The organism is Acinetobacter sp. 479375, from assembly GCF_000581715.1.
GTDB lineage: Bacteria > Pseudomonadota > Gammaproteobacteria > Pseudomonadales > Moraxellaceae > Acinetobacter > Acinetobacter ursingii.
The window spans coordinates 1-115,343 of the sequence record NZ_JEZN01000005.1; the positions used below are offsets into that span (position 1 = coordinate 1).

The window sequence follows — 115,343 nt, forward strand, 5'->3', positions numbered from 1 at the left end:
TAAGCGTCCGCTGAACCCCATGCCTATTTTTTAATTCGGTTCAGGTTTCCAGCGGTGTGGTAGCAATTCTTCAATCTGAGTCACTTTATGTGTCGGCAACCTTTTCAGCACATCACTTAAATAGGCATAGGGATCCAGCCCATTCAGCTTTGCTGACTGGATTAATGTCATAATATTGGCTGCTCGCTGACCGCTGCGCAGCGAACCTGCAAATAACCAGTTCTTACGTCCCAACGCCCAGGGGCGCATCTGGTTTTCCACCCAGTTATTGCAAATCGGTAGATTGCCATCATCCAGATAGCGGCTTAAGGCTGGCCAACGCTTCAGAGTGTAATTGATCGCCTTGGCGGTTGGAGAACTCGATGGCACAGTCAGTTGATGTTGGTTGAGCCATTCATACAGTTGTTGCATCACCGGTTGACTATACTGTTGTCGGTATTCGCGGCGCTGTTCTGCTGTACCATCGGTCTTTTTCCTGAGTTCTGCTTCTATGGCATACAGTTTCTGAATCAGCACTAATGCCTGTTCAGCGACCTGACTTTTCCCAGTTACATGCAGTTCATGGAATTTACGACGTGCATGCGCCATGCAGCCCACCTCAATGACATCGCCTGATTTAAAGCGTGCTTTATAACCACTGTAATCATCACAGACTAGATAGCCCTGCCAGCCTTTCAAGAACTCTTCAGCATGCTGGCCTGAACGACTATCCTGAAAGTCATAGATCACCGCCTGAACTGGATTGTACTGTGTAGTGGCATAGGCCCAGACATAACCTTTCTTCGGTTTTTTATTATTCTCACCCATCCGCATGATGGTGACCGGTGTTTCATCTGCATGCAGCACCTGCTGTTGTAGTACCACCTCTTTTAAGGCATTGGCCAGAGGTTCCAGTTCTACACCGCAGCGACCTATCCAGTCAGATAAAGTTGATCTAGAAAGTTCGATTCCCGCCCGCTGATAGATCAGACGTTGACGGTACAGCGGCAAATGATCGGCATACTTCGATACCAGCACATGGCTGAGCAATTCAGGTGAAGCAATGCCTTTATCAATCACATAGGCGGGCATCGCTTGCTGAGTCAGAGTGTCACACTGATCACAGACCCATTTACCACGCACATGCTGTTCCTTATAGAACTGTGCCGGTCTGAAATGCAGTTTTTCACTGACATCTTCGCCGATACGACGGAGTTGGCAGCCACAAGCACATTGGGTTGATGCAGGTTCATGCTCAATACGGATGGTGTGTAGATGATCTGGCAGTGGTCGACGTTTAGGTTTGTTGACTGTTGCTTTGTGTGTCGCTGCATTGGTTTTATCTGCATTTAGCCGTTCCAGTTCTAGATCAACCGCGGCAATATCTTCTTCAACCGCTTCATCCCACAGATGGATTTGTTTTGCCGTTAAGTGTTCATTCTTTTGGGCGAATTCGTGCTTTTTAAACAGCGCCAGTTCATGCTCGTATTTTTGATTGAGAATAGAAAGATGCTGAACTTTGGCATCCAATTGCTGGTTTGATTTTTCTAATTCTTGATTTGATTGTGCCAGAGACTGATGCTGCATTGCCAACTGTCTGGTAAATTCCAGCAGTTGTTCATGGGTCAGTTGGTTTAAGTCAGGCAGTGTATTCATGACCGCAGTATGCCTGAGGTCATGAAGAGAATGAAATAGAACGTTTGGAGAATAGCAGAATGCACCAACCTGGTTTAGAGCATCGTCACTACCTGCTGTCGTCCAATGCGCTGCCAGGGCAAACCCTGGATCAGTGCCTGTAACTGTTCCGGGCTGAGGGCCACGGTTTCACCTTGGTGAACTTGAGCCCAGTGAAATTTACCCTGTTCCAAACGCCGGGCACACAGCCAGATGCCCAGTCCATCATGTACCAACACTTTCATACGATGGCCACGTTTATTACAGAACAGGTAAGCACAATGCGGTTTGATGTAGCCAAAGGCTCTCACCACCTGGGCCATGGTCGTATCCATACCTGCACGCATGTCCATGGGCTGAGTAGACAACCAGATTTCATCAATGCGGATCATGTTGCAAGTGCCTTGAGTAATTCTGCCAAGGCAGGTATTTCTGATGTCTGCCATTTTAGCTGAATATCATTATTCGTATGAGGCACGGTGATACACAACGTGATCCTCTCATCAATAGGTTGGCTGATTGCAGCAGTGTAAGGCAAAGCAATAAATGCTGGATTCACATGAGTAGGATCTTGCACGGCACCATCATGATGGCTGAAGATCCTGATCCAACGACTGACAAGGTTGGCATTAATACTATGTTGCAGTGCGACCGAAGCGATCGAGGTATTAGGATTTTTACAGGCATTGACAATACTGAGTTTGAATTCTTTGCTGTATGTTCTGCGTTTTTTAGCAACAGGAGGTGTTGCTGAATATATATCCATGTTCATGGATTAAGTCCCCACTTGTTTTTAGGTGGGAACTAAATTAAGGCTTATAGGATCGCTTGGTAAGGCTGTGTTAGCCGGATGCTTACGAAACCAACATGTTATTTTTTGATTTTTGCTTCCTATCACATAGATAGTTTAGAAAAGTCCATGACATCTCGGCTTTAATTTAAGCCAGCTTCCTATTACATAGATAGTTTAGAAATGTTGATAAGCCTTAGCCTTCGCTTCTTGATAGTTTCCTATCACATAGATAGTTTAGAAATTTACTCATACGAATACGTTGAAAAAGGCGGTGCTTCCTATCGCATAGATAGCTTAGAAAAACATGCGGAAAGTTTAAACATCCGCCTCCACGCTTCCTATCACATAGATAGTTTAGAAAAATCAACACAGATAATTTGCTTTTGCTCAACTGCTTTCTATCGCATAGATAGTTTAGAAAATGTAACACCATCAAAACTAGCAACAATACCCGTTTCCTATCGCATAGGTAATTTATTTATTTTCGAGACTCCAAACATTTTGTTTTTAATTGCTGCATCGCTAAAGGATCCATCGGTGCAGTCATCATGGCCCGATAAGCCAAACATTCCTGCGTTTCTTCTGTTGCTTGAGATTTGGCATTCAAGCTATGGCATCCCATCAGTCCCAAAGAGAAAATACATCCTAGAATAAATTTGATGAACATTGGATTTTCTATAATTTAATATTTGCTGATATCAACTCCAATTTTAAAACGCAAAACAGAAAATAGAAACCATTGAATAGACTTGTTTCATAAGTCCCTTTCATTTCTGCCTATGCGAGAGAAATAAAGAGGGTTTAAACAATGATGAAAGACGTCATAGTGTATAGATCTTTTAAAATTTGCTTATTTTCATAAAATCTTCTACCAATATATAAGCATTTTAAAAAGATGAGCTTAATAAAATGACAAATCCAGATATTCAAAGTGTAGAACTCACAAAAGCCTATCGTTTACTTAATCATGGCCCAACTGTACTGGTTTCCGCTCAAGATGATGATGATGATATTGATGTCATGGCCGCAGCATGGGCGTGTGCTTTAGAATTTAGTCCTGCAAAAGTGACCGTTGTTTTAGATAAATCGACGAAGACTCGAAAAATTATTGAAAAGAATGGCTATTTCGCGTTACAGGTTCCCTGTTTAGCACAACTGGATATGACCTATCAATTAGGCAGTATCAGCCAGTTTGATGAGCCGAATAAATTAGAGATGTGTGGAACTCAACTCTTTTATCCCGATGATTCTGGTGTACCTTTGGTTGAAGGTTGTATTGCTTGGCTGATCTGTAAAGTCATTCCTGAGCCCCATAATCAGCAAGCGCATGATTTATTTATTGGCTCTGTGATGGGTGCTTGGGCGGACTCACGCGTATTTCGTGATGGACATTGGTATTTTTCAGATGCACACCGAAGTTTAAAAAGTTTGCATTATATTGCGGGTGGGACTTTCTATACGATTGGCGATGAAGTTAAAGCCAATTTATAAAAAAACTGATGGTTAAAACAAGTAGATGGAGAACACTCAAATATGAACTATCTCCATCCTGTTTAAGATAGATTTAACTCGTGCAAAGCGGTTGCATTCGTTCAACTTCTTGTTGTTTAAGAATACCACGCTGAATTTTACCACTCACTGTTTTGGGTAACACATCTACAAATTCAATTTCTTTCGGATAGGCATGTTTAGATAGACGTCCGCGCACATACATTTGTAGTTTTTCTTTGAGCTGTTCTGTCGCTTGATATTGGCTTTTTAATACGATAAATGCCTTAACAATTTCGGTTCGCGTCAGATCAGGTTTGCCAATTACAGCGGATTCTAAAACTTCTTCGCATTCAAGTAATGTACTTTCGACATCAAAAGGGCCCACACGATAGCCTGACGTTGTAATGACATCATCAGCACGTCCAACAAAATCTATACTTCCATGATCATTTAACTGTACGGTATCACCTGTAATATAGTATTTGCCTACAAAAGACTTTCGGTTATTACCCCCATAACCTTTAAACCAAAGCAAAGGTGACGCATCACAGTCAATCGCCAATACCCCGATCCCGCCTTCCCCAAGTTCTTGATGATTTTCATCGAGTACCGCAAAACGATGTCCCGGTATAGCAAAACCCGCAGAACCGATTTTAATCACATGCTCTAAAGCATGGTGATTGCCAATCACCATGCCGAGTTCAGTCTGTCCGTATTGATCATAAATATTGACATTGAAATCATGTTTAAACCAATGGATCACTTCTGGTGTTAAAGGCTCGCCTGCACTGCTCACGACCCTTAAATGCTGTTTGACACTGTTATCAAACTTTTCTTTAAAACCATAAAACATACGAAATGCAGTCGGAGAACCTGTCAGATTATTGACCTGATATTTTTTCATCAGTTCAATGGCCCGATCTACACTAAAAGCTTGTTCATCCATCAGAATGCAATGACCTAAACTCAAAGGCCCTGTAATACCGTAATATAGTCCATAAGCCCAACCCGGATCAGCTAGATTCCAAAATGAATCTTCCTCACGCAAATCCACGGCATGTGTCATATAGCCTTTAAATGCCAAAATTGCCTTTAATGGCACAGGAACAGATTTGGCCAAACCCGTTGTACCAGAAGTAAACATCATTAAAAAATCATCATCGAAACTGCGATATTCAATTGGGCAATCGGCATCAAATGTATGGATCACACTCCAGAAATCTTCTTGGTTCTGATCATCATCAATATTTTTGACAGTCAAAACTTGGCTAATATTTAAATTTTCGAGTTTAGATTGTTGATCAGTATTGGTTACTACAAGTTTGGTTTTGGCTGTTTCTAAACGATGCTCAATGGCTTTGGATTCAAATGCAGTGAATAAGGGTTGATAAATTGCACCAATACGCCAAGTGGCTAAAATTGTGATGAGTAATTCGGGGGTACGTGGTAATAATCCCGCGATGCAGTCTCCTGCCTGAAGATGGATAGACGAAAAATAATGGGCTAATTTCCCTGAATATTCAGCAAGTTGATCAAAGGTATATGATTGCTGTTCTCCGTTTTTTCCTTCCCAGATCAAAGCCACTTTGTCATGACCTACATATCTACCACAGCACTCCTCAAAAGCATTAATGCGCTGTTCATGTCCGTTAAGTTGCTGTTGAATAAGTTGATTTAAATCAAATTCCGCATAGGCTTGTGTCAGTGTCTTCATCCCGAAAACCTCTTTTATTCCATTTTTAATGCATACAGATCATTCAAAATTTGATCTATATGTCCTGTCCATTTTTGTTATCGTAAAACATCCAACGATGTTTTTTACTGGTGATTAAATCCAACTTAAACTGCTTTATTTACTTTTTCAATTTCCAAAGCCCTCAATCTAATTGAGGGCTTTGGCATGTTGAGTTAAATAATCTTGGTGTTATTTGGGTGCCATTCGAATGGCACCATCCAAACGAATTACTTCACCATTCAGATATGCATTTTCAATAATATGCGCTGCAAGACTTGCAAACTCATCTGGTTTACCCAAACGCGATGGATAAGGCACCATTTGACCCAGCGAATCCTGAATATTTTGTGGCAAAGCTTTGAGCATAGGCGTTTCCATAATACCGGGTGCGATCGTAACCACCCGAATAGCATGACGCCCCAACTCACGTGCAATGGGTAAAGTCATCGCCACAATTGCACCTTTGGAAGCCGCATAAGCAGCCTGACCAATTTGACCATCAAAGGCAGCCACAGAAGCAGTATTAATAATTACACCGCAATCTTCATCTTCAGGCATTACAGTATTATGTGTCATGGCTTCTGCTGCAAACCGCAGCATATTAAAAGTCCCTGTCACATTGATATTCAGCACTTTATTGAACAACCCCAGATCATGAATATCCTCTTTACCCACCACCTTTGCAGATGGGCCAACTCCTGCACAGTTAATTAATCCATGAATTGCACCATGCTGTTGTAATGTTTGTTTAAAAAACTGTGCAACCTCGATTTCATTGGTCACATCTATTGCAACAAACTCTGCTGCTGTACCCAACTTTTCTGCTTGAGCCTGTCCAGCTTCAACATTCATATCAACTAAAGTAACATAAGCACCTCGCGCGACCAAACATTCAGCCGTTGCAGCCCCCAAACCCGAGGCACCGCCTGTAATAATGAAATGTTTTCCTTGTATTTTCATTGCCAATTTCCACGTGATTTAATTTAATCTGACATTAGTTCCAGAGTAAAAGTTCAACTTTTACAGTACAATTTCAAAAAACCTCAAATGTTCTGCTGTTTTTGGACATTTTCATCATTTAAAAATTTTTTAATTCTGAATGTCAGGTCATACATGCAACGGATTGCACAGTCAAATATTTCCCCTTCAAACAAAGGAACCATTTCTATTGCATTGGTCAATGAAGCTTTGAGTGTGGCACATTCGCGCGGTTTTAATATTGAAAAAATAGTACAACCGGCGGGGATTTCAGCCGAGCTTTTAAACTTCCCCAAAGCCAGAATTCCAGTTTCGGCTTATGCACAACTCTGGATTGAGTTGGCTAACCATATGGATGATGAGTTTTTTGGAATGGACTCTCATCCCATGCGACGTGGTAGTTATCAATTATTAGCAAAAATGGTCATGCATGCGGATACAATAGAAAAAGCCTTAACCGATATTTTAAAATTTTTTTCTGTACTTCTGGATGATATCCAAGCAGAGTTTAAAGTTGAACAAAATCTGGCATGTTTGATCATTCATGATCAAACTCACACTAAACGGATGTTCAGTTATGCAACTTTTTTAATGTTGATTCATGGTTTATTGTGTTGGCTAGCGGATCAACGAATTGTGATTGATAAAATTAGTCTGAAATGCGCTAAGCCCGCTTATCCACAAGATTATTATGTTCGTTTTTGTGAAAATATCGAATTTGATGCAGCATCTAATCGCGTGGAATTCAATGCAGATTATTTACAGATTAAAATTAAAAAAGATAAAAAATCGCTTTATGAATTTCTAAAACAGACACCACAGAATTTATTAGTACGTTATAAAAATGAAAATGCACTAAGCCTGATGATTCGTAGACATCTTATCAAACACCATCCCGCGCTTTGGCCAGAACTTAAAGAACTTTCGCAGCAGTTAAACATGTCTGAGGCCACTATTCAACGGCGTTTAAAAGCTGAAAATATTAGTTATCAACAACTTAAAAATGACATCCGCTGTGATATTGCGATTGAGCGTTTAAGTAAAACTGAAGATTGTATTCAGGATATCAGTGATGCCTTAAATTTCCATGATCCAAGTGCGTTTTATCGTGCTTTTAAAAAGTGGACCGGTGTCAATCCAAGTGCTTATCGAACAAGGTCTTCAAAATAAAAGCAATTTATAGTGGTTTATACTTTCCATTGCCCTAGACTAATACGATCATTTCCACCGTAATCTTTTCGGGTTTGAACTTGAGTAAAGCCCCGTTTTTGAAGCAATTGACGAACCATGTCCCCTTGATCATAACCATGTTCAAGCACTAACCATGCATCAATATTCATCCACTTGGGTGCTTGATCAATAATCAGTTCCAGATCCGCTAGACCTTGATGCTCTGCGACCAATGCGCGGCGAGGTTCTGTTCCCAGATTCACCATGTGTTCATCCTGTGCATCGATATAAGGTGGATTAGACACAATCAAATCAAACTTTTGCGCAGGAATGGCTTCAAACCATGTACTACAAATAAATTGAACTTGATTCAACGCATGTCGATGAGCATTCTCCTGAGCGACTTCAAGCGTTGGAAAGTAAATATCGGTTGCTAAAACTTTCCAGTCAGGACGCTCTTTGGCTAGAGATAACGCTATTGCACCTGTCCCCGTGCCTAAATCCACCATCGAAGTTTGAAAAGGTAAATTTAACGATAAAACCGTTTCAATTAAAATTTCAGTATCTGGACGCGGAACTAATGTATCTGGTGTAACCTTTAAATCCAGACTCCAAAACGGTTGCGAACCCGTAATATAAGCCAGTGGCTCACCTTTAGAGAGTCGCATCAGACCATCTAAAAAGGTGTGTTCTTGCTCATGCGTCAAAACTTGCATTTGACGCATTTTTAATTCAAGTGAATTCAGATTGAGGACATATTCAAGCAACCACGTGGCTTCCTGACGCTCATAGCTATCAGACTCACCACGCAGATTTAAGGCTTGCGCAATGTTCATTAGCCGCCATTCTCTTGAGCTAACATCGCCAACTGATCGGCTTGATATTCACGATGTAGACTATCCAAAAGTTCAGTCAAATCACCTTCCATAATTGCATCTAACTTATATAAGGTTAAATTAATACGGTGATCTGTCATACGACCTTGAGGATAATTATAAGTACGAATACGCTCTGAACGATCACCAGATCCAACCAGATCTCGACGCATTTCAGACGTTGCTGTTTCCTGTGCGGCGCGCTTAGCATTTTCCAGACGCGAAACCAACAACGCCATCGCTTTAGCTTTGTTTTTATGCTGAGAGCGTTCTTCCTGACACTCGACCACCACGCCTGTTGGAATATGAGTAATACGCACCGCAGAATCAGTTTTGTTAATGTGCTGACCACCCGCACCCGAGGCACGATAAGTATCAATCCGCAAATCAGCAGGATTAATCTCAACCGTCGTATCCACATCGACTTCAGGCAAAATCGCAACCGTACACGCAGACGTATGTACACGCCCTTGTGACTCCGTTGCTGGAACCCGCTGTACACGATGCGCACCGCTTTCAAACTTTAAGCGACCATAGACACCATCGCCATCCACACGGCAAATGACTTCTTTATAACCGCCATGTTCACCTTCATTTTCAGACAATACTTCAATACGCCAGCCTTGAGATTCGGCATATTTACTATACATACGGAATAAATCGCCTGAGAAAATTGCAGCCTCATCACCGCCAGTTCCCGCACGAACTTCCAAATAAGCAGAATTGGCATCATTGGGATCTTTAGGAATCATCAAAATATTCAGATCAGCTTCGAGTTGCTCAATCAAGGCGCGATTTTCCTTGATTTCCTCTTGAGCCATATCCTTAAAATCAGGATCATTGAGCATGTCTTCGGCAGTCACAATATCTTGCTCAGCCTGACGATACTTGCCCCATACTTCGACCATTTCAGAAAGATCACTATGCTCACGGGATAATTTACGAAAACGTTTATTGTCAGAAATGACTTCCGCATCTGCCAATAATGCCGTTAACTCTTCATAACGATCACAGAGTTGATCCAGTCGTAAACGTAATGATTCTTTCATAAGTGGAAGTATCTCAAAATAAAAATAATCGATCAGCGCAACGCTTGAATGATGAAGTGCTTGCGATCAGGTCAAAGCTAAAAGTGCGCATAGTTTACCGATTATGACTGTTAAAGAACATAGATCAGCTTATATTTGCTTGCTCTTAAGACTATTTCAGTGGAGTGAGTTTTCACTTTTTCTTCACATTAGGCGATAAATCAATCGTTTTTGCCGTTTTAATAGACACTTTTAATAGAAAGCATACAAAACGCAGCTACATTGTAAAAACAACAACGATAATCTCCACAATTAAAGTGAATCGTTTTGTTACATTTGCTGCAACGAAATAGATAAAGTCCTGCTGTTGGGACACGGAGATGTAAGATGAAGGCAAATAACTTATTATTAAGTGGTGTATTGGCAATTTCTTCAATGTTTGCAATCAATGCACATGCAGACAATACCACACGTGTTGCGGCAACTTCTGCATTAGGGAGTGTGGTTGGTACAGCCTTAGGTAATCAAATGGGCGGTAATACTGGTGCCATGATTGGTTCTGCAATTGGTGGTGCGGGTGGTGCGGCCGTTGCAAGCAATAAACGTAATCGTACTTCATCTGCAATTGGTGGTGGTTTAGGTGGTGTGGGTGGCTATACCGTTGGTAAAAATATGGGTGGCACAACGGGTGGATATATTGGTTCAGCCCTAGGCGCCGCAGGTGGTTCAGCTTTAGGAAATAAAATCTCTAAAGACAGAGCTGAAGAAAAACGCTATAACAACTCACGTAGTTGGAACAGACATCACCGCCACTATCGTCACCGTTAATACGTTGTATGATTCAAATAGTCGAGCACCCTTCTGGGTGCTTTTTTATGGTCATTATTGTTAAGTTACAAATCACTGCATAAATCGAAAAAAAACGATATACATAATTTTAGATAAATCGTAAAATAACGATATATAGTTCTGAGAATTTTTTATGGCTTCTTTAAAAGAAACACGGTTTTCAATTCTTGAGCTTGCGCCTATCCGTAATGATAAAACAGTTCAATTTTCGTTGCATCATGCTTTGGAGTTGGCTCAGCATGCAGAAAAACTAGGATATGAACGTTTATGGCTGGCCGAACACCATAATATGGATGGTATTGCCAGTTCAGCGACCGCTGTATTACTGGGTCATATTGCTGCAAATACACAGTCGATACGTTTAGGCTCTGGTGGAGTGATGTTACCTAATCATGCGCCATTGGTGGTTGCAGAACAGTTTGGTACATTAGCAACGCTTTATCCCAATCGTATTGAATTAGGTTTAGGCCGCGCACCAGGCACAGATCAATTGACCATGCGAGCCTTACGTCGTGGTCGTCAGGAAACTGAAGATCAATTTCCTCAAGATGTTCTCGAAATTTTGCAATATTTCAAAGACCCTGAACCCAATCAAAAAATCGTAGCAACCCCAGGACACGGAACACATGTTCCCGTCTGGTTGTTGGGCTCCAGTTTATTTAGTGCACAACTCGCGGCTCGTTTAGGTCTTCCCTATTCGTTTGCATCACATTTTGCACCGCGTATGCTGTCACAGGCTGTCCAGTTGTATCGAGAAAACTTTCAACCATCTGAATATCTAGAACAACCGTATGTTTCCATGGGCGTTCCAACTGTAGTAGCTAAAACAGATGCCGAAGCACAACATTTAGCCACCAGTGCTTATCAACGTGTACTGGGTTTAATGCGTGGACAAAGTTTAAAACTCAAACCACCTGTGGAGTCTATGGATCATATCTGGACACCTGCCGAGCGCATATCCGTCAATAACTTTTATGCATTGGGTCAAATTGGTTCACCTGAAACGGTGAAAGCTGGTCTGCAAGACTTGTTAGAACATGTAGATGTTGATGAGTTCATTTTCACTTGTGATATTTATGACACTGAAAAGCGACTCGAAAACTTTAGTTTATTGATGGATATCAAAAACAGCTAAAATTGTTTAACTAAAAAAGGGAAATTAATGATTTTTCATTGATTTCCCTTCTCCTTACAACCACAGATCAGAAATACTGAAGGATTTAGATCTATTGTTTGTAAACTTTTTAACCAATACGGCGTTTCAAGCCTGTCTTTTGTAAAATACGTGTTGAAATTTCTTCAATCGACATTTCCGTGACATTTAAATATGGAATTCCTTCTGAAATATAAATTCCTTCAATGGCACGCAACTCCATCTGACATTGGCTAAAACTGGCATAGCGACTATTGGCTTTACGTTCATTACGAATTGCGACCAAACGTTCCGCATCAATCATCAAACCAAATAACTTATTTTTATGTTCTTTCAATACTTTTGGTAAGCGATTGTCATCTAGATCTTCTTCGGTCAGTGGATAATTTGCAACACGAATTCCAAATTGTAATGACAGATAAATCGACGTTGGTGTTTTACCCGAACGGGATACCCCAATCAAGATAATATCGGCTTTATCATAGTGACGTGTACGAGCACCATCATCATTGTCCAAAGCAAAATGAACTGCATCAATACGAGCTTTATAATATTCAGAATCCGTCACGGCATGAGTCTGTCCGACCAAAGTTGTTGGCGGTGTGCCAAGCTCTTGTTCTAACTTGCTAATTAAACCCTCAAACACATCGAGATTCACCGCTTTGGCAGTGTTAATGATTTCACGCACATTCGGATCGACCAACGTATCGAACACCAATGGCAAAGTCTGGTCTTTAGACTGGCAACTATTAATTTCAGCAACCACATTCATTGCCGCTTCTTCTGAGGTGATATACGGAATAATATGAATATCAAAATCCACGTTGGGAAATTGCGCTAATAAAGAATGTCCGAGGGTTTCAGCCGTAATCGCGGTTCCATCTGAAATAAAAAACACACTCCGCTTAATTTGTTTACTATCTGACATGAAAAATCTCCTCAAACATTTGTCTTAGTGCTATATAATCTTTATAGTAAGCTGATCTTACATGACTGTCGCTTAGAGTAAATCAAAATCCTAAGCACATTAATATCTTTTCTTCATGCCAAGATAGTAATTAATACTGGAAAAGTGGAGTGAAAACTTTGGAAGCGCGCGTAATCGGTCTGGAAAAATTAGGGAAACACGACGTCGAACTCGTGGGTGGGAAAAACTCATCTCTAGGTGAAATGATCAGCCATTTATCCAATGCTGGTGTGTCTGTACCGGGTGGCTTTGCCACAACTGCTGCTGCTTATCGTGAGTTCCTTGAACAAAGCGGTCTAAACGCAAAAATTCAAGCAGAACTCGATCAATTGAATGTTGACGATGTCAACGCTCTTGCCGAAACTGGCGCAAAAATTCGTCAATGGATTGTAGATACTCCTCTCATTCCAGCATTAGAAAAAGAAGTTCGTGACGCTTTTAATGCACTTTCAAACGGCAACCCTGATATCGCGGTTGCCGTTCGTTCATCTGCGACCGCTGAAGATTTACCAGACGCTTCTTTTGCTGGTCAGCAAGAAACTTTTCTGAATATTCGTGGCATCGATAATATTTTGATTGCCATCAAAGAAGTATTTGCATCTTTGTATAACGACCGTGCAATTGCATACCGTGTGCATCAAGGCTTTGCTCATGACATCGTAGCTTTGTCTGCTGGCATACAACGCATGGTACGTTCAGAAACAGGTGCTGCGGGTGTAATGTTTACATTGGATACCGAATCTGGTTTCCGAGATGTCGTATTTATTACAGCATCTTATGGTTTGGGTGAAATGGTCGTTCAAGGTGCTGTTAACCCTGACGAATTTTATTTATCAAAACCGCTGCTTAAAAATGGTAGACACTCTGTATTACGTCGCAACCTCGGCTCTAAACACCAGAAAATGATTTATGGCGAAGAAGGTTCAGCGGGTAAATCAGTGGTGGTGGTTGATGTTGAAAAACAGGATCGTCAACAATTTGCTTTAAATGACCATGAACTTCAAGAGCTTGCTAAACAAGCCATGATCATTGAAGACCATTACAGTGCGCCAATGGACATCGAATGGGCCAAAGATGGTGATGATGGTCAAATTTACATTGTTCAGGCGCGTCCTGAAACTGTAAAAAGCCGTCAAAACGTAGGCACAATGGAGCGCTACTTACTTAAACAGCGTGGCACTGTGTTATGTGAAGGTCGCTCAATCGGTCAACGTATTGGTTCTGGTAAAGTACGCGTTGTTTCATCGATTAAAGAAATGGACAAAGTTCAACCAGGCGACGTGCTAGTTTCAGACATGACTGATCCAGACTGGGAACCAGTAATGAAACGTGCCGCTGCTATCGTGACTAACCGCGGTGGTCGTACTTGTCATGCTGCTATTATTGCACGTGAACTGGGTGTTCCTGCGATTGTGGGTACAGGCAATGCCACAGAAGTCCTAACCGATGGTCAGGAAGTTACTGTTTCATGTGCTGAAGGTGATACAGGCTTTATTTATGAAGGCGCGCTGGATTTTGAAATTCAACGCAACTCGATTGAATCTATGCCAAAACTTCCGTTCAAAATTATGATGAACGTCGGTAACCCTGATCGTGCATTTGACTTTGCTCAAATTCCAAACGGTGGTATTGGTCTGGCTCGTCTTGAGTTCATTATTAACCGTATGATCGGCGTGCATCCTAAAGCCTTACTGAATATTGAAAGCTTGCCACGTGAAACACGTGCAGCAGTCATGGCACGTACGGCAGGTTATTCTTCTCCAGTTGAATTCTATGTAGAAAAACTGGTTGAAGGTATTGCAACACTTGCGGCTGCCTTTGCTGAAAAACCAGTCATTGTTCGTATGTCCGATTTTAAGTCCAATGAATATGCTAACCTCATTGGCGGTAAACTCTACGAACCAGAAGAAGAAAACCCAATGTTGGGTTTCCGTGGTGCAAGCCGTTATGTATCTGACAACTTCCGCGATTGCTTTGAACTTGAATGCCGTGCCTTGAAAAAAGCACGTGATGAAATGGGTTTGACCAATATTCAAATCATGATTCCATTTGTGCGTACAGTTTCTGAAGCAAAACGCGTCATTGAACTTTTAGCTCAAAATGGCTTGAAGCGTGGTGAGAATGGTTTAAAAATCATCATGATGTGTGAATTACCAACCAATGCATTATTGGCTGAACAATTCCTTGAACATTTTGATGGTTTCTCAATTGGTTCTAACGACTTAACTCAATTAACGCTCGGTTTAGACCGCGACTCTGGTATTGTTTCTCATCTATTTGATGAACGTGATCCAGCCGTTAAAGCCCTGCTTTCAATGGCCATTCATGCTTGTCGTAAAGCTGGGAAATATGTAGGTATTTGTGGTCAAGGTCCATCTGATCATCCAGATCTTGCTAAATGGCTGATGGAGCAAGGCATTGAAACTGTTTCACTCAATCCTGACTCGGTACTTGAAACTTGGTTCTTCCTAGCGGAAGATAAAGACAAGCAAGCCTAACTTAATCTTATCAAAAAGACCCTCGCGCGGGGTCTTTTTCATCTTTAAGCTGTTGAGATTTAAAACTTATGCAAATTTACTTGGCAAGAAATAACCAACAGGCTGGTCCTTATACATTAGAACAACTGAACCAGATGCTCGCTAGCCAACAAGTGCTATTGACTGACTTAGCATGGCATGAAGGTATGACGAAATGGAGAGCCTTAGGTGAACTCACTCAAGGTAAACTTGTCTACCAGCCTGTAAACTCGACAACAAATTCTACTTTTGATGCCCCAGCCCATAGTCAAAATGATGTCATCCGTGACATTAAAGTCAATCAGACAGCCAAAGCAACGGCTGCTCCTGTGAGCAAGCGTATTTCGGCCAAGCTTATCGATTTAGCTTTGCTGATTTTGCCGCAAATTATTGTCACAATGCTCTTTTTACCGCATGATCTACTCCAACAAACCACTAGTTTTGATGTTGAACAGCAAATTAAAATTGCTGAAGCCATGCGCGACAACATGCCTACATGGGTTCCAGTCGCATTACTCATCTACACACTTGGCTTGTTATTTTTACAAAATTATTTTATTGCTCGTTCTGGTCAATCTATTGGTAAAAAATTATTCCATTTGCAAATTGTTGATGCATCGACCAATCAGCTTCCTGGTCAATTTCGCGGTTTTTTTGTACGCTCATTTTTGTTTATTATCATTTCACAGTTGATGAGCCTTTTACCGCTATTGGTGATTGTTTTTATTGCAGATATTGTTTTATTTTTCTCAAAAGGAAACAATAGCTTGCATGATAGACTAGCAAAAACCAAAGTCATCAATCTTAAAAAATAATTAAGGGAGTGATCATTCACTCCTTTTTTATGATAAATCTATGAAAAAAATTGACTTTTAAGCCATATTCAAAAGATAAAACAGGCTACCAAATAAGGTGTCATAACAAATATTTAACGTCACTTTCAAGTAGCTTAGTTTAACGATATCAGGCATAATGCCCTACAACATAGCTGTGTCACATGATTGAGAAATATATTCCTTAACAGGATTTATTCTTCTCCATCATGCGACACTTTTATCGCTATCCCAAATTTACTTAGGGAATGGGACTCTTCACCGAGGTTGTAAAATGAGACAAACGATTTTAGCTGTATTGTCTTTATCGGCGGTTTCCGCACTTTTAACAGGGTGTGGTGGTGATTTAGTACTTCTAAACTCTAAAGGTCCAGTTGCAGAAGGTCAAAGTAACCTGATGATGACTGCGATCTACTTAATGCTATTGGTTGTAATTCCTTCAATCATTATGGCGTTATGGTTTGGTTGGAAATATCGCGCGTCAAATAAAGATGCAGACTATAAACCTACATGGGCACACTCAACTGCAATTGAAATTGTAGTTTGGGGTATTCCTGTCATTATTATTGGTATTTTAGCTTGGTTAACTTGGTGGGGTTCCCACAAGTACGACCCATACCGTCCGCTAGATTCAGATAAAGCACCATTAACTATTCAGGTTATTGCTGAACAGTTTAAGTGGATTTTTATTTATCCTGAACAAAATATCGCGACAGTAAATGAAGTACGTTTCCCAGAGAAAACACCATTAAGCTTTAAAATTACATCTAACTTTACAATGAACTCATTCTTCATTCCTGCGTTAGGTGGCCAAATTTATGCTATGGCGGGCATGCAAACCCACCTTCATTTATTAGCGAATGAAACTGGCGAATATCGTGGTTTCTCGTCTAACTACTCAGGCTATGGCTTCTCACAAATGCGCTTCAAAGCTCATAGTGTGACTGAAACTGAATTTGCACAATGGGTAGAAGCGATTAAAGCGGGTAAAGGCACGAGCATTAATGCTGAAGCGATCCAAAAAGGTACGCTTGATCAAGCTGAGCTTGCGACACTGAAAGATGGGGATCGTTCTAAACATCAGATCGAAGCGCTGGTACATCGCGCTGAAGCTGCTGGTGATACAGAAGCCTTAGCTAAAGCTGAAGCAATGAAGCCATTCCCAACTAAGCCACATCCTGTGACTTACTATTCTTCAGTTGAACCAAACTTGTTTGAAACTGTCATTAACAGATATATGAGCAACTACCACGGTGCGGACCATTCAGCAACTGCTGAACATGGTTCGCAAGCTCATGATGCTAATGCACATGCAACTGCTTCTGTAGAGGAATAAGCCATGTTGTTATTAGGTAAACTCGGATGGGACTCTATCCCTAAAGAGCCAATTGTACTAGTGACAATGGTCTTGATGGCTATTGGTGCAATTGCTGTTCTAGCTGGTATCACTTATTTCAAAAAATGGGGATATCTCTGGAAAGAATGGTTTACATCTGTAGACCATAAAAAAATTGGTATTATGTATATCATTGTATCTGTGGTCATGCTATTGCGTGGTTTTGCTGATGCAATCATGATGCGTCTTCAACTGTTCCTTGCTAAAGGTGGCGGTGAAGGTTACTTACATCCAGACCATTACGACCAGATCTTTACCGCGCATGGCGTGATCATGATCTTTTTCGTAGCAATGGGTCTTGTTGTAGGTATGATGAACATTTCTGTACCTCTACAAATTGGTGCACGTGATGTCGCATTCCCATTACTTAACTCTTTAAGTTTCTGGTTGTTTGCTGGTGCCGCAGGTCTAATGATGGCTTCCCTTGTACTGGGTGAGTTTGCTGCGACAGGTTGGATGGCTTATCCTCCTCTTTCTGGGATTCAGTATTCTCCTGGTGTCGGTGTCGACTATTATATCTGGGCACTTCAAGTTTCTGGTCTTGGTACACTTTTGTCAGGTGTTAACTTCTTTGTTACCATCATCAAAATGCGTGCGCCTGGCATGAAATTGATGGACATGCCTATTTTTACGTGGACATCATTGTGTACAGCAGTTCTGATTATTGCGTCATTCCCTGTACTTACAGCAACAATTGCAATGCTTACCCTTGATCGTTATTTCGGTTTCCATTTCTTCACAAACGAGCTTGGCGGTAGCCCAATGCTATATGTGAACTTGATTTGGACTTGGGGTCACCCAGAAGTATATATCTTGGTATTACCAGCATTTGGCTTGTATTCAGAGATCGTTGCGACTTTCTCACGCAAAGCATTGTTTGGTTATAAATCAATGGTATATGCAACAATTGCAATTACAGTATTAGCGTTTGTTGTATGGCTTCACCACTTCTTTACAATGGGTGCTGGTGCAAACGTCAATGCATTCTTCGGTATCATGACCATGATTATTGCAATCCCTACAGGGGTTAAGATTTTCTCTTGGTTGTTTACCATGTATAAAGGTCGTATCACTTTCGAAACTCCAATGCTTTGGACACTTGGTTTCCTTGTGACTTTTGGTATCGGTGGTTTGACTGGTGTATTGATGGCAGTTCCTCCTGCTGACTTCCTTGTACACAACTCACTGTTCCTTATTGCCCACTTCCATAACGTAATTATCGGTGGTGTGGTATTTGGTATGTTCGCAGGTATTATTTTCTACTGGCCAAAAATGTTTGGCTGGAAGTTAAATGAAGCTTGGGGCAAAGCTGCATTCTGGTTCTGGTTCTTTGGTTTCTATTTTGCTTTCATGCCACTTTATATCCTTGGTTTCATGGGTATGACTCGTCGTTTGAATACTTATGACAACCCTGAATGGGATCCATACCTAGCGATTGCATTATTTGGTGCTGTGTTGGTTGCGATTGGTATTGCGTGTTTCTTGATGCAAATTATTGTAGGTTTCCTACAACGTCATCAAAACATGGATTACACAGGCGATCCATGGGACAGTCGTACTCTTGAATGGTCGACTTCATCTCCTGCTCCATTTTATAACTTTGCACAAGTTCCTGAAGCAAATGGTGTAGACCGTTTCTGGACTGACAAAGAAAATGGTGTTGCGTATGCACGTCCTGCCAAATATGAAGACATTCATATGCCAACTGATCGTGCAGCTGGTTTCATCATTGCAATGTTTATTACATTGATGGGCTTCGCATTAATCTGGCACATCTGGTGGCTAGTTGCAGCATCTTTCATTGCGGCTATTATCAGCTTTATTCGTAGCTCATTCACTAAAGAAGTGGATTACTATGTACCAGCTGCTGAAGTTGAGCGCATTGAAAATGAACGCTATGCATTACTTGAAAAACACTTGAAGAAGGACTAAGGATATGGCTGAAGTACTTCATCACGACAACCATGGCCATGACGGGCATCATGAACATGATGATACCGACTTAACGGTCTTTGGTTTCTGGACATACTTGATGAGTGACTTGATTTTATTCGGTACACTCTTCATCGCGTTCGCTGTTTTGAGCAGCCATGTTCCACCAGGTACACCAAGTGCACATGAGCTATTTGGTGAGTCTTTAGGTTTTGTTTTAACTGAAACCTTTGCTCTCTTGATCTCATCTGTCACTTTCGGTTTTGCAGTTCTGGCTTCGTACAAAAAGAACGTTAACCAAGTGATTATGTGGTTACTTATCACCTTTATCTTTGGCGCATCGTTCATTGGCATGGAACTTTATGAATTTCATCATTTAGTTCACGAAGGACATGGTCCAAGCACAAGTGCTTTCCTATCAGCATTCTTTACACTGGTTGGTACGCACGGTATTCACGTGACTTCTGGTTTGGTCTGGATGATTGTATTAATGTATCAGATCAAAACCAAAGGTCTGACATTACCAAATACACGTCGTCTTGCTTGCCTAAGTTTGTTCTGGCACTTCCTTGACATCGTATGGATCTGTGTATTCAGCGTCGTTTACTTGATGGGAGTTCTCTAATGAGTAGTCACGATCATAATGCTGCTGGTGCATCTCACGGTAACGTTAAACAGTACACTGTCGGGTTTATTTTATCTGTTCTGCTCACCATCATCCCATTTGGGATGGTGATGGCAGGTGGATTTTCCCGCGGTCTATTAATGACCGTTATCGGAATTACAGCAGTTGCTCAGGTACTTGTACAACTTGTGTTTTTCTTACACATGAATACATCTTCTGAACAACGCTGGAATTTGATTGCATTCATTTATACCATTCTATGTATTGCCGTTCTTTTGATCGGTTCTGTATGGATCATGAACTATCTACACTTCAATATGATGCTCTAAACTGTTTGTCATGTTGAAAAAATATTTATTCCTGACTAAACCAGGAATTCTGTTTGGTAATTTCATTACCACCTTGGGCGGCTTTTTCTTAGCCGCCCAAGGACTTGTAGATTTCCTCTTACTCATCCTCACCCTCTTAGGTACAACGCTTGTTGTAGCCTCAGGTTGTGTCATCAATAATGTAATTGATCAAGACATTGACCACAAAATGCAACGAACTCAAAATCGTGCCTTAGTTAAAAAAACGATTTCTCCATCCGTTGCACTTGTCTATGCCAGTGTGCTTGGAGTAATTGGTTTTAGCATTTTATGGTTCGGGGTGAATCCTTATTCATTCTTATTTGCTGTAATTGGTTTTGTTGTCTATGTGGGCTTTTATAGCCTCTGGTCTAAACGTACCACGATTCATCAAACCGTGATTGGTAGTATTTCTGGAGCGAGCCCTCCTGTCATTGGTTATGTTGCCGTCACCAATGAATTTGATGTAGCGGCTTTACTGATCTTCTTAGCTTATGGTCTTTGGCAGATGCCCCACTCTTGGGCAATTGCGATTTACCGCTTTGATGATTACAAAAATGCAGGTATCCCAATTTTACCAGTAGCGCGCTCTATTTTTAGAACCAAAGTTGAATGTGTCATTTACATTGTACTTTTTGCGGCAGTTCTCAATGGGCTTTACTGTTTTGGTTATACCAATGTCTTTTTTCTCATCACGTTTAATGCATTAACTGCATATTGGCTTTATTTATCACTCATTGGTTTTAAAGCTGAAAATGATCAGATTTGGGCAAAACGCTTTTTCCTGTATTCGGTAATCTTAATTACCTTACTCAGTGTAAGTTTTAGCTTTACTTACCATTCACCTGCGCCACATCTTCCTCTCTTTTAATAGAGAGGAAGATTTCTATTTATCCTGATTTGCACTGAAAACCATTTGTTTTTATTTGCACTTTTCTATATAATTCACCCTTCGCAATTTATGCGGCTTAACTTGAATTCATTATTCCAGTTATGACTCCTTGCTTCTAATTTTTATGTTAGGGGCTGTCCAAACCGTAAGGAGCTGACAATGCGTCATTACGAAATCGTACTTTTGGTACATCCAGACCAAAGCGATCAAGTAGTAGGTATGGTTGAACGCTATATCTCTCAGATCAAAGAAGCTGATGGTCAAATTCACCGTTTAGAAGATTGGGGCCGTCGTCAATTGGCTTACCCAATTAACAAAATTCACAAAGCACACTACATTCTTATGAATGTTGAATGTGGTCAAACGACTCTTGATGAATTAGAAGAATTGTTCCGTTATAACGACGCAATCATTCGTAACATCATCATTCGTCGTGAACACGCAATCACTGAAGAATCGTTACTTGCTAAAAGTGCTGAAGAAAAACGTGCGCGTAAAGCTCAACGTGAAGAAGCACAGCAATCACACGAATCTGCTGAAGAAGCTTAAGGAGAACATCAATGGCACGTTTTTACCGTCGTCGCAAGTTCTGCCGCTTTACAGCTGAGAATGTTGTGTACATCGACTACAAAGATATCGACACTTTAAAACAGTACATCACTGAAAACGGCAAGATTGTTCCTAGCCGTATCACTGGTACTAAAGCTCGTTATCAACGTCAATTAGCGCTTGCGATTAAACAAGCTCGTTACTTGGCTTTGATTCCGTACACTGACAACCATAAGTGAGGTGAGCTGTGGACGTTATCTTATTACAACGCATTAAGAACCTAGGTAAACTTGGTGACAAAGTATCAGTTAAAGCTGGTTTTGGCCGTAACTACTTGATCCCTCAGGGTAAAGCTGTTGCTGCTACTGAAGCAAACACTGCTGCTTTCGAAGCTCGTCGCGCTGAACTTGAGAAGCAAGAAGCTGAAGTATTAGCTGCTGCTCAATCACGTGCTGATCAATTGAACGAAGTGAATATCGTCATTACTGCGAAAGCGGGTGATGAAGGTAAACTATTTGGTTCTATCGGTACTCGTGACATCGCTGACGCATTAACGAATGCTGGTCTTACTGTAGACCGTGCAGAAGTTCGTTTACCGAATGGTGCGCTTCGTCACACTGGTGAATTCAACATCGCAATCCAATTGCATCATGATGTTGTTGCAGAAGTTCTCGTTACTATCGTATCTGAGTAATTTTTGTAAGAAAAAGGAGCATGCCTTCGCATGCTCTTTTTTTATTGTTCATTAATTTCTAAATAAATCTGATTTTATCTAAACTTGAAAAGCATAATAATAACAACTGCTCAAGCAATACTCTAAAATTAAAGCCTACTTTGAAAGTATTCAGTAATGCATTGTAAAGCACAGAAAATTATTCATATCTGAGCACAGAGTTTGTAGAGACTGAGAAGTTGCATCGATATCCTCTGATTTTAATCGATATCCTCTGATTTTAAACGATGAAATGCCCAATGAAATTCATCAGGCATTTTTGTTTGAACCACTAAAAATAAAATATCAGCCTAAAGTTCACACAATAATATTGCAATCATCCATTTTAATATGCACCACCAACCCAGTTAGTTTTAACGCGATAAATAACGCGTTAGATCTTCAACACCTTTTAAAGTCATAGGATACATATGATCTTCAAAGATTTGCTTAATTAAGCTGATAGTTTGCGTGTAATGCCAATAATTTTCTTCTTCTGGATTTAGCCATGCAATCTTATCAAAATGCTGGCGCAAACGACGCAACCAAACCTCGCCTGCTTCATCATTCATATATTCAACTGAACCACCTGCCGAACGTAGTTCATAAGGTGCCATACTCGCATCACCAACCACAATCACACGGTAATCGCGTCCATATTTATGAAATAGATCCCATGTTTCCAAACGGCTTGCTTGTCGACGATGATTATCTTTCCAAACATAATCGTACAGGCAGTTATGAAAATAGAAGTATTCCAGTGTTTTAAATTCAGTTTTGGCAGCACTAAAAAGTTTTTCACATTGTGCGATATAAGAGTCCATCGAGCCGCCAACATCGAAAAGCATCAGCACTTTAACACGGTTACGTCTTTCAGGAACTAATTGTACATCCAATATGCCCTGCTTTGCAGTTTCACGGATTGTACCATCAACATCAAGTTCTTCCGCTGCACCTTGACGTGCAAATTTGCGTAAACGGCGTAAAGCCAGTTGCATCTGACGTGTTCCCAAAATCTGTTCATCGTCCAGATTTTGATATTTCCGTTGTTCCCAGACTTTAACTGCTGAACGTTTTCGGCCAGGTCCACCAATCCGCACGCCTTCAGGATGATCCCCAAACGCACCAAAAGGCGATGTACCACCTGTACCGATCATTCGATTGCCACCCTGATGTTTTTTATGCTGTTCACGTAAACGTTCTTCCAGCATTTTCATCAGTTCTTCCAAAGAACCTGCTTTTTGTAGCGCAGCTCTTTGTTCAGGAGTTAAATGTTTCTCCAGTAGCTCCAAATCCAGCCATTCTTTGGGGATCTTTTGGACTTGCTTCAGTAATTCATCCAGATCGAAGGTTTCTATCCCGTCAAAATAATCCTTAATCGCACGATCGAATTTATCAAAGAAACGCTCATCTTTGACCAAAATGGTTTTAGCAAGTTGATAAAATTCATTCTGATCTGCAAAGACCAGTCCTTCAGCGACAGCCTGATTTAAATCAATGAGTTCACGCGTCGTGACAGGAACGCCATATTTTCTGAGGGTATAAAACAGCCGCACAAACATAAGCGACCACCCTTAACGACGTGACATAAATGCGAGTCGTTCTAACAGTTGCACATCTTGTTCGTTTTTAATCAATGCACCATACAGCGGCGGAATGGCTTTAGATTTGTCGTGATTACGCAGCACATCTTCTGGCATATCATCGGCCATCAGCAAACTTAACCAATCAATCAATTCAGATGTCGATGGTGGTTTTTTTAAATTTGGTACCTGACGTAATTTAAAGAAAATTTGTAATGCTTCACTCACCAGTGTCGTTGAAATTTTTGGAAAATGTACCGCAATAATTTCACGCATGGTCGCTTCATCAGGAAACTCAATATAATGAAAGAAACAACGACGCAAAAAAGCATCTGGCAATTCTTTTTCATTATTTGAAGTAATGATCACAATCGGGCGCTGAATAGCGGTAATCGTTTCCCCTGTTTCATAAACATAAAACGACATTTTATCCAGTTCATGTAACAAGTCATTTGGAAACTCGATATCTGCTTTATCAATTTCATCAATCAATAAAACACAGCGCTCTTCACTGGTAAACGCCTCCCACAATTTCCCAGGTTTAATATAGTTTTTAATATCATAAACCCGATCATCACCTAACTGGCTATCACGTAAACGCGATACAGCATCGTATTCATATAAACCCTGTTGCGCTTTGGTCGTGGACTTAATGTGCCATGTAATCAGTTTTAAACCCAAACTTTCAGCGACTTGTTCTGCAAGTAATGTTTTACCTGTACCCGGCTCACCTTTGACCAATAATGGTTTTTGTAGCGCACGTGCAGCTTTAACAGCAAGTTTTAAGCTATCCGTTGCGATGTACTGATCTGTACCCGAGAAATGTTGTGAATCAACAGCCATCTTATAACCTTTATTTTTTTACTTAAATGGACGCGCGACTTTCATCAGAAGCCACTTTGTTCATGCGATATTTCGACCACAAATAGCCCACAATTAACCCCACCCCAATGACCAAAAGAATAAGCGATACATTCGCCCATATCAGTGTTTGCTCTTTGGTTAAAACACCAAATAACACCCCAAAAATAGCAGGTGCGATTTCTGCATTTGCACCATCAGAAACAGTCGGTGTCGCTAAAATTGCAAAAAGAACGATCCAACTAATTCCACCCAAGAGATGAGGAAGTCGTTTTGCCACACCATACCAACACCATAAGACAATAATGGTTCCCACGACATAGACTGTCACAGCAATACTATCTTCTGGAACTGAATCAAGTGAGGACAACAGGCCGTTCCATATTGCACTGAGTTGATCAAGCACCTCTTAACCCCTCTGGTTCATCGGTTGGATTGATAAATCCTTCTGGTGGCATTTGAATAAAAAAGCCAGTGGTTTGTAGTGAATCCATCACATGTAACACGTTGACACGCGCCAGTTTTCGTGACTGAGAAAGTTCAAGATGCATGACAAATGTTGGTCGACCAAAAGCCTGACGGATCGTTTCAGGAACATTTTCTAAAGGATCTTTTCCTTCGACATCATCATTTGGATAGTCTGGACGAGCAATATAAATGTACATTTCATCTTTTTTGCTCGATCTATAAATATCACAGTGCATATTTTACTTAACTCTCATCACTTGCTAAAAAGCATACATCAAAAATTCGGTGGCGACATTAGCGAATCGTAACCCAACAGTCGTCCTGAAAGATCATTTGGCTCTCAAGACTTATCGCGCTACCTGCATTTGGTTCATTAAAAAATCTTCATCTTCACGCAGAATCTGGATCAGGGGCTGGGTTAATCGTTCATAACGCCAGCCGAGTAAATATTCTGGTAAATCTTGCTCATCCCCATGAAAAACAACGTGTTGATACAGTGCATTCATCCATTTTTTACGCAGTAGAACTTCTTTGGGAATTTCGGTCGTATCCACCACGTTTTGAATCAATTGTTGCATTTTCATGCTGACATTTTCTGAGCATTGTTTAATGGGTCGTGCCAAACGTAATGGCCATTCATTTTCTAGTGGCAGAAATTTAAGCAAATCCAGAATCGTTTTGCCATGTTCCCGAATAATATTTGGGCGAATATCTTTAATATGGGATAATTGGAAATTATTTTTTGGATTTTTCTCTACCAAATCAATCATGCTTGAATTTTTTAAAATAAAACTACGCGGCTGATTCAAGGCTTTAATCAGTTGTTCACGCCAGACACTAAGCTGCTGTAATTGCATCAATTGTTTACGTGAGTGACGATAATTTCCAATATCAGTATAAAGTAGATGAACAGGCGTTTCTCTGGCAATTTCTTTGGTTAGACTTTGACAATCTTCGAGTACAAAATCATATTTATTTTTTTGTTGTAATTGCGCTTTAAGCTGATCTGAAAGCTGAAACAAATAAATGACATCATTGGCTGCATAATTGAGTTGTTCAGTCGTTAAAGGCCGTGCCAACCAGTCTGAACGAGTCTGATCTTTGTCAATTTCAATATCTAAAATTAATTTCAGGGCATTTTGATAGCTGACCTGTAAACCATGCCCTAAAAATGACAAAGCAACTTGTGTATCAAATACATTTTCCAACACATCTTGCTGAGCATAATGATAAATCAGATCAATATCTTCACCACAAGCATGGAAAATATTTTGCTTGGCAAGATAGAGTTTATTCCAAAAAGGCGTTAAATCCAGAGCAGCACCATCGAGTAAATAGATTTGCTCATTCACATTAATCTGGAATACACCCAACTTTGGCCAAAGCGTATCAACTTTAATAAATTCGGTGTCCAAAGCATACTCTGGATATTGATCCATTTGCTGAAGAACGTGAGCAAAATCATCTTGCTGCTGAATAAAATGAAACATGTTTTCTCGATTTAACAACTAGCGCAGTTAACTGCGTCTGTATATATAACACTACAATTTGAGAATATTCTAGCCAAAACGTTATTAATGCTTTATTTTTTGAACGAAATTATCATTATATTTTTTAATTAACTTTTTAAGCCCTTTCTCTCTCAAATAAATTTCAGTTTTGTATCGCTTTACAACATGAAGAATCAATCCAGAGTCTGGTTTAATTTGAACTTAAAAGCTAAAAGTATGAAACAAGAATGCCTCATTTCATACGCATACGATTATGAACGGCCTGACTTAAAGTATGGCTATCGACATATTCAAGTTCACCACCTTGCGGTACGCCTTGAGCAATACGCGTCATATTCAGTGGTAAGTGCTTGGTAGCTTCTACCAGATAATGCGCGGTTGCCTGACCTTCTACAGTCGCATTGGTCGCCAAAATCACTTCTTCAATCTGCCCTTCACTTAGACGCTGAATCAGATAAGGAATGCCGATTTCTTCGGGACCAATGCCATCAAGTGGAGATAAATGCCCACCCAATACATGGTATTTCCCACGGAAACTACCGCTTTGCTCAATCGCCATGACATCGGCTGGAGATTCAACCACACACAACAATTGTTGATCACGATCATTGGAAAGACAAATATCACAAATTTCATTTTCAGTCAGAGAATGACATATTTTACATTCATGAATATGCGAAGAGGCTTCATGTAAAGCGTGTGCCAAACCAAAAGCACCTTCACGATTTTTCATCAGTAAATGTAATGCCATACGTTGAGCCGATTTCGGCCCAACGCTGGGTAAAACTCGTAATGCTTGAACAAGTTGTTCAAATCGATCACTAAACACAGATATTCCTCTGATAAAATCGGCTTAGAACATACCTGCTAAGCCAGGAGGTAAACCCATGCCTGAGTTTGCACTTTTCATTTTTTCATCCGCAACCAATTCTGCCTGACGAACGGCATCATTTACTGCGGCAGCAATTAAGTCTTCAATCATATCTGGTTCGTCTTGAAGTAAATCAGGACTGATTTCAACACGTTTAACCACAAAGCGACCCGTCATGGTTACTTTGACCAAACCGCCGCCTGCTTCTGCTTTAACCTCAGTATTAGCCAACTCTTCTTTTGCCTTTTTGGCATTGGCTTCCATATCTTTTTGCATGCGTTGTGCTTGCTGCATGAGCATATTAATGTTCATAAATTTTTCTCCAAAAGATTTAAAACTAATAAGTTCAAATTAAAGCTAAACCACGTTCAATATCGCGAATAATATCTGAAATATTTTCAATTCCTACAGAAACTCGAATTAAGCCTTCCTGTATGCCTGCTGCCTGCTTTGCTTCAGGTGACAATTTACCATGAGTCGTCGTGGCAGGATGGGTAATTGTTGATTTTACATCGCCAAGATTACCTGTAATCGAGATAAACTGAGTATTATCGATGACTTTCCACGCGCCTTCACGACCGCTTTTTACTACGAAAGAGACAATACCACCAAAGCCATTTTGTTGTTTGGCTGCACGCTCATGACCAATATGTTCAGGCAAACCCGCATAATACACTTTTTCAACTTTGTCGTGCTGATTAAGCCATTCAGCAAGCTGTTGCGCATTTTCACAGTGTGCTTTCATTCTTAAACGTAAAGTTTCCAGACCTTTTAAGAACACCCAAGCATTAAATGGACTCATCGATGGGCCCAGTGTACGCACCACACCAAATACTTCTTCGAGTAACTTATGGTTGCCTGTCACAGCACCACCTAAAGCTCGACCCTGTCCATCCAGATATTTAGTGGCTGAATAAACCACCAAATCTGCACCCAATTTTAAAGGTTGCTGCAAAACTGGCGTACAAAAACTGTTATCCACTACTAACATTGCATTTTGAGCATGAGCAATATCGGCCAAGAGTGGAATATCAGCAATTTCAGCCAAAGGGTTGGATGGCGACTCGATAAACAAAATTTTGGTTTCTGGGCGCATCGCATTTTTCCATGCATCCAGATCATTTAAATCGACAAAGGTGACATCAACACCAAACTTTGCGATATATTTTTCAAATAATGCCACGATTGAGCCAAAAACGGCACGAGAACAAATGACATGATCCCCTGCTTTTAAAAAAGCCATGCAAACAGATAAAATGGCACCCATACCAGAACTCGTCGCAACTGCACGTTCAGCTCCATCCATTGCAGCAAGACGTTTTTCAAACATGGCCACGGTTGGATTGGTAAAACGAGAATAGATATTTCCCGCCACTTCGCCAGAAAACTTGGCAGCCGCTTCTGCTGCATTTTCATATACGAAAGACGAGGTCAGAAAAATAGGTTCAGCATGTTCACCTTCAAAACTACGGGTATGCCCTGTACGGATTGCAAGAGTATCTAACTGGTATTCTAATTCATCGTTTTGGCTATGCATTGCTTTGTTCTCAGTCTAAAGACCGCTCAAGTGGAAAAACTGCCAACATTTTGAGCTTCTACGGTATTTAAGGTCAAGGTAAAAGATCAAATTATCGCTTAGACTTCATCCAAACTTTTTTGGATCTGAGAAATATGCAACGAATGGAATCATTCAAATCACTTATCCATCATCAGCAAATCAAACTTAAACATCTTTCAGCGCGTCTTTTTCATGAAGAATCTCTGGTTTTATCACAAACAACACCCTATCAAGTGATTGCAGAGTTTGGGCAGACGCGAGTTCGTTATTATGCAGCAGCCGAAAAATCTTATAAAGAACCCTTAGTTTTTGTTGCACCTTTGGCGATTAATATGGCGATTTATGATCTTTATCCTTATCGCTCACTGATTCAATACTTTCAAAAACATGGTTTTGATGTCTATCTGGTAGATTGGGGTCGTTTAACTTATCAAGATCGTCATCTCAATTTTTTATCTTTTGTCAGTAAAGCACTGCCTGAATATATTCAAGTGATTCGTGAACATTCTCAAAGTGATCAAATTTCACTGCATGGTTGGAGTATGGCGGGGATTTTTGTGTTGTTATACAGTGCGCTCAATCAGCCAAATTACGTTAAAAATTTGATTGTTTTAGGAAGCCCAATTGATAGTTATGCATCTGGACGCATTGGCAAACTTTATCAATTTATGCACAAAACTATCGATCGACATAAAAAATTACAGCAACGAATTTATAACGGACTACCCAAATGCTTAATTCACACCCCAGGAATTTTAAATGCGTTGGGTTTTAAAATTCTTGATCCGAAAGGCTGGATTGATGGTCATATACAACTTTTAAAAAACCTTGAAAATAAAAAACTGGTGCAAGAACATGCCACACTCGGTAATTTTTTAAATAATATGATCGATTATCCAGGTGGCATCAATCAGGACATGTTATTTAATGTCTGGCTACAAAATCCTCTTAAAAAAGGCATTATTCATCTTAAAGATCAAGTTATTGAATTAAAAAATATTCGATCATCATTGTTGGTGGGTGCAGGTCGTAGTGATCAATTGGTTACAGCAGATGCGGTAAAACCCCTCACCCAATTGACAAATAGTAGTGATGTCACGTTTACTCTAATTCCCGGTGGGCATTTAGGACTCATGTCCAGTCAGGCCAGTTCCGATGAGTTTTGGCCCATATTTAAAGATTGGCTCACACAACGTTCAACGCAGATAACAAAAGAGTAGATTATGGTTCAATCAGTTGCATTTATTGGTCTTGGCGCGATGGGTTACCGTATGGCATCGCATTTACCCAAACATTTCGATACCGTGTATGTCTGGAATCGCAATATGGACAAAGCCAAACAACATGCAGCTACATATGGAACTCAAGCGGTTGATTTAGCGCAAGCGGTACAGGCAGACATCATTTTTTCATGTTTACCGACCAGTGCTGATGTCGAACATTTGATCAATAGTGTCCAATTAAAATCAGGCAGCATTTGGGTCGACTGTACCAGTGGTGTACCTGATTCAGCTCGTAAACTCGCAACACAACTCAAAACTGAAAATATTGATTTTTTAGATGCGCCTGTCAGCGGCCAAACCATTGGTGCAGATAATGCAACATTAACGGTCATGGTGGGTGGAGATCAGGCTGCTTTTGAACGTGCGTTGCCCGCTATTCAGGCATTTGGAAAACTGATTAAACATGTCGGCACATCAGGCGCAGGTTTTGCGGTAAAAGCGGTCAACAACATGTTACTTGCAGTTAATCTATGGTCTGTTGCTGAGGGCTTTACCACACTGAAAGCGCATGGTGTCAATCTGACAGAAGCTTTGGACTGCATTAACACGTCAAGCGGAAAAAGTGGTGTGACCGAAACTGTATTGCCGCAACGTATTTTGAATCGTAGTTTTCCTGTGACTTTTGGATTACCACTACTCGCTAAAGATACAGGTATTGCACTAGATCTGGTTCGTGATGCCAACTTACCAGCGCCAGTAATTGCTTTAGTACAGAGTCTAATTCAAGCTGCCAGTCTTACTGCTGAAGAAAATAGCGACTTCTCAGCTGCCATAAAAATGTATGAATCGTGGAGTAAAATAACAATTGAGTAATGATTCAACATTGCTTTTTCCTGTAAAGCCCCTATATTTAGACATAGGTCGTTACATTTACACCGATGAAAAGAGGATACCCTCATGAATAAGTTCGCTGTTGCACTTTTTACTGGAATGATGACCCTTGCAGGTGTCTCAGTACACGCTGCAACATCCGACCAAGAATGCAAAAAACTTCAGGATGACTCTAACCTCATCTATGCATCAAAAGGTTTTTGTTTTAAAGATCCAGAAGCCAAAGCTAAATATGGAAATGAAAACTGTCATACCACCAAACCCAAATTTTCTGATAAAGAACAACAACGTCTTGACCAGATTGAACAGCGTCAGAAAGAGTTAAACTGTAAATAATAAATTTCTTTGATCACTGATTAGCCCCTCTTTATTTTTTTCAAAAAAGGAATAAAGGGCTTATGAAAGAAATCAAATATCAAAATGTATTCAGAGGTTTGAAGGATAATAATATGGCCTACGATGAGCAGAATATTTTTGCCCGAATCATTCGCGGTGAACTTCCAGCAATCAAGTTATATGAAGATGATCAGGTACTTGCATTTATGGACATTATGCCTCAGGCGGATGGTCATGCTTTGGTCATCCCTAAAACTCCTGCGGTGACTTTACTTGATTTACCCCCTGAAGCAGCGGCTTATACCATTCAAGTCGTACAAAAAGTTGCTCAAGCTATTGAAAAAGCACTGGATGCCAAAGGTATTGTTTTAATGCAACTGTCTGGTGAATCTGCGGGTCAAACCGTTCCACATGTGCATTTCCATCTGATTCCTAGCTCTATTCATCAATTGGGTCGTCATGCTGCACAAATGGGTGATCAGGAAAAAATTAAAACCCTTGCAGAAAAGATAAAAGCTGAACTTTGAGTAAAATTAACGTTTATAAAAATGGAGCTTAGGCTCTTTTTTTGTATAAAAATAATAAAATCAAATATTAAAATAAATTTCTATCCATCACCTGTCATCAAACTGTCACGTATTTTTCACCCATTTGTAACAAAGTTTAAAGATACTGCTTAGCAAGTTGGTGAGCTTCTGTAATTTTTTGTACATAAGCAAACTTTAAAAAAATAGTGAATTTGGTCATATGCCACTGAACTTGTGTTTTGGAGAAATCTCAATGAAAAAATTGCTTATCGCTGCCGCAGTATCAACGCTTAGCATCACCGCAGCGCAAGCAGCGCCAACTTTGTACGGTAAACTTAATGTTACCTTAGACCAAGTTGACAACAGTGATTTTGCAGGAAATGATGTCACTGCACTTAATTCAAATGCTTCACGTATCGGGGTAAAAGGTGAAGAAAAATTAACAGACAAAGTATCTGTTGTATACTTGGCTGAATGGGCAATCTCTACAGATGGTTCAGGTTCAGATACCGACTTAAGTATGCGTAACCGCTTTTTAGGTTTAAAATTCAATAAAATCGGGACTTTAAAAGCGGGTCGTTACGATACTTATTTTAAAACAAATGCGGGTAACAACCAGGATATCTTCAACGATCACACGATCTTGGATATGACTTCTGTTCTTCATGGTGAAGAGCGTTCAAATAACGCGATTGGCTTTGAAACAGATAAAGAGCTGATTATTCCAGGCTTACAGTTCAATATCATGGCGCAACAAGGCGAAGATACTAAAACTGATAATACGAGCTTGGGTAAAGAAGGTAAGCGTGATGGCTTTGGAGATGGGATCTCAACTTCTTTAACTTATGAAAATAAAGATTATGGCTTGGCTGCTGGTATTGCGGGGAATTTTGGATTAGCTGGGAAATATAATGCCTACAGTCTTTCTGGTATCTATTCAGACGCTGTTCGTGTAACAGGTTCTATTGATTTGGCAAAAGCAGGTGTCGATGGTTTAGTATTTGGTGCTTTATGGCAAAATGCAAAACCTACTGATGACACAGTATCTACTACAAGTGGTACAACTGTGAAATCATATAAAGGTCTTGAAGAAGATGCGTGGGGATTGACAGCGGCTTATGCGATTGCATCTACACCTTGGAAAATCAAAGGTGAATATATTCAATCAAATACGTCTTCAGACAACCGCCCAGATCTTAAAATTTCTCAATATGGCTTAGGCGTAGATTACAACTTCAATAAACAAGCACGTTTTTATGGCGTATTGGCTCAACAAAAACGTGACCAGACAGCTGATGATAAGAAAACTGTGGTGGGTGTAGGTATGGAATATAACTTCTAATACTTCGCTACAAAAAAATAAAAGGGTACAGTCCATAGATTGTGCCCTTTTATTTTTAATTGATTTTTAAATGCTTTTTCTGTGCTTATATTGCATTCGGATTTTTAAGCTCAGTCATCGGCCATCTTGGTGTTGTGGTCACTTCAAGCCCATCGTGTTGTCCAGCCTTTAAACGCTCATACCCTGCAAAAGCGATCATGGCGCCATTATCGGTACATAAAGCGGGTTCTGCATAATAGACTTGGGCTTTAATCTTTTGCAAAGACGTTTCTAATTGTTCACGTAAGCGCAGATTTGCACTAACACCACCTGCAATCACCAATCGTTTTAATCCCGTTTGCTTTAAAGCTTTGACGGATTTTTTAACCAGAGTATCCACAATCGCTTCTTGAAAGGATGCCGCAATATCTGCATTACGATTTTCTTCGCCCAATTTTTTTAGCTGAACTGAAACCGCTGTTTTTAAACCACTAAATGAAAAGTCCAATCCTTGATGTAACATGGGGCGCGGAAAATCAAAAGCTTGAACATCTCCTTGTAAGGCTAATTTTGCAATATTTGGCCCACCGGGATAAGGTAACTCCATCATTTTTGCGACTTTATCAAATGCTTCACCTGCTGCATCATCAATAGATTCACCAAGTAGTTCGTACTGACCAATGCCATAAGCCGCCATTAGCTGGGTATGACCACCAGATACAAGTAGTGCAACAAAAGGAAACGCTGGCGGTGTAGTAGACAATAATGGCGCAAGCATATGCCCTTCCATGTGATGCACACCTATCGCAGGTTTATTCAATGCCAACGCCAATGTTCGTCCAAACAATGCACCTGTCATCAGCGCACCCATTAAACCTGGACCACGGGTATAGGCGACTGCATCAATGTCTTTTTTATCGATTTGACTTTGCGCAAGCAGTTCGTTCAATAATGGAATAAGTTTACGTACATGATCACGTGAGGCTAGTTCTGGCACCACACCACCATATTCCGCATGGAGTTTGATTTGACTGTAAAGCACCTGTCCACGCAGTCCTTGCTCGCTATCGTAAATCGCCAAGCCAGTTTCGTCACAAGAGGTTTCCAAGCCTAAAACAATCATTAAAATGCCTATATTTTTACGACTAAAATTCTGCCAACGCTATTATAGACTTGTGATATCAGTTGTAAATGAGTAAAATACTGAGCTTCACTTGTCATCGAGGCAATCCTGCGCTCGATGTTATCCATAATCTAGAGGATTTTACATGCCACAAGTTAAGTTGAAAGAAGGCGAACCAGTTGACGTAGCAATCCGTCGTTTCAAACGTTCATGCGAAAAAGCTGGTGTTTTAGCTGACGTTCGTAAGCGCGAGTTCTACGAAAAACCGACTCAAGAACGTAAGCGTAAAAAAGCTGCTGCTGTTAAGCGTTACCAAAAGAAATTGGCACGCGAATCTGTACGTACTACTCGCCTTTACTAATTAATTTGTGATTGACTGTCTGGATAATTAAATGACTACTTTGAAGAACCAAATAACTGAAGTTTTAAAAGCCACTATGCGTGCTAAAGAAATGAATAAGTTAACGGTGATTCGTGGTTTACAGGCAGCAATTAAGCAAATCGAAGTCGATGAGCGCGTAGAGCTTGACGATTCGCAAGTTCTTGCGGTCATTGAAAAGCAAATTAAACAGCGTAAAGAATCGGTCAAAGCCTTTGAAGGCGCAGGCCGTGATGATTTAGCTAGTAAAGAACAAGCCGAAATTGAGGTGTTATCCCAATTTCTACCAGAAGCTATGACTGAGGAAGAGCTTGATTCTCTCATTGAGCAAACGATTGCTGCTCAAGGTGCTACTAGCATGAAAGATATGGGTAAGGTGATGAACTCTCTACGTCCGATCATAGCCGGACGTGCCGATCCTGCACAAGTATCTGCAAAAATTAAAGCAAAACTAGGCTAATTGATATTTAGCTTCATTTGCCACTTCTCTACTTCACATACAATTTTTAGAATGGATTGATGAGATTCATATTAAATGAGTCAACTATAAATTTCTTTCTGAATGTATTTATTTATTGCAAATGACACTGAATATTATATTTCTTTAAAATTTGCATTTCTTTTGATGCCATCACTTGATTAATAAAATCCTGTTTTGTCATTTTCGCATAAGAAAGCGGTAAGTCCGATCGATATTGATCATTAACCTGATATAAATCTTGCACATATTGATTCACAATGCCACAAAATTGCGTTTGTTGTGTTGGAGTAAACTGCGTCTGTTGTGGATTGAGTGAGCGTAAAAAATGACGCATATCCGTATTATAAGTATTCGAAATTTTTTCTACTGAGCGTATATAGCGTTCAGGCGGTGCCGCAAAAATTGACTGCCCCAAAATCACTAAACTTAACAATAATGTGAATTTTTTCATAACTATAATCAATATGATACTTCTCATGTTAGCTTAATAGCTAAAATATTTTTTGCAACGTAAATTTCATATAGAAAGATGCTTTTAGATCAAACAAAGTTGTATTTAAATTAGATTTTCAATAACCGCTCTGACTGCATTTGTTTTAAACGATCTTCAATCTTGGCGCTCATGGCATTATTGCCTTTTGCTAAACGTTGGGCATGTAACATCGACTTTATCGCATTTTCCTCATAACCAGACCAATATTCTACTTCAGCTCGATAGCGCAAGACATTGACGGTTCTTAGCGATGATTGGGTATCTGCATTGGCAGCTTGTTGTAGTAATCGCCATCCTTCGATGTCTTTATTATTGGTATTGATAAATCGTTGTACTAGTGTCTGTGCTTCGGCACTTTTACCTTGTCGAATCAGGATTTCAGCGAGTTTATATGCTAAAGGACGATTTTCGGGCATGGTGCGCTGGGTATTAATCATGGACTGATATGCATCCTCTAATTTATTTTGATTTAAATAAATATCAGCCTGTAAGATGCTAATCAGAGTATTGCTCGGGAAAGTTGTCTTTACCCCATCAAGCATTGTTTGCGCTTTGGCATAATCACCCTGATTGTTATAAAAAGCACTCATTGCCAGTTGAGCAGGTTTGTTATTTTGATTCACTTGAATCTGCAACAATTGTTCTGTGACTTGATTGGTTTCAACCAAGGTATACCATTTTAAAATCTGAAAATCAGGATCGTACAATTTGGACTTCACTTTAGGAAACTGATTGGCACGTAAGCGCGATTCACTCATCCGTTCAGATGTCAGTGGATGCGTCATCCAAAAATCAGGCAGATAGCTTAATCGACTTGTAGAACGATTCATAGTTTCAAAAAAATCAGCCATACTTTGTGGATTATAGCCCGCCGCATACATATATTGCATGCCTATACGGTCTGCCTCGCGCTCCTGATTACGACTATAAGTCAACTGATTGTCCATCAAAGCAGCTTGTGTACCCAACATGACTGCCGCCCCAGCATCCGATTTGGTCTGTGCAGCAATTGCAGCACCCACTAAAATCCCTGCAAGTGCTAATAAGCCCTGCCCCTTAAATGCTTCTTGTGATCGACTATAATGTCGCTGACTGACATGGGCAATTTCATGCGCCATTACCCCTGCAACTTCATCAATATTGTGCGCAGACGCAATTAAACCTGAATTTAAGGCAAATAGTCCACCCGGAACAGCAAATGCATTAATTTGTGGATCATTGACTACCACCATTCCAATCGGCTGACCAAGCTGCGTCTGACTGAGTATTTGAGCGAACACTCGAAAAAACTGATCCTCAAGCCATGGATCATGCAAAATAGGCAACTGCCTTTGAACCTGACGGTATACTTTCTCTCCAATCATTTTTTCTTTTTGTTGATCGATCAACCCGATACCGCTACCAATTTCAGGCACTTCTACCTGAGAAGTGGCAGATTGATAGAAATAATCGGAATGTGCCTGCGCAACTCCAGTCAGCATAGATAACGTCAAAACAGTTGCCACATGTTTCAAATCATGATCTCTCATCAAAAATAAGGGATAACTGATCAAAATAATTTTGTCAGCACCCCCAATATAACACTGGAAACTCAAAGCATTTGCAATAAAGTGTTATAGCAAATTTAGCCATTTACAAGATATTGTGGGGTTCTTCCCTCCAGTGCATCGACTAGATTCTTATGTGCCAGTTTAGCCATTTTTAATCGTGTTTCGGCAGTCGCAGAGCCAATATGCGGCAATGTCACTACATTAGGTAAAGTAAATAATGGTGATGACTGTAATGGTTCCTTTTGATAGACATCCAGACCTGCGGCAAAGATTTGTTGTTGCTGCAAGGCATGAACTAGAGCTTCTTCATCCACCACTGAACCACGTGCAATATTTACGAACACGGCATGAGATTGCATTTTTTCAAACTGTGCCTTGCCCATGAGTGCTTTGGATTCAGGATTTAAATCCACCGCAACCACAACAAAATCTGACCGACTTAAAAGTTCATCCAAACCACAGTAGTGTGCATTTAAAGGCTGCGCCAATTCAAGTTTTTCACGGCGATTGTGATAAAGAATATTCATATTAAAGCCATAAAAGCCGCGTCGTGCAACTGCTGCACCAATATTCCCTAGTCCAATAATACCGAGTGTTTTACCAAAAATATCCTGTCCAAATTGAGCAGGGCCGACTGTACGCTTCCATTCACCATTTTTTGTCCATTGATCTAGCTCAGGGACTTTACGCGCAGCACTAACCAACAAAGTAAAAGCCAGATCCGCAGTTGTTTCTGTCAATACATGGGGCGTATTGGCTAGCCAAATATTATTTTTTGTGAGGTAATCCACATCATAATTATCATAGCCCACACTCACGGTTGAAATGATTTTTAATTTTTGTGCAGGTGCCAGATTGGTTTCATTGAGTAGACGACCCGCTCCAATCATGGCATCAGCATCTACGACTTCTGTACGAATTTGCTCATTGATGTCACCTTGCTTGGGATTTAATACCACCACATGATAATCGCGTTCAAGTTGATCCAGAACCGTTGCATCAATTTGACTAAAAACGATGACTTTCTGTTTCATTACATATCCTTATTCAATAAGCTAAATATCTAAAGTGAGAGATATAGTAGATTTCTTTTAACTATTGAACCCGTTTTTCTTCTCCAATATGGAGAAATAAAAAGGATTTATGAAAGAAATCCATGCTCTAACATATCAAGAAATGAAATTTTATTGGGTTAACATCAGTTGCCATAGACGGCGTTTGAGTAAAGGCTGATCAATCATTTCCTGTAAACTAGCAAGTTGCATGCACTGAGCGTGAGAAATGAAATCAAGTTGTCCCAAAATCAAAATACGTTTATCTAGCGCCAACGCATCTAAAAAGCCTTGAATATACGCGTGTACACCCCGCCCGTCACGAAAGTTTTCAAGCGGTAATGGCCATTTTAATTCATGGTAATAGCCCGATACTGAAGATTGAATATTCGTCCAGAGTTGTCTTTGCTGTTTGGATAATTGTGAGCTTTCAACCACAATAATGACCTGATCAAGACAATATGCTTCTAATGTAAAAACCTGTTGCATGACCACAACAGTTTGATCTTTTGGCAAGATGCTCCTAGGAGCTGCCAGAGTCGACTGTTCAATTTCAACAACTACTGTAGGTGGTTGTCTATCTTTTAATTGAGCAATCGACTCAATGTGTGTCAACTCTGGTTTTGCTTGAGATGCGTCTATCACCTGCTGATTGACCACAGCAACGGCCACATGATCTTCGGGGGGAATTTGATCACGCCAAGAACAAACAGGCGGCTTTTTTTGACATAACATTGCTCGTGGAATCCAAACATCCACCCCCATTGCCGCCAAAATATTACGCTGCTGCCCTGTCATATTTACACTATTGCCTCTATTTCCACGCTATTCTACTCTGCTTTATAGGCTTTTTCAGTGCTTTGATCGAAACAGAGATTAAGTGTCGTTTAAATAATCATCAGGGTATTTTTCTTTTGCATTTGATCGACAATATCCCCAGTCTCAAATCCAAATCGCCAATATAACAACTCTAAAACATCCAGTTCGTCTTGAGTGATAATACGGTCACTCCACAAACACATTTCGGCAATTCCCAATATACTGAGTCGGTCACGTAGCAATAAACCCGCACAATCATTCAGAATTTCAGCCAGATCAATAGGTTCATCCGAGATTTCTTCATACCATACCATTTCTTCCAAAGTCAAAATATGGCTCAGAATACGATCACGCACTTCAAGCTGATTGGGACTATTAATTTGCTGTACATGTAGCAATGCATCGATTAAACGAACGATTTGTGGTTTTACTTCTTCAATCGAGGTCGGCATATGGACTGGCATCAGATTTAGCTCAAATTTCACCTTCTCCAAAAGCAAAGCATCCAGTAAACCAACTTCACCGTCTTCTTGAATAATTAAAGCCAAACGAGTTAAAAACTGTCGTGCGATACTGGCTGGAAGTGAGCCAATATTACGACAGGCTTCATGAAAAATCTGAACATGCACACGCCCATCCAAATAAAGCAAGGCATCCACAATGGCACGGCTGACTTGGGCATTTTGTGGAAGAAATTCACGATATTGCCGAATCATCAAGATTGCAACCATCACTTCACGCGATCCTGTCGCTGTCTGCAATGCTCTTTGGATTAACTCAGGACGCTTAATATTTTGGCGTATTTCAGCCTTAAGCGGCTTAATAGCATCATTTAAAGCAAAACTAATGGGCGATAAACGCAATAATGGTAATGGCTGTGGTGATACCCACGGTGTATGAACATTACCATCCATTTCTTCAAGTGAACGAAATAAACTAAATAGCGGACGATTTCTTAACTTTTTAAGATTCTCAAGTTGTAACTCCTGCAAAATCGTTGGATTAAGTTCATAAATACGATCTTCAATACTCGGGTGAATATTCAACCAGCTTTGTGGGCTCAACGAGTTGGCAAAACACATATGTGCAATAGATTCAGAAAATACACTATGAATTTGCGAGCCTGCATGATGGACATAGATTCGAAGTAAAGTTTGAGTATTGGCATTATTTTGAATAAGTTGCATGGTTTTGTAATCATTACGAAAAGTTCGACCACTTAAAGTTAAGTATTTGATCAAACGTGTAATCAGTACTCCCATACTGCCTAATAGCCAAATAATCCCACCGACTGCAATAAAAAATGTTTCAAATTTGCGATGTTTATTTTTTTGATAGGGCTTAAAACCTCGTTTTGCAATTCGACTACCTAGTTGGCTAAAAGTAATCAAACCACTATATAAGATTTTAAGTTTGGTATTTTCTACCGCTTCACCAGATAAAATCTGATTAAATTCATGGCTCAGCAAACCATATAATTCAACTTCATCCAGATTTTGCAATGCTCCCCACGTCATGATAATGACCACATTGCGCTGATCAAACCCAGCAGTTAAGGCATTGACTCCAACTTCATCTGGCAAAACATATAATACTGGCGTTTCAATTTGAAACTTTTTTGCCAAACGTTGAGAAATTTTAAGGGCGACGCTTTCTTCTGGCGTATTTTCCAACAGATCTAAACGACGACCTTTTAATTGCTTCGCTAAAGAATGTCCACCTTCTCGAAAAATATAGAGTTCGTAAATGGCGGAACTCACCACAATAAAAAACAATAAAATAATCAAATAAGGACTTAAGCTATGCCAAAAAATAGACTGACTATAATCAAAATAGTGAACCAAAAGTCCAAGCGTGGTATTTAAGATGAACATTGTCAGCAGCATCGCGACCACGCACATGCTTGCCGACCACATCATATTTTTATTTTCAACGAGATAATGACTGACTTCTTTCAATGTAAATATGTCCTGATTACATTGTTGCCTCATCATAAATGAAAAAAGCGGGAAAAACCCGCTTTTTTCCCACAGAATTTATATTATAACTCTTCTTTGATTCCTGTTAAATCAACGGAAGCAGCATCAATATTGACATCTATATAACCATCTGTACTTTTGGCTGAATCATTACGCTTACGCTCTAGGTTTTCTAGATAAGCCTGATCGATGCCACCCGTCACATAAATACCATCAAAGACCGAACTATCAAACTCAGTCAAATCAGGTACCTTGCTCGTACGAACTGCATTTTTTAAATCTTCCAAATCCTGAAAGATCAAACGATCGGCACCAATAATGTCCTGAATCTCTTCAACACTGCGTTGTGACGCAATTAACTCAGTTTTTGCTGGCATATCAATACCATAGACATTTGGATATTTCACCATAGGTGCAGCAGAAGCGAAATAAACTTTCTTGGCACCCGAATCACGCGCCATTTGAATGATTTCATTACACGTGGTACCACGAACAATCGAGTCATCCACAAGCAGAACATTTTTGCCTTTAAACTCAAGTTCAACTGGGTTGAGTTTTTGACGTACTGATTTTTTACGTTGCTGTTGACCTGGCATAATAAAGGTACGACCGATATAACGGTTTTTCATGAAACCCTCGCGGAATTTCACACCCAAAATATTCGCCAGTTCAAGTGCAGAAGTACGGCTGGTATCTGGAATTGGAATCACGACATCAATATCGTGTTCCTCACCCCATTCACGCAAAATTTTATGCGCCAGTTTTTCACCCATTTTTAAACGGGCTTTATAGACTGAGATTCCATCGATAATTGCATCTGGACGCGCAAAATACACATATTCAAAAATACATGGACGATGCTTTGGTTCAGCAGCACATTGCTGAGTGAAAAGCTCACCTTGGTCATTAATGAAAATTGCTTCGCCTGGCTGAATATCGCGCTCAATCTTAAAGCCAAGTGCGGTAATCGCAACTGATTCAGAAGCAATAATATATTCCGTCCCCAGTTCCGTTTCGCGCGAACCATAAATGAGTGGACGAATTCCATTTGGATCACGAAAACCCACCAAACCATGCCCCGTAATCATGGCAACCACACCATAAGCACCTTTACAGCGCTCATGAACGCGCTTCACTGCATGAAACACATCTTCTGCGGTTGGATTTAAAGTGCCACTCTTTTGCAATTCGTGAGCAAACACATTGAGAAGCACTTCAGAATCAGAGTCGGTATTCATGTGGCGCAAATCTGTTTTAAACAGGTCATCATGAATATCAGAAGCATTGGTCAAGTTACCATTATGTGCAAGCGTGATTCCGTATGGAGAGTTTACATAAAATGGTTGCGCCTCAGCACTACTTGCCGAACCCGCAGTCGGGTAACGCACATGACCAATCCCATAGTTACCAATCAATGCACGCATATGACGAGTATGAAATACATCACGTACCATACCATTGTCTTTACGCAGGAAAAGACGACCATTATGACAAGTCACGATCCCAGCTGCATCCTGTCCACGATGCTGCAACATCGTTAATGCATCAAACAACATTTGGTTAACGGGTGCTTTACCAGCTATACCAACTACTCCACACATAGCAACCTCGCAGACGGGCTAGGATTAATAAAAAGGATTTTGGGTTGAATGACTGGACTGATCTTTGTCTAAATCAGACTCAGCCACCTCATGTGAAGGGCGATGAAATAAACTCCCTTCCGATGTCACATGTTGTAATGCTTCATTGGCAGCATCTTTCGATAATTCGGTTGCTAACGGCGCATAAGGCAATAAAACTTGAATAAATTTGGACTGTTTCCAATGTGGAGAGCTTTCGACCCATGGGCCAAGACCTTGCATAGTCACCAGTACAATCAATAAGCCTTTTAATGTCCCGAAAGCACCACCAGCCAAACGATTTAATGGACCGAGACTCATACTTTTAAGTATCAAATTGAGTATAGCTGTCACAATCCACGTAAGGACAATAATCATCAGAACAATAAATGCAAATGCCGCAATCTTTTGGACAACGGGGTCATGACTTAACACCCCCATGCTTGGCGCCAAAAAGCTGGCATATTTCGCACCCATAATCAGTGCCAATATCCAACCAATCAAGTTCGCAAAGGCTTTTACGAATCCTTGTCGCAAACCGTTTAGCCCTCCAATGAGCAGGAGTATCAGAATAATGATATCCAGTGTATTCATCACTTAGTTGAAAGCACTCACGCAATCTTTAATTAGGCTTGGACCTGTATATATGAGGCCACTATAAATTTGTACAAGGCTAGCACCCGCATCTTTTTTTGCAAGCGCATGTTCACCTTGGGTGATTCCACCAACACCAATCAAAGGAATTTGACCATTCAAACGTTTTGCAAACTGACGTAAGCATTCTGTACTTTTTTCAAACACAGGTGCACCAGATAAACCACCCGCTTCATTCCCATAAGGCAAACTTTCCACGCCTACACGAGACAAAGTGGTATTGGTCACAATCAAGCCATCAATTTTAAACTGCAATAATTGATTTGCGATAAATTCGATATCTTCTTCAGTCAAATCAGGCGCAACTTTAAGCACCAATGGAACATAGTGATGATACTGTTCTGCTAGTTCTAATTGGCGTTGTTTCAGCGTTTTCAGTAACTCAGTGAGCGCTTCACCACTTTGCAAGCTACGTAGATTTTTGGTATTTGGCGAAGAAATATTGACCGTAATATACGATGCGTAATGATAAACTTTTTCCAGACAAATCAGATAATCATCGACCGCATTTTCAACTGGCGTATCGGCATTTTTACCAATATTGATCCCTAAAATGCCTTTAAATTTTGATGATTTGACATTTTCAATCAACTGATCCACCCCATCATTATTAAACCCCATACGGTTAATAATGGCTTTTGCCTCTGGGATACGGAATAATCGTGGCTGTGGATTTCCAGCTTGCGGACGCGGAGTAATGGTGCCTATTTCAATAAAACCAAAACCCATAGCTGCCAATGCATCAATATAAGCGCCATTTTTATCCAGACCTGCTGCAAGACCTACAGGATTAGGGAATTCTATACCCATACAAGTCACAGGTTTTGGTGCAATATGCTGACGCGCTAATCCAATTTTATGGGCGGACTTCAGAAGTGATAAGGTAAGTTCATGTGCACGCTCGGGTGACAAGGAGAACAACATTGGGCGAGCAAGCGAATATAACATATCAATCAAAGTCTACTGCTTTTTCAGGTAGGCATATTATAGGCATAGCGCAGATAAAACACCATGCTTGCAAGCCTTTTATTTTGAGACCTTATTGTACTATAGCCGTTAATTTAATCTGATTATTACTCGACACCATCTCCATTTTTTCAATTGACAGGCCCATTTGTGCAAGCTGCGTTATAAAATTTGCTAAAACCGCATAATTTTGATGTTCTGCAACAATTTGCAATTGATCTCCCATTTGCTGAGATGACACAGTTAACCCCTGCTGCTGTGAAACCCGCTGAACTTTCTCAGCTAAACTCAATTGGCTTTCCGAGGCAGGTTTCATGGTCACTGCATTGCTTTGCATCCAGACCATTAAATCTTTAAGCTCATTGACTCGCTTTTGTTGCTGATCGGCCAGACTGTGCATTTTCCAAAGTGAAAACCCTACTAGAGTAACGACAACCAATATACTGGCAAAAATCACCATATAACGTTCACGCGCAGACATGCGTTGTAAAGCATCAATAATACGTTCGACTTTTTGATCAAAGCCTTGCTGAATTCGAGTTATCGTGTTCATTATTGTACTTTTACCATCCCAATTGCGCCTGCACCATCCGCCTGAACATTTCCTAGTTCTGCTTTAAACCCTTGTTGATTAAGCTGCTGCGTTAAATTTTGCAAATCATTGGCAGAATTGGCTTTTAATGACATGCTCAAAGACGAAGCGCTATAACTTATTTGCTGCGCAACAATTTGGCGCTGCATCAAAATAGGTCCGACTCTACTTAATAAATTTAAAGCTGTCGTGTCACCGCTTTGGCTCATCCTCAACTGGCTTTCAAACATACTTTTTATATTTTGCTCAGTCACTCGACTATTGGCACCAAACCAATATTTATATTGATCTACGGCTTGTGTCGCTGTCTGGTTCGCCAGCTTTTTTAATTTGTACCAACGTAAAGCATCGTAACTTAACTGAACAATCAATACTGCGATGAAAACAGCAACACACGCTTTCCAATAACCAGAGACTTTGCTTTCATTTTTGGCTTTGGGTAATACATTGAATGGATGCTGCTTCGATTTTTGAATTTTTTGAAACTGATAATCAAAAGGTTCACGGGTTTCTGCCGTAGAAACATTTGCCAGCAGATCAAGTTGTTGTGCGGCCAGATTACTATAATGATAAAAAGTATCAGCGGCTCGAAATTCAAGATAAACCCCAAGATCATCAATCACCATACCTTTATAGCGACTTTCACGCACCAAAGTCTGCCCATGCAAATGGATCAGATTGACTTTATTCTGTTCAGGTTCAGGCACAATCAGAAAATCAGGGAGTAAAGCAACTAGTTTAATCGGCAACAAGTTCAAAGCATGCTGCCATGTTTCAACTAAATTTTGTGCAACAGCCAAGATCGTTAATTGATCTGGCGATTCAAAATGGTGAACCACTCGCATGTGATCAATCGGCATAGTGACATATTCTTCCATGAGATATTTAATCCCATCTGCCCCCAATTGCTTCACATGAACTTTGGTGATCTGTTGTTGCAAAATCTGAATATGACGACTGGAAAAGAAAACAACGGTCTCTTCTCCTTGATGCGGTTGCAAATCATGAATCAGCTGCTCAAGGCTGGAAGCCTGTAACCAATTTTCACCTGTTGACCAAAACCAAGCCCCATTGGCTTCAGGCATCCATAAATACAGCATAAATTATAAGTACCGTGTTTTCATTATAGCGTAGGTATAAAACTATGTTCTTGTGTTGACAATCCATTGGCAATCACACTTTGGCGATAAATACGTGCTTCAGCCAAAGCAAAGGGATTAAAGTTCTCATGTGTAAGCTGTTCAGCAATATGCCCCACAACATTCATATGACACACCACAACAACAGATTCAAATGGAAGTTGGGATAGCCAGTCTATCGCATCTTCTGCATCATCATCAGGTTTGATCTTATCACAAAGTAAAACAGGAACTTCAGGAAAATATGCCTGAATATGACCAAGCGTTTCTTGCGCGCGCAGTAAAGGGCTCACGACAAAAACTTCGGGGCTTATGATCCCGTTAAGATATTGTGCCGTTTGTTCAGCCTGAGCATGACCCAATGCAGTCAATGGTCGCTTGGTATCATTACCATCTACAGGAGGCGCTGCCTCTCCATGACGAACTAAAGTCAGTTGCATAACCATTCCTTTTTAATCTTTCTTTATGATAACAAGTCTTTATGACAGTTTTTATAAACAGGCTATTACACTTCATGATGCGGCAGTACAAACTCGACATCACTACGATGCCCATTCTTCATAAGCGCAAGTGCAATATTTAAAGCTGGGGCATTCTCAAAGATCACTTCATACAACGCATTGGTAATTGGCATATATACATCAAGCTCTTGAGCACGCTTACGCACCTGCACAATGGTATTGATGCCTTCCGCCGTTTGTCCAAGTTCTTTAGTCGCTTGCTCCAGCGTTTTACCAGAACCTAAAGCATAACCAATTTGATAATTACGACTGAGTGGACTATTACAAGTCGCAAACAGATCACCTACGCCCGACAAACCCAAAAATGTCAGAGGATTTGCACCCAATTCTACAGCAAAACGGCTCATTTCTGCCAAAGCACGTGTGATGATCATACTCTTGGTGTTTTCACCAATATTATAAGCTACCGCCATTCCCATCGCGACTGCATAAATATTTTTTAGTGCACCCCCCAGTTCTACGCCATGCACATCATCGCTACCAAAAACACGAAATAAAGCACTATGTAAAGCATGCTGTACGGCATAACGTACCAGTTCAGAGTGACTGGCAATCACTGTGCCTGAAGGCATACCCGCCATAATTTCTTTGGCAAGATTTGGCCCAGAAAGTACACCGTAGGGAACTTCTGGTAATTCTTCCCGAATAATATCGCTCATAAAGCTGAATGTATCGGCTTCAATTCCCTTGGTCAGCGAAACAACCGCCTGTGAAGTAATAAAAGGTGAAATTTGTTTAAGCACATTACGAAAAGAATGGCTTGGTATCGCAACCAAAATAATATCACGATCACAAACAGCCTCTTCGATATCACAGACTGCACGTAAACCCGTTTCTAAATTAAAATCTGGTAAATAACGCTTATTGATATGACTGCGATTAATATCATCTGCGGCATCCTGATCACGAATCCAGATCATAGTATCGCAACCATTGCGCACAGCGAGATTTGCCATTGCAGTACCAAAACTACCACCACCTAATACGGTAATTCTGAGCGCTGTTTTTTTATCCACTTCAACTGGCTTAACCAAGTCTGAAAAATTTAATTCCGTCATACGTTTTTTATTCCTACAACACCCATATATTTTTAAGACTGCCAATTCGTGACGAAATCGCTTATAACCATCTCTGCACGTGGCGCAATTGCTTTTGCAGCAGTACCAATGTAAATAATGCCAGAGATCAAATCACGATCAGCCAATCCTAAATGATGCTTTAACCACGTCGACTCTACCACTGCGCCCGAACGCCACATGCTCGCAAAACCCTGTACTTGTAACGACAGCAGAAAATTTTGAATCGCAGCACCTGAACTCAAGGTCTGTTCAAACAATGGAGCTTTGGGATGATCCTGAAATTGAGTAACTGCAATGACCAACAAAGGTGCGCGAAAAGGATGTTGCTTAACTCGATCAAGCTGAACTGGATCAGTTTCACCCAAATCCGCCAACGCCTGAGATAAACTTTCTCCAAAATTCGCACGTTGCTCGGGTTGAATGACAATGAATCGAGTAGGTTTGAGGCGATGGTGATCTGGCGCAGTCAGAGCAGCTTCGAACGCTTTTTGTAATTGTTGCGAAGAAGGAGCAGGCTCAACAAGATGCCCAATTGATTGACGCTGATGAATATTTTGATGAACCGTATTTACGTCTAAATCCGTCATGAACATTGATCTAATAGAGAAAACAAAACTAGATTAGCATATTCTTTTTTATTTCTGCCATGTCAATCTGGGCATTTATTCAGTTTTCACCAATTTGACATCTATACTGCACAAAACCATCAAAATCTATACAACATACTCAAAATAAATAGAAAATTTTATGTTCAACTAAAATGGTTCATTTTTAATATTTCAGAAGGACTGGTTTATGAAAACACAAATGACCGCCAGCATACTGACTGTGTCAGCCCTTTTACTGACCGCTTGTGCATCTAATCCGACTTCCACAGCAGCAATTCAAAAAGAAAATAATCAGTTTGAAGTGACAGGTGTTGGAAAAACAAACTTAATTGCAAAAAACAATGCGGTTGATGCTGCTAATAAAACCTGCAAACGCAGTACAGCCATCGTCGTCGATGAGAAAACCAACTATAACGGCGTACTCAAAGGTGTAGTGGATGAAGACACTGGAAAAATGGTTGAAGCAGCAGCCAGTGTTATCGGCTCTATTTCAGGGAAAAATGCGTCTTTAGCTAAAGATGATGATTACCAAACCACGCTTACCTTTTATTGTAAGGCGAGCTAACTTTAACGAGCAGCTCGTTTTTCATCTACAAAAAAATGCGCTCTAAAAAATATTGAGCGCATTTTTTATAAAAACACATTCAGGCAATATTAACTAGCAATAACCTTCCAACCGAGTTAAAGGTAACTTTTTACCAATGGCTTTTTCAATTTCTGGCAAATAAAACGCATCATCTTCAGAAAGAAAACTGATACTAACGCCTTGTGAACCCGCTCGCCCTGTTCGACCGATACGATGCACATAATCATCAGACTGCTCAGGTAAAGTAAAATTCACCACATGCGATACACCATCGACATGAATACCACGTCCTGCGACATCCGTTGCAATCATGATGTTATTTTTACCCTGCTTAAATTGCTCAAGCATTTTCAAGCGTTTGTCCTGCGCAATTTCGCCCGACAACATGCCCACCCGATAGCCATCTTTTTTTAGATGATCATATAAACGGCGCACCTGATCTCGACGATTGGCAAAAATCATGACTTTATCGATGGGTTCATCACGTAAAATATCTTGGAGCAAACGATATTTATCTTTTTTCTCCACCACATAAACGCGTTGTTCAACGTCATTATTGGTTTTTTGTTCAGGTTCAATTTCAACAGTCACGGGTTCAAATAACCATTGACGTGCCAGATTCAGGACATCATAGCTAAAGGTAGCCGAAAACATTAAAGTCTGACGTTCCTCTTTACGCGGCGAATAACGCACAATACGTTTTACCGAAGGAATAAAACCCATATCCAGTAAACGGTCTGCTTCATCAATCACCAAAAATTCGATTTGATCAAGCCAGATTTCTTTTTGTTCAATAAAATCTATCAAACGACCAGGTGTCGCGACCAGAATATCCAGAAAATTCGCATTCAATGGTTTCTTTTGCTTGTCGAAATCCACACCGCCAACCAAGGTGAGTAATTTTAAATCTGTAAATTTGGTCAGTTCTTTAGCATCACTTTCAATTTGTAATGCCAGTTCACGAGTCGGCGCAAGAATCAAAGCGCGAGGCTCACCACGGTAGCGTTGTTCCTGAATCGGATTATTGAGCAAATCATTGATGATACTGACCAAAAATGCTGCCGTTTTACCCGTTCCTGTCTGCGCGCGACCAATAGCATCGTGCCCTGCCAGTGTATATGTTAAAACCTTTTGCTGAATTGGGGTCATTTGCTTAAACCCTAATGCATCAATCGCTTTTTTAAGTTGCGGATGTAGATTCAAGGTTTCAAAACCAGATACCATATACTCGTGCTCTAACTGTTAATCACTCTGATGAGAGCGATAGTATAAAACAAAAACGCCCCAATTAAAAAATTGAGGCGTTATTCAACATGACAACATGTTGATTAGTCTAAAGGCTGTACATTCTCAGCCTGAAAACCTTTTTGTCCTTGCACAACGCTAAACTCAACGCGTTGGCCATCACGTAACGAACGATGTCCGTCACCCATAATTGCACGAAAATGTACAAATACGTCATCGCCGCCATTACGTTGAATGAAGCCAAAACCCTTAGTGTCGTTAAACCATTTAACAACGCCTTGTTCGCGAGCTGTCATAAGTCAATCCTCAGAAGTGAAAATAAAGGACCTTCCGGTGTTGCAAACAGCAGAGCAAACAAGTTTAAAATTCGTTATTATTTCAAAGCTTGTAATCATTCTGTAAAACTATCAACAATTTCCGGTTACATCCATTTGTTATAGGTTTAGTAAAACAATGATTTGTTTATACTGGTTAATCCTAAAACGCTTCGAGCTTAACACGGGTTTATGACAATTAATAGAAATTTTTTAGATAATTCTATATTAATTGTTGATTATTTTTTAAACTCTCCCACAAAATTTTTACCATTGATAAAATCTATGCTAGCTATAGCGCACGACTTTTTACACATTTGTGCAAATATTTGATAAAATTATTATTCATAAATGTCGCTAAATATTTTTACGGATGAGTGATTCAAACCCCGTTCCCGCTACTGAAATTAATGCAATTGGTCAGCCATGCCCAATGCCGCTGCTGATGCTTAAACGTCATTTAAAAAAGGCAGATCATCAGGTTTTGCTTTTGAAATCTTCTGACCCCCATAGTGAAATTGATGTATTACGTTATTGCGAACTACATCAGCTTAGTTGTGAGCTCATTAGAGTATCTGAGCAAGAATTTCATTATTTGATTGAATCCTAAATATATCGTTTTGATATTTAGATTAACTCGTGTATAAAATTTTACATTTCTCTACCCAATTTTCCTTAATTATGAACTTGCTTCGCATTAAGATGAAATCATTGGTTATACCATCATCCTATAAGGAGAACTCATGAGTGACAGCAGCAATCAATTGATGCCCCTGTCCTTATCTGCGCCCGGTGTAAATCTCGGTGCTTACATCAGCACTGTTAATCAAATTCCAATTTTGACCGCTGAGCAAGAAAAAGAACTGGCTGAGCGTTATTATTATGATCAGGATCTGGATGCGGCGAAAATGTTGGTGATGTCGCATTTGCGATTTGTCGTCCACATCGCGCGCAGCTATGCGGGTTATGGTTTACCGCAGGGTGACCTGATTCAAGAAGGCAATCTCGGCCTGATGAAAGCGGTTAAGCGTTTTGACCCGAATATGGGTGTGCGTTTGGTTTCATTTGCCGTTCACTGGATCAAAGCTGAAATTCACGAATATGTGATTCGTAACTGGCGTATTGTTAAAATTGCCACAACGAAAGCACAGCGTAAATTATTTTTTAATTTGCGTAGTCTGAAAAAGTCGAGCAAAAAATTAACACTTGAAGAAGCTAAAGCGATTGCCGTTGACTTAAATGTCACTCCTGAGCAAGTGCTAGAAATGGAAGGTCGTTTAACGGCTTATGATGCTGCATTTGAAGCACAAGGTGATGATGACGATGATTCAACTCATGTCGCACCTGCACTATATTTGGAAGACAACCGTTACGACCCTGCTCGTTTAGTGGAAAATGAAGACTACGAAGAACAAAGTAGCTCTGCTTTATATGAAGCCATGAATCAGCTTGATGATCGTTCACGTAATATTTTACAGCGTCGTTGGCTGGACGATGACAAATCGACCTTGCATGAGCTTGCGGCTGAATACAATGTTTCCGCAGAGCGTATTCGTCAGCTTGAAAAAAATGCGATGGAAAAAATCAAAGTCGCCATGTCTGCAAGTTAGATTTTTCCAGATTTAAAAAGAGGCATCTGCCTCTTTTTATTGGTCTTAAGTATTTTTAGCGCATAGGATTTATGCTAAGGTGTTTAGGTCTTTTTTAAGTATTTCAGCTTATGTGGATCGCAATCGCAGCTGTTAATCTTGCTTTGGCTGTTATATTGGGGGCCTTCGGCGCTCACGGCCTCAAGGCTTTTGCTACACCAGAACAACTGGGCTGGTGGGGAACAGCAACACAATATTTTTTCTATCATGCATTAGGTTTACTTGCGCTAGGTATTTTGTCTAAAACGAGTCCTCAATTTTCAATTAAAGCCTCCTTTATTCTGATTCAAATCGGTATTTTATTATTCTGTGGTTCTTTATATATCATGGCATTGGGCTTACCGCGTGGACTCGGTTTAATTACTCCACTTGGCGGAGTATTTATGATTTTAGGTTGGTTAGTTCTTGCGTGGAATGCCCTAAAATACGCGAAATAATGGAAAAACACATGCAAATTTATTTGAATGGTGAGCTGACACAAACCGCTTGCCATAACTTATTGCAACTGGTTCAGGAACTGGCACTTGAAGGTAAACGATTTGCAGTTGAACAAAACGAGCAAATCGTTCCAAAAAGTAAACTGGAACAATCTCCCCTTTCAGATCATGATCGTATCGAAATTATTCACGCTGTTGGCGGCGGCTAAACGGAGCAAGCCATGCAAGATTCACCTTTAATCATCGGTTCACGTACATTTCAATCTCGCCTACTCGTAGGCACAGGCAAGTATAAAGACCTCAATGAAACTGATTTAGCGATCCAAGCCAGTGGCGCTGAGATCGTGACGGTAGCAATTCGTCGGGTAAATATTGGACAACATCCTGATCAGCCAAATTTACTCTCCGTCATTCCACCTGAAAAATATACCATTTTACCCAACACTGCGGGTTGTTTCGATGCAGAGAGTGCTGTGCGTACCTGCATGTTGGCACGTGAATTACTCGATGGTCACAATCTGGTCAAACTTGAAGTTTTGGGTGAAGAAAAAACCTTATATCCAAATATTACGGCGACACTTAAAGCTGCTCAAACGCTGATTGATGATGGTTTTGAGATCATGGTGTATACCTCTGATGATCCAATTGTCGCACAAGAACTTGAAAGTATGGGCTGTGTTGCGATTATGCCTTTAGGCAGTTTGATTGGTTCAGGCTTAGGGATTTTAAACCCACATACCATTTCGATCATTAAAGAAAATGCCAAAGTACCCGTTTTGGTTGACGCAGGTGTAGGAACTGCAAGTGATGCTGCCATTGCGATGGAGTTGGGCTGTGATGGTGTACTTATGAATACCGCTATTGCCGCTGCACAACATCCAATATTGATGGCCTCAGCCATGAAAAAAGCAGTTGAAGCAGGTCGCGAAGCTTATCTAGCTGGACGTATGCCACGTAAACGCATGGCCAATGCCAGCTCTCCTGAAACTGGCTATTTCTTTAAATAAGGCCTATATTTCTATAAGACGTATTTTAAGAGGATTCTTCGGAATCCTTTTTTATTTAAAGAATAAACAACAAGAGTATTTTCATATGCTTAAAGCTATATTTGCTATTTTTAGTTTGGGTTGTTTCAGTTTTACCACCAGCGCTCTTGCCAATCCTAATCCAACACAATATCAACAATTTATTCCTAAAAACTGGAAAATACTTGAAACAGTCAAAGGAGATTTAAATCGTGATGGTCTAGAGGACATTGTTCTGGTCATTGAAGAAAATAATCCAAAAAATATTCTGAGCAATGATAGCTTAGGAAGCCCTGAACTTAACATTAATCCTAGGGCCTTATTAGTTTTATTTAAAACAACACAAGGCTATCAGTTGATCAGTAAGAATCAACAATTGCCAAGTGAGAATGATGCAGACTCTCCTTGTCTTGCCGATCCATTGGAAGATGGTGGAATAACCATTTCAAAAGGTATTTTAAAAATAAATTTACATTACTGGTTAAGCTGTGGTTCATGGTATGTCACCCACAATACTTTTAGCTTTCGATACCAAGATCGCGCGTTTAAATTAATCGGTTTTGACCAAATGAGTTTCCATCGGGCTTCTGGTGAACAAAACTCGCTCAGTATTAACTTCTCTACAGGAAAAATAAAAGAAATATCAGGTGAAAATGAGTTTGAAGATGTTCAGCAACCAATAAAAACTAAATGGCGCACTTTAAAACAGCATTATGATTTGAAGTTAGAACAAATAAATTTCAAAGAACCACCTGAATTTCAATAAAAAAAAGCCTCAATCACATTGAGGCCTTTTTGTTAAATGCGATCAGAGAGTTAAGCAATTAAACCTTCATCACGCATCGCAATACTGACTGATTGACGTTCGGCCACTTTATTGCGTAAAGCAACAATATTGGTATAAGGGCTTAAATCGTGTTCAATGCTATTTGACCAATTTGTAAGCACGAATAAATAAGCATCGGCTGGCCCAAAGCCATCATCTACTAAATATTCATGGTCTGACTCAGCGATGGCTTTATCGATATAAGTCAGTAATCGGTCAACTTCAGCATAAGCTTTTTCTTTTGCTTCAACATCTAAGGCGCCACCAAAGAATACTGCATAAGCATCATGCAATTCTGAGTTTAGGTATCCTAACCATTCCAAAACTTTGGCACGACCTAGACCTGATGGTGGAATCAAATTCTGAGCTGGGTCATGCTGCGCAATAAAAGGAAGCACGGCAACGTTTTCAGTGAGAACCAATCCTGGCGTAATTTCAAGTGCGGGCACATAACCTTTTGGATTGATCTCGTAATAGTCAGCGCCTTTTTCTGTTTTATGTGTCTTTAAATCAACCTTTTCCAGATCAAAATCAACATTAATTTCATTCAAAAGAATATGTGCAGCCAATGAACATGCACCAGGTGAATAATACAACTTCATAAATAATCCTTGTTATAGCTCTCTTCACTGTTTTAAAGCGCTTTACTCAAACTTTCAAGCCCTAGACGTTTTAAATTTAAAAAACGTCGTAACCTAAAAATACATACCATTAAACTATTGTGTAAAAGACTAACTTTTTCAAGTCAAAAACGTTGTCTTTTATGTTTACTCAAGTGTATGACGAAAAAATGAACTTTCTAAAATTTACTAAAATAAAAAGGAAAACCAGTCATATTGGCGGAATAGACTGGTCTAAAATAATGCTGTTATTAGAATGTTATCATAATTATAAAGTGACATTTCTCCCTCTAGCGTTACAAAGATTTAAGTTCTAACTAACGTTAAAACTTAAATTCAATGTATAGTGCTTTTTTAGTTAGAAACATCCCTGAAATTGGTGATTTTTACGAGATTTTCAATTTTTTGACGATTTAATATTAAATAAAAACCAGTCACTGTAGACTGGTTTTTCATACTGCTTAAAACATTGCTTTACCAACTAAAACCAACACCGACACCGCCCGAACTTTCCTCTTTACTGAGTGCTCCGCTGATACTCAAACTGGTATTTTCATTAATCATACGTTGATAGCCTACTGCAACAGCTTGTTCCGCACCTTGCAAACCAGCACCAACCCCAATGCGGTTCTGCCCACGTAATCCAGCTGTACTGGTTGCCATATTCATCATCGCCGCACTCATCGCCCCCTGACGGTCAAAACGTTTATCAACCTCCTGAAAACGGCGTTCTGTTTGCAAGCTATAATCTTTAAATGTACTTTCCAAACCTGCAAAACGAGTATCTGTATAGCTGTTTGCGCTTGAAAGGGTTTCTGAACTTGATTTGTTCATTTGCGCAACATTAACAGCATCTGTGTCTGCCGTACCTGCTGCCACATGAGTAACCTGTCGCTGATTTGTGCTTGAACCAACGGAAACCGTATTATCTCGATCTGAAGTTGAGCCGTTACCCAACACCACTGCATTTTTAGCCTCAGTAGTCACGTTATTGCCTAACACAAAGGTATTATCTCCTTTGACAGTATTATCATTCCCAACCACATAACTGCCGTTACCACTGACTGTATTTAAAGTTGATGTCATGTATTGGTCAGTATAAGTTTTTGAGATATCCCTGAAATTAGTGATATTTTGGTTACTCATCGAAAAATCCCCAATCTCAGGGATATAAAAACTAAAAAAATAACGGCAAATTAGGGGAAGATATGAAGCTTTTGAGTAATGTAATGCTGGACCCAGACTTAGTTTTACCTGTTCCTGTGATTGTGGTTGAGGATGAACCACTGATACAAAAACGACTAAAAGAAATATTATTAGGGATTGGCTACTTACCAGAAAATCTTATTTTTGCCCAAACGCTCGCTCAGGCTCATGAGCGACTAAAAGAACATTCTGCATCTTTGGCTCTGGTTGATTTGGGTTTACCTGATGGAAATGGTATAGAGTTTATCAAACAACTAAAAATATATGATCCCACCATTGCGATTTTAGTGATCTCTGCATGGAGCACTGAGGATGCTATTTTGAATGCCCTAATGGCTGGAGCAACGGGTTATGTTCTAAAAGAACGCGATGATATTGAAATCGCATTATCTATCCGCAGTATTTTGCGCGGAGGAGCGCCTATCGATCCTTTTATCGCTCGTCAAATTTTAAAACAACTTCCTTTATCTCATGAGCAAGCTGAGAAAAAAAATATTGAAAATGAGATAGATGACGCTTTACTTTCCAAACGTGAACATGAAATATTATTATTGGTTGCCCAAGGTTTAAGTAATAAAGAAATTGCCAGCCAGATCAATTTGTCACGTTATACCGTTGAGTCTCATATCAAGCACATTTATCGGAAACTTGCAGTATGTACACGCATCAAAGCAGTCGATACTGCAAGATCACTTGGTTTACTCGATTAAGATTGTTTTTTATTTGCTTTGTATTGATTTTAGTTAGTAGCCATTCACCGCTTTATGCCGCCTCTTCCCTTGATGAATTGGTGTTGATTCCCAAAGATCATAACTGTCAGGTAAAAATTAGCACAATTCAAGCGATTCAAACTTCACCCCACATCCAAACTAAAAATATCAATCAACTAAAAAATTGGCAAAATGTAAAATTACCTGATTTTTGGGAAAATCGCTGGAAAAATTATTCTGGTATCGTCTGGTATCGCATTTTATGGTCAAAAGCCTGTCAAACTTCTCAAACTGAACCACTTGCCTTAAATATTGACAGCCTCAATATGGCAGGAGAAGTCTATTTAAATCAACAATTGATTTGGCGCGATAAAAATCTGACCGAACCTTTAAGTCGTAGTTGGAATATGCCACGTTACTGGGTATTACCTAATTCTGAGCTAAAACAAGGTCAAAACGAAATCCTCATTCGGGTGATAGGAGTGGCTACGCAAAGTCCAGGTTTAGGCAACGTTTATATTGGCACGCCGCATGCCATTATTGAACAAAATTCAAAATATGTATTTGAACATCGCACACTGTATTTCATTAATTTAATCATTTCCCTAACACTTGGAGCGATTGCTTTTCTAGTGTGGTTGTTACGCAGAAAAGATTCAACTTTTGGTTGGTTTGCTTTGGCGTCGTTATTATGGGGACTTTTTATCAGCAATATTTTAACAACGGAGACTTATCCATTTTTTCATACTTTGCAACTTGCCAGAATTAATATGTTGTTTCTGGTGGGCTATGTAATTTCTTTTACGATTTACACATGGCGATTTGCTGGAAAAAAATATAACAAGACTGAAAAAATATTATGGCTGATAGGCTTAATCAGCGTCATCATTTTATTTATCGTTTCACCTGCGTATTTAGGACTCGTTTTGTTTAGCTTATTTTTATTTGCGATCATTGTATTTTTAGGATGTTGTTTTTTCTATCAATGGATTGCTTATAAAACACCTAAAGCAGATATCCGTTTCCTTGCCCTAATTTTACTTGGTTTTATTGGGATCAATATCCATGACGTTTATCTGATTTTGACCCAAAATACTGAACATACTTATATTACCCCTTTTGCAGCACCGTTAACAGCTTTAGCGATTTCTATGATATTGGCTTGGCGGATCGCACAAAATGTTAATCATATTGAAGAATTTAATCAAACATTGACACAAAGCGTAGAACGAGTGAGCGCCGATTTAAAAAATTCTTTAGATAAAAAACATCAACTTGAAATCGAAAATATGCGTCTACAAGAGCGCCTCAATTTATCTCATGAGCTACATGATGGTTTGGGTGGGTCTTTGGTACGTTCTATGATTTTAGTGGATAAACAAGACAAGATTGATAAGCAGCATGTTTTATCTATTTTAAAACTATTGCGTAATGACTTACGTCAAGTGATTGATAGTGGCTCTACAATTGGCGCAAAAGTACCAGAAACCCCAGTGATTTGGGCTTCCTCGATACGACGACGTTTTGTACAACTTTTTGAGGAACTTGAAATTGAATCTGAGTGGAAGTTAGCAGAACAATGGCTAAAAGAACCGACTGCTTTACAGTGCTTGACGCTTGCTCGCGTGGTAGAAGAGGCTTTAACTAATATCATTAAACATAGCCATGCAACGTTGGTTAAAGTCAGTTTATTTCAGGAGTATCAACAACTAATCCTTGAAATTGAAGATAATGGTGTTGGATTTGACCCAAGTACAGTCCAACAAGGTTTACATGTCGGCTTACAAAGTATGCAAGTTAGGGTCAATCGTATAGGCGGAACATTTGAAATACATTCAGAAATGGGACAAACCCTGATTCGGGTCAAACTTTAAAAGTTTTGATTTACCAGACAGTAATTGCCAGATTAGGTTTGACTTCAACTATTAAGCCTTTAAAATACGGCATTCAGATTTTTGAGTCCTACCCAAATTATGTCGACTGATCAGTTAGAAGTGCAAATTACTGAACTGGATAATTTGCCTGAGCATCGTGAAATTGTGACGTTTATGCGCCGTTCTGCGCCCTTAAATACATCACAACGTACCGCATTAGAACAATATCAGCATTTAATTTTGGAATATCCAGTGGGGGATTTACGTCAGCATTTTGAGCACCCTGAACGTCCATTGACTGTTGAAATCGGTTTTGGAATGGGGCGTTCATTAGTTCTCATGGCTAAAGCCAATCCTGAACGTAATTATGTGGGTATTGAGGTGCATGTACCGGGTATTGCACAATGCGTCTATGAAGCAGGTATGGCGGGACTCACAAATCTTCGGGTACTGGATGCCGACGCGATTCAAGTCCTTCGTGAAATGCCAGATGACAGTATTAATTGTGTTCAGCTTTATTTCCCAGATCCGTGGCAAAAAAAGCGCCATTTCAAACGTCGTTTCGTTATCCATGAACGTATGCAACTGGTGGAACAAAAGCTTGAAATTGGCGGTACATTTCATGCCGCAACTGACTGGGAACCTTATGCTGAGTGGATGCTGGAAGTTTTAGATCATAGAGAAAATCTTGAAAATCTGGCGGGTAAAGGCAATAGTTATCCACGTCCAGATTGGAGACCTCAAACTAAATTTGAACGTCGTGGTTTAGAATCAGGTCATAAAATTAATGACTTTATTTTCAAAAAAGTTCAGTAAAAATGTTAGGCACTTATTTGATAAAATAAGTGCCTAACTTCAAAGATAAAACATAGCCTCAAAGAGACAAATAACAATTCCATGTCTTAGAATCTACCCAACATCACTAATTCATATATAAAAATTTATCTACGCCATTTCACTTTTCAGTAACGGGCAAGATTTTATATTAGACTTCTTTATCCTTATTTAACCTTTTTACTTTTCTCCCCTAGGGAAAAATAAAAAGAATTTATAAAAATAAGACCACACATTAAATTTAATTGAAACATCACAAAATTTACGTATTTTGAATTGTGTGACTTTGAATCATTTATTAGACGGAGATATTGAAATATAGATTTTATTTTTCAATAACCTTTTGTGACAAATCAATAACCTAACTGTTATGCGAAAAATAGAAAAAATAAACTATTTATAAGAAGAACAAATAACAACTTTTTAGCTTTATCAATAGAACAGGGAAATTAAGCTATTCATTTTATAAAGATTTCTCTTGTATAGATACTGATACATCATTGATTTAAGTCAAAAAGTTAAGAACTTTTCCATCACTTTTAACGCATTGATTTGATATAAAATGCAACTACCCAAGGAGTAAGTATGACTTTTTTCCTGTTTATCGTTGCTATTTTGGTACAGCTTTTTGCCATTTGGGCTGTTTTCTATTTTAGCCTATCCAGAACTGTGGGTAGTATTGTGACTATTGTTGTGGCGATTGCTTCAGCCTTTATTTTTACAGCTTGGTCACTATTATTAGGTATCCCTCTAATCCTTCTCAGTTTAGTGGTCTTAATTGATCCTCTCCGTTTTAATTTGATTACGAAACCCGCATTTAGTAGCTTAGGCAATTCTATGCCTAGTATTAGTACCACTGAGCAGGAAGCGCTTGAAGCAGGTACAAGCTGGTGGGAAAAAGAGCTATTTATGGGAGCGCCCAACTGGGATACTTTTAACGCGTATCCATTTCCTCAGTTATCAGAAGAAGAACAAGCTTTTATTGACAACGAAGCTGAACAGTTATGTAGCATGTTAGATGAATGGGAAATTCATCATCAAACCAAAGACCTGCCTGAACATGTATGGCAGTTTATTAAAGATAAAGGCTTTTTAAGCCTGATTATTCCAAAATCTTATGGCGGCAAAGAGTTTAGTTCTTTCGCACAAAGTCGCATCATGAGTAAAATCGCCTCTCGCTCACTGACCACAGCGGTGAGTTGTATGGTTCCCAATTCTTTGGGACCCGGTGAATTACTCATGCACTACGGTACCGATGAACAAAAGCAGCGTTATTTGCCGGGTTTAGCTGCTGGCACTGAGATTCCATGTTTTGGTTTGACTAGTCCAGAAGCTGGTTCTGATGCAGGTGCAATTCCAGATACAGGCGTGGTGTGTTACGGCGAATTTGAAGGTCAGGAAGTCCTAGGCCTTCGCATGAACTTTTCTAAACGTTGGATTACCCTTGCTCCAATAGCAACTGTGGTGGGTTTAGCTTTTAAACTTTATGACCCTGATGGTTTACTTGGTGATACATCTAAAACAGAATATGGTATTACTTGCGCCTTGATACCTGCAAATCATGAAGGCGTTGAGGTTGGCCCAAGACATTATCCAGGCTCTCCATTCATGAATGGAACAGTAGAAGGTCGGGATGTATTTATTCCAATTGACTACATTATTGGCGGCCCGAAAAATGCAGGTAAAGGCTGGCGCATGTTGATGGAATGTTTAGGTGTGGGGCGTGGTATTTCTCTGCCTGCATTGTCAACTGCCGCTGGAGAAATGTCTTATTTAACTGTGGGTGCATTTGCCAAAGTTCGTGAACAATTCAAACTTCCTGTCGGTAAATTTGAAGGCGTACAGGAAGCGACCAGTGACATCGCCAGTGATGCTTACATGTTAGAGTCATTTCGCTATTTGGTCACCTGTGGACTGAATCAAGGCGGCACACCTGCGGTGATGACTGCAATGGCCAAATATTATGCCACCGAGACGATGCGCAAAGTCGTGAATCATGGGATGGACGTGGTTGGCGGACGTGCAATTCAGCTCGGACCACGTAACTTCTTAGCACTGTCTTATCAGGCAATTCCTGTCGCAATCACAGTTGAAGGTGCAAATATCCTGACCCGTTCATTGATGATTTTTGGTCAAGGTTCTATGCGTTGTCATCCTTATTTATTTGAAGAATTGCAATTATTGCAATCCGATGATAAACCAAGCGCACTCAAGCAATTTCACGAAATTTTATTTAAACACCTAGGTTATACCTTCAATCGTGGAGCACGTTCATTTGCCTACGGTTTTACTGGTGGTTCAAATGACGCACCTGTAATTTCAGATGATTTTACTCAACCTTATTATAAAATCATCAACCGCCTCAGTGCCAACTTGGCTTTAACCGCTGATATGTCATTGGGTTTACTAGCAGGTGATATCAAACGCAAAGAAATGTTATCTGGGCGTTTAGCCGATATTCATGCTTATCTGTTTATTGCCTCTTCTATTTTAAAATTTTATGCCAACGGCGCCAAATCTGAAGCAGAGCAATTACATGCAAAATTAGCCCTAGAGAAATCGCTTTATCAAGTGCAAGAAGCATTTTATGGCTTGTTTGAAAATTTCCCAATCAAGCTGGGTGCAGCACTGGTTAAGTTTGTTTGTTTCCCACTTGGACGACCTCTTGCTAAACCAAGCGATGAACTCAAACAACAAGTTGCAGAACTGATCATGCAGGAAAATCCATTCCGTGAGCAACTGAAAAAACATGTGTATTATTCTCAGGATGCTAACGATGTCACAGGTCGTATGGAGTCAGCATTTCAAATGCTATTACAAATTGAACCACTTTGGCATAAATTCAAAAAAGCAGAATCTAAAGATCAGTTTAAAGGTTTAACTTTTGAAGAGCATATTACAGATGCTGTTGCGACGAACTTTATAACTGAAGCAGAGGCTCAAAGTTTGATCGTTTATAATGCTAAACGTTATGACAGTATGCTCACTGATATTTTTGACATGGAACTCAATCATGATCTTGAGCTTGAAAATCCACATATGCCTATTACAGGTGAAGCAACTCTGGATTAATTGAGTCTTTCAGCCACTTTGATAATGTGATAAAAGCGTTTACGGACGCTTTTGTTTTTTGCAAATTATAGGAAAGATGATGTCACAACAAGATTATGAAAATGGTTTAAAAGTTCGAACTGAAGTGATGGGCGAATCATTTGTTAAACGTGCTCAGGACAATACCGTACCGTTCACAGCCCCTTTGCAAAACTGGATTAATGAACATGCTTGGGGATCTACATGGCAACGTGAAGGTGTACTACCTCGTAAGTATCGCTCACTAATTACCCTTGCCATGTTAACCGCACTTAAAGCACCTACAGAACTAAAAGGCCATGTACGCGGCGCATTAAATAATGGTTGCAGCATTGAGGAAATACAAGAAACACTGTTGCATAGTTTGCCTTATTGCGGTGCGCCACCAGCCCAAGAAGCATTTCGCGCAGCCTTAGAAGTGATTCAGGAATATCAAAATAATCAAACTTAAATCAGATTTTACCAATACATATGTTTATTGCTAATAAATCTGGATTCCATCTCGGCCATTGCGTTTGACATAATAGAGCGCCTTATCGGCCAGACCAAACCATTCAGAGACTGTTTGTGCAGTCTCTACAGATGCAATTCCGATGCTAATACTTGCAGAAAAATGCTCATCACTTTGTAATCGGATATTCTTGATATATGCTGCAATATTTTCAGCAAGTATTAAAATTTCATCGTTGCTTCGATCTACCACAATAACGGCAAGTTCATCACCACCAAAACGAGCTGGGGTATCTTTAGGGCCAATAAAATGCCTTAAAATACTGGAAATTTCGCCTAAAAAGTAATCCCCTGCCTCATGTCCATAAGTGTCGTTAATATATTTAAAGTCATCGACATCTAGCAACATCAAATGTGCATGCGTTCCATTTCTCTGAGTCTGGATAAAAATTGAAGAAAGGCGCTGCTCAAACAAACGGCGGTTAGGAATATGTAAACGCGGATCCATTAAGGCAATACGCTCAAATTCGCGATTTTTATGGATTAACTGCACAGCAAGGTTTCGGGTTAAGACGCTTAAAAACATGATATAGAGTGTTGCTAAAGGTAGTGAACACCAGACAATGCGACTATCAAAATCGACATTCACATGAAAACCTAACAATACCCACATGACCAAACAACTGACTAGCATAGCAATCAGAGAGGGTTTTAGAATGACCCATCCGCCTGCGGCATAACGATCTGAAATTAAAATCGCGACCATAATTAATGATGGAAAAGGACTAAGCCCCATCACGGCAACCCAAATCCCCCCTAAAGCAGCATCGACCACTAAACTCATATTTGTGGTTTTCACTGCATCTTGTTTGCTTTTAGTATACAAATAAGCCACTGTAGGCCAAACAAAAGCATTAATACCCAGTAAGATATATATAAATAAAGAGTAATTTAAATAATGGAGAACTGAAGAAATGGATAGAAAACACAGAATAGTTCCCATTTGCCGCATTAAAAAAATACGATGAGCATATCGCCTGCTGCGTTCAAGTAATATTGCTTCATCCGTTTTAATATATGGCATGGTCATTAGGGCTTTCTATTCAATGATAAAACGAATTGCTTATTGCTAAGCCGCCTATCCAACGGTACGTCAACCACATGATTCTAACCATATTTTATTCATAAAATAATGTATATATATACCAATTTTTTAAAAAAAATTTTAATTAAAGAATATTTATTTACAACAAAAAAAAAGAACTGACATATTGCGACACTTTTTTGCTATTTATGGTGCTTTAGAATAATTCCTATTTTTATATTTCTAAAATTGAGCGCTATTATTTAAACTTTCGCATCAAATTACATATTTACATCATAGACATACATTTCCTTCATCATCACGCAACACATAAATTTAAAGATCATTCTAAAATTATAATTCTCTGATATTTAATCATTTTAAAAAATACACATACAACCCTTATGGTTTTGTGTATTTCCAACGTGATATTGAAAAGATGATCTTTATGAATTGTTAACGTAAATTGCAGTTGAATTGCTAAAGCTCGTAAAACTACATCAAATTGTGATTACTCAGGAAATAAGCCACTATGTCCAAAAGAAAAATAAAACCTCTTGAAATAGATGATGTTGAAATTGTTGATTATGAAAAAACCAAAAAAGCGATTAAGGCTGCCGCACTTGGTAATGCAATTGAATGGTTCGATTTTGGTGTATATGGCTATGTTGCCTATGTACTGGGTAAAGTATTTTTCCCCAATTCATCCCCTAGTGTGCAGATGATTGCTGCGCTTGCAACTTTCTCTATTCCTTTTATTTTTAGACCGTTAGGAGGAATATTCTTTGGTCGCTTAGGTGATAAATACGGACGACAAAAAGTTTTAGCCATTACCATTATTATCATGTCTGTAAGTACGTTTGGTATCGGTTTGATTCCATCTTATGAAAGTATTGGGATTTGGGCACCGATCTTATTGTTGATTGTCAAAATTGCGCAAGGTTTCTCGGTTGGGGGTGAGTACGCAGGGGCTGCCATTTTTGTAGCCGAATATTCTCCCGATCGGAAACGCGGCTTCATGGGAAGTTGGCTCGATTTTGGTTCAATCTTAGGTTTCGTGGTGGGTGCAGGGGTTGTTTCCTTAATCAGTTTTTCTGTGGGTGAAACTGCCTTTATGGAATGGGGTTGGAGAATTCCCTTTTATCTGGCTTTACCTTTGGGCTTAATAGGACTGTATTTACGTCAATCTCTTGATGAAACCCCTACTTTTCAAGCACATACTGAAAATCAATCAGATTCAAAAAAACCTAAAAAAATTGGTTTCAAGCAAATATTGAGCGAACATAAGCGTAGTTTATTGGTCTGTGTTGGTCTGGTCATTTGTACTAATGTCACCTATTACATGCTGCTTACTTATTTACCCAGTTATTTTTCGCATAACTTAGGCTATTCAGAAGATCATGGGGTATTGATCATTATTGCCGTTATGGTCGGAATGCTTTTTGTTCAACCCTTTGTTGGGATGTTTAGTGACAAAATTGGCCGTCGTCCTTTTATATTTGCAGGCAGTATTGCACTGGTTTTATTTTCTTATCCTGCCTTTCTTTTACTTGATACCAATAATGTCTACTTAATTTTTCTAGGCCTTTTAATTTTGGCACTTTCGCTCAATATGCTGATTGGTGTGATGGCATCCACCTTGCCTGCCCTATTTCCTACCGAAATCCGTTATAGTGCGCTTGCCATTGCATTTAATATTTCGGTGGTGATTGCAGGTTTAACACCAACCGTTACCGCCACGTTGGTTGAAACTACGCAAAATATTATGGTTCCAGCTTACTATTTAATGTTATGCGGAGTATTTGGAATTATGACTGCATTTTACCTCAAAGAAACAGCCAACTTGCCCCTTAAAGGTGCAACGCCAATGGCAGCTGATTGCGAAGAGGCGGAAGAATTACTGGAACAATATCATGAAAATATAGAACAGAAGATTGAGCAGATTGATCAAAAAATTGAAGAATTACAGGAAAAACGAGATCATCTCGCCAAACAGCATCCAGATATTGATTAACTTTTTCTCCTGTAAAAAAAACAAGACCCTGATTAGGGTCTTGTTTTATCTGACCTATTTCGCTTTTTCTTTTATAGAACTGATCCAGTCTTTAAAATGTCCAAACTGTTCAGATAAAAATGATTCGGTTTCAGGCTGCGCTGCATCTTTTGGCAAAATATGTTCATAATAAGTGCCTTTCAACACATGTCTGAGTAAACGCTCACCTGGAAATGGCCCACCGTCATTTAAGGTTTTTGCACCTTTAATTAGGTGACGAATGTCATATTGCAAAGGCGAAAGATCTGGCACTTGTTTATCAATATTAAGAAGTTTATACACTGCTAAACGTCCTGTTCGAGCCGAACTTTCAATAGTAAAAACGACATCATTATTGGTTTCTACAAACTGCCCTACCACTGCCAAATTTTTATATCCTTCAGGCACTACACGTGGACGATCACCTTGAGCACGTGGCATAAACATTGAAGTAATATATGGCATAAAGGAAATGCGGGTGATGGTGTTTTCGATAATATTATCTAGTTGATCAACAATTCCCAAGTGATAACACAACTCTGCCAGTATTTCATTACCTGTACATTCTGGCATAGTCTTTTTAACATAGTTGCCTTGTTTATCCATAAATAAGGCATATACCCAAAGCACTAATACATCATCGGGCTGGTCAGGGAAATGCGGCTGACGGTTACAGGTAAAGCTCATCAACCAGTTTGAATCTGTAATTGTAATAATTCCTCCAGTAACCGTTTTACCAGAGTACGGATCATTAACCGCGTATTCTTTTAGTTTTTCAACAAAAGCTGACGGTTTACAAGTCAAAGTAACGGACAACCAAGACGATTTTTCAATGTTGCTACAAAACTTCTCAGGTTTGCCAAATACTGGAGATTTCTTTGCCAAGTTTTTCCAGAGTAACCAGCCTGCACTTTGACCACTCGTGCTATTGTCCACTTTACTGATTGCTGCAGTCGTATTGTTACCATACGACGTATCTTCCGTCATTGAACCTGTAGTAATCACCACAAAATCATTTTCAGTCAGATCAATTTTTTGTTCTTTGCCATCTTTTTCTATTAATAATGATTTTGCGATGCTTTCCTGTCCTTTTTGCTCAATCTCTACATCTTTAACCAAAGTATTCAACTGAAGAGTAACGCCCTTTTTCTTGAGGTATTGTCCTAAGGGTTTAACAAAGGTATCGTGCTGGTTATATTTTGGAAATACCAGCGCAGTCATATCTTTAAAACCATCAAGCTGATGTAAAAAACGATGCATATAAAGTTTGCATTCGAGTAGGCTATGCCAGTTTTCAAAAGCAAACATGGTTCGCCATAAAGTCCAAAAGTTCGATGCTAAAAACTCGCTACTGAAATATTCTTCAATACTGGTATTGTCCAGATCTTCTTTTTTGGTGAGAAGTAATTTGACAATCGCAAGTTGATCTTTCTTAGATAAACCAAACTTATTAAAATCCTGCACCTGACCTTGTTGATGGATCAATCGTGCTTTGGAAAAGTTGGGATCATTATCATTGAGTAAACGATATTCATCCAGCACACTAAAAGGTTCTGGCAACTCTAATGCAGGAATGTCCTGAAAAATGTTCCAGATATTTTCATAGGCAAATTCCATCTCACGACCACCACGAATCAGGAAGCCATCTTGGGCATTACCTGCACCATCCAATGAACCGCCATCAACATGGAGTTGTTCTATGAAAATGATATTCGATGCGGGTATTTGTGCGTCGCGAATGAAATAATAAGCTGCTGATAATCCTGCTATACCACTCCCAACAATATAAATTTTACTGTTTTGATATTGGTCAGAACCAATACCGCGATTTCTTTGATAATTACCGACATAGTCGGCTGGTGGTGTCGTGATATCAGCTGAGTTTTGATAAGTTTCCGTACTCGAGTCTGGCTCGTGAACCATCTTTCCATGAAATTGTGATGTATTGAGAACCTTATCAAATTTTGAAGTAATTTTACTCATGAGTTCCTCTTCGGATTTATTATCTGAAATATGTTATTTATGAGCCTATTAGTATGATCATATCCGTCACTATTTTTAGCCAAGTTCTGTATTAACTTTGTATTTGATCCGACTGTCTCTCAAATTCTATTGATTTAGTCTATTTTTACAATAAAGTGATTTTAAAGATATATTAGGCTTCTTGCATAAGTTCTTATTATTTTCCTATGGAAGAAAAATAAACAGCGTTTAAACAATGATGAAAGAAGTCTATTCTATTTTTAAAATTTTCACGTTAAGTGAATAATATTATTCTTATCTCAATAATGGTACAAAAATAATATTTACATCCTCTGTCGGTTTAAAATTTTTCTCTGAGATTTTAAATTGAGTTGCATTTATTTTTTGTATATTTCCTTTCCAGCACAGTGAAATCAATTCATTTTTATCTCGCTCAATGATCATGTTAAAATTACCAATCGATTTCGCCCAGTTTGCTCCCGTTTTTAAAATATAACTCAATCCCATATAAGGTGGATTTTTATTTGGCATTTTGTTGAGTGCATTTTTAAAGCTCTGGTTGACACAGTGATCTTTTGCTATTCCATCGTCAAGATAGACCGAACCACCGACCAAAGGCCGATATTGATGCACAACATGCGTCACACTATTGGCTTTAAAGACTTGTTGCCAGCTATAAATAACTTGTGCCTCCCAATAAATGGAATCCTCTGGATGATAGGGTTTAATTAGTTTTTGTACTTTAGGCTGTTGGCAGCGGAAAATACGTTGATTTAACACCTCATCACTGATTTTCTGTGTCCACGGATTCATCAACTCTTGATCGCTCAAGCCACATTGTTTTAATTCTTGAGTCACATCAATCGAATCTTTCGTCCAATCTATCTCACCTTTTTGGTTCAACGCGGGCAAAAAAGCTCGCACATGCACAGATGCATCGATAAGTCTTTGATTGACTTTTACTTTAAAACTGTTAATAAAAGCATTTGTATCAGCAAAATCACTTTCACGTGAATTCCCAACTTTAGGCAAAGGAAATAAAATGTTTTCCTGAATATTATGAGGCGTTAGATTTTTAAACTCATATTCAACACGAATTTGTTTTTTACTGATAAATAGATTTTCTTTTTGCATACTGATGTTCGGATTTTTAACATAAGCGACTCCACCTGTTGCAACATATCCCGTTGAATCATTTGCATATAAAATAGGAACAGTAAAAATACCAATCAAACCAAGACATGTTATTTTTTTAATCATTATGATGATCTCTCTACTTTATTTAAATTATCTACATTATGAAACTTCTTTTAGCATTATTTGATCCTTTTATTTTTTTATTCATTAAGGCAAAGTAAAAGGAACTTAAAAGAAATTCTATTGCTTTTGATTGACATGCCATATTTCAAAAATTCTGTTTTTGTCTCTTCTAACTGAATTTTGTAGATTGCATTAACTTTAGCCCTTGATCATTAATTAAAATTACTTGTCTACAAATTCCCTCTGCATCACGTTGCTGTTCAAACAAAAAGACTGGCATCGGATCAAAACTATCAAAGAAACAAATTTCCTGTGCATCCATCGAATAAACTAAGGACTGATTGCCTACACCATCCAAAGTGTCATAAGAAACAATGACCATCTGTCCATTTTCAATTGCCCCTTGAATTTCAGAATAAGTGAGCGCCGAAAGTATAGGTATATTTAAAGCTTGGGCTTGTTGATAAATCAAACGTTCACTGTCATCGATATAAGGATCTGGATCTGTATAGAAAGACACATCAAAACCAAATTTTTTTAATGCAACCGCTAAAGCGACGGTAAATGTGCCATATTCTTGATCATGTTGAGTAGCCTGTATCAATTCCGAAATATCCATTTCAACGCCATGATGTTGAAATAACATCCACAGTGCAAAAATGCCACAGTTGGCTTCAAGGTTGACTAAGGACTCTGGAATTTCTAGCGCCATCACGTTGAACTCGTATTACATTTATTCGAATCATACACAAAACAGCGTTGGCACTGTAACAATTTATCAGTACAATAGCGCCACCAGTCGAGGGATGCTGCGACTTTTTCACAAGCTGATTTTTAAAAATAATCATGTGAAATCGCTAGGCTCGACGTCTGAAGCAGCTGAAAACTCAGTTAATCACGCTTCACAGAATAACGGCATCCGCGAACTGAATGATCAATATTTGTTTTTTAAAAAAGGAGATCGTGATGAACGCGGTTAATGCTTCATTTACAGATTATAAAGTTGCTGATATTTCCCTAGCGGACTACGGTCGTAAAGAGATCAAACTTGCCGAAGCAGAAATGCCAGCTTTGATCGGTTTGCGTAAACGTTATTCAGCAGCAAAACCTCTTGCTGGCGCAAAAATCTTGGGTTGTATCCACATGACAATCCAGACTGCGGTTTTGATTGAAACTTTGGTTGAACTTGGCGCTGAAGTTCGCTGGACATCTTGTAACATCTTCTCTACTCAAGACCATGCTGCCGCTGCAATCGCTGCAAGTGGTGTTCCCGTTTTCGCTTGGAAAGGTGAAACTGAAGAAGAATATGTGTGGTGTTTAGAACAACAGATCAATGTGAATGGTCAGCCTTGGGATGCCAACATGATCTTGGACGATGGCGGTGATTTAACTGCACTTGTTCATGAAAAATACCCTGCACTTTTAGAAAAAATTCACGGCATTACCGAAGAAACCACCACAGGTGTACAACGTCTTTTAGAAATGTGGAAAGATGGTTCACTTAAAGTTCCAGCAATCAACGTCAATGATTCGATCACGAAATCTAAAAATGACAACAAATACGGTTGCCGTCATTCTTTAAATGATGCGATTAAACGTGCAACGGATATGTTGCTTTCTGGTCGTCGTGCGCTGGTGATCGGTTATGGTGATGTGGGTAAAGGTTCTGCTCAATCGTTACGTCAGGAAGGCATGATCGTTCGCGTCACTGAAGTTGATCCGATTTGTGCAATGCAAGCCTGCATGGATGGTTACGAAGTTGTATCTCCATACAAAAATGGTGTGCAAACAGGTAAGAAAGAAGACATCAACCAAGACTTGTTAGGCAATACTGATCTTGTTGTGACCACAACAGGTAACTATCACGTCTGTGATTCTACAATGTTAGATAGCTTAAAAGCAGGTGCAGTGGTTTGTAATATTGGCCACTTTGATACCGAAATTGACACCGCTTATTTACGTGGCTACAAATGGGTTGAAGTCAAGCCGCAAGTCCATCAAGTTTATCGTTCAGAAGATGAAAGTAATTACTTGATCCTGCTTTCTGAAGGTCGTCTAGTCAATCTTGGTAATGCAACAGGTCACCCATCACGTGTTATGGATGGTTCTTTTGCAAACCAAGTATTAGGTCAAATGCATTTATTTGCTGAAAAATTTGCTGACTTACCATCTGATCAAAAACAAGCAGCGATTCGTGTCGAAGTGCTTCCTAAGAAATTAGATGAAGAAGTTGCTGCTGCAATGGTACTTGGCTTTGGCGGTGTATTAACCCAATTGACTCAAGTACAAGCAGATTACTTAGGCGTTCCTGTTGAAGGTCCATTCAAATCTGACGCTTATAAATACTAAGTTTTAATTTCCTCTCCCTAACCCTCTCCCTAAGTGAGAGGGAATATTCATTACCCGAATGAATATCAAAAAGTCCTCTCCTCTCAGGAGAGGATTTAGGAGAGGTGAAAAGAAATAAAAAAGGATTTGAAATGACGAAACGTGTTCCTATTTCTTTTGAATTTTTCCCGCCAAAAACTGACGCTGGTGCAGAAAAGTTAAAAATTGTTCACCAAGAACTCCAACTACTCAACCCTGAGTTTTTTTCGATTACTTATGGCGCGGGTGGTTCTACGCGTGAACGCACTTTAGCAGCCATCAATGACTTTAATGGTAAAGGCACAGCGGTCGCCCCTCACCTTTCTTGTATCGGCGATGATAAAGGTCGTATTGCTAAACTCCTAGACTTGTATCAATCACAAGGTATTAATCGTATCGTCGCGTTACGTGGTGATTTACCATCAGGTCAAGTTGGACTGGGTGAACTCCCATATGCACAAGACCTAGTACGTTTTATTCGTGAGCATTCAGGCGATCATTTTCATATTGAAGTCGCCGCTTACCCCGAAATGCATCCGCAGGCCGAAACATTTGATGCAGACATCAAGCGTTTTGTCGAGAAAGTTAACGCAGGTGCAAATGCAGGCATTACCCAGTTTTTCTTCAATCCAGATGCCTATTTCTACTTTATTGAACGCCTAGAAAAAGAAGGAATTACGATTCCAATTGCACCCGGGATTATGCCTATTACCAACGCCAGCAACCTCATTCGTTTTGCTGACGGTACAGGCGCTGAAATTCCTCGCTGGATTCGCAAACAACTTGCAGCCTATGGCGATGACAGTGCAAGCATTAAAGCTTTTGGTCATGAAGTTATTGTTAAACTTTGCGAACGTTTAATCGCAGGTGGTGCCCCAACACTTCACTTCTATTCAATGAACCAAACTGAACCTACTCGACAACTCGTTGTTGATCTCGGTTTAAACTAATTTGTACGAGCCTTACCCAATTATGAATCGCTTTTATATTGAAACAGAGTTAGATACCAATCAGTCTATAGAGTTAACTGAGTCAGTATTTCATCATTGGGTTCGTGTGCTTCGTGCAAAAGAGCAAGAGCAAGCCATCTTTTTCAATGGAAAAGGTGGTGAATATCTTGTAACGCTCACTGAAATTAATAAAAAAAATGCATTTGTCTCTGTTGATCACTTTGATCCCACTGATCGAACTCCGCCATTTCAAGTGCTTTTAGGTCAAGTGATGAGTAAAGGTGATCGCATGGATTACGCGATTCAAAAAGCAACCGAACTTGGCGTATCAACGATTCAACTGTTAACCAGCGAACGCTGTGAAATGCGACTTAAATATGAGCGTGACCAAAAGAAAATTGAACATTGGCAATCTGTTGCAATCGCAGCGTGTGAACAATGCGGTATGAACCGTGTTCCTAAAATTCTCGCTCCGATTTCTCTCGATGAATGGTTAGTTTCTGAACTCCCATCTTCTCGTTTTGTTTTAGCACCCAACAAAGACCAAGAAAATGTTTTACTTAATAGTTTATCTGAGATTGCCCTGCTCATTGGTCCAGAAGGTGGGCTCAGCGAAGCAGAAATCCAACAGTCTAATGAAAACGGTTTTCTAAACTGGTGTATTGGGGAAAGAGTTTTACGTACAGAAACAGCACCTGTCGTTGCGCTTTCAATTTTGAACTATCATTTTTAGTCAAAAGCCGACTAATTTAGTCGAAACAAATATTGATTTTCCATGTTAGGTATGACAACGTAAAACGACATTAACAAACACCTTCATTAACATTAAAAAAGTATTCTGATTTTATTTTTGTATTCACTTAATTGTTGTGTGAAATTTAACCGGAACATATTTATATGTCTGAACCACAAGAAACTGAATTGTACGATCATGTCGATACAGCTCATTTCAAAAGCTCGATCAGACAGAGTAAAGCCTTACTCATTAATTTATTTTTACTCTGTATTTTTGACTATTTGTTATATCGTTTATTTTATAGTCCTGTTTCTTCTTTGTGTTTTAATATCTGGATTGCTGTTAGCAGTTTATTTTTTATAATTTGTTGGAGCATTTCTGAGTTTTATTTTAAAGAAAATCACTATGGTCTCAACAGCGCTAATCGTTGGATGCAATTTATTTGCTTCGGTAGTGGTGTAGTCATTGGTACAGGCATCTTATTAATCAATTTTAATTTGACATCGCTTAATCCCCCCTTAACAGCAGCTCATGTATTAACCTTAAGTTCAGTCTTATACATGATTACTGGGATTATTTGTCTGACTTATCTCACTCAATCTCTCAGACTTTTTTTTCTGGTTTTTTTACCTACTATTTTGCCTCTGTTTATTTCGCAGTTTGCTCATCCACAAACAGCTTATTCTTTATTTTATGTGGCATATAACTTTATCTTAATCATTTTTGTTTTTAGTGCATTTGCGTCTCATCGTAATAAACGGCGAATGTCGATTTTATTTTTCAAAAATAAAGAACTCAAACTAAATGCCGAAGAGCAAGTTAAATGGACCGATGAACTTTATCAACAGCTACAAGTTGAAATGGATAAATCCAAAGAAATTGAACTACAATTGCAACTGCATAATCAACTCCTTGAGCAAAAAGTCAAAGAAAGAACTTATGATATTGAAAAGATGAACGAAAGATTAGAAAACAACGCCCAAAATTTAAGATTAGCTCATGAAATTGCAGGAATTCGCCCGTGGCACTGGGATATTGAACACCGTAAAATCGAACTGACCACACCAGAACAAGATAGGATTACCAAAGATTGGAAATCACATCAAAGTTATCTTGAAAAAATTATCCATCCTGATGATTTATTGTTTGTCAAAAGAGCACTGTATCGACATTTAAGAGGCTACACATCACGTTTTGATGTGATCATGCGGATTCAATATGACGATCATTGGTACTGGGTGCAGGAAGTCGGTCAGGTGGTTTTGCGCCATCCACAAAGTAACATTCCTTTGCGAATGGTAGGTATTCGACGCGATATCAGCCAAGAGAAAAAAGATCAGGATCGACTCAAACTTGCGGCTAGTGTCGTTCAACAGGCAGCCGAAGGCATATTCGTTCTGGATGAAAATCTATGCTATGTCGATGCCAATCCTTGTTATGAGCAACTCACTGGATTTAAAAAACAGGAAATATTGGGCAAGCATTTATTTGATATTACCCAAAATGATAAATTCCAACAAAAAAACATGCACCTCAATATCACTAAGCAACTCTTACAAAAAGGTGAATTTGATGGTGAATTAAACGAGAATTTTTTATCAGGCAAAGAAGTCTCAATCTGGACGCATATCAATGCTGTTAAAAATGACAATGACCAAATTATTAATTATATCGGCATTGTCTCTGATCAAACTGAGAAAAAACGCCAAGAACAACGTTTATCTTATCTGGAAAATTACGACACACTCACCGATCTGCCAAATCGTTTTTATTATAACTATCAGCTTCATCAGTATTTAGTGAGTCAAAAAGATCCAATTAAACAGTTTGCAGTCATTCGTTTTAATATCGACCGTTTTAGAACATTAAATGAGTTTCTGACCAATAATGGTGGGGATGAGTTATTAAAAAAAGTCGCACAACGTTTGCGTTTAACTACACCTGAAGCACTGTTGGTCGCCCATTTAAATGGCGATGACTTTGCTATTCTTTATGAGATTTCACATATTCGCCCCTCTATCGAACAACATTGTTCTCGTATCTTTGAAAGTTTTATTGAACCTTTTCATGTTCAAGGTCATGACATTGTTGTTACTGTTTCGATGGGTGTCGCCTACTATCCTGAACACGGTCGTCAAATTGACAGTTTAAATAATCATGCTGAACAAGCTTTAAATGATGCTAAACGTTTAGGTGGCAATACCGTTTGTTATTATTCACCTGAAAAATCAGCATTATTAACTCAAGGCGTGAATATTGAACGTGAACTTCGTAATGCCATCAAAAATAATGAATTGGTCGTTTATTATCAGCCAAAAGTCTGCGCACAAAGCCACGATGTTTATGGCTTTGAAGCATTGGCGCGCTGGAATCATCCAACACGTGGATTAATTGGGCCTGACCTCTTTATTCCAATTGCGCAAGAAACCAGCCTTATTTCTGATATTGGTCGATTTGTGATCATGGAAACCGCTAAACAAATCAGGATTTGGGACGATTTAGGTTTTAAAAATATTTGCGTTTCAGTCAATGTCGTCGCCCAGCAGATTCATCGCGGTCAATTGCTCAACGATCTGGATGATGCCATGCAGTATTATCAAATTAACGGTAAAAAATTAGAACTTGAGATTACAGAGTCTTCACTCATGGACAGCTCTGAAATCGTTCAGGAAATGTTACAGGAAATTAAGCAAAGAGAAATTTTCATTTCGCTGGATGACTTTGGAACCGGTTATTCTTCTTTGGCGTATCTAACCGAATACCCAATTGATATTTTAAAAATTGATCGTAGTTTTATTTCTAAAATTGGAAATCCAAAACAGGAAGCTATCGTAAGCGCCATGATTGCCATGGGCAAAGCCATGAACCTGACTTTAGTGGCTGAAGGTGTCGAAACACAAGAACAGGCTGACTTTTTGAACCAACAAAAATGCGATATTTTGCAGGGCTTTTTATTTTCTAAACCGCTCAATCCTGAAAAGAGTACTGAGTTTTTAAAAACCCACAAATGTGTGGGTGAATAATTTATTCCGCTTTGAAAACCGTGAGTTCTAAGCAAATTGATAGTTTTTGACTGTGCGTAAAGCCCAACTAATGTTATATTCGAACGGCTTTACCCGTTACACCCAAGCATTCACTAGTTAACTCTTGTAACAATCGAGATTCAGATGGACGATCAATCATTAAAACAGGCTGCTTTGTATTATCATGAACATCCTACTCCAGGGAAAATCAGCGTTACACCAAGCAAGCAACTTGTCAATCAGCATGACTTGGCTCTTGCTTATTCTCCGGGAGTTGCAGCTCCATGTTTAGAGATTGAACGCGATCCTTCTACAGCGGCAAAATATACTGCGCGCGGAAATTTGGTCGCAGTGGTCAGTAATGGTACGGCAGTTTTAGGTCTTGGTAATATTGGACCTTTGGCATCTAAGCCTGTTATGGAAGGTAAAGGCGTTCTCTTTAAAAAATTTGCGGGCGTAGACGTTTTTGATATTGAAATTGCAGAAAATGATCCCGATAAAATCGTGGACATTGTTGCTGCTTTAGAACCTACTTTTGGCGGTATTAACCTCGAAGATATCAAAGCCCCAGAATGCTTTTATATAGAGAAAAAACTTCGTGAACGCATGAATATTCCTGTGTTTCATGATGACCAACATGGAACCAGTATTATTGTGGGTTCAGCATTATTAAATGCACTGCAACTGGTCAACAAAAAAATCGAAGACATTAAAATTGTAGCGTCAGGCGCTGGTGCTGCAGCATTATCTTGTCTGGATTTATTATGTGCACTTGGTGTGCGTAAAGAAAACATCACCGTTGCCGATTCACGTGGACTTTTAACCACGTCTCGTGATGGTCTAGATGATTCTAAAAAGCGCTATGTTCAAGATATTCCACAAACCAAACTTCATGAAGTTATGGCGGGTGCGGATATGTTCTTAGGTCTTTCTGCGGCAGGTATTTTGACCAAAGAAATGGTCAAGGAAATGGCAGAAAATCCAATCATCTTTGCATTGGCAAATCCAGATCCTGAAATTTTACCTGAACATGCACACGAAGTTCGTCCTGATGTCATTATGGCGACTGGTCGTTCAGACTATCCAAATCAGGTAAACAATGCACTTTGTTTCCCTTACATTTTCCGTGGGGCACTTGATGTAGGTGCAACCACGATCAATGAAGAAATGAAAATTGCCTGTGTGCATGCCATCGCGCGTATGGCACACGTAGAAGCAGATGCTGCAACCTATGGTGAGAAATCTGCTTCATTTGGTCGTGATTACCTGATTCCTCGTCCATTGGATCAGCGTTTGATTCTTGAAATCGCGCCTGCCGTTGCAAAAGCAGCCATGGATTCAGGTGTTGCCACTCGTCCGATCGAAGATTTTGCAGCATATCGTCAAAAATTGTCTGAGTTTGTCTATAACTCAGCGTTTATGATGAAACCGATTTTCTCTCAAGCAAAAACTGATCCTAAACGTATTGCGTATGCAGAAGGTGAAGATCAACGTGTCCTTCGCGCTGCACAAATCGCAGTAGATGAAGGCATTGCCTTTCCAATTTTGGTCGGTCGTACAGCGGTCATCGAAAACAATATCAAAAAACTAGGCTTACGTTTAGAACATGGCACTAATATTGAGATTGTAGACCAAGAAAAAAATCCGCTCTATGAAGAGTTTTGGAAAGATTATCACCACACCATGCAACGTAAAGGTGTTACAGAGGAATACGCGCAACGTGAAGCACGTCGCCGCTCGACACTGATCGCCGCATTGTTGGTTAAATTTGGCAAAGCGGATGGCATGCTATGTGGTACATATAGTAGTTATGATATCCATCTCGACTTTGTGAGCAATGTCATTGGACTTAAAGAAGGTGTAAACAACTTCTTTACCCTCAATGCATTGATGCTAGAAGATCGTAATCTGTTCATTGCTGATACCTATGTGAATACTAATCCGACCGCAGAGCAATTAGTGGATATGACCATTATGGCTGCTGAAGAAGTTCGCCGTTTTGGTATTACGCCACGTATTGCTTTGCTTTCGCATTCAAGCTTTGGTAGCGACCAGAATGATCCAAGCGCGAAAAAAATGCGTGAAGTTTATCGCTTGTTATCTGAACGCGCGCCTGAGCTAGAAGTTGAAGGTGAAATGCATGGTGATGCAGCACTTGATGAAAGTATTCGTCACTTTGCATTTCCAAATTCGCGTTTCAAAGGTTCTGCAAATCTGTTGATCATGCCGAATCTGGATTCAGCGAATATTTCCTTTAACTTACTGAAAGCCACTTCTGGGAACAATGTCACGATTGGGCCTATTTTACTGGGTGCAGCAAAACCTGTGCATATTTTGACACCAACCGCAACAACACGTCGTGTCTTGAATATGACAGCATTGACTGTCGCAGAAATTCAGCAAAGCGGTGGCTAATTCTTTAAACTTAAGAGATTAGAAAAGCTTAACTTTGTGACTTGAGAAAACCTCTGTTCTGTAGCATCATGAGCTTAAGAACAGAGGTTTTTTCATGCATGTTTATTTAGTAGGCGGTGCCGTACGCGATTTTTTACTTGGGCACCCCTATCACGAAAAAGATTATGTCGTGGTGGGAGCAACACCACAGCAATTGCTTGATCAGGGCTATCAGCCTGTTGGTAAAGATTTTCCTGTATTTCTACATCCACAAACCAAAGATGAATATGCCCTTGCGCGTACCGAACGTAAATCGGGTATCGGCTATCATGGTTTTCAATTTTTTACCGATCCAGACGTCACACTTGAAGATGATTTGATTCGACGTGATCTCACGATTAATGCCATTGCGATGGATGAAACTTCAGGTGAGATTTTTGATCCTTATGGTGGTCGACAAGATCTGGAACTTAAACTCCTACGTCATGTATCCAATGCTTTTTTAGAAGATCCGCTTCGCGTATTACGAGTTGCACGATTTGCAGCACGTTATTTTCAATACGGGTTTAGCATTGCTCCAGAAACATTGAATTTGATGCAACAATTAAGTCAGTCTGGTGAATTAGATGCGCTCACACCTGAACGTGTCTGGAAAGAAACCTCCAGAGCCTTGATGGAAACTCATGCCAATGTATATTTTGAAGTTTTACATCAATGTGGCGCACTAAAAGTTTTATTTCCAGAAATCGAAGCTTTATTTGGTGTACCACAACGCCCTGAATACCATCCTGAAATTGACTGTGGCATTCATACCTTGATGGCCTTGCAACAAGCGTGTAATGCCCATTACTCACTTGATGTACGCTATGCGGTTTTAGTACATGACTTGGGTAAAGCACTTACGCCTATTGATGAACTTCCACGTCATATCATGCACGAAGAACGTGGTGTTGCACCTGTTCAAGATTTATCTGATCGATTAAAAGTTCCAACACAACTTAAACAATTGGCAGTTTCAGTCTGTAAAGAACATTTAAAATGTCATCAGGCTATGACCTTAAAACCAGGAACCCTATGGCGTTTACTGCAACGTTTGGATGTTCTAAGACGTCCTGAACGAGTTGAAGCGTTTATTCAAGCCTGTGAATGTGATGCACGCGGTCGATTAGGTTTAGAAGATCGTGCGTATCCACAAGCAGAATATATGCGTAAAGCCATGCATATTGTCCGTTCAATTAAAGCTTCAGATTTGCCTGAAGATATTCATGGCGCAGAGATTGGTGAAATGCTCATTCAATATCGAATTGATGCTTTGGCTGATCTCAAACAGCAACATGAGAATAACGTTTAGATTGCACGGTATAAAATTGCATAAAAAAAACCTGAGAAAATCTCAGGTTTTTTTTATCAATGGCTTAAATTAAGCTTCTGGCGCTGGGCTATATTGCTCAATTAAAGGTTTTAACTCACCATTTTGGAACATTTCCAGCATGATATCGCTACCACCGACCAACTCACCATTGACCCAAAGCTGTGGGAAAGTCGGCCAATTCGCAATTTGTGGCAGTGTTGCACGAATATCTGGATTTTCCAGAATATTCACATAGGCAAATGGACGACCAATTTGACTGAGTGCTTCAACCGCACGCGCAGAGAACCCACATTGTGGAAACTGCGGAGTGCCTTTCATATAAAGTAAAACCGAGTGCTTAGCAATTTGATCGCGAATCAGTGCTTCGGTGTCACGTGCTTGTTCAGTCATAGATAAATCCTCAACTATTCTGCGACTATTATACCTAAAACCAGTGTGTTTGTTAGGATAGAACATGATAATTCTATTTTAATTTCGTTTAGCCCTTTCATTCTGCGGTTGTTTTTGCTTATATAAACCCTTTCCTTTTATTCAACAGATAAGAGTTCGTCATGAATCACATTACTCTCGCCCCTGTACAACCTGATCAACCTTCACATTTGATGGCAACCTATGGCCGCCAAGCGATCAGTTTTGTACGAGGACGAGGTTCTTATCTTTATACAGAAGATGGCACAGAATATCTGGATGCTCTCACAGGTATAGCCGTTTGTGGCTTAGGTCATTCGCATCCTGTTATTGCAGAAGCGATTGCTGAACAGGCAGCCACTTTAATTCATACCAGCAACCTATTTGAAATCCCGTGGCAAACTGCTGCGGCACAAAAACTGGCCGAAGTTTCAGGCATGCAGGAAGTTTTCTTTTCCAATAGCGGCGCTGAAGCTAACGAAGGCGCAATTAAAATTGCACGCAAGTACGCCAGCCAACAAGGCATTCAAAATCCTAAAATCGTCGTTGCTGAAAAATCTTTTCATGGCCGTACGTTGGCGACGCTATCTGCAACAGGTAACAGTAAAGTTCAGGAAGGTTTTTTTCCTCTAGTTGAAGGATTTATTCGTGTGCCTTTCGGAGATTTGGAAGCATTGCAGGAAGTTGCTTTGCAACATCCCGATATTGTCGCGATTTTGATTGAACCGATCCAAGGTGAAGGTGGGATCAATACTGCACCGCAGGGTTTTAGCTATCTAGAAGATGTTCGCGCTCTATGTAATCAGCATAACTGGCTGATGATGCTCGATGAAATCCAAACTGGAAATGGTCGTACAGGTCAATATTTTGCATATCAACATACCAATATTGTTCCAGATGTTTTAACGACTGCTAAAGGTTTGGGAAATGGCTTTCCTATTGGTGCTGTAATGACTCAAGCCAAAGCTGTAGGCATACTCGGGCCAGGTAGCCATGGTTCAACCTATGGTGGAACTGTGCTAGGTTCACGTGTGGTTTATACGGTGATTGATACGATTCAGAAAGAAAATGCCGTAGAAAATGCTGCAAAAGTAGGAAGCTACATTGTCGAGCAGCTACGTGAGCAACTTTCTGGTTTAAATGTCGAAGTGCGTGGTTTTGGGATGATGATTGGTGTTGAATTACCAAAAGCCTGCCCTGAAATGGTCGCTATCGCACGTGATGAATATAAATTGATTGTCAATGTTACCGCGGGTTCTGTAGTACGTTTACTGCCGCCTCTAAATATGACTCAAGAACAAGCAGATGATTTATTATCGCGTTTAGTTCCAGCCATTAAGCAATTTTTAGCTTAAGTTTTAAGTTAAAAGCGTCTGTTTGAAAGCCACAATCATGTTGTGGCTTTTTTATTTTCTTGAGTCATATCAATATATTTACTAAATAATCATAGGATACTATAATATAAAAAATTACATTCTAATCAAACTGCATGAAGACGAAATTTATAACCAGCATAGTAGTTTTAAATGTATGTTCAACTATGAGTTATGCAGCAGATATAGATTGCACAGGCTATATCAAAACTACAGAATCCGTTATGCAAGAAAGGCAAAATGGAAAAAATATTCGAGATCTTGTTAATCTTGCAAAAATACAAAAAGATAATGCGAGAACCCCTGATGAAATAGAGCTTTCGAATCTTTATACTGCATTTACCATTATTGCTTCAAATGAACCTATAGGACAAAATGATCAAGAAAAAGAATTCGCTATCGCAAAAGCGAAATATATAGGGGAATCCCTATGTAAAAAATACAAACAAAAATAAATTCACGTTATAGATGAAATGATTAAACTTTATATCTTCGTGACTTTTATGACTATAACGACCTTATCTCATGCGGCGACTCAGGGAGATATCCGTCAATTTTCAATTTCATTATGTGAGTCCGTATCTGATTTTTCCAAAATAGTCATGCAAGCAAGACAACAAAATTTAAAGGCTGAAACGGTTAAAATTTTTATAGAAAAAGGCTTAAAATTACACCAAAAAGAAAATTCGAAAATCAATGATACTGCACTCCAGACACTACTGGAAGAAATGGTTGATGAAACTCAATTTTTTCCTATTTACTCTACAGAATCTGAAAAAAATTTTATGATGAATATGTATCCAGTTTTTGTTTTGAATCGTTGTCATGAAAATCTCAAAACTTTAATTCATGACTAATGTATCTCCATATAAATGAATAAAGAATGATGCTTTTATAGTAATAGAATTAAAAAATCGAGCTATTGGCATAACTCGATTTTTTTACCTGCTGTATTTACGGATATACGAAGCTTTTAAGAGGCTTCCTGAAAAGTTCGTCCACCGGGTAACTGGCTAAAATACTGCTTTAACGCATCCAGACAACGATGAATCTTCATCGGCTGTTGTTCACGCTTAGACGTAATTGCATACAGTGTAAAAGCAGGTAGATTCCAATCTGGTAAGACTTCAACCAAAGAACCATTTACAAGCTCTTTTTGTACATCCAAGTACAGAATTCTGGTTAAACCATGCCCTTGTTGACATAAAGATTTCGCGACAAAAACATTATTCGTTTGTAGACGAGTTTTCATGTCTATCGTTACGGACTCACCATTTGTAGCATGCTGAAATGAAAAGTGTTGGTAATTATTCATTAGATTTACAGGAATCAGATCATGATTCTTTAAATCTTCAGGACGCGAAATGGGGGCTGATTGATTCAAATAGCTTGGTGAAGCGACCAAAACCTGATCGACACGTGCCATTGGAATAATAGTTAAGTTTTGATCCTCAATTTTTGGGCTCATACGAATGGCAATATCAATGCGCCCTTCGATAAGATCAATATATCGATGATCTGCTTCAAAATTTACAGATAGTCCACGATGTGCAGACATCCAGTGAGATAAAGCTGGGACAACATGTAAGGCGCCTAATTCGGGAGTAGTTGCAATACGCAAATCTCCAACCAAATCATCACGCAATTCATTAATACGAATCTTGCCACGTTCCGCAGCAGCTAGCATTTCCTGGCAACTGTGGAAAAAAGCTTGTCCAGCCTCAGTTAAGCTTAATTTACGGGTAGAACGGTGAAGAAGTGTTACTTCCATGTCCTGCTCTAGAGACCGAATCTGTTGACTCACTGCACTGGTGGTAATACCCAGATCACGGGCGGCACCACTAAACGAACTTTTCTCTACAACACAAGCAAACACTCCCATTGCTCGAAGTTGATCTAACATAAATTTCCCTCTAAACTTATGAGATGCAGTTATCATTATTTGATAAAGGCATCTCATTGTATTATACGGAGAAATTTAGCTTTTGCATTATTTAATTTCAACTTTCAACTAGTTCATTGGGATAATATTTGCAGGATTAATGGGTTTACCATCTAAGCGAATTTGGAACTCTAACATGACGCGATTGGTGCCAGATGAGCCCATTTCCGCAATTTTTTGTCCTGCTGTGACGTTGTCGCCACTTTTAACCAGCATTTTACTGTTATGCGCATAAGCCGTAATGTAGCCATCAATATGTTTGATCAACACTAAATTACCGTACTCTTTAAGTCCATCCGCAGCATAGACAACTTGCCCATTTGCTGCTGCATAAATTGGGTCACCTAGTTTTCCACCATAGCGTAGACCTTTTACATTTGTTGCTGGATTAAATTGCTGAATCACGGGTCCAGCCGATGGTTTTACCCAACGTAAACTGGTTGAAGTTGGCGTTGCTGTAATAACGGGTGCTGTTGTTACAGGTGCAACAGCTGGAGTGACTGGACGAGATATCGTCTGTGTTGTCGTCGATGGTGTTGTAGGCAGTGCAATCGTTTGACGTTGTATTGGTGCAGCTTGGGTAATAGGTTGCGTCGTCGTGGTACGTTTGGCTGTGGAACCTTTTAAACGTAAGGACTGGTTGACATAAATTCGATATGGTGGCGCGATATCATTTAATTGTGCAATATTGATGTAATTCAAACCATAACGCGCAGCAATTCCACTCAAGGTATCTCCTGAGCGCACCGTATAATAATCCGGTGAATTCATTACACGGGTTGAATTTGAAATTTGCGGCTTAGAAGCGCAACCTGTTATTGCAAGTGCGGAGACAACCGCCACAGATATCATTATTTTTTTTAGAAATCTATGGCTTGAAATAAACGCGATTTCACTTTCATGTCGAAGCAATGGCATCGATCTCCCTCTCTCATCAATATAAAACAACAGACATTTGCGCTAAGAGTACCAAAAAAGGACGAAGACGCACGTTCATCGTCCTAATTTTCACAAAGTTATAACATTCTGCACCGTTTAACGATGGGTTTATTTTCAAATAGATCCAGATAATGATTTTTGCAAATCTTCAAGTATTCCATAGTTAGTTGCATCCATCTGAATAGGCGTAATGCTGACATAACCATTGGCAACTGCAAAAAAATCGGACTGGGCATGGCTAGGTGTTCTTTTAGGATCTGTCACCGCCTCACCAGCGAGTCCAATCCAGTACACTTGTCGACCACGCGGATCAACATGGCTCGTAATTGGCTTAGACTGTGCACGAAGCCCCTGATATGTGATCTTTTCACCCATAAGTTCTGGCACATCTGGAATATTAATATTCAAAATATGACGAGGCGGTAACTGTGGTAAGCCTCGCGCGATAAAATCATGTACCCATTGAGCGGCAACTGCATAATCATCTGCATGTTCATAAGACCGCACATTGCTGCCTGCCAGAGACACAGCAATAGCAGGCTGCTTCATTAAACGTCCTTCAAACGCAGCACCGACTGTACCTGAATAAAGCACATCATCACCGAGATTCGCCCCACTATTAATGCCACTCACAACAAGATCAAATTCAAAATCGAACAAACCATTCATGGAAAGATAGACACAATCCGCCGGTGTACCATTGACTGCCCAGACATCCTGTGCAATTGGAATGGGACGTAAAGGACGATCTAAGGTCAACGCACTAGAAAATCCACTTCGCTCACTTTCTGGAGCGACCACAACAACACGACCTAAGGGTTTTAAAGCTTGCGCAAGCGCCTGAATGCCTGGTGCAAAGACACCATCATCGTTGGCTATAAGAATATTCACAAAACACGATCTCGATAAATGACTGATGAGGTTATTCAATTGAAATATTCATTGAATTATATATATTTAGCGACTAAATTCATTAATAATTTTGTGAAACCATGAGAACGTCATCTATATCACGCTTTTGTTTATTTACTTTAACGGCAATCACATTTAGTCAAATGGCATTTGCAAATGAAGCATTGTCTCAGGCAGAACGCAATGCTTTAGTCAAAGAAGATATTGCAGGAACACAAGTTTTAAGTGAAGTTTGCCCTACTCTGATTGGGAAAAATGCGACATTTGAGCAAAATATTCAAAAATTGATTCAAACGAATCTAAAAGCCTATTCGGGTCAAAATATGACGTTTGCAGCATTACAAACTGATGCTGAATATAAATCTCTATTGGCTGACGCACATCAAACACTCAAAGAAACTTCGACTGATGAACAAAAAACAGTATGTGAAGATGTTTTAAGTTATCAAGAATAAGTTGTCGATCTGGTCAAATTTTGGTTCTAAATAATTCCATTACTTAGAACCTTGTTCTGCATAAGTTCTACAGCAAAGATACAAATTAAAACTGCTTTTCATGCTATAAGTGATTCAAATTCTTTAAGTCTTATTTTGAGTTTGAGTTTTTATGAAAAAAAATGTGTTTAAAATAGCTGGATTATCATTTCTCCTCGCTTCTAGCGTTTTCACCAGCACTGCCTTTGCCAAAGACAAAAAAGCTGAATCTGAACAAATTGAAGTTACCCCAACTTCTGATAACGTTACCCCTCAAGAACTTGCAGCAATTTATGTCTTGTCTGAGGTGTGTCCAAGCTTGATTGGTAAGGATTTAAAGTTTAATAAAGCTTATGAAAACTTGGTCAAAGCTTATTTAAACAATGAACCAAACGCTGTTGAGGTTTTAAAGAAACGTGCTAAAAGCAAAGAATTTCAACCTGCTTTGAAAGAAGCACGTGCAGATGCCAAAAAAGCATCTGATGATGACAATCGCCAAATTTGCGATGATGTCCGTAATTATTATTCGAAATAACTGATTATTTACAATATGTATGAAATAAGCCGACTTTTAACGTAGAAGTCGGCTTGGCTTTATCCTAAAATGCTAGGCTCGTCTGCTTCACACAAGTTATCGGAACGCCTAGAATGATTCAAAAAAGCACCTTTGCTGCACTTATACTCTTACCATCATTTACCTATGCAGCAACTGTTTTATCCTCACCCCCAGAATTAAATAATAAATCTTATGTCTTAATGGATTATGAGACGGGGCAAATTCTCGCATCGAAGAATGAAAACGAACATCTTGCCCCTGCCTCAATGACCAAAATGATGACCAGTTATATCATTGAGCAAAAACTTTTAAAGGGTGAATTGACTGAAAATGAAAGCGTTCGCATGAACGAATCCGCATGGTGTCGTGGCAGCAGTGCAGAATCGTGTATGTACGTTCCTTTAAATGGTACAGCGACCGTTCTGGAAATGTTACGCGGTATTATTGTGCAATCGGGTAACGATGCTTCTGTTGCAATGGCTGAGCATATTGCAGGCAACGAAGGAACATTTGCCCACATGATGAATCAGGAAGCTAAGCGTATTGGCATGTCCAATACTCACTTTATTAACTCAACAGGGATGCCAGCTGACGGTCATTATTCTTCTGCAAAGGATATGGCGCTTCTTGCACAACATATTATCAAAGACAGTTCAAAATATTACCCGATTTATTCTGAAAAAGAATTTACCTTTAATGGAATCAAACAAGGTAACCGTAATGCGTTACTTTATACAGATCCAAGCGTTGATGGTTTAAAAACAGGTCATACCAACGAAGCTGGTTTTTGTATGACCACATCAAGTAAGCGCGGTCCTATGCGTTTAATCTCTGTGATCTTTGGCACACCAAGCATGAACGAACGTGCTTCTCAAACACGTACATTATTGGCTTGGGGTTTTTCTAACTTTGAAACCGTCAATGTTCAACCTGCAAACCAAGTTCTAGCGAAAGCTAAAGTCTGGTTTGGTAAGGAAGATGAAGTTCAAATTGGTCTAGCTGAAAACTTCAATGTTACTATGCCAAAAGGTCAAGCGGATAACATCAAAACTCAACTAGTGATTCAGCCTAAACTGAATGCGCCTTTGGCGAAAGGTCAAGTGGTAGGTAAATTGGTGGCAAGTCTTGATGGTAAAGTCATTGCTGAAAAACCACTTGTGGCTTTAAAGCCTGTAGAAGAAGCAGGTTTCTTCGCGCGTATGATCGATCATATCAAAATGTTTTTTAGTAACTTATTTTAATCATTTTTAAAAGACTTCATTCATTAGTCCCTTTTATTTCTGCCTATGGGAGAAAAATAAAGAGAGTTTAAACAATGATGAAAGAAGTCTAAAGTCAGTCATTTGAGCATTCAGGTACTTAGTCTGAATGCTTTTTTATTTTATAATTCCCTAATCTTTGACTTTGAAGCTCACCATGACCCAAAACATTCGACCTTATTTAGATCAATACCCACAAATTGATGAGAGTTGTTATATCGATGAAATGTCTGTGGTGGTTGGGGATGTTCAATTGGCTGAAAATGTTTCTGTCTGGCCTTTCGCCGTGATTCGTGGTGATGTTAATCATATTCGCATTGGTAAAAACAGCAATGTGCAAGATCACTCCATGCTACATGTGACACATAAGCAAACTGGCAAACCTGAAGGCTCTCCTTTAATTATTGGTGAAGATGTCACCGTTGGTCATCATGTGACTTTACATGGTTGTACAATTGGCAATCGGGTTTTAATCGGCATCAATACCGTGATTTTGGATGACGTGATCGTTGAAGATGATGTGATGATTGGTGCAGGTAGTTTGGTTCCACCACGTAAAGTTCTAGAAAGTGGATATTTGTATGTCGGAAGTCCTGTTCAAAAAGTACGGCCTTTAACCGATAAAGAAAAAGCCTTTTTACCTTATTCAGCGCAGAATTATGTGAAGGTGAAAAACAACTATATCAAACAGGAAGATGCTTAATCTGATAAGTTAAGGAATTGATTTTTTATTGGATAGTTTTAGAGTCTGCTGATATTTCTCTAGGATCAATACCAAAATTACGAAAAATAGTTTCTAACTTTGACCAGTGTTAATCATTCAGCATTGTACGTGGCATAGCGATTAGTGAATTTAGTTTGGCGATTGCATTTTACTTACTCGCTATTTTTTTATACAGCAAATATCAACACGCCCTATTCATCCAATAAAAAACTCGGCTATGATTTTACCGAGTTTTTTTAAGATTGTTTAAAATTTAAATTAAGAACGTCTGTACTACTTTTCCAGTCAAAGTCTGATTTAAAAGTGGTGTATTTTTACCACTAGACAGAATACTTTTCTTTTCTAGTGTCCACTGTAAATCAGGATCAACTAATACCCAGCCTTTTTCAGCCTGCCAACGCTCTAACATATTCGCAACTTGAGCAGGTGCTATGGTCACTTTCTCTACCCACTCAAGTGGTTCAAACAATCCTTCTTTGACCAGTTTTACGCCTAAAGCCACATAGGTATCAAAAGCACTAATCCCAGGTAAAGTTTCTGCAAATGGCATCATTTTGGCCGAACTACTCAACGGTTCATGATGCGTACAAATGGCATCGATTACACCTGATTTTACTGCTTGACGTAATTGTTGTTTATCTTGTTCAGAACGCAAAGGCGGACGTACATGAGCCAATGAATTAAAACCATCAATTAAGGATTCAGTTAAATGTAACTGATGCATGGCAACATCAGCAGTTACAGGTAGCCCCTTTGCTTTGGCAGCCTCAATCAGCTCAATGGATTTTCCAGAAGAAATAAGACCAAAATGTGCACGAACGCCTGTGGCTTCAATCATGATAAGATATTTCGCAATCGCAATGGTTTCTGCAATTGCAGGAATCATTGGCAAACCCTGACGTGAAGCGATAAAACCTTCATGCACGCAGCCATCTTTGGATATTTGCGCTTCTTCTGGATAAAACACTACGGTTAAGCCCAAACCTGCTGCATATTCCAGTGTACGAATGACCACATCATCATCTTCAAAAGATGCATTGGCATTTGACACGGCGGTACAGCCACCCTTTTTAAGTGCTGCCATATTCGCAGGTTGTTTACCCATTAAGCCTTGGGTCTGCGCGCCAATAATGTGTAGATGAAACTGTCCATCTGTCCATGCTTTCTCAATTAAGCCGTGAATCAAGGCCCCATTGTCCTGCACGATTGGTTTAGAATCTGGTGGCGTAATCACATGCAAAATACCATTTTCACGTGCAGCCTTACCTTCAGACTTCAAAGTACCATGCTGTTGTTGACCTGGTTCACGCACTCGTGCGCACAAATCTACCATGGTCGGTATCAGCCATTTGCCTTGTGCATCGATACTTTCATCAATATGCTCAAGTGATTCAACACGTTTACCATTTTTTAAATAAACAGTTGTAATTAGGTCAATTTTCTCTACAGGATCAAGTAAACGGACATTTTCAAGTTTGATATTGCTCATAATGTTGACCCTTATACCGCGGTTGCTTCGATTAAACCCTGTTGCTGTAACTGCCCTTGCATTGTGAGTGCCAGAACCGCCATACGCACCGCAATACCATTGGTCACCTGATGCAAAATCACAGAGCGCGGGCCATCCGCAATACTGGAATCAATCTCAACACCACGATTCATTGGCCCCGGATGCATCACAATACAATCTGGTTTCGCCAACGCCAAACGTTCTTGATTCAGTCCATACATACGATAAAATTCTGCTTGAGAAGACAATGCAGGCGAATCAATTCGTTCATTTTGAATACGTAAAGCAATGATCACGTCACAATCTTTAACGCCTTCGTCCATTTTATTAAATAGGCGAACATGATCACCATATTCACTAAAACCAACTGGCAATAAAGTATTTGGTGCAATCACGCGAATATCTTGACAGCCCAATGTCTGCAAAGCCGCAATATCTGAACGCGCAACACGGGAATGTTTAATATCACCAATAATCGCAACACTGAGTTCTTCAAAGGGTTTATGGGTATCACGACGAATGGTGAGCATATCCAGCATGGCTTGCGTTGGATGGGCGTGACGTCCATCGCCTGCATTAATAATCGCTAGATTTGGACAGACATCTTTAGCAATAAAATGTGCCGCACCTGAAGAGGAATGACGTACCACAAAGATATCTGCCGCCATCGCCTCCAAGTTCCAGAGCGTATCTCGCAAGGTTTCCCCTTTAGAGGTACTTGAACGTGCAATATCAATATTCAATACATTGGCAGACAAGCGTTTCGCTGCCGCCTCAAAAGTAGTACGGGTACGGGTGGAGTTTTCAAAAAATAAATTCATCACGGTACGCCCTTCAAGTAATGGCGTGGTGATCAATTGATTTTGATCATTTATAAAAGATTGCGCGGTATCGAGAATTTTTGTAAGCGTTTCTTTGGAAAGACCTTCGATGGTCAAAAAGTGTTTTAAATTGCCCTGCTGATTGAGCTGAATCTGACTCGGTGTATGCAATGCCGCCAAGTGCATGAGAGATTCCTTAGACGTTAAGTTAAGGCATTATACAGATCTTTTTCTCAATCGGGCAGTTGAAGTTTTAGGCAAATGAACAAGTTTTCCCCTTGAAAATACGCTAAAATAACCGATTGCTTTAGCTGCTCCTGGAAAATTGAATGAATTCACCGCAACGTCTTTCTACATATTGGGTTACCTGTGCAGATGGACTGGAAACCTTATTGCAACAAGAATTACAAGGTTTAGGCATCGAGCAGACTGAACGCTTTGCAGGTCGTCTCATTTTTCAAGGATCTCTAGAACAAGCTTACCGAATTTGTATGTGGTCACGTCTAGCGTCTCGCCTACTCAAGCCAATTCATACCTACGAGATCGAATTTAGTCATGATGCCCGTGATGTTGCAGAAGAACTGTACGAAGGGGCTTTAAATTTTGATTGGTCACTGATTTTTGCACCTCAAAGTACCTTTGCCATCCGTTTGCATGTCGAGCGTGACATCAAAGTCAATACTCAGTTTGCAACGCTTCGTACCAAAGATGGTGTAGTCGATTCCTTTATGGAAGCTGTAGGTCGCCGTCCAAGTATTGATACCAAACAACCCGAAATTACCTTATTTGTATTGGCAGGCAAGACTGAACATACTTATTGTTTGGATCTATCAGGTGATTCCTTACATAAGCGCGGCTATCGTCACTATATGACCGAAGCACCGATTAAAGAAAATCTGGCAGCCGCAATTTTACAAAAAGCTAAATTAGAACAATTACAACCCGATTTAATTCTCGACCCAATGTGTGGTTCGGGTACCTTTATTATTGAATCTTTGATGATTTTGACCGATCGCGCACCTGGTTTAGTTCGTCGTTTTGGCTTTAATGGTTGGCATGGGCATGACCGTGAACTCTGGCTTGAAATTAAAGCCGAGGCTGCACAGCGTCATGAGATCGCTTTAGAAAAAACCCTACCCAAATTTTATGCTTTTGATGCAGACTGGGAAGCCGTAAAAGCGACTCGCCAAAATATTATTGCGGCAGGTTTTGAAAAATTACTAGATCAAATCCAGATTGAAGAACGTCCACTTGCAGACTGGCCAGCTTTTGAAAATACCTATAACAAGGCTTTCGTGGTAACCAATCCACCATACGGCGAACGTCTTGGCGATAAAGCATCAAATCGTGCTTTTTATTTAGGTTTATCTGCCCTGTTACAACAACACTTTCCAAATCAGCATGCTGCCGTGATTGCAGCACAGATTGAGCAAGCTGATGTATTAGCATTGAGCGACCCAGAAACCTTACGGTTAATGAATGGTAAATTGCCAATTTACATTCGTTTTGGTCAAGTTAAACCTGTCGCCAATAACCAGCCGTTTTTGAGTAACTGGCATGCTGATCCTGTCGAAATTGAAGGCGCACAAGATTTTGCCAATCGCTTACAAAAGAATATGTCTGCCTTGAAAAAATGGGCTACCAAAGAACAAGTGTTCTGTTTACGCCTTTATGATGCTGATTTGCCTGATTTTAATGTCGCGGTAGATTTATACGGTGATCGCTTACACGTTCAGGAATACGCACCACCAAAAACCATTGATCCTGAAAAAGCCAAGAAACGCTTTAATTTGGCATTGGCTGCTGTTCGTGCAGTAACTGGGTTATCTCGCGAAGCGATATTTATTAAAACTCGTGCGCGTCAAGAAGGTAAAAGCCAATACACTAAACAAAGCACTGCATCTAAGCGTTTTATTGTTCAGGAGGGTCAAGCCAAGATTTTAGTCAACTTAACAGATTATCTGGATACTGGTTTGTTTCTGGATCATAGACAAATGCGTTTGCGCATTGCTAAAGAAGCACGCGGTAAGCACTTCTTAAATCTGTTTAGTTATACTTCGACTGCAAGCTTGCATGCAGCATTGGGTGGCGCAGCCAGCACGACGAGCGTAGATTTATCCAATACTTATTTAAATTGGTCAAAAGAAAATTTTGTTTTAAATGGTCTCACGGTTGACCATGCTGATGAACAACATATGTTCTTTGCCAGTGACTGTTTTGAATGGCTCAAAGAAGGTCATGAACAATATGACTTGATCTTTATTGACCCACCAACATTTTCAAACTCTAAAAAGTTTTATGGCACTTTTGATATTCAACGTGATCATGTGTCATTACTTAAACGAGCCATGAATCGTTTAAGTTCTGAAGGAACATTATATTTTTCCAATAACTATCGTGGTTTTGAACTTGACGAAGAAATCGAAGCCCTGTTTGATGCTGAAGAAATCACCCACGATACGATCGGCCCTGATTTTAAACGAAATCAAAAAATTCATCGTGCGTGGAAAATTCAGCATCTACCCAACTAAACCTATGTTTTGAGAAAATGTAATCCATTTAATAAAGCCTGTTGAAATTTCAACGGGCTTTATTTATTGATGGTAATCGTGACATCGCCTTTGGCATTACCAAGCTGTGGTCCACTTAAATTAAGCTTATCCATACGGACTTTTTCTTCATAAGGTGGTAATTCAGGGATTTGTTGTTGCAGATAGATACTGGTTCTCGTCGGTTCTGTAATTTTCTTCTGTTCCTCATATTCAGATAAGACACTGGCATCTAGATTATCCTGAATCAATTGTTTGCTATGCTTTTTTGCAATATTCTGGTTTAGATTTTTTTGCTCAGATACTGGTTTTTTTGCGTCTTGTTCAACTGCCTTTACTACAGGCGGTGTTACACGTTCGAGTGAATCACTTTCATTTCTCAAGACATTTTCATTTAAAGGTGTCGCAGAAATTGTATAGCCTGAGCACCCCAAACCTCCTAACAAAACAATCATTATATAGAGAGCAGTTCCTTGACGTTCCATCACTTGATTCTTCCTTTATTTACTCAGTTCTTCTTATTTAATTTCACGCTAACAAGATTTGATTTAAACCGCAATGCTTAGACAGAAGTTCCCGATAATCTGTCGGTTATATCCATCCATCAAGATGTAAAAAAAGAGGATGTATTGACTACATCCTCTTTATAAAGCTTCACATTCAGTCAGAAATTAACTCAGTTTTAATTTATCAAACACGAGATGACCATGATCACCTTTGATAATGATATTATCTCCAGCTTGAAATTCTCCAGCCAGAATTTTTTGAGCAAGTGGATTTTCAACCTGTTGCTGAATTGCACGTTTCAACGGACGCGCACCATAAACAGGATCAAAACCAGCATCAATTAAGATATCAAAAGCAGTATCATCCACGGTCAATCCAATTTCACGATCTGCCAAACGTGAGCGCAAACGATCAAGTTGAATATCGGCAATACCGCGAATTTGTGATTTTTTCAGAGAGTGGAATACCACCAACTCATCAATACGGTTGATAAATTCTGGACGGAAATGCTGACTTACCGCTGCCATCACTACACTACGCACTTCATCGTCAGTTGCACCTTCCCCTAGCTCACGAACATCTTGCGAACCAAGGTTCGATGTCATCACAATGACCGTATTTTTAAAGTCGATCACGCGACCTTGTGAATCGGTCAAACGACCATCATCCAAGACTTGTAGCAAGATATTAAATACATCTGGATGCGCTTTTTCGACTTCATCAAACAATACCACGCTATACGGTTTACGACGCACAGCTTCCGTCAATACACCACCTTCTTCATAGCCGACATAGCCTGGAGGTGCACCCACCAAACGACTGACTGAATGTTTCTCCATAAATTCGCTCATATCGATACGAATCATGGCATCGTCACTATCAAACAAAAAATTTGCCAAAGCTTTGGTCAACTCTGTTTTACCCACACCTGTCGGTCCAAGGAATAGGAATGAACCACTTGGTCGGTTTGGATCAGACAATCCAGCACGTGAACGTCGAACCGCATTCGAGACCGCGATGACAGCTTCATCCTGCCCGACGACACGGTTATGTAAAAACTCTTCCATATGCAGAAGCTTGTCACGTTCACCTTGTAGCATTTTCGCCACAGGAATACCCGTTGCAGCACTGACCACCTCAGCAATTTCATTTTCCGTTACTTTGGTACGAATCAGTTTTGGCTCTTCGTTTTCTTCAGCAACTTCAGCTTGTTCAAGACGTTTTTGCAACTCAGGAATGACACCATATTGCAAACGAGCAGCTTCTGCCAAATCGCCTTCACGTTGCGCTTTATCAAACGCAATACGTGCCTGATCGAGTTCAATCTGTGCCTTTTTATCCCCTTCAACCAAGGTTTTTTCAGCTTTCCAGATTTCTTCCATATCATTGTATTCTTTCTCAATGATTGAAATCTGTTCTTCAAGATGGTTGATTTCAGCTTTACTGCCTGCATCTTCATCACGTTTTACCGCTTCAAGCTGCATTTTCAACTGGATAATACGACGTTCTAAACGATCCAAAGCTTCTGGTTTAGAGTCGATCTCCATTTTAATACGTGATGCCGCTTCATCAATCAAATCAATGGCTTTGTCAGGTAGCTGACGATCTGTGATATAACGGTGCGACATTTTCGCCGCTGCAATAATTGCGGAGTCAAGAATTTGTACACCATGATGTGCGGCATATTTCTCTTTTAATCCACGCAAAATCGCAATGGTATCTTCAACACTTGGTTCATCGACCAAAACTTTTTGGAAACGGCGTTCAAGAGCAGCATCTTTCTCGATGTATTGGCGATACTCATCTAGTGTCGTTGCACCGACGCAACGCAGTTCACCCCGCGCTAAAGCAGGTTTCAGCATATTGCCCGCATCCATCGCGCCATCGGTTTTGCCGGCTCCAACTAGCGTATGCAATTCATCAATAAATAAAATCACATTCCCATCTTGTTTGGCTAGATCATTAAGTACTGCCTTTAATCGTTCTTCGAACTCGCCACGATATTTTGCACCTGCAAGCAATGAACCTAAATCCAGCGATAAAACCCGTTTATTTTTCAGGCTTTCTGGCACTTCACCATTAACGATACGCTGTGCCAGACCCTCGACAATGGCGGTTTTACCTACCCCTGGCTCACCAATCAACACGGGGTTATTTTTGGTACGACGTGACAAGACCTGAATGGTGCGACGAATTTCATCATCACGCCCAATCACAGGGTCAAGTTTGCCTGCCAAAGCACGTTCGGTTAAATCAATGGTATATTTATTTAATGAGTCACGTTGATCTTCGTGATTATTACTCATGACTTTATCGTCGCCTCGAATAGATTCAATCACTTTGCGTAGTGCATCAGTCGTTACACCTACGCTGTTTAATAAACTTTTGGTACTACCAGTTTCAGTAAGTGCCAGCAGTACCCAATCTGTTGATAAAAACTCATCACCTGCCTTTTGCGCATGACGATCTGCCAGATTCAAAACCTTCACAGCTTCTGGATTTAGATTGACGTCACCTGTAGGATTGGTAATGGTTGGCGCATCCTGAATCGCCTGTTCCAGCTTTTTCTTTAACTCAGGCAATCTTGCACCTGATTGCTGCAACAGGCTCAAATTGGATGGCTCTTCAAGTAAAACCGCAAGAATATGAATGCCATCAATAGAAGTATGGTCTTTACCAGTGGCTAACGATTGCGCATCTGACAGGGCTTGCTGTAAGCGATTGGTAAATTTTTCAAAACGCATTATTGTTATTCCTCATCATCAATTTGTTACTTGCTTAATACATGGGAACGCTTTTATAAATTTCAAATAAGTTTTATAAAATTTCATTATATTTTTCATAAGCTTATATTAATATTAAATAATATATAACTCAGTTATAATATGGGTTCTTTACGCAAAATTTTCAAGTAAGTCTGTATGCTGTTTTTGTTAATTCTTAGATACATACCCATTTCATCTGCCTAACAAATTCAGTTATTCACAGCAAAGCAGCAGAATTTTTCAAAATAATCTGATAAAAATCTAAAAAATTATTGCTGATATTTTCTTATGCTTAAAAAAAGCTGTTTTATGCTAGGCTTATCTTTGCTCTCCTTACAATCTCTCTATGCTGAGTTACCACAAGACTCACGCCGTCCAGGTGGGATCGCGGTTATTCCACTGGGTCAAGAGATTAAAAGTGTTCGCTTTAATCAGCAAAATATTCTGATTAGCAATGAAAATACCCAACGTTATGCCATCCTAGGGATTCCATTAAATACGCCAATCGGCACTTTAACAGTCGATACAAATGCCCAGCCGATTCAAATTGAAATAAAGCCTTACGCGTATGCTGAACAACGAATAAAGGTCCAAAATCAGGATTATGTAGATCCGTCAGAGACGCAACTCACACGTTATGCTCAAGAAGCCAAACAACAAAATGACATCTATAGTTCCTTTACAGCAAGCTCATGGCAGTCGATGCCTCACTTTATAGCACCTACTTCAGGTAAATTTAGCAATTCTTTTGGGCGCAAACGTTTTTTTAATGGTGAAGAACGCGCACCCCATTCGGGGCTGGATATTCCTGCACCGATTGGACAAAAAGTCGTTGCTCCTGCCGACGGCATGGTCGTGCAAACAGGCGATTATTTTTTTAATGGAAAAACTGTACTGATTGATCATGGACAAGGTTTAATCAGTATGTTTTGTCATTTAAGTAAAATAGAAGTGAAGCAAGGTCAGCAGATTCATCAAGGTGAAGTTTTAGGATTGGTGGGTAAAACGGGACGAGTGACTGGGCCACATTTACATTGGGGAATGAGCTTGAATAATGCAAGAGTGGATCCGCAATTGTTTTTAAAGCCTTAATTCAATCCAAGAACTTCCGAAAATATTTTGGCGCATCTTGATAGCCTTGAGCTAGATAAAACTGATGCGCCAGTTTTCGATGATCGCTTGAATGTAATTCCATCCGATCACAGCCACGCTGTCGTGCAATCTCTTCGGCAATGGCTAACAATGCCTGACCAATTTTCTGCCCTCGAAATTGTTCATGTACACAGAGATACGCGACTCGTGCAAAATCTCCTTCTGTCGCGATTTGTGGAATAATACTCAAAGACAAAAAGCCAGCAACCTCAGCCTCAATTTGAGCAACAAAAATATATTGATGAGGATCATGCATAAATGCCTTGATTTTTTGTAAAATGAAATGGATCGATTGAACATAACCTAATTGATCCAGTAGAGGTTTTAATGCTTGGGCATCTTCTAGTTTTGCTTCGCGTATTTGCACCACAGTGATTCCTTCTTTATCTTTTTATGCTTATCTAAAAGAAAAAGCTGACAGTTTGTCAGCTTTAACCTTACAGATTTCATCAAATTATTTTCAAGCTAAACTTATTCAGCCTCAATAATTTCAAAATCATGAGTAATATTGACACCACCATCAGACAGCATTTTACTGGCCGAACAGTATTTTTCTGCGGAAAGCTCAACTGCTTTTGCCACCTGCTTTTCTTTCACTGCTTTTCCAGTCACTACAAAGTGCAAATGGATGTCGGTAAAAACGGCTGGGATGGCATCCGCGCGGTCTGCTTTTAACTCACATACGACATTGGTCACATTTTGACGTGCTTTCTTTAAAATCGTCACAATATCAAACGAAGCACACCCACCAAGTCCCATTAAGATCAGCTCCATCGGACGTGGGCCACGGTTTTCACCACCATATTCGGCAGAGCCATCCATCACGACTTGATGACCACTTTCAGATTTCGCTTCAAAAGCAACATTCTCTAGCCAATGAACACTTGTTTGCATTGCAACTACCCAAAAAAAATTATAAATTTACATAGTTCTTGTACACTAGCATAAAATGAGTTGATAAGGAATTTCATCTCTTGTGTGTGAATACGCTCATTTAGGTCTTGTGCGATCTTTTTTATATATCCTAATCGGAAAACTTAAGCATGACGTCAAACTTTTCACAACTCAGCACCGATGCTTTGTCTCCAGGTCAACTACCAGAGTCAGTCAAGGCGCTTTTAAAACGTGCTCATATTAATCGCTATCCAAAACGCACGACGATTGTTGACGCAGGTACCGAATCAAAATCGCTTTATTTGATTTTGAAAGGCTCCGTTTCAATTATTTTACGTGAAGATGATGAACGTGAAATCGTAGTTGCTTATTTAAATCCTGGGGACTTTTTTGGGGAAATGGGTCTCTTTGAATCAAATCCACAGCGTACAGCAGAAGTTCGTACACGTGATGTCTGTGAAATTGCCGAAATTTCATATGACAATTTCCACGAACTTAGTAAGCAATATCCAGATTTAAGCTACGCGGTATTTGCCCAATTGGTACGTCGTCTGAAAAATACGACCCGTAAAGTCACAGATTTAGCATTTATTGATGTTTCTGGTCGTATTGCACGCTGTTTGATTGATTTATCTGCTCAGCCAGAAGCCATGATTTTACCAAATGGTCGTCAAATCCGTATTACACGTCAGGAGATTGGCCGTATCGTTGGTTGTTCCCGCGAAATGGTCGGTCGTGTTCTTAAAACGCTTGAAGAACAAGGCATGATTGAAACCGATGGTAAAGCGATTCTCATTTTTGATGCATCATTAGAAGAGAAGTCTCTGGATGATACTGATTTTGATGACGAAGAATAGAATTTCGTTTTATCTGATAAGAAAAGCAAACTTTATCGTTTGCTTTTTTTTATGAAAAATATCTAAGATACAAAAACATACATACAACCTACAGCAAATCATTTAAGTTCAAAAATGTCAATTTTCAATGGAAGTTAAGGATCAGGTTATGCAATATCATGCATTGGGTGATTCAGGCATTCAAGTGCCTGAAATTTGTTTAGGCACCATGACCTTTGGAGAACAGAACTCCCAGCCCGAAGCTTTTGATCAATTAAATTATGCACTGGAAAATGGCTTATATTTCTGGGATACCGCAGAGATGTACTCTGTTCCCCCCAAACCTGAAACCTATGGGGCGACCGAAACTATTATTGGGAACTGGTTTGCACACCATGCCCAACGTGAAAAAGTGTTTCTAGCATCTAAAATTGCAGGACCAGGTTTCGGTGGCAGCCATATTCGTGAAGGTCATACCCAATTTGGCAAACATATTGAACAAGCACTAGATGGCTCTTTAAAGCGTTTACGGACCGATTATATTGATCTCTATCAATTGCACTGGCCAGAGCGTCATACCAACTTCTTTGGTGGTTTGGGCTATGCAAACGCAGAAGCCGCTGCACATTATGAAATCGAAGCCATGCAAGACACTTTATTGGCTCTCCAAAAAGAAATTGAGCGTGGGCGCATTCGTCATATTGGCTTATCCAATGAAACGCCGTGGGGAACCATGAAGTTTCTACAACTTGCGGAAAAGCTAGGTGTGAGTAAATTCGTCAGTGTACAAAACCCGTATAGCCTATTAAACCGAACCTACGAAATTGGTATCTCTGAAATTGCCAAATTTGAAGGCGTTGGACTCCTTGCCTATTCGCCATTAGCCTTTGGTTATTTAACTGGCAAATTCCGTCATGGCGCTCGCCCTGCAAACGCCCGTGTGACTTTATTTTCGCGTTTTACCCGCTACAGTAATCCTCAAAGTGAATGGGCAACCGAGCAATATGCTCAATTGGCTGAAAAACATGGTCTCAGCTTGACCCAAATGGCACTGGCTTTTATCAAACAACAATTCTTTGTAAGCAGTACGATCATTGGCGCTACCAGTCTGGATCAGTTAAAAGAAAATATTCAAGCTTTCGACATTACGTTGGATGAAGCAGTGTTAAAAGGGATTGAAGAGATTCATACCCAACAACCTAATCCTGCACCTTAAGCATAAAAATAGGATGCCTGATGGCATCCTATTTTCTGATTCTGACATTGAATAAAATTAACGGCGATTATTATAAACAGCCATCGCTGCGGGTAAATTTTTACGCATATCGTCGATACGCTGTGTATTGGATGGATGTGTTGACAAGAATGATGGCCCTGCGCCTGCACCATCAAGTTTGTTCATTTTTTCCCACAGACTAATCGCAGCTTGAGGATTATATCCCGCTTTTGCCATTAGCATTAATCCACCAAAATCTGCACGACTTTCAAGATTACGCGAATAAGGCAAACCCACCCCAACCTGACTTCCCAAATCAAGTGCAGCAGAACCTAGCTGACCAATGCTATCCCCTGCATAAGCTTTACCGATATTGAGTGCTAAACCAGTCAGAGCTTCAGCGCCAATTTTACTTTTTGAATGTTCTTCCAGCGCATGTGTCATCTCATGTCCCATCACCGCAGCAATTTCAGCATCCGTAAGGTTCAGTTTATTCACAATACCTGTATAAAACACCACTTTACCACCAGGCGCGACATAAGCATTGACTGTATCTGACTTCAACACTGCCAGTTGCCATTGAAATGGCTGACCCGTTTGATTCATCTGGTTTGCATAAGGAACTAAGCGTTGCATCACCGTATTAATACGACGATATGTGGCGGAAGATGTATCCAACTGACCCTTTTGTCGCGCTTCAGTTGTCATTTTACTGAAGCCCTGTGCTGCTGTCGCATTGAGGGTTGCAGAGTCTGCACCTGCCATGTCCGCAAAGGTCGCACAACCGCCAAGTGTCATCATCGTAGCGGTTAAAAAACTAAATACTATTTTTTTATTCATTAAAAGCATCTCCTTACAAGACAAAACTATTTAACTTGATGTTTTGACGTGCATTATAGATAAATGTTTGAAATAAATGAGATGAATATCATTAGATTTATGTAATTCTATCGAAAAATAAATAAAATCCATGAAATTAAACAAATCACATTCACAATAAAATAAAATCTCAATAGTGGCTTAATTTTATCTTCAAGATTTAAATCGTTTCGCTTAAAAAGCAAATAAGCATTTTGTAATAAAATCACAGGCAAAATAACACAAGCAATAATCACAGTTAGGCCCATAAAAGCTGCCATAAATAGATTTACATCATTGGTCTGTAAAGAAATAATCCACATGGCAATCGTGGGCGCACCGCCAATTGCAAATAACAGCGAATAAAAAATCGTTTGTGCAATATGTGGTTGTAGCTTCATGCCGACGTTATTTTCCCATTTTTATATAAAAATCAGTTTTATCATAAAAGAAAAGCACCTACTTAGGTGCTCTCTTTAGTCGTAAGAACGTGTTTATGCAGAAAATGGGTGGCGTAGCACAATTGTTTCAGCACGATCTGGGCCCGTTGAAATAATATCAATTGGGCATTCGATTAGTTGTTCAATACGTTTTACATAGGCCAATGCATTTGCAGGAAGTTGATCAACACTGGTCAAACCTACTGTTGAATCTGTCCAGCCTGGCATGGTTTCATAAATCGGTTTTAAACTTTCAAATGAAACTGCATCCGATGAACCAATACAACCAGAATCAGTATTTTCATAACCGACACAGATTTTGACTTCTTCCAAACCATCTAGTACATCAAGTTTAGTCAAGCAAATTCCTGAAAGTGAGTTTACATCGACTGAACGACGTAGAATTTCAGCATCAAACCAACCACAACGACGTTGACGACCCGTTGAAGCACCAAACTCATGGCCAACAGTACCCAAATGACGACCAATCGCATCACCTGTATCAGTCGCAGCATCATAGTGCAATTCAGTTGGGAATGGGCCTGCACCTACACGTGTGGTATATGCTTTTGTGATCCCTAAAACATAATCCAAATGCAATGGCCCCATACCCGAACCAGAGCTTACGCCACCCGCAGTGGTGTTTGAACTGGTCACATATGGATAAGTCCCATGGTCGATATCAAGTAACGAACCTTGTGCACCTTCAAACATGATGGCTTTACCATCTTTACGATAGTCGTGTAGAACCTGAGTCACATCAATAATTAATGGTGCTAAAACTTCACGCCATTGATTACAAAGTGCCAATACATCTTCAAACTTAACAGCTTCTACACCGTAGAATTGAGTCAATTGGAAGTTATGTAGCTCAAGCATTTCCTGAAGTTTTTCTTCAAGTGCTGCACCACCACGCACCAAGTCTGCAACACGCACAGCACGACGAGCCACTTTATCTTCATACGCTGGACCAATACCACGACCAGTCGTACCAATTTTGGCATTGCCGCGTTTCTTTTCACGCGCCTGATCCAGTGCAATATGGTTTGGCAAAATCAAAGGACAGTTTGGAGAAATACGTAAACGCTCTTTAACTGGAACGCCTTCTTTTTCCAAAATATCCATTTCTTCAATGAGAGCAGCTGGAGAAAGCACCACGCCATTACCAATTAAGCACAGTACGTTATCACGTAAAATACCTGATGGAATGAGGTGTAAAACAGTTTTCTTTCCACCTACGACAAGAGTATGACCTGCATTGTGCCCACCTTGATAGCGAACCACAGCTGCCGCTTGATCTGTGAGCAGGTCGACGATCTTACCTTTACCTTCGTCGCCCCATTGGGTACCAAGTACCACAACATTTTTGCCCATAATAGCCTCATTACATCATGCTGTTAAAATTGAACGTTTATTTGCTGTGCATGTCTGACAAATAAACCCTTAAATCTTTTCGATCTGCCATGTACCGTTTACATGTCGCAACTGATGCGTTGCATAAGGAACTGAGCTTAAGTCATCTTCGCCTAATAACTGAATCACAGCCAAACCCTGTTGGCGAGCGAAAGCTATGGCTTCTAACAAACTTTGATCCTGACCATTTGGTGCGACAATCGTTTCAATCTGTTTAAATTGCCCTGCACAAAGCGCATACAAGTCACAACTAAACCCTGTTGCAGGACGCGCACGACCAAAATGCTCACCAATGCCATCATAACGACCACCCTGTGCCAGTGGTGCAGCACGATTAGGGGCATAAACCGCATACATTAGACCAGTGTGGTAGTGATAACTACGAAGTTCGACCACATCAATACCGATTTGTAGCGCTGGCCAGCGTGACTGAATTTGGATCAGTGTCGATTTAAGTGCGTTTAACGCGTCTTGGAAGGCGACATCATTCAGCACTTCATCACTTAAATGGCGCTCAAGTGCATCAAGATCACTGGCATAGCGCCCAAGGGCATAAAAGTCTGATCCAAAAGCTAAATCTTGGGTAAATTCTTCTAACTCTGGAAGTGCTTTACGTTGATACAGATCAGATAAATCTTGTTCCGTCTGTTTATTTAACCCAGCGCGTTCTACCAAGCTACGGAACAAGCCTACATGTCCCAAATCCAGATGAACACCGTCTAAAGCTTTGGCTTGTTGAATTAAACCCAACATCACATCGATCATTTCAACATCAGCTTCGATGCTGTCATGACCATAAAGCTCCGCCCCCAACTGCAAAGGTGCACGAGAAGAATTAAAATTTTGTGGTTTGGTATGAAGAACTGTACCCGCATAACAATAGCGCGCTACACCTTCGATAGAGCGAACATGAGCATCAATACGAGCAACTTGAGGGGTCATATCTGCACGAACGCCTAATAAGCGTCCAGAAAGTTGATCTATCACTTTAAAGGTGACTAAATCCAAATCATGATTTGATTCAGATAATAAAGACAACGATTCGATGTATTCGATAAATGGTGTATACACCAACTGATAACCACGAGATGCAAGAAAATCGAGTGCATGTCGACGCAAAGTTTCTACGACTTGCGCTTGTTCTGGTAATACATCTGCTACCCCATCAGGTAACAACCATGTCTCTGAAATCGGCATGTTTCAAACCTAAAATTTGCTCAAGGCGGAATCAATCCGCATAAAAAAATCGGGAACACACCCGATTTCTCCAAGTCTAACACGTTCGTAGTTGCCATGCACCTGAGAATTTTAGGAAAATTAAATTTATAGCTTGGCTTTTGATTTGATGATTATTTCAGGTCATCTTTCTCAGACTCATTGAGGCGCTTGAAATCTTCTGCATGCCCCACATATTGAGTGATCAGAGCAATCAGTTCTGCATTCTGCAACTCTAAAAGTTTCGATTTTTGCACGGTTTGATTGAGCAATTCTCGATCAACCTGAACACTTTTTGCAAGATCCTGCATAATTTCCAAAGTCTTTTTCAAATTACTTTCAAGCATCACCACTTTTTCTTCAAGTTTGTGATGCTGAGTTTCTTCAGTGAATGAATTTTGCTCTTTGCGAAATTGCAAGACAACTAAAATTAGAACCGCAATCATTAAAATAATAATAAATAGCCAGATAAGCATTGTTTTCCCCTGAATTTCTTGCGTTATTCAAATTATGTTGATCAGCCTTCTTTCATCATTGTTTAAACCTTTTTTTTATATTTCCCCTACTAGGGAGAAATAAAAGGCACTTATACACTGATAAAAAGAAGTCTATTAAAGATATCTCAAAAGTATCCGTGTTGATTTAGATTTAATTTAAATCATAGAAGCTTTAAGTTTTGAAATATAAAAAAGCAACACGTTCAACTTAGCTTAATGAAATGATTCACACAAATCTAGCAATCGGTTGGCATAGCCCCACTCATTGTCATACCACGCAAAAACTTTTGCTTGGCGACCCACGACCATAGTTTGACTTAAATCGACAATCAATGAATAAGGTGAATGATTAAAATCACTTGAAACAAGTGCTTCATCTGTCACAGACATAATTTCGGCATAGTCATTTTTTGCCGCTTTTATTAATACTTCATTTAAATGATGCACATTGACTGGATTTTGCGACACAAAACTGAGATCAATTGCAGCGACATTGATCGTTGGCACTCGAATCGAATAACCATCAATTCGATTTTCCATTTTAGGCATCACTCTTTTCAGCGCATTTAAAGCACTCGAGGTGGTCGGAATAATGTTTTGTCCCGATGCGCGAGCGCGACGTAAATCACGATGTGCATGATCGAGTACCGACTGATCGGCAGTCACTGCATGAATTTCAGTCATCAGCGCAGTTTCTATCCCAAAGGCATCATCAATAATTTTGACTAAAGGTACCAGCGCTTGCGTGGTACATGAGACACTGGAAATAATACGATCTGTAGCTTTGACTTCTGATTGATTGATTCCGTAGACAATCGCGGCATCCACCTCATCAAAGGGTGCAGCACCAATAATGACGCGTTTAGCGCCTGCCCCTAGATGTCGAATTGCATCGGCGTGTGAACGAAATAATCCAGTGCACTCAAGGACAACATCTACTTCTAAAGTTTTCCATGGTAAATTTTCAGGCGCCTCTTCACGAAACACCTGTAGCTTTAATTCACGACCAAATGCCTGTATATGCAAGAAGATTTTCTCATCTTCGATCTTGATCGCAACCTCACCGTGAAAACGACCATGCGTCGTGTCATATTTAAATAAATGCACCAATGTCTCGACATCAGCGATGTCATTAATCGCCACGATATCAAAATGAAATCGTTTTGGATTTTCAAACCATGCACGTAACACATTTCGGCCAATTCGACCAAACCCATTAATGGCAATACGTTGCATGATTTATCCTTTTATATAAGCGATCAGGCTCTATGTTAAAACATTGATTATCACGATGATACAATTGAATCGAGAGTTTAGACGAGTTTGTTATTTTTTAACCAATCAGCAACTAACATTAACGATCATTTGGTTTCCCTATGATTTGTGAATTAAGCTGAATTGCCTTAACAAATATAGGTATTCTGGAAATTTACTGCTTTTTTGATCACATACGCTGACAATTCTCGATCAAACGATTGCATAGAATTGTCATCATTTCTCGGTAAAATCATTGGTTGAACAGGGTTTTTCCGTTATAATTTGGCGCTTTTGAAATCTACGCCACGCATTCATCCTTCATCGTTTTTGTTTAAACGATGCACTGTCTGCATATAGCCTATTTGAATTTATGGAGTGACTTGGTCGTGAGTACTCGTTTTATGACATCTGCTGAAATTCGTGAAGCTTTTTTGCGTTATTTTGAATCGCAAGGCCACACACGTGTCGCGTCGAGTTCACTTGTACCCGCCAACGATCCAACGTTGCTGTTTACTAATGCCGGCATGAACCAGTTTAAAGATTGCTTTTTAGGTCTGGAAAAACGCGATTATGTGCGCGCTGTTTCATCACAAAAATGTGTGCGTGCAGGCGGTAAACATAACGATCTGGATAATGTCGGTTATACTGCCCGTCACCATACTTTCTTTGAAATGCTCGGTAATTTCTCTTTTGGTGATTACTTCAAAGAAAATGCACTTAAATTTGCATGGGACTTTTTAACCAGCGAACAATGGTTAGGCTTACCGAAAGATAAACTTTATGTCACGGTTTATCATACCGATGATGAAGCTTATGACATCTGGAATAAAGAAATTGGTTTAGCGCCTGAACGCATCATTCGCATTGGCGATAATAAAGGCGAAAAATACGCATCTGATAACTTCTGGGCAATGGGTGATACTGGACCATGTGGCCCTTGTTCTGAAATTTTCTTTGATCATGGCGATCATATCTGGGGTGGTTTACCCGGTACGCCTGAAGAAGATGGCGACCGTTTTATCGAAATCTGGAATAACGTTTTCATGCAGTTTAACCGGACTGCGGATGGCGTATTGCACCCACTTCCAGCTCCATCGGTCGATACGGGTATGGGCTTGGAACGTATTAGTGCGGTATTGCAACATGTCAATTCAAACTATGACATTGATCTATTCCAGCATCTGATCAAATCTGCCTGTGAAATTCTTGGCGTTCAAGATCAAGGTCAACCGTCACTACGTGTTGTTGCAGATCATGCCCGTTCTTGCTGTTTCCTGATTGCTGATGGTGTTAATCCGTCTAATGAAGGTCGTGGCTATGTGTTGCGCCGTATCATTCGCCGTGCAGTACGTCATGGTAATAAACTTGGTGCAACAGGTACGTTCTTCTATAAAATGCTTCAGCCTTTAATTGATGTCATGGGTGAAGCTTACCCTGAACTTAAACATGATCAGGCACGCATTGAAGCGACTTTAATTAAAGAAGAAGAACAATTTGCCAAAACCCTTGAGCAAGGCTTAAAACTTCTCGAAGGTGAACTTGCGCAACTTACTGGCAAAGTGATTGCGGGCGAAACGGTATTTAAACTGTATGACACTTATGGTTTCCCAACCGATTTAACCGCGGATATTGCCCGTGAACGTGATCTGGAAATCGATGAAGTCGGTTTTGAACGTGAAATGGAAGCACAGCGTCGCCGTGCACGTGATGCAGGTAAATTTGCAGTCGACTACAACAGCATTGTTAAAGTGGAAGGCGAAACACAATTTGATGGCTACAATGCAACCGCAGGTCAAGGTCAGATTGTGGCTATTTATAAAGATGGCGAGCAAGTTGACGAAGTTGTTGAAGGTGATGAAGCCTTAATCGTTTTAAATCAAACCCCTTTCTACGCAGAAAGCGGTGGTCAGATTGGCGATACGGGTCTATTCAAAAACGAGACAGGGATTTTTGAAGTTCAAGATACCAAAAAATCTGGTGGTGCATTTGTGCATCAGGGTATCGTCACCATGGGTAGCTTAAAAGCCTCTCAACAGGTTGAAGCGACCGTTAAAGCAGACATTCGTGCTGCAACTGCGCGTAACCACTCCGCTACCCACCTTTTACATGCTGCACTTCGTCAAATTTTAGGCACACATGTTCAACAAAAAGGTTCATTGGTTGCCAGCGACATTTTACGTTTTGACTTTGCCAATGACCAACCCGTGACTTTTGAGCAATTGCAACAAGTTGAGCAATTGGTGAATCGTGAAGTGATTGCCAATACAGCTGTTGGCGTTGAACTACTCGATATTGAATCTGCCAAAGCCAAAGGCGCCATGATGTTATTTGGTGAAAAGTATGGCGATGAAGTTCGCGTACTTTCCATGGGTTCAGTCATTGACGAGCGTAACTTCTCGATTGAACTTTGCGGTGGTATTCATGTACAACGCACGGGCGATATTGGTCTATTCAAAATTACGTCTGAAGGCGGTGTTGCGGCGGGTATCCGTCGTATCGAAGCAGTCACAGGCACCAAAGCGCTTGAAATCGTGCAAAAAGTAGATACCGATATTCAACAGATTAATAGCTTATTAAAAGCACAAAAAGATCAAACAGTAGAACGTGTTCAGGCTGCGGTAGAACATACCTCAGCGTTGCAAAAGCAAATTGAACAGCTTAACCAAAAGTTAGCAAACTTTCAGGCGGCTGAACTTTTAAGCCAAGTTCAAACCGTTGCAGGTCGTTCTACCCTGATCACCACTGTTCACAACATGGACGCGAAATCACTTCGCAACCTACACGACAGTGTAAAATCAAAATTAGAGGATGCCGTGATTGTATTGGCAGGGGTAGAAGATGACAAAGTCAGTCTGATTTCATCTGTCGCAAAACAATACACAGCTCATCTAAAAGCAGGCGATATCATTAAACATCTTGCAGCCGAACTTGGCGGTAAAGGTGGTGGTAAACCTGACTTAGCACAAGGTGGCGCGCCACTAAACGAGAAGTTTGAACAAGTTATGACAGCTCTCCCTGTCTGGCTTGAACAGTACTAAGACTTCACTTTTGTGTAACTGACTCTGAATTAAGCCTCTCAGAGTCATGGCTTATATGGAACAACTATGGCATTAATCGTACAGAAATATGGCGGGACCTCAATGGGGGCTCCTGAGCGCATTTTAAATGTTGCTCGTCGTGTGAAGCGTTGGCATGATCACGGCCACAAGGTTGTAGTGGTGGTTTCTGCAATGAGTGGTGAAACCAACCGCTTACTTGCACTTGCCAAGGCCATTACCGAAACACCTGATCCGCGTGAATTAGACCAAATGGTGTCTACAGGTGAACAGGTGACGATTTCCATGTTAGCAATGGCACTTAATTCAATTGGTGTAGAAGCTAAATCCTATACAGGTCGTCAGGTTGGAATTAGAACTGACAGCGCGTATAACAAGGCACGTATTGAAGCGATTGATACTGATGTCATGACGGCCGATCTTGATGTCGGTCGTGTATTGGTTGTCGCAGGCTTTCAGGGTGTCGATGATGAAGGTAATACCACGACATTAGGTCGTGGTGGTTCTGACACCACGGGTGTTGCGCTTGCTGCAGCCTTAAAAGCAGATGAATGCCAGATTTATACCGATGTGGATGGTGTTTATACCACTGACCCACGTGTTGCACCAAAAGCCAAAAAAGTGGATCGTATTTCTTTTGAAGAAATGCTGGAAATGGCCTCTTTAGGCTCTAAAGTCCTTCAGATTCGTTCAGTTGAATTTGCAGGTAAATATCAAGTACCACTGCGTGTCTTGTCTAGTTTTGATAATGACGACGACGGTGCATTTGATGAAGACTTTAAACAAAACGTAGGTACTTTAATTACCACTGAGGCAGAAGACGATATGGAACAACCGATTATCTCAGGTATCGCATTTAACCGTGATGAAGCTAAGCTGACCATTTTAGGTGTAGCTAATGAGCCAGGTGTTGCTGCTAAAATTTTGGCTCCAATCAGTGCTGCTAATATTGAAGTCGATATGATCATCCAAAATGTCGAAGAAGATGGTACGACTGATTTCACATTTACTGTCAATCGTGGTGATCTTGCCAAAGCTGAAAAAATTCTGAAAGAAACCGCAGCAAATATTGGCGCGCGTGAAGTTGCAACACGTGATGATATCGTCAAAGTATCAATCGTCGGTGTGGGTATGCGTTCTCATGCGGGTGTTGCAAGTAAAATGTTTATCGCTCTTGCAGACGAAAGTATCAATATTTTGATGATTTCAACTTCAGAAATCAAAATTTCTGTCTTAATTGAAGAAAACTATTTGGAACTTGCAGTTCGTACGCTACATACCGCATTTGGTCTGGATCGTGAACATGGTGAAAGTAGTGCACGTGCATAAACTTTGATCAAACAAATTGTGAAATAGATCACTTTTCAACAATTTGTGTCAAAAAAATAGAGCCACTGTAGTTTTTTCTATAGTGGCTCTGTTATATTAGCACCTATGTATTTAGAAAAATTAAGCAGCATCATTAAATACAACATCTTTTTTATTGATTCTGTTAATTATTTCTCTAATTCTGAGGTTGTAATTTCGGTTTCTTAAACCACTATCGCAGGTTTAGCGTTTTAGCAAGGAGATAAACATGCTGATTCTGACCCGTCGTGTCGGAGAAACATTAATGATTGGGGATCAAGTCAGTGTAACTGTGCTTGGCGTTAAAGGTAATCAGGTTCGTATTGGTGTGAATGCACCAAAAGAAGTATCTGTGCACCGTGAAGAAATCTACCAACGTATTCAACACGAACGTGCCATGCATGAACACCTTCAACATCTTGATCAAGACTATCAGCCTTCATTTGAAGATGATAATTTCTCTCAAAACAATTTTAATCGTTAAGAATATATTGTTGTTGATGATTAAAGCGGCTTACAAGCCGCTTTAAATATTTCTATAGCCTAGATGATCAAACATCCAGTGCGAGTGCTTTCTTTACAGGTGCATAGCTACGACGATGTTCATCGATCACCCCATGACTGGTGATGGCTTCAAAATGAGCTTTGGTAGGATATCCCTTATGTTTGGCAAAACCAAAGACAGGATATTTCTCATCCAGTGCCTTCATTTGTCGATCTCGCGCAACTTTGGCTAAAATACTGGCCGCACTAATTTCAGCATGGCTTGCGTCACCTCCAACAATCGCCTCACAACTGATACTCATTCCTTTTGGAATTTGATTACCATCCACAATCACTTTACTTGGTTGAATTTTCAGGTTATTTACAGCGCGATTCATGGCCAGAAAAGTCGCCTGTAAAATATTGAGTTCATCAATTTCAGTATGCGTTGCTTCCGCAATTGACCAAGCCAACGCTTTTTCCTGTATCTCAACAAACAGTTTTTCACGTTTTTTTTCAGTCAGTTTTTTAGAATCATTTAAGCCTTGAATCGGGTTATTCGGATCTAGAATAACCGCCGCAGCGACCACCGACCCCACTAATGGCCCTCGCCCTGCTTCATCTACACCAGCAATCATCATAATGATTTATTTCGTCAAAGTTTGTTGGAACGTTTCATTTACACAGGCGGTTACCGTTTTCGACACCACTTGACCTACCATTGCGGCTCTTGCATTTGGATCAAAGGTGGCATTTGCCAAATCAGCAGCAGTAACGCTATAAGGTGCTTTTTCACTGACACAGCCACAAATTTCAGTTTGAATATCCTGTTTTTGATCAGCGGTCATCAGTTTAGAAGCAGTTTGCCAAGCAGGAATAGTATTGATTTCATTCATACATTTGTTATTTACCGCAATTTTCAAGGCAGTCATGCCTAATTGCTCTGTGGTATTTGTCGCTGTGTTCATCGAACCATCTGTTGCACAACCTGTTAAAAGCAAGACAAATGCAGTCAAACCAAATAGTGATTTTTTCATCGCTGTTTCCAAAAAAGTTTTAGCTATTTTGCCTAAAGCCTGCTTACGATGAAATAACTAATTTGTAGAAAAGCGCTAAATTAAATCAATCACCACTAGATATGTATGGCGGTTTTGATCGTTTCATTAAAAAAACGCTTCGTTACAGTAGCCCCATTTTTCCAAGGTGTCTTCTCGTCTATTCTCGCGTGATAATTCGCAATTGTAAAAGGGCATCATTTCATGTCTAACTCTAGCCAGTACTACACCAGAACGGCACAATATTTACACTGGATTATGGCTATTATCTTTATTACGGCGTGGATCATTGGTTTTTATAGTGGTAATTTTTTAAGCTATGAAACTGACGGCAGCTTTAAAGGTGATGTCATTACTCTTCACAAGAATATTGCAACGACCATTATTTTTCTTGTCATGATTCGACTTTTTTGGCGGTACACCCATCCTGCGCCACAACTTCCAGACAGTATGTCCCCTTTAATGAAAAAACTGGCACATGCAGGTCATTTAGCCCTATATTTTATTTTATTGGCATTGCCCATTACTGGCTGCTTGTTTAGCTGGAGCGCTGGACACCCTGCACCTGTGCTTTATCTGTTTAATATCCCTCAACTGATTGGTGAAAATCCTGAAGTGATGGCGATCGTGAAACCGATGCATATTTATCTGTCATGGTTTGCAGGGCTTCTTGTCGTTGGACACATTTTGGCAGCACTTAAACATCATTTTATTGACAAAGATCATGTGTTGATCAGCATGACCAGACAACCCAAATAATCCCTTAAACAAATTCCATAAAAAACGCATCTCATTCAGATGCGTTTTTTAATTCAATATTCTATTTTTATAGCTGTTGGATAGTTGCAATCCATTTCTGCTTTTCAGCAGAATCGATAAAAGATGCTTCAAATGAATTGATCGCCAATTGTTTTAGCTCATCATTGGATAAATTCAAAGCTGCATGAACCGCAAGAAAATTATCATTCATATAACCACCAAAATAAGAGGGATCATCTGAATTAATGGTGACATGTACGCCTTGTTTGAGTAAACGGTGAATATTGTGTTCAGCCATATCCTCTACGACACAAAGCTTTAAATTACTGAGCGGACAAACCGTTAACGGCATTTTTTCATCAATCAAACGCTGCAATAAAGCTGGATCTTCGTCTGATCGCACGCCATGATCAATACGATTGACCTGAAGCAAATCCAGTGCTTCCCACACATATTCTGGCGGACCTTCTTCACCTGCATGTGCGACAATTAAAAAACCTGCTTCACGTGCTTTAGCAAAAACACGTTCAAACTTGGACGGTGGATGCCCAACCTCACTAGAATCTAATCCAACCGCAATAATGTCATCTTTAAATGCCAATGCTTGTTCGAGCGTTTTAAATGCATCTTCTTCGCTTAAATGACGTAAAAAACACATAATCAGTTGAGAGCTAATGCCTAGTTTGTCTTTTGCATCTGTACAAGCGCGTTTTAATCCGTTCAAGACTGTCGCAAACTCAACTCCACGCTCAGTATGCGTTTGCGGATCAAAAAACATTTCAGTATGCACGACTTTATCTTCAGCACATTTTTCGAAGTATGCCCAAGCCAGATCATAAAAATCCTGCTCATGTACCAAAACATTTGCGCCTGCATAATAGATGTCTAAAAATGACTGTAAATTATGAAAATTATAAGCTTGTTTAATTTCTTCGACCGACTGATAAGGAATCTGAATATGATTGCGCTGTGCGATTTCAAACATCAATTCAGGCTCAAACGTGCCTTCAATATGCACATGTAATTCGGCTTTGGGTAAAACACGAATTAACTCAACTTGATTCATAATAACTCCAAAATAGCAAAGGGCGCAGAAAACACTCTGCACCCTTTTTTCTTCAATAAAAATTATCCGCCAAATACAGCAAACTTAAATGCCCAAAGTACTGCCACGATCCAAACCATATATGGGACAGTTTTAGCTTTGCCTGTCAGTAATTTAATCAAGGCATAGCTAATAAAGCCCATCGCAATACCATCTGCAATTGAATAAGCAAATGGCATAAAGACAATGGTTAAAAACGCAGGAACAGCTTCTGTAATATCTTCCCAATCAATATTGGTGATCCCTTGAATCATCAA

General features: G+C 39.8%; 114 protein-coding genes (1 of these 114 running past the window's edge). 55 read left to right on the plus strand and 59 right to left on the minus strand.

What is annotated here, in order from left to right; genetic code table 11:
- Positions 1–30 precede the first annotated feature (30 nt).
- The 4 genes from tnpC to J500_RS17830 all read right to left on the minus strand — a co-directional run bounded on the left by tnpC (position 31) and on the right by J500_RS17830 (position 3,053).
- Entirely contained in the window at positions 31–1,635 is a 1,605-nt protein-coding gene (tnpC, locus tag J500_RS05745; RefSeq protein WP_034698698.1) for an IS66 family transposase, read from the minus strand.
- Between the two features lie 74 nt (positions 1,636–1,709).
- Complete coding sequence (tnpB, locus tag J500_RS05750; RefSeq protein ID WP_000618091.1) at positions 1,710–2,045, minus strand: IS66 family insertion sequence element accessory protein TnpB; 336 nt, start codon at positions 2,043–2,045, stop codon at positions 1,710–1,712.
- A complete protein-coding gene (locus J500_RS05755; protein WP_019836977.1) occupies positions 2,042–2,425 on the minus strand; it encodes a transposase in 384 nt (127 codons plus the stop codon). Before J500_RS05755 ends, tnpB begins: the two co-directional genes overlap by 4 nt.
- Before the next feature lie 499 nt (positions 2,426–2,924).
- A complete protein-coding gene (locus J500_RS17830; RefSeq protein ID WP_265102903.1) occupies positions 2,925–3,053 on the minus strand; it encodes a hypothetical protein in 129 nt (42 codons plus the stop codon).
- A 302-nt stretch (positions 3,054–3,355) separates the two neighbouring features.
- Between J500_RS17830 and J500_RS05765 the strand changes: the two genes are divergently transcribed.
- Positions 3,356–3,937 (plus strand): flavin reductase family protein, encoded by a 582-nt coding sequence (locus tag J500_RS05765; protein WP_004998252.1) that lies wholly within the window; start codon positions 3,356–3,358, stop codon positions 3,935–3,937.
- 73 nt (positions 3,938–4,010) lie between these two features.
- Here J500_RS05765 and J500_RS05770 read toward each other — a convergent pair whose 3' ends face one another.
- On the minus strand, positions 4,011–5,651 hold the full coding sequence (locus J500_RS05770) for an AMP-binding protein (protein ID WP_004998254.1): 1,641 nt from the start codon (positions 5,649–5,651) through the stop codon (positions 4,011–4,013).
- Positions 5,652–5,861: 210 nt separating this feature from the next.
- The gene (locus tag J500_RS05775) at positions 5,862–6,632 is read right to left on the minus strand and encodes an SDR family NAD(P)-dependent oxidoreductase (RefSeq protein ID WP_004998257.1); all 771 of its coding nucleotides are present in this window, start codon (positions 6,630–6,632) and stop codon (positions 5,862–5,864) included.
- A 153-nt stretch (positions 6,633–6,785) separates the two neighbouring features.
- On the opposite strand from J500_RS05775, the gene J500_RS05780 reads away from it, so the two are divergent.
- Positions 6,786–7,820: an AraC family transcriptional regulator gene (locus tag J500_RS05780; protein WP_034698711.1), complete on the plus strand. Its 1,035-nt coding sequence runs from the start codon at positions 6,786–6,788 to the stop codon at positions 7,818–7,820.
- A gap of 17 nt (positions 7,821–7,837) precedes the next feature.
- Here the strand turns inward: J500_RS05780 and prmC are convergent, their stop codons facing one another.
- Both prmC and prfA read right to left on the minus strand, forming a co-directional pair.
- Entirely contained in the window at positions 7,838–8,656 is an 819-nt protein-coding gene (gene prmC / locus J500_RS05785; RefSeq protein ID WP_034698713.1) for a peptide chain release factor N(5)-glutamine methyltransferase, read from the minus strand.
- Positions 8,656–9,744 carry a peptide chain release factor 1 gene (gene prfA, locus J500_RS05790; protein WP_034698716.1) on the minus strand — a complete coding sequence of 363 codons (1,089 nt, stop codon included), beginning with the start codon at positions 9,742–9,744 and terminating at the stop codon, positions 8,656–8,658. Before prfA ends, prmC begins: the two co-directional genes overlap by 1 nt.
- 366 nt (positions 9,745–10,110) lie before the next feature.
- On the opposite strand from prfA, the gene J500_RS05795 reads away from it, so the two are divergent.
- Positions 10,111–10,551, plus strand: a complete 441-nt coding sequence (locus tag J500_RS05795) for a glycine zipper domain-containing protein (protein WP_034698719.1) — start codon at positions 10,111–10,113, stop codon at positions 10,549–10,551.
- 154 nt (positions 10,552–10,705) lie between these two features.
- Positions 10,706–11,707, plus strand: coding sequence for an LLM class flavin-dependent oxidoreductase (locus tag J500_RS05800; protein WP_004988173.1), 1,002 nt, complete (start codon positions 10,706–10,708; stop codon positions 11,705–11,707).
- A gap of 109 nt (positions 11,708–11,816) precedes the next feature.
- On the opposite strand, the gene J500_RS05805 is transcribed toward J500_RS05800, so the two are convergent.
- Positions 11,817–12,653 (minus strand): pyruvate, water dikinase regulatory protein, encoded by an 837-nt coding sequence (locus tag J500_RS05805; protein ID WP_004988177.1) that lies wholly within the window; start codon positions 12,651–12,653, stop codon positions 11,817–11,819.
- 149 nt (positions 12,654–12,802) lie between these two features.
- Here J500_RS05805 and ppsA point away from each other — a divergent pair, with 149 nt between their 5' ends.
- The 10 genes from ppsA to rplI all read left to right on the plus strand — a co-directional run bounded on the left by ppsA (position 12,803) and on the right by rplI (position 22,476).
- The gene (ppsA, locus tag J500_RS05810; RefSeq protein WP_171063256.1) at positions 12,803–15,190 is read left to right on the plus strand and encodes a phosphoenolpyruvate synthase; all 2,388 of its coding nucleotides are present in this window, start codon (positions 12,803–12,805) and stop codon (positions 15,188–15,190) included.
- Positions 15,191–15,258: 68 nt separating this feature from the next.
- Positions 15,259–16,023 (plus strand): RDD family protein, encoded by a 765-nt coding sequence (locus J500_RS05815; RefSeq protein ID WP_034698722.1) that lies wholly within the window; start codon positions 15,259–15,261, stop codon positions 16,021–16,023.
- A 292-nt stretch (positions 16,024–16,315) separates the two neighbouring features.
- Complete coding sequence (cyoA, locus tag J500_RS05820; RefSeq protein WP_034698724.1) at positions 16,316–17,377, plus strand: ubiquinol oxidase subunit II; 1,062 nt, start codon at positions 16,316–16,318, stop codon at positions 17,375–17,377.
- Positions 17,378–17,380: 3 nt separating this feature from the next.
- On the plus strand, positions 17,381–19,369 hold the full coding sequence (gene cyoB, locus J500_RS05825) for a cytochrome o ubiquinol oxidase subunit I (protein ID WP_034698727.1): 1,989 nt from the start codon (positions 17,381–17,383) through the stop codon (positions 19,367–19,369).
- Between the two features lie 4 nt (positions 19,370–19,373).
- The gene (gene cyoC, locus J500_RS05830) at positions 19,374–19,994 is read left to right on the plus strand and encodes a cytochrome o ubiquinol oxidase subunit III (RefSeq protein ID WP_004988184.1); all 621 of its coding nucleotides are present in this window, start codon (positions 19,374–19,376) and stop codon (positions 19,992–19,994) included.
- The gene (gene cyoD / locus J500_RS05835; RefSeq protein WP_004988185.1) at positions 19,994–20,323 is read left to right on the plus strand and encodes a cytochrome o ubiquinol oxidase subunit IV; all 330 of its coding nucleotides are present in this window, start codon (positions 19,994–19,996) and stop codon (positions 20,321–20,323) included. The genes cyoC and cyoD overlap by 1 nt, the downstream gene beginning before the upstream one ends.
- 10 nt (positions 20,324–20,333) lie before the next feature.
- Positions 20,334–21,212: a heme o synthase gene (gene cyoE, locus J500_RS05840; protein WP_034698730.1), complete on the plus strand. Its 879-nt coding sequence runs from the start codon at positions 20,334–20,336 to the stop codon at positions 21,210–21,212.
- Positions 21,213–21,392: 180 nt separating this feature from the next.
- A complete protein-coding gene (rpsF, locus tag J500_RS05845; protein WP_004988194.1) occupies positions 21,393–21,782 on the plus strand; it encodes a 30S ribosomal protein S6 in 390 nt (129 codons plus the stop codon).
- An 11-nt stretch (positions 21,783–21,793) separates the two neighbouring features.
- Positions 21,794–22,021 carry a 30S ribosomal protein S18 gene (gene rpsR, locus J500_RS05850; RefSeq protein ID WP_004988197.1) on the plus strand — a complete coding sequence of 76 codons (228 nt, stop codon included), beginning with the start codon at positions 21,794–21,796 and terminating at the stop codon, positions 22,019–22,021.
- A gap of 8 nt (positions 22,022–22,029) precedes the next feature.
- Entirely contained in the window at positions 22,030–22,476 is a 447-nt protein-coding gene (rplI, locus tag J500_RS05855; RefSeq protein ID WP_004988199.1) for a 50S ribosomal protein L9, read from the plus strand.
- Between the two features lie 392 nt (positions 22,477–22,868).
- Here rplI and J500_RS05860 read toward each other — a convergent pair whose 3' ends face one another.
- The 8 genes from J500_RS05860 to J500_RS05895 all read right to left on the minus strand — a co-directional run bounded on the left by J500_RS05860 (position 22,869) and on the right by J500_RS05895 (position 29,325).
- Positions 22,869–24,056 (minus strand): vWA domain-containing protein, encoded by a 1,188-nt coding sequence (locus J500_RS05860; protein WP_034698733.1) that lies wholly within the window; start codon positions 24,054–24,056, stop codon positions 22,869–22,871.
- A gap of 12 nt (positions 24,057–24,068) precedes the next feature.
- Complete coding sequence (locus tag J500_RS05865; RefSeq protein WP_004988203.1) at positions 24,069–24,920, minus strand: AAA family ATPase; 852 nt, start codon at positions 24,918–24,920, stop codon at positions 24,069–24,071.
- A 22-nt stretch (positions 24,921–24,942) separates the two neighbouring features.
- The gene (locus J500_RS05870) at positions 24,943–25,344 is read right to left on the minus strand and encodes a hypothetical protein (RefSeq protein ID WP_004988206.1); all 402 of its coding nucleotides are present in this window, start codon (positions 25,342–25,344) and stop codon (positions 24,943–24,945) included.
- Positions 25,337–25,642, minus strand: coding sequence for a YcgL domain-containing protein (locus J500_RS05875; protein WP_004988209.1), 306 nt, complete (start codon positions 25,640–25,642; stop codon positions 25,337–25,339). Before J500_RS05875 ends, J500_RS05870 begins: the two co-directional genes overlap by 8 nt.
- 111 nt (positions 25,643–25,753) lie before the next feature.
- Positions 25,754–26,896, minus strand: a complete 1,143-nt coding sequence (locus J500_RS05880) for a ribonuclease D (protein WP_004988211.1) — start codon at positions 26,894–26,896, stop codon at positions 25,754–25,756.
- A gap of 253 nt (positions 26,897–27,149) precedes the next feature.
- The gene (gene recR, locus J500_RS05885; RefSeq protein ID WP_004988213.1) at positions 27,150–27,746 is read right to left on the minus strand and encodes a recombination mediator RecR; all 597 of its coding nucleotides are present in this window, start codon (positions 27,744–27,746) and stop codon (positions 27,150–27,152) included.
- 24 nt (positions 27,747–27,770) lie between these two features.
- Positions 27,771–28,100, minus strand: coding sequence for a YbaB/EbfC family nucleoid-associated protein (locus J500_RS05890; RefSeq protein WP_004988215.1), 330 nt, complete (start codon positions 28,098–28,100; stop codon positions 27,771–27,773).
- Between the two features lie 34 nt (positions 28,101–28,134).
- Complete coding sequence (locus J500_RS05895; RefSeq protein WP_004988216.1) at positions 28,135–29,325, minus strand: O-succinylhomoserine sulfhydrylase; 1,191 nt, start codon at positions 29,323–29,325, stop codon at positions 28,135–28,137.
- 143 nt (positions 29,326–29,468) lie between these two features.
- Here J500_RS05895 and J500_RS05900 point away from each other — a divergent pair, with 143 nt between their 5' ends.
- The 5 genes from J500_RS05900 to J500_RS05920 all read left to right on the plus strand — a co-directional run bounded on the left by J500_RS05900 (position 29,469) and on the right by J500_RS05920 (position 33,665).
- Positions 29,469–30,566: an alpha/beta fold hydrolase gene (locus J500_RS05900; RefSeq protein ID WP_125625211.1), complete on the plus strand. Its 1,098-nt coding sequence runs from the start codon at positions 29,469–29,471 to the stop codon at positions 30,564–30,566.
- A gap of 3 nt (positions 30,567–30,569) precedes the next feature.
- Positions 30,570–31,442, plus strand: a complete 873-nt coding sequence (locus tag J500_RS05905) for an NAD(P)-dependent oxidoreductase (RefSeq protein WP_034698741.1) — start codon at positions 30,570–30,572, stop codon at positions 31,440–31,442.
- Positions 31,443–31,526: 84 nt separating this feature from the next.
- Entirely contained in the window at positions 31,527–31,796 is a 270-nt protein-coding gene (locus tag J500_RS05910; RefSeq protein ID WP_004988220.1) for a YARHG domain-containing protein, read from the plus strand.
- Between the two features lie 113 nt (positions 31,797–31,909).
- Positions 31,910–32,323, plus strand: a complete 414-nt coding sequence (locus J500_RS05915; protein ID WP_034698828.1) for an HIT family protein — start codon at positions 31,910–31,912, stop codon at positions 32,321–32,323.
- Positions 32,324–32,576: 253 nt separating this feature from the next.
- A complete protein-coding gene (locus J500_RS05920) occupies positions 32,577–33,665 on the plus strand; it encodes a porin (RefSeq protein ID WP_004998292.1) in 1,089 nt (362 codons plus the stop codon).
- A gap of 85 nt (positions 33,666–33,750) precedes the next feature.
- Here J500_RS05920 and tsaD read toward each other — a convergent pair whose 3' ends face one another.
- Positions 33,751–34,767 carry a tRNA (adenosine(37)-N6)-threonylcarbamoyltransferase complex transferase subunit TsaD gene (gene tsaD, locus J500_RS05925; RefSeq protein WP_004998293.1) on the minus strand — a complete coding sequence of 339 codons (1,017 nt, stop codon included), beginning with the start codon at positions 34,765–34,767 and terminating at the stop codon, positions 33,751–33,753.
- A gap of 145 nt (positions 34,768–34,912) precedes the next feature.
- Between tsaD and rpsU the strand changes: the two genes are divergently transcribed.
- Positions 34,913–35,128, plus strand: coding sequence for a 30S ribosomal protein S21 (rpsU, locus tag J500_RS05930; RefSeq protein ID WP_001136722.1), 216 nt, complete (start codon positions 34,913–34,915; stop codon positions 35,126–35,128).
- Between the two features lie 31 nt (positions 35,129–35,159).
- Positions 35,160–35,606, plus strand: a complete 447-nt coding sequence (locus J500_RS05935) for a GatB/YqeY domain-containing protein (RefSeq protein ID WP_004988228.1) — start codon at positions 35,160–35,162, stop codon at positions 35,604–35,606.
- Between the two features lie 112 nt (positions 35,607–35,718).
- On the opposite strand, the gene J500_RS05940 is transcribed toward J500_RS05935, so the two are convergent.
- The 13 genes from J500_RS05940 to J500_RS06000 all read right to left on the minus strand — a co-directional run bounded on the left by J500_RS05940 (position 35,719) and on the right by J500_RS06000 (position 48,677).
- Positions 35,719–36,078, minus strand: a complete 360-nt coding sequence (locus tag J500_RS05940; protein WP_034698744.1) for a hypothetical protein — start codon at positions 36,076–36,078, stop codon at positions 35,719–35,721.
- Positions 36,079–36,188: 110 nt separating this feature from the next.
- Positions 36,189–37,601, minus strand: a complete 1,413-nt coding sequence (locus J500_RS05945; protein WP_227613819.1) for a M48 family metalloprotease — start codon at positions 37,599–37,601, stop codon at positions 36,189–36,191.
- Between the two features lie 143 nt (positions 37,602–37,744).
- Positions 37,745–38,704, minus strand: coding sequence for a 2-hydroxyacid dehydrogenase (locus tag J500_RS05950; RefSeq protein ID WP_004998302.1), 960 nt, complete (start codon positions 38,702–38,704; stop codon positions 37,745–37,747).
- Positions 38,705–38,854: 150 nt separating this feature from the next.
- On the minus strand, positions 38,855–39,520 hold the full coding sequence (locus tag J500_RS05955) for a hypothetical protein (RefSeq protein WP_004998304.1): 666 nt from the start codon (positions 39,518–39,520) through the stop codon (positions 38,855–38,857).
- Between the two features lie 89 nt (positions 39,521–39,609).
- Entirely contained in the window at positions 39,610–41,499 is a 1,890-nt protein-coding gene (locus J500_RS05960; RefSeq protein ID WP_004998307.1) for a M48 family metalloprotease, read from the minus strand.
- An 83-nt stretch (positions 41,500–41,582) separates the two neighbouring features.
- Complete coding sequence (purF, locus tag J500_RS05965) at positions 41,583–43,121, minus strand: amidophosphoribosyltransferase (RefSeq protein WP_004998310.1); 1,539 nt, start codon at positions 43,119–43,121, stop codon at positions 41,583–41,585.
- A 24-nt stretch (positions 43,122–43,145) separates the two neighbouring features.
- Positions 43,146–43,733 carry a CvpA family protein gene (locus J500_RS05970; protein WP_004998311.1) on the minus strand — a complete coding sequence of 196 codons (588 nt, stop codon included), beginning with the start codon at positions 43,731–43,733 and terminating at the stop codon, positions 43,146–43,148.
- Between the two features lie 3 nt (positions 43,734–43,736).
- Positions 43,737–44,741, minus strand: a complete 1,005-nt coding sequence (locus J500_RS05975; RefSeq protein ID WP_004998313.1) for a quinone-dependent dihydroorotate dehydrogenase — start codon at positions 44,739–44,741, stop codon at positions 43,737–43,739.
- A gap of 91 nt (positions 44,742–44,832) precedes the next feature.
- The gene (gene gspM, locus J500_RS05980) at positions 44,833–45,312 is read right to left on the minus strand and encodes a type II secretion system protein GspM (RefSeq protein ID WP_004998317.1); all 480 of its coding nucleotides are present in this window, start codon (positions 45,310–45,312) and stop codon (positions 44,833–44,835) included.
- Positions 45,312–46,451 (minus strand): type II secretion system protein GspL, encoded by a 1,140-nt coding sequence (gspL, locus tag J500_RS05985; protein ID WP_004998319.1) that lies wholly within the window; start codon positions 46,449–46,451, stop codon positions 45,312–45,314. The genes gspM and gspL overlap by 1 nt, the downstream gene beginning before the upstream one ends.
- Before the next feature lie 23 nt (positions 46,452–46,474).
- On the minus strand, positions 46,475–46,930 hold the full coding sequence (locus J500_RS05990) for a SixA phosphatase family protein (RefSeq protein WP_004998321.1): 456 nt from the start codon (positions 46,928–46,930) through the stop codon (positions 46,475–46,477).
- Between the two features lie 65 nt (positions 46,931–46,995).
- Entirely contained in the window at positions 46,996–48,069 is a 1,074-nt protein-coding gene (locus tag J500_RS05995) for an NAD(P)H-dependent glycerol-3-phosphate dehydrogenase (RefSeq protein WP_004998322.1), read from the minus strand.
- A gap of 32 nt (positions 48,070–48,101) precedes the next feature.
- Positions 48,102–48,677 carry a nitroreductase gene (locus J500_RS06000; protein WP_004998324.1) on the minus strand — a complete coding sequence of 192 codons (576 nt, stop codon included), beginning with the start codon at positions 48,675–48,677 and terminating at the stop codon, positions 48,102–48,104.
- Between the two features lie 208 nt (positions 48,678–48,885).
- On the opposite strand from J500_RS06000, the gene J500_RS06005 reads away from it, so the two are divergent.
- Positions 48,886–49,263, plus strand: coding sequence for a hypothetical protein (locus J500_RS06005; RefSeq protein ID WP_004988255.1), 378 nt, complete (start codon positions 48,886–48,888; stop codon positions 49,261–49,263).
- A gap of 93 nt (positions 49,264–49,356) precedes the next feature.
- Here the strand turns inward: J500_RS06005 and rhlB are convergent, their stop codons facing one another.
- Together rhlB and J500_RS06015 are read right to left on the minus strand one after the other, a co-directional pair.
- Positions 49,357–50,508, minus strand: a complete 1,152-nt coding sequence (rhlB, locus tag J500_RS06010; RefSeq protein ID WP_004988257.1) for an ATP-dependent RNA helicase RhlB — start codon at positions 50,506–50,508, stop codon at positions 49,357–49,359.
- A 104-nt stretch (positions 50,509–50,612) separates the two neighbouring features.
- On the minus strand, positions 50,613–50,825 hold the full coding sequence (locus J500_RS06015; protein WP_004653893.1) for a cold-shock protein: 213 nt from the start codon (positions 50,823–50,825) through the stop codon (positions 50,613–50,615).
- A gap of 391 nt (positions 50,826–51,216) precedes the next feature.
- Here J500_RS06015 and J500_RS06020 point away from each other — a divergent pair, with 391 nt between their 5' ends.
- The 6 genes from J500_RS06020 to J500_RS06045 all read left to right on the plus strand — a co-directional run bounded on the left by J500_RS06020 (position 51,217) and on the right by J500_RS06045 (position 54,720).
- The gene (locus J500_RS06020; RefSeq protein WP_004998326.1) at positions 51,217–51,453 is read left to right on the plus strand and encodes a sulfurtransferase TusA family protein; all 237 of its coding nucleotides are present in this window, start codon (positions 51,217–51,219) and stop codon (positions 51,451–51,453) included.
- Between the two features lie 133 nt (positions 51,454–51,586).
- A complete protein-coding gene (gene rpoH / locus J500_RS06025) occupies positions 51,587–52,453 on the plus strand; it encodes an RNA polymerase sigma factor RpoH (protein WP_004988265.1) in 867 nt (288 codons plus the stop codon).
- Between the two features lie 110 nt (positions 52,454–52,563).
- Complete coding sequence (locus J500_RS06030) at positions 52,564–52,929, plus strand: DUF423 domain-containing protein (protein WP_004998327.1); 366 nt, start codon at positions 52,564–52,566, stop codon at positions 52,927–52,929.
- A gap of 11 nt (positions 52,930–52,940) precedes the next feature.
- Positions 52,941–53,138, plus strand: coding sequence for a sulfur carrier protein ThiS (thiS, locus tag J500_RS06035; protein WP_004998328.1), 198 nt, complete (start codon positions 52,941–52,943; stop codon positions 53,136–53,138).
- A 12-nt stretch (positions 53,139–53,150) separates the two neighbouring features.
- Positions 53,151–53,936: a thiazole synthase gene (locus J500_RS06040; protein WP_004998332.1), complete on the plus strand. Its 786-nt coding sequence runs from the start codon at positions 53,151–53,153 to the stop codon at positions 53,934–53,936.
- A gap of 85 nt (positions 53,937–54,021) precedes the next feature.
- A complete protein-coding gene (locus J500_RS06045) occupies positions 54,022–54,720 on the plus strand; it encodes a hypothetical protein (RefSeq protein WP_004998336.1) in 699 nt (232 codons plus the stop codon).
- A 50-nt stretch (positions 54,721–54,770) separates the two neighbouring features.
- Here the strand turns inward: J500_RS06045 and J500_RS06050 are convergent, their stop codons facing one another.
- Entirely contained in the window at positions 54,771–55,382 is a 612-nt protein-coding gene (locus J500_RS06050; RefSeq protein WP_004998337.1) for a glutathione binding-like protein, read from the minus strand.
- A gap of 492 nt (positions 55,383–55,874) precedes the next feature.
- The gene (locus J500_RS06055; protein WP_080633177.1) at positions 55,875–56,486 is read right to left on the minus strand and encodes a YadA-like family protein; all 612 of its coding nucleotides are present in this window, start codon (positions 56,484–56,486) and stop codon (positions 55,875–55,877) included.
- 122 nt (positions 56,487–56,608) lie between these two features.
- On the opposite strand from J500_RS06055, the gene J500_RS06060 reads away from it, so the two are divergent.
- From J500_RS06060 to J500_RS06080, 5 genes are all read left to right on the plus strand, one after another.
- On the plus strand, positions 56,609–57,316 hold the full coding sequence (locus J500_RS06060) for a response regulator (RefSeq protein WP_004998340.1): 708 nt from the start codon (positions 56,609–56,611) through the stop codon (positions 57,314–57,316).
- Complete coding sequence (locus tag J500_RS06065; protein WP_004998342.1) at positions 57,262–59,190, plus strand: ATP-binding protein; 1,929 nt, start codon at positions 57,262–57,264, stop codon at positions 59,188–59,190. The genes J500_RS06060 and J500_RS06065 overlap by 55 nt, the downstream gene beginning before the upstream one ends.
- 99 nt (positions 59,191–59,289) lie before the next feature.
- Positions 59,290–60,006, plus strand: coding sequence for a tRNA (guanosine(46)-N7)-methyltransferase TrmB (trmB, locus tag J500_RS06070; protein ID WP_004998345.1), 717 nt, complete (start codon positions 59,290–59,292; stop codon positions 60,004–60,006).
- Positions 60,007–60,609: 603 nt separating this feature from the next.
- The gene (locus tag J500_RS06075; RefSeq protein WP_004998347.1) at positions 60,610–63,096 is read left to right on the plus strand and encodes an acyl-CoA dehydrogenase; all 2,487 of its coding nucleotides are present in this window, start codon (positions 60,610–60,612) and stop codon (positions 63,094–63,096) included.
- 79 nt (positions 63,097–63,175) lie between these two features.
- Positions 63,176–63,565, plus strand: coding sequence for a carboxymuconolactone decarboxylase family protein (locus J500_RS06080; RefSeq protein ID WP_004998348.1), 390 nt, complete (start codon positions 63,176–63,178; stop codon positions 63,563–63,565).
- Between the two features lie 30 nt (positions 63,566–63,595).
- On the opposite strand, the gene J500_RS06085 is transcribed toward J500_RS06080, so the two are convergent.
- Entirely contained in the window at positions 63,596–64,648 is a 1,053-nt protein-coding gene (locus J500_RS06085; RefSeq protein WP_004998350.1) for a diguanylate cyclase, read from the minus strand.
- A 532-nt stretch (positions 64,649–65,180) separates the two neighbouring features.
- Here J500_RS06085 and proP point away from each other — a divergent pair.
- On the plus strand, positions 65,181–66,662 hold the full coding sequence (gene proP, locus J500_RS06090; protein ID WP_004998354.1) for a glycine betaine/L-proline transporter ProP: 1,482 nt from the start codon (positions 65,181–65,183) through the stop codon (positions 66,660–66,662).
- Between the two features lie 54 nt (positions 66,663–66,716).
- On the opposite strand, the gene J500_RS06095 is transcribed toward proP, so the two are convergent.
- The 3 genes from J500_RS06095 to J500_RS06105 all read right to left on the minus strand — a co-directional run bounded on the left by J500_RS06095 (position 66,717) and on the right by J500_RS06105 (position 70,635).
- Entirely contained in the window at positions 66,717–68,663 is a 1,947-nt protein-coding gene (locus tag J500_RS06095; RefSeq protein WP_004998355.1) for an oleate hydratase, read from the minus strand.
- A gap of 294 nt (positions 68,664–68,957) precedes the next feature.
- Positions 68,958–69,923, minus strand: a complete 966-nt coding sequence (locus J500_RS06100) for a DUF4424 family protein (RefSeq protein ID WP_004998357.1) — start codon at positions 69,921–69,923, stop codon at positions 68,958–68,960.
- A 169-nt stretch (positions 69,924–70,092) separates the two neighbouring features.
- Entirely contained in the window at positions 70,093–70,635 is a 543-nt protein-coding gene (locus J500_RS06105; RefSeq protein ID WP_004998359.1) for a cysteine peptidase family C39 domain-containing protein, read from the minus strand.
- Positions 70,636–70,889: 254 nt separating this feature from the next.
- Here J500_RS06105 and ahcY point away from each other — a divergent pair, with 254 nt between their 5' ends.
- The 6 genes from ahcY to J500_RS06135 all read left to right on the plus strand — a co-directional run bounded on the left by ahcY (position 70,890) and on the right by J500_RS06135 (position 80,744).
- Positions 70,890–72,272 (plus strand): adenosylhomocysteinase, encoded by a 1,383-nt coding sequence (gene ahcY / locus J500_RS06110; RefSeq protein ID WP_004998360.1) that lies wholly within the window; start codon positions 70,890–70,892, stop codon positions 72,270–72,272.
- Between the two features lie 131 nt (positions 72,273–72,403).
- Entirely contained in the window at positions 72,404–73,240 is an 837-nt protein-coding gene (metF, locus tag J500_RS06115) for a methylenetetrahydrofolate reductase [NAD(P)H] (RefSeq protein ID WP_004988310.1), read from the plus strand.
- 22 nt (positions 73,241–73,262) lie between these two features.
- Positions 73,263–73,973, plus strand: a complete 711-nt coding sequence (locus tag J500_RS06120) for a 16S rRNA (uracil(1498)-N(3))-methyltransferase (RefSeq protein WP_034698753.1) — start codon at positions 73,263–73,265, stop codon at positions 73,971–73,973.
- 164 nt (positions 73,974–74,137) lie between these two features.
- The gene (locus J500_RS06125) at positions 74,138–76,999 is read left to right on the plus strand and encodes a GGDEF domain-containing phosphodiesterase (RefSeq protein ID WP_004998367.1); all 2,862 of its coding nucleotides are present in this window, start codon (positions 74,138–74,140) and stop codon (positions 76,997–76,999) included.
- 144 nt (positions 77,000–77,143) lie between these two features.
- Complete coding sequence (locus tag J500_RS06130; RefSeq protein WP_004988316.1) at positions 77,144–79,414, plus strand: NADP-dependent malic enzyme; 2,271 nt, start codon at positions 77,144–77,146, stop codon at positions 79,412–79,414.
- A 94-nt stretch (positions 79,415–79,508) separates the two neighbouring features.
- A complete protein-coding gene (locus J500_RS06135) occupies positions 79,509–80,744 on the plus strand; it encodes a multifunctional CCA addition/repair protein (protein ID WP_004988319.1) in 1,236 nt (411 codons plus the stop codon).
- Between the two features lie 69 nt (positions 80,745–80,813).
- On the opposite strand, the gene grxD is transcribed toward J500_RS06135, so the two are convergent.
- Positions 80,814–81,155 carry a Grx4 family monothiol glutaredoxin gene (gene grxD / locus J500_RS06140; RefSeq protein WP_004988322.1) on the minus strand — a complete coding sequence of 114 codons (342 nt, stop codon included), beginning with the start codon at positions 81,153–81,155 and terminating at the stop codon, positions 80,814–80,816.
- 161 nt (positions 81,156–81,316) lie between these two features.
- On the opposite strand from grxD, the gene J500_RS06145 reads away from it, so the two are divergent.
- The 3 genes from J500_RS06145 to J500_RS06155 all read left to right on the plus strand — a co-directional run bounded on the left by J500_RS06145 (position 81,317) and on the right by J500_RS06155 (position 83,403).
- The gene (locus J500_RS06145; RefSeq protein WP_004998371.1) at positions 81,317–82,528 is read left to right on the plus strand and encodes an aspartate aminotransferase family protein; all 1,212 of its coding nucleotides are present in this window, start codon (positions 81,317–81,319) and stop codon (positions 82,526–82,528) included.
- A 185-nt stretch (positions 82,529–82,713) separates the two neighbouring features.
- A complete protein-coding gene (locus tag J500_RS06150) occupies positions 82,714–83,001 on the plus strand; it encodes a hypothetical protein (RefSeq protein ID WP_004998373.1) in 288 nt (95 codons plus the stop codon).
- 48 nt (positions 83,002–83,049) lie between these two features.
- Positions 83,050–83,403 carry a hypothetical protein gene (locus J500_RS06155; protein ID WP_035254383.1) on the plus strand — a complete coding sequence of 118 codons (354 nt, stop codon included), beginning with the start codon at positions 83,050–83,052 and terminating at the stop codon, positions 83,401–83,403.
- Between the two features lie 116 nt (positions 83,404–83,519).
- On the opposite strand, the gene J500_RS06160 is transcribed toward J500_RS06155, so the two are convergent.
- The 3 genes from J500_RS06160 to surE all read right to left on the minus strand — a co-directional run bounded on the left by J500_RS06160 (position 83,520) and on the right by surE (position 86,318).
- Positions 83,520–84,449, minus strand: coding sequence for a LysR family transcriptional regulator (locus J500_RS06160; RefSeq protein ID WP_004988328.1), 930 nt, complete (start codon positions 84,447–84,449; stop codon positions 83,520–83,522).
- 108 nt (positions 84,450–84,557) lie between these two features.
- Positions 84,558–85,406 (minus strand): peptidoglycan DD-metalloendopeptidase family protein, encoded by an 849-nt coding sequence (locus J500_RS06165; RefSeq protein ID WP_034698755.1) that lies wholly within the window; start codon positions 85,404–85,406, stop codon positions 84,558–84,560.
- A 135-nt stretch (positions 85,407–85,541) separates the two neighbouring features.
- Positions 85,542–86,318 carry a 5'/3'-nucleotidase SurE gene (gene surE / locus J500_RS06170; protein ID WP_004998388.1) on the minus strand — a complete coding sequence of 259 codons (777 nt, stop codon included), beginning with the start codon at positions 86,316–86,318 and terminating at the stop codon, positions 85,542–85,544.
- Positions 86,319–86,419: 101 nt separating this feature from the next.
- Here surE and J500_RS06175 point away from each other — a divergent pair, with 101 nt between their 5' ends.
- The 4 genes from J500_RS06175 (at position 86,420) to J500_RS06190 (ending at position 89,330) form a co-directional block, all read left to right on the plus strand.
- Complete coding sequence (locus J500_RS06175) at positions 86,420–86,794, plus strand: MCR_0457 family protein (RefSeq protein WP_004998389.1); 375 nt, start codon at positions 86,420–86,422, stop codon at positions 86,792–86,794.
- A 151-nt stretch (positions 86,795–86,945) separates the two neighbouring features.
- Complete coding sequence (locus J500_RS06180; protein ID WP_004988340.1) at positions 86,946–87,347, plus strand: MCR_0457 family protein; 402 nt, start codon at positions 86,946–86,948, stop codon at positions 87,345–87,347.
- Positions 87,348–87,460: 113 nt separating this feature from the next.
- Positions 87,461–88,609, plus strand: coding sequence for a D-alanyl-D-alanine carboxypeptidase PBP5/6 (gene dacC / locus J500_RS06185; protein ID WP_004988341.1), 1,149 nt, complete (start codon positions 87,461–87,463; stop codon positions 88,607–88,609).
- Positions 88,610–88,784: 175 nt separating this feature from the next.
- On the plus strand, positions 88,785–89,330 hold the full coding sequence (locus tag J500_RS06190) for a gamma carbonic anhydrase family protein (protein ID WP_004998390.1): 546 nt from the start codon (positions 88,785–88,787) through the stop codon (positions 89,328–89,330).
- Between the two features lie 274 nt (positions 89,331–89,604).
- On the opposite strand, the gene J500_RS06195 is transcribed toward J500_RS06190, so the two are convergent.
- Together J500_RS06195 and J500_RS06200 are read right to left on the minus strand one after the other, a co-directional pair.
- Positions 89,605–90,840 (minus strand): dihydroorotase, encoded by a 1,236-nt coding sequence (locus tag J500_RS06195; protein WP_004998391.1) that lies wholly within the window; start codon positions 90,838–90,840, stop codon positions 89,605–89,607.
- Positions 90,841–90,851: 11 nt separating this feature from the next.
- On the minus strand, positions 90,852–91,868 hold the full coding sequence (locus tag J500_RS06200; RefSeq protein ID WP_004998392.1) for an aspartate carbamoyltransferase catalytic subunit: 1,017 nt from the start codon (positions 91,866–91,868) through the stop codon (positions 90,852–90,854).
- 143 nt (positions 91,869–92,011) lie between these two features.
- Here J500_RS06200 and rlmKL point away from each other — a divergent pair, with 143 nt between their 5' ends.
- Positions 92,012–94,213 carry a bifunctional 23S rRNA (guanine(2069)-N(7))-methyltransferase RlmK/23S rRNA (guanine(2445)-N(2))-methyltransferase RlmL gene (gene rlmKL / locus J500_RS06205; protein WP_034698758.1) on the plus strand — a complete coding sequence of 734 codons (2,202 nt, stop codon included), beginning with the start codon at positions 92,012–92,014 and terminating at the stop codon, positions 94,211–94,213.
- 59 nt (positions 94,214–94,272) lie between these two features.
- Here rlmKL and J500_RS06210 read toward each other — a convergent pair whose 3' ends face one another.
- Positions 94,273–94,716 (minus strand): hypothetical protein, encoded by a 444-nt coding sequence (locus J500_RS06210; RefSeq protein WP_004998396.1) that lies wholly within the window; start codon positions 94,714–94,716, stop codon positions 94,273–94,275.
- A 186-nt stretch (positions 94,717–94,902) separates the two neighbouring features.
- Positions 94,903–97,482, minus strand: a complete 2,580-nt coding sequence (clpB, locus tag J500_RS06215; protein ID WP_034698760.1) for an ATP-dependent chaperone ClpB — start codon at positions 97,480–97,482, stop codon at positions 94,903–94,905.
- A gap of 309 nt (positions 97,483–97,791) precedes the next feature.
- Here clpB and J500_RS06220 point away from each other — a divergent pair, with 309 nt between their 5' ends.
- Positions 97,792–98,595 (plus strand): peptidoglycan DD-metalloendopeptidase family protein, encoded by an 804-nt coding sequence (locus J500_RS06220; protein WP_004998398.1) that lies wholly within the window; start codon positions 97,792–97,794, stop codon positions 98,593–98,595.
- Position 98,596: 1 nt separating this feature from the next.
- Here the strand turns inward: J500_RS06220 and J500_RS06225 are convergent, their stop codons facing one another.
- Both J500_RS06225 and J500_RS06230 read right to left on the minus strand, forming a co-directional pair.
- Entirely contained in the window at positions 98,597–99,022 is a 426-nt protein-coding gene (locus J500_RS06225; RefSeq protein ID WP_227613732.1) for a GNAT family N-acetyltransferase, read from the minus strand.
- 104 nt (positions 99,023–99,126) lie between these two features.
- On the minus strand, positions 99,127–99,549 hold the full coding sequence (locus J500_RS06230; RefSeq protein WP_004998400.1) for an OsmC family protein: 423 nt from the start codon (positions 99,547–99,549) through the stop codon (positions 99,127–99,129).
- A gap of 149 nt (positions 99,550–99,698) precedes the next feature.
- Here J500_RS06230 and crp point away from each other — a divergent pair, with 149 nt between their 5' ends.
- Positions 99,699–100,406: a cAMP-activated global transcriptional regulator CRP gene (gene crp / locus J500_RS06235; RefSeq protein WP_004989690.1), complete on the plus strand. Its 708-nt coding sequence runs from the start codon at positions 99,699–99,701 to the stop codon at positions 100,404–100,406.
- A 148-nt stretch (positions 100,407–100,554) separates the two neighbouring features.
- A complete protein-coding gene (locus tag J500_RS06240; protein ID WP_004998401.1) occupies positions 100,555–101,601 on the plus strand; it encodes an NADP(H)-dependent aldo-keto reductase in 1,047 nt (348 codons plus the stop codon).
- 57 nt (positions 101,602–101,658) lie between these two features.
- Here J500_RS06240 and J500_RS06245 read toward each other — a convergent pair whose 3' ends face one another.
- From J500_RS06245 to J500_RS06270, 6 genes are all read right to left on the minus strand, one after another.
- Entirely contained in the window at positions 101,659–102,441 is a 783-nt protein-coding gene (locus tag J500_RS06245) for a M48 family metallopeptidase (protein ID WP_004998403.1), read from the minus strand.
- 107 nt (positions 102,442–102,548) lie between these two features.
- A complete protein-coding gene (locus J500_RS06250; protein WP_004998405.1) occupies positions 102,549–102,860 on the minus strand; it encodes a hypothetical protein in 312 nt (103 codons plus the stop codon).
- Positions 102,861–102,953: 93 nt separating this feature from the next.
- Positions 102,954–104,273, minus strand: a complete 1,320-nt coding sequence (locus J500_RS06255; protein WP_004989707.1) for an adenylosuccinate synthase — start codon at positions 104,271–104,273, stop codon at positions 102,954–102,956.
- Positions 104,274–104,342: 69 nt separating this feature from the next.
- The gene (locus J500_RS06260; RefSeq protein ID WP_004998409.1) at positions 104,343–105,509 is read right to left on the minus strand and encodes an ATP phosphoribosyltransferase regulatory subunit; all 1,167 of its coding nucleotides are present in this window, start codon (positions 105,507–105,509) and stop codon (positions 104,343–104,345) included.
- A 152-nt stretch (positions 105,510–105,661) separates the two neighbouring features.
- Complete coding sequence (locus J500_RS06265; protein ID WP_034698764.1) at positions 105,662–106,003, minus strand: hypothetical protein; 342 nt, start codon at positions 106,001–106,003, stop codon at positions 105,662–105,664.
- 234 nt (positions 106,004–106,237) lie between these two features.
- Positions 106,238–107,260, minus strand: a complete 1,023-nt coding sequence (locus tag J500_RS06270; RefSeq protein ID WP_034698767.1) for a type I glyceraldehyde-3-phosphate dehydrogenase — start codon at positions 107,258–107,260, stop codon at positions 106,238–106,240.
- Positions 107,261–107,682: 422 nt separating this feature from the next.
- Here J500_RS06270 and alaS point away from each other — a divergent pair, with 422 nt between their 5' ends.
- The 3 genes from alaS (at position 107,683) to csrA (ending at position 112,168) form a co-directional block, all read left to right on the plus strand.
- A complete protein-coding gene (gene alaS / locus J500_RS06275; protein WP_034698770.1) occupies positions 107,683–110,319 on the plus strand; it encodes an alanine--tRNA ligase in 2,637 nt (878 codons plus the stop codon).
- A 66-nt stretch (positions 110,320–110,385) separates the two neighbouring features.
- Positions 110,386–111,666, plus strand: a complete 1,281-nt coding sequence (locus J500_RS06280) for an aspartate kinase (RefSeq protein WP_034698773.1) — start codon at positions 110,386–110,388, stop codon at positions 111,664–111,666.
- A 247-nt stretch (positions 111,667–111,913) separates the two neighbouring features.
- On the plus strand, positions 111,914–112,168 hold the full coding sequence (csrA, locus tag J500_RS06285) for a carbon storage regulator CsrA (RefSeq protein ID WP_004989721.1): 255 nt from the start codon (positions 111,914–111,916) through the stop codon (positions 112,166–112,168).
- Positions 112,169–112,235: 67 nt separating this feature from the next.
- On the opposite strand, the gene rnhB is transcribed toward csrA, so the two are convergent.
- The gene (gene rnhB / locus J500_RS06290) at positions 112,236–112,808 is read right to left on the minus strand and encodes a ribonuclease HII (protein WP_034698776.1); all 573 of its coding nucleotides are present in this window, start codon (positions 112,806–112,808) and stop codon (positions 112,236–112,238) included.
- 6 nt (positions 112,809–112,814) lie between these two features.
- On the minus strand, positions 112,815–113,204 hold the full coding sequence (locus tag J500_RS06295; RefSeq protein WP_034698779.1) for a hypothetical protein: 390 nt from the start codon (positions 113,202–113,204) through the stop codon (positions 112,815–112,817).
- A gap of 222 nt (positions 113,205–113,426) precedes the next feature.
- Here J500_RS06295 and J500_RS06300 point away from each other — a divergent pair, with 222 nt between their 5' ends.
- Entirely contained in the window at positions 113,427–113,981 is a 555-nt protein-coding gene (locus tag J500_RS06300; protein WP_004998419.1) for a cytochrome b, read from the plus strand.
- A gap of 67 nt (positions 113,982–114,048) precedes the next feature.
- Here the strand turns inward: J500_RS06300 and J500_RS06305 are convergent, their stop codons facing one another.
- Entirely contained in the window at positions 114,049–115,047 is a 999-nt protein-coding gene (locus tag J500_RS06305) for an adenosine deaminase (protein WP_034698782.1), read from the minus strand.
- Positions 115,048–115,109: 62 nt separating this feature from the next.
- On the minus strand, positions 115,110–115,343 hold the final stretch of the coding sequence (locus J500_RS06310) for an NCS2 family permease (RefSeq protein WP_004989736.1). 1,086 nt of this gene lie beyond the right edge of the window; only the last 234 of its 1,320 coding nucleotides appear in the window; the start codon falls outside the window, past its right edge; the stop codon is at positions 115,110–115,112.

Excerpts from the sequence above, each read along its gene's own strand:
- J500_RS06075 (WP_004998347.1), top strand. The coding sequence starts at position 60,610 with ATGACTTTTTTCCTGTTTATCGTTGCTATTTTGGTACAGCTTTTTGCC.
- cyoE (WP_034698730.1), top strand. The coding sequence starts at position 20,334 with ATGTTGAAAAAATATTTATTCCTGACTAAACCAGGAATTCTGTTTGGT.
- J500_RS05910 (WP_004988220.1), top strand. The coding sequence starts at position 31,527 with ATGAATAAGTTCGCTGTTGCACTTTTTACTGGAATGATGACCCTTGCA.
- J500_RS05765 (WP_004998252.1), top strand. The coding sequence starts at position 3,356 with ATGACAAATCCAGATATTCAAAGTGTAGAACTCACAAAAGCCTATCGT.
- J500_RS06255 (WP_004989707.1), bottom strand. The coding sequence starts at position 104,273 with ATGGGCAAAAATGTTGTGGTACTTGGTACCCAATGGGGCGACGAAGGT.
- J500_RS06055 (WP_080633177.1), bottom strand. The coding sequence starts at position 56,486 with ATGACATCAACTTTAAATACAGTCAGTGGTAACGGCAGTTATGTGGTT.
- tsaD (WP_004998293.1), bottom strand. The coding sequence starts at position 34,767 with ATGATTGTTTTAGGCTTGGAAACCTCTTGTGACGAAACTGGCTTGGCG.
- ahcY (WP_004998360.1), top strand. The coding sequence starts at position 70,890 with ATGAACGCGGTTAATGCTTCATTTACAGATTATAAAGTTGCTGATATT.
- J500_RS06265 (WP_034698764.1), bottom strand. The coding sequence starts at position 106,003 with ATGCTTATCTGGCTATTTATTATTATTTTAATGATTGCGGTTCTAATT.
- rpsF (WP_004988194.1), top strand. The coding sequence starts at position 21,393 with ATGCGTCATTACGAAATCGTACTTTTGGTACATCCAGACCAAAGCGAT.
- tnpC (WP_034698698.1), bottom strand. The coding sequence starts at position 1,635 with ATGAATACACTGCCTGACTTAAACCAACTGACCCATGAACAACTGCTG.
- J500_RS06015 (WP_004653893.1), bottom strand. The coding sequence starts at position 50,825 with ATGACAGCTCGCGAACAAGGCGTTGTTAAATGGTTTAACGACACTAAG.
- rhlB (WP_004988257.1), bottom strand. The coding sequence starts at position 50,508 with ATGGTATCTGGTTTTGAAACCTTGAATCTACATCCGCAACTTAAAAAA.
- cyoB (WP_034698727.1), top strand. The coding sequence starts at position 17,381 with ATGTTGTTATTAGGTAAACTCGGATGGGACTCTATCCCTAAAGAGCCA.
- J500_RS06080 (WP_004998348.1), top strand. The coding sequence starts at position 63,176 with ATGTCACAACAAGATTATGAAAATGGTTTAAAAGTTCGAACTGAAGTG.
- J500_RS06305 (WP_034698782.1), bottom strand. The coding sequence starts at position 115,047 with ATGAATCAAGTTGAGTTAATTCGTGTTTTACCCAAAGCCGAATTACAT.
- J500_RS06180 (WP_004988340.1), top strand. The coding sequence starts at position 86,946 with ATGAAAAAAAATGTGTTTAAAATAGCTGGATTATCATTTCTCCTCGCT.
- J500_RS05780 (WP_034698711.1), top strand. The coding sequence starts at position 6,786 with ATGCAACGGATTGCACAGTCAAATATTTCCCCTTCAAACAAAGGAACC.
- J500_RS06085 (WP_004998350.1), bottom strand. The coding sequence starts at position 64,648 with ATGCCATATATTAAAACGGATGAAGCAATATTACTTGAACGCAGCAGG.
- rlmKL (WP_034698758.1), top strand. The coding sequence starts at position 92,012 with ATGAATTCACCGCAACGTCTTTCTACATATTGGGTTACCTGTGCAGAT.
- J500_RS06280 (WP_034698773.1), top strand. The coding sequence starts at position 110,386 with ATGGCATTAATCGTACAGAAATATGGCGGGACCTCAATGGGGGCTCCT.
- J500_RS06250 (WP_004998405.1), bottom strand. The coding sequence starts at position 102,860 with ATGAAGCTACAACCACATATTGCACAAACGATTTTTTATTCGCTGTTA.
- J500_RS06100 (WP_004998357.1), bottom strand. The coding sequence starts at position 69,923 with ATGATTAAAAAAATAACATGTCTTGGTTTGATTGGTATTTTTACTGTT.
- metF (WP_004988310.1), top strand. The coding sequence starts at position 72,404 with ATGACGAAACGTGTTCCTATTTCTTTTGAATTTTTCCCGCCAAAAACT.
- J500_RS05875 (WP_004988209.1), bottom strand. The coding sequence starts at position 25,642 with ATGCACTGTGATATTTATAGATCGAGCAAAAAAGATGAAATGTACATT.
- clpB (WP_034698760.1), bottom strand. The coding sequence starts at position 97,482 with ATGCGTTTTGAAAAATTTACCAATCGCTTACAGCAAGCCCTGTCAGAT.
- J500_RS05805 (WP_004988177.1), bottom strand. The coding sequence starts at position 12,653 with ATGTCAGATAGTAAACAAATTAAGCGGAGTGTGTTTTTTATTTCAGAT.
- proP (WP_004998354.1), top strand. The coding sequence starts at position 65,181 with ATGTCCAAAAGAAAAATAAAACCTCTTGAAATAGATGATGTTGAAATT.
- grxD (WP_004988322.1), bottom strand. The coding sequence starts at position 81,155 with ATGACTGAACAAGCACGTGACACCGAAGCACTGATTCGCGATCAAATT.
- rpsU (WP_001136722.1), top strand. The coding sequence starts at position 34,913 with ATGCCACAAGTTAAGTTGAAAGAAGGCGAACCAGTTGACGTAGCAATC.
- dacC (WP_004988341.1), top strand. The coding sequence starts at position 87,461 with ATGATTCAAAAAAGCACCTTTGCTGCACTTATACTCTTACCATCATTT.
- J500_RS05770 (WP_004998254.1), bottom strand. The coding sequence starts at position 5,651 with ATGAAGACACTGACACAAGCCTATGCGGAATTTGATTTAAATCAACTT.
- J500_RS06095 (WP_004998355.1), bottom strand. The coding sequence starts at position 68,663 with ATGAGTAAAATTACTTCAAAATTTGATAAGGTTCTCAATACATCACAA.
- J500_RS06005 (WP_004988255.1), top strand. The coding sequence starts at position 48,886 with ATGAAAACACAAATGACCGCCAGCATACTGACTGTGTCAGCCCTTTTA.
- J500_RS06020 (WP_004998326.1), top strand. The coding sequence starts at position 51,217 with ATGAGTGATTCAAACCCCGTTCCCGCTACTGAAATTAATGCAATTGGT.
- csrA (WP_004989721.1), top strand. The coding sequence starts at position 111,914 with ATGCTGATTCTGACCCGTCGTGTCGGAGAAACATTAATGATTGGGGAT.
- prmC (WP_034698713.1), bottom strand. The coding sequence starts at position 8,656 with ATGAACATTGCGCAAGCCTTAAATCTGCGTGGTGAGTCTGATAGCTAT.
- J500_RS06210 (WP_004998396.1), bottom strand. The coding sequence starts at position 94,716 with ATGGAACGTCAAGGAACTGCTCTCTATATAATGATTGTTTTGTTAGGA.
- gspL (WP_004998319.1), bottom strand. The coding sequence starts at position 46,451 with ATGCTGTATTTATGGATGCCTGAAGCCAATGGGGCTTGGTTTTGGTCA.
- J500_RS06045 (WP_004998336.1), top strand. The coding sequence starts at position 54,022 with ATGCTTAAAGCTATATTTGCTATTTTTAGTTTGGGTTGTTTCAGTTTT.
- J500_RS05905 (WP_034698741.1), top strand. The coding sequence starts at position 30,570 with ATGGTTCAATCAGTTGCATTTATTGGTCTTGGCGCGATGGGTTACCGT.
- gspM (WP_004998317.1), bottom strand. The coding sequence starts at position 45,312 with ATGAACACGATAACTCGAATTCAGCAAGGCTTTGATCAAAAAGTCGAA.
- rnhB (WP_034698776.1), bottom strand. The coding sequence starts at position 112,808 with ATGATGATTGCTGGTGTAGATGAAGCAGGGCGAGGGCCATTAGTGGGG.
- J500_RS05940 (WP_034698744.1), bottom strand. The coding sequence starts at position 36,078 with ATGAAAAAATTCACATTATTGTTAAGTTTAGTGATTTTGGGGCAGTCA.
- J500_RS06125 (WP_004998367.1), top strand. The coding sequence starts at position 74,138 with ATGTCTGAACCACAAGAAACTGAATTGTACGATCATGTCGATACAGCT.
- J500_RS05860 (WP_034698733.1), bottom strand. The coding sequence starts at position 24,056 with ATGTTTGTGCGGCTGTTTTATACCCTCAGAAAATATGGCGTTCCTGTC.
- J500_RS05775 (WP_004998257.1), bottom strand. The coding sequence starts at position 6,632 with ATGAAAATACAAGGAAAACATTTCATTATTACAGGCGGTGCCTCGGGT.
- J500_RS06270 (WP_034698767.1), bottom strand. The coding sequence starts at position 107,260 with ATGCAACGTATTGCCATTAATGGGTTTGGTCGAATTGGCCGAAATGTG.
- J500_RS05915 (WP_034698828.1), top strand. The coding sequence starts at position 31,910 with ATGGCCTACGATGAGCAGAATATTTTTGCCCGAATCATTCGCGGTGAA.
- cyoD (WP_004988185.1), top strand. The coding sequence starts at position 19,994 with ATGAGTAGTCACGATCATAATGCTGCTGGTGCATCTCACGGTAACGTT.
- J500_RS06190 (WP_004998390.1), top strand. The coding sequence starts at position 88,785 with ATGACCCAAAACATTCGACCTTATTTAGATCAATACCCACAAATTGAT.
- J500_RS06300 (WP_004998419.1), top strand. The coding sequence starts at position 113,427 with ATGTCTAACTCTAGCCAGTACTACACCAGAACGGCACAATATTTACAC.
- J500_RS06040 (WP_004998332.1), top strand. The coding sequence starts at position 53,151 with ATGCAAGATTCACCTTTAATCATCGGTTCACGTACATTTCAATCTCGC.
- cyoC (WP_004988184.1), top strand. The coding sequence starts at position 19,374 with ATGGCTGAAGTACTTCATCACGACAACCATGGCCATGACGGGCATCAT.
- J500_RS06000 (WP_004998324.1), bottom strand. The coding sequence starts at position 48,677 with ATGACGGATTTAGACGTAAATACGGTTCATCAAAATATTCATCAGCGT.
- J500_RS05755 (WP_019836977.1), bottom strand. The coding sequence starts at position 2,425 with ATGAACATGGATATATATTCAGCAACACCTCCTGTTGCTAAAAAACGC.
- J500_RS05795 (WP_034698719.1), top strand. The coding sequence starts at position 10,111 with ATGAAGGCAAATAACTTATTATTAAGTGGTGTATTGGCAATTTCTTCA.
- J500_RS06165 (WP_034698755.1), bottom strand. The coding sequence starts at position 85,406 with ATGCCATTGCTTCGACATGAAAGTGAAATCGCGTTTATTTCAAGCCAT.
- J500_RS06240 (WP_004998401.1), top strand. The coding sequence starts at position 100,555 with ATGCAATATCATGCATTGGGTGATTCAGGCATTCAAGTGCCTGAAATT.
- J500_RS06200 (WP_004998392.1), bottom strand. The coding sequence starts at position 91,868 with ATGCACTTGGCGGCATTGCATACACCGAGTCAGATTCAGCTCAATCAG.
- thiS (WP_004998328.1), top strand. The coding sequence starts at position 52,941 with ATGCAAATTTATTTGAATGGTGAGCTGACACAAACCGCTTGCCATAAC.
- J500_RS06050 (WP_004998337.1), bottom strand. The coding sequence starts at position 55,382 with ATGAAGTTGTATTATTCACCTGGTGCATGTTCATTGGCTGCACATATT.
- J500_RS05865 (WP_004988203.1), bottom strand. The coding sequence starts at position 24,920 with ATGGCTGTTGATTCACAACATTTCTCGGGTACAGATCAGTACATCGCA.
- J500_RS06150 (WP_004998373.1), top strand. The coding sequence starts at position 82,714 with ATGAGTTATGCAGCAGATATAGATTGCACAGGCTATATCAAAACTACA.
- J500_RS05975 (WP_004998313.1), bottom strand. The coding sequence starts at position 44,741 with ATGTTATATTCGCTTGCTCGCCCAATGTTGTTCTCCTTGTCACCCGAG.
- cyoA (WP_034698724.1), top strand. The coding sequence starts at position 16,316 with ATGAGACAAACGATTTTAGCTGTATTGTCTTTATCGGCGGTTTCCGCA.
- prfA (WP_034698716.1), bottom strand. The coding sequence starts at position 9,744 with ATGAAAGAATCATTACGTTTACGACTGGATCAACTCTGTGATCGTTAT.
- J500_RS06145 (WP_004998371.1), top strand. The coding sequence starts at position 81,317 with ATGAATCACATTACTCTCGCCCCTGTACAACCTGATCAACCTTCACAT.
- J500_RS06295 (WP_034698779.1), bottom strand. The coding sequence starts at position 113,204 with ATGAAAAAATCACTATTTGGTTTGACTGCATTTGTCTTGCTTTTAACA.
- J500_RS06260 (WP_004998409.1), bottom strand. The coding sequence starts at position 105,509 with ATGCCGATTTCAGAGACATGGTTGTTACCTGATGGGGTAGCAGATGTA.
- J500_RS06060 (WP_004998340.1), top strand. The coding sequence starts at position 56,609 with ATGAAGCTTTTGAGTAATGTAATGCTGGACCCAGACTTAGTTTTACCT.
- J500_RS05990 (WP_004998321.1), bottom strand. The coding sequence starts at position 46,930 with ATGCAACTGACTTTAGTTCGTCATGGAGAGGCAGCGCCTCCTGTAGAT.
- J500_RS05945 (WP_227613819.1), bottom strand. The coding sequence starts at position 37,601 with ATGCTGACTGGAGTTGCGCAGGCACATTCCGATTATTTCTATCAATCT.
- crp (WP_004989690.1), top strand. The coding sequence starts at position 99,699 with ATGACGTCAAACTTTTCACAACTCAGCACCGATGCTTTGTCTCCAGGT.
- J500_RS05955 (WP_004998304.1), bottom strand. The coding sequence starts at position 39,520 with ATGACAGGGCAGCAGCGTAATATTTTGGCGGCAATGGGGGTGGATGTT.
- J500_RS06195 (WP_004998391.1), bottom strand. The coding sequence starts at position 90,840 with ATGAGCAATATCAAACTTGAAAATGTCCGTTTACTTGATCCTGTAGAG.
- J500_RS06135 (WP_004988319.1), top strand. The coding sequence starts at position 79,509 with ATGCATGTTTATTTAGTAGGCGGTGCCGTACGCGATTTTTTACTTGGG.
- J500_RS06245 (WP_004998403.1), bottom strand. The coding sequence starts at position 102,441 with ATGAATAAAAAAATAGTATTTAGTTTTTTAACCGCTACGATGATGACA.
- J500_RS06130 (WP_004988316.1), top strand. The coding sequence starts at position 77,144 with ATGGACGATCAATCATTAAAACAGGCTGCTTTGTATTATCATGAACAT.
- trmB (WP_004998345.1), top strand. The coding sequence starts at position 59,290 with ATGTCGACTGATCAGTTAGAAGTGCAAATTACTGAACTGGATAATTTG.
- J500_RS05800 (WP_004988173.1), top strand. The coding sequence starts at position 10,706 with ATGGCTTCTTTAAAAGAAACACGGTTTTCAATTCTTGAGCTTGCGCCT.
- J500_RS05900 (WP_125625211.1), top strand. The coding sequence starts at position 29,469 with ATGGAATCATTCAAATCACTTATCCATCATCAGCAAATCAAACTTAAA.
- J500_RS05890 (WP_004988215.1), bottom strand. The coding sequence starts at position 28,100 with ATGAACATTAATATGCTCATGCAGCAAGCACAACGCATGCAAAAAGAT.
- J500_RS06155 (WP_035254383.1), top strand. The coding sequence starts at position 83,050 with ATGACTATAACGACCTTATCTCATGCGGCGACTCAGGGAGATATCCGT.
- J500_RS05970 (WP_004998311.1), bottom strand. The coding sequence starts at position 43,733 with ATGAATACACTGGATATCATTATTCTGATACTCCTGCTCATTGGAGGG.
- J500_RS05935 (WP_004988228.1), top strand. The coding sequence starts at position 35,160 with ATGACTACTTTGAAGAACCAAATAACTGAAGTTTTAAAAGCCACTATG.
- J500_RS05880 (WP_004988211.1), bottom strand. The coding sequence starts at position 26,896 with ATGTTTCATTTTATTCAGCAGCAAGATGATTTTGCTCACGTTCTTCAG.
- rpoH (WP_004988265.1), top strand. The coding sequence starts at position 51,587 with ATGAGTGACAGCAGCAATCAATTGATGCCCCTGTCCTTATCTGCGCCC.
- J500_RS06175 (WP_004998389.1), top strand. The coding sequence starts at position 86,420 with ATGAGAACGTCATCTATATCACGCTTTTGTTTATTTACTTTAACGGCA.
- J500_RS06220 (WP_004998398.1), top strand. The coding sequence starts at position 97,792 with ATGCTTAAAAAAAGCTGTTTTATGCTAGGCTTATCTTTGCTCTCCTTA.
- J500_RS06030 (WP_004998327.1), top strand. The coding sequence starts at position 52,564 with ATGTGGATCGCAATCGCAGCTGTTAATCTTGCTTTGGCTGTTATATTG.
- J500_RS06065 (WP_004998342.1), top strand. The coding sequence starts at position 57,262 with ATGTACACGCATCAAAGCAGTCGATACTGCAAGATCACTTGGTTTACT.
- J500_RS06230 (WP_004998400.1), bottom strand. The coding sequence starts at position 99,549 with ATGCAAACAAGTGTTCATTGGCTAGAGAATGTTGCTTTTGAAGCGAAA.
- J500_RS05950 (WP_004998302.1), bottom strand. The coding sequence starts at position 38,704 with ATGAAACAGAAAGTCATCGTTTTTAGTCAAATTGATGCAACGGTTCTG.
- J500_RS05920 (WP_004998292.1), top strand. The coding sequence starts at position 32,577 with ATGAAAAAATTGCTTATCGCTGCCGCAGTATCAACGCTTAGCATCACC.
- J500_RS05895 (WP_004988216.1), bottom strand. The coding sequence starts at position 29,325 with ATGCATAGCCAAAACGATGAATTAGAATACCAGTTAGATACTCTTGCA.
- tnpB (WP_000618091.1), bottom strand. The coding sequence starts at position 2,045 with ATGATCCGCATTGATGAAATCTGGTTGTCTACTCAGCCCATGGACATG.
- purF (WP_004998310.1), bottom strand. The coding sequence starts at position 43,121 with ATGTGTGGAGTAGTTGGTATAGCTGGTAAAGCACCCGTTAACCAAATG.
- alaS (WP_034698770.1), top strand. The coding sequence starts at position 107,683 with ATGACATCTGCTGAAATTCGTGAAGCTTTTTTGCGTTATTTTGAATCG.
- J500_RS06105 (WP_004998359.1), bottom strand. The coding sequence starts at position 70,635 with ATGGCGCTAGAAATTCCAGAGTCCTTAGTCAACCTTGAAGCCAACTGT.
- J500_RS06160 (WP_004988328.1), bottom strand. The coding sequence starts at position 84,449 with ATGTTAGATCAACTTCGAGCAATGGGAGTGTTTGCTTGTGTTGTAGAG.
- J500_RS05995 (WP_004998322.1), bottom strand. The coding sequence starts at position 48,069 with ATGACGGAATTAAATTTTTCAGACTTGGTTAAGCCAGTTGAAGTGGAT.
- J500_RS05815 (WP_034698722.1), top strand. The coding sequence starts at position 15,259 with ATGCAAATTTACTTGGCAAGAAATAACCAACAGGCTGGTCCTTATACA.
- J500_RS06120 (WP_034698753.1), top strand. The coding sequence starts at position 73,263 with ATGAATCGCTTTTATATTGAAACAGAGTTAGATACCAATCAGTCTATA.
- rpsR (WP_004988197.1), top strand. The coding sequence starts at position 21,794 with ATGGCACGTTTTTACCGTCGTCGCAAGTTCTGCCGCTTTACAGCTGAG.